The following is a 115343-nucleotide window of genomic DNA, read 5'->3' on the forward strand; positions in this document are numbered from 1 at the left end:
ATATATCATATCACATGTGAAAAAGTTGTCAAGATAAAAATTTGGCAAACCTAAGTAGATTATGATATATCCAAAATTAGATATTGACTAAAAAAGACATAGGGCGTATAATATGTCTGAAAATGAAAATCATTTTCATTTTTTGCAAAGGACTTTAAAGAGCAGTAAGGAAGGTGTGTTTTTAAAGATGGTTCGAATGACGAAGAACAAAGAAAAGGTTTTCAATGAGATAATGAATTCATCAGTTCCTTTGACGGCATATGAGGTAAGCAGGGCTCTTTCTGACATGAGTCTTACAACTGTTTACCGCGCTCTTGATTATTTATCGAAGAACGGATATATAAAGAGCTTCTCTCTTGGGGAGTTCACATACTATTATTCAGCTGCAACACATAGGCACTTTTTCAGATGTTCCAAATGTGGAAGGTTGTTTCCAATCGAGGATTGCTACATGGAGGATTACGAAAGAGAGATTTCAAAGCGCTACGGTTTTGAAATAGAAGAGCACTTCGTTCTCTTCTCTGGACTTTGTCAGGAGTGTCGAGAAAAATTAGAATAGACCGTCTCGGAGGTGTTTGTATGGAATTGAAGAAGTTCTTGAGATGTGCTGTGATGATACCTTTTCTTGTTAGTTCTGCGTTTGCATTGAACATAGTCGCTACTATAAATCCATATTATCTGATAGTTAAAGATATGGTTAAAAATGTTAGCGGGGTTAGTGTTAATATTTTAATAAAGCCTGGTTCAGATCCGCACACTTTCAGTCCGTCTGTTAGCGATGTGAAGGTACTGGCAAAGGCGGACATCATATTTGCAAACGGTTTAGGTTTGGATGATGCGTATCTAAAAAACTACAAAAATGTAGTGTACCTCGGAGATTACATACCAAAGGATAAGCTTTCAAAAGACGAAGTGCATGTTGAAGATGAACAAGGAGACGAACATGAAGAGGGGTACAACCCACATGTATGGCTGTCGCCCGAGTTTCTATCAAAGTACATCGTGCCGAAAATCAGAGACGAGCTTTCAAAGAAAGATGCAAGAAACGCCGAGAAATACAAAACTCGTGCGAAAGAGATTATCACTTCTCTTACGAATATTTCTTTCAAGTTTGATAAACTCTTATCAGGTAGAAAAAATGCCGTTGTTATTCTGGATCACCCTTCTTATTTCTATCTGTTTAAGAAATACAACATAAATATTTTGTCTGTTGAAGAAGGACATGGAAAGCAGCCATCAGCAAAGCATATAAAAGAAATCGTTGAAGAAGCAAAGAAGAACAAATTAATAGGTATTTTCGTTGGACCGCAGTTCAACAAATCTGGTATCGAAACAATTTCCAAGGAACTGAAGAGGAATTATAAGATCTTAGATCCAATCGGCACAAATGCTAAGAGTATTACTGAACTTTTCGAAAGTGCTTATGTATCAATCAAGGAGGCGTTCGATGGCAAATAATCAGATGGTGATAAGAGTCAAGAATCTTTCAGTGAAATTTGGGGAAGTGGATATTTTGAAAAATGTTTCGTTTGAATTGTACCGTGGCGAGTTCGCCGGTATAATCGGTCCAAACGGTGCTGGTAAGTCCACGCTTGTGAAGTCGATTCTCGGATTTACACCTTTTGAAGGAGAGGTAGTAGTTGAAGGAAAAGTTGGCTACGTGCCTCAGCTCTCCCAGTTCAACAGGGAACTTCCGATGAGTGTATACGATTTCGTAAGAGTCGCTATTCGAGGTGATAAGAAATGCGAGGGCATAGTGGAAGAAGTTCTTAAGAGGGTTGGACTTGAAGGGTATGGTAAGAAGCTTGTAGGTAAGCTTTCTGGTGGAGAATACCAGAGGGCGATGTTGGCTCGTGCGTTGTTGTCTGAGCCGGATATACTCATATTAGACGAGCCGGAATCTGGTGTTGATGAACTTGGTAAGGCAAGATTCTACGAGCTTTTGAACGAACTTAGGGAAGAAAAGGGAATCACTATACTGATGGTCAGCCACGATATTGGTATGGTATTCGAAAAGTGTTCAACCGTTATGTGCTTGAATAAAACGCTCCACTGCCATGGACCGACAAACAAGATCAGTCCTGAAGATGTGAAGAAAATATTCGGAGAATTCGACATTTGGCTTAGATCAGACAAGCATTATGAAGTTGAGCACATTCATCACGCCGAAGAAGATGGATCTTCTTCAAAAGGAAAGGGGCAGTGAATATGTCCTTTCTTACTGACTTAGCAAGTTTCGAATTCCTTAGGTATTCTCTGACAGCCTCTTTTCTTGTAGCTTTTCTCACAGGACTTGTCTCGCCTGTTATAGTCTACAAGCGCATGGAATTCATTGGCGATGGATTAGCCCACGCAATATTTGCTGGTGTTGCATTCGCTGTTTTGCTGCAATTCAACATATTCTTGGGTTCAGTACTCGCTACTTTAGTTTTTGCATACCTTGTTTATTTGATAAGCAAAAAAGAAATTATTGCAGAAAGTACGGCGATCGGTATGTTGCTTCCGGTCTTCATGGCGATTGGTGTCATAGTTTTCTCCAAGTCTCCGCGGTACACTACAGACGTTACTGCTTATTTGTTTGGCAATCTGTTGCTCATCTCAAAGAGCGACGTCTTGTTGATAGCATTAATTCTGGCAATTGTTACGCCAGTTATACTCCTTAATAAATATGAAATAGCATACTGGATCGCCGATGAGAAAATGGCGGAGTTTTATGGCATCAAGACTAAGATTCTCAAGTTAATAGTGCTTTTCTCAATTTCGATGGTTGTTATATCTTCGCTAAAGTTAGCGGGTGTTATAGTTATGGGAGCGTTCTTGGTTTTGCCGGGAGTATTTGCAAAACAGTTTGCTAACTCTTTTGGAGATGCTATAAGCAAATCTGTAATTTTTAGCATAGTGTTTTCGCTTGTTGGTTACATATCAGCATACTATTTTGACACCCCGCCTGGTCCAACGATTGTACTCTCGCTTTTTGTTGGCTTTCTTTTAAGCCTGCCTTTTAACAAATACAGGGTTTAATCTTTGGCGAAGTATTCTGTGGTATAATTGTTTAGCATGGAATTTTGGTTGAGACTGAACAAGGGGGAAGGTATATGGAATTCGGTTTTGTCGATACGAAAACTGTGAAAAAGTCGCTTCCAGTGTTTTTACCCGGAGGTGATAAGGGGGTACTTCTAATCCACGGCTTTACAGGTTCGCCACATGATTATGAATACATGGCATATGAAATCAATAACGCAGGTTTTACAGTATCTGTTCCAAGATTGCCAGGGCATGGCACGTGCGGTGCTGACTTCCTCACCACAACGAGCCATGATTGGTTGAGAAGAGCTTACGATGCGTATTATGACCTCAAAGCACTATGCAGCGAAGTGTACATCGTTGGCTTATCAATGGGTGGTGTAATAGCATTGATTTTGGCTTCTCATCTGAAACCGAAAAAGCTTGTAACGTTAGCGGCAGCTACACACACGATTGATAATCGAATAAAATTAACACCTTTACTGGCACTCTTTAAAGATAAGATGATAAGGGAGAACAACGATGTATACGATGACCCAGACCTTGAATATCTAAAAAGGGAATACTGGTCATTCAACTGGCCCAAACAAGCTGCTGAGTTGTACAAATTGATGAAACTTTCCAGAAAAGCTGTGAAGGATATTACGAGCGACACGTTGGTTGTAGCTGCAAGAAATGATAATACCGTTCCCCTATCAGCTGCTGAGTTCATTTACAACAACATTAGGTCAGAGAGAAGGAAATTGTTGATTTTCGAAAAATCTGGACACGTGCTGAGCAACGATGTGGAGAAGGAAGATGTAACAAGAGCTGTAATCGAATGGTTGAAGGGATAATATAAAGGATTGACAAAGATGCATTAATGGGGTAGAATAAAAATAGACAAAATTTGTCTATTTTTTACAATTAGTTAACTCTAAGTCTCTAAACATGGGGTATAATAAGAGTGTAAAACGAAAGTGGAGGTGTTTTTAGATGGGTTTATTAGCAGAAAAGGATAAGAAGTATTTGGCTGAACTGTTTGGAAAGGAATTGAAGAACAGCGTGAAGCTTATATTCTTCCACGAGGAGAATTGTGAGTACTGTGATCTTGAAAGCCAGTTGTTAGATGAAGTTGCAGAGCTTTCAGACAAGATAATAGTTGAGAAGTACCACAGAAACAGCGAAAAGGGTAAAGAATACAATGTTGAATACGCACCTGCATTGATTCTTACACTTGATGATGGAAAAGACAGAGGTGTTAGGTTCTACGGAATTCCTTCTGGTCACGAATTTGGCACTTTGATTCAGGACATAGTCACGTTCGGAAATGGTGCAAAACCACAGCTTTCTCCAGAGACGATTGCAAAGCTCCAATCACTTGACAAACCAGTGAAGATCAGTGTATTCGTGACACCGACATGTCCATACTGCCCAAGAGCAGCACTCACTGCTCACAACATGGCACTTGCAAGTGATATGGTAACAGCTGAAGTTGTTGAAGCGAACGAATTCTTCGACATGAGCGAGCAATTTGGAGTTTCGTCAGTTCCTCACATAGCTGTTAACAGGAATCCCGACAAATTCTTCATTGGTGCATATCCAGAGCCACAGTTCTTACAGCAAGTACTTGACCTTGCAGAGTAATCTGAAAAGTGATTTACTAATAGTAAAACACACTCAGGGCACATCACTGTGCCCTGAGCTTTTAGAAGAGAACAATGTGAAAAATTTGTCTTAAAGGAGGGGTAAACATGAGCGGATTTGAATTTGACTTGGGAAGCCTCGGAGGTTCTTTGAAAGAATACTATGATATCGTAATCATCGGTGGAGGACCAGCTGGCTTAACAGCGGCTATATATGCTCGTAGAGCTGGTTTAACGGCTCTTGTAATTGAAAAAGCTATTGAAGGTGGAGCAGTAACTCAGACACATGTCGTAGAAAACTGGCCCGGTGAGATAAGCATAGAAGGTCAAGCACTTGGGCAAAAATTTGCAGACCATGCAAAGCACTTCGGAGCAGAGATTCATTACGCATTTGCGCAAAAAGTGTATGTTGATGGGGAATACAAAGTTGTTGAATTAGATGATGGAAACAAGGTCAAGGCAAAGGTTGTAATAATCGCAACAGGTACGCAGCCAAGGAAGCTTGGCGTTCCTGGAGAAGCAGAATTCAGAGGCAGGGGAGTCACATACTGCGCAGCTTGTGACGGATATTTATTTAAAGACAAAGACGTTGTCGTTGTTGGCGGTGGAGATAGTGCATGTGATGAATCACACTTCCTTTCCAAGATTGTTAACAGTATAACGATGGTTCAGAATCTGCCAAAATTGACTGCTGCAAAGGTTCTGCAGGACAGAATTCTGAGCAATCCAAAGATTAAGGTAATAACAAACCACATCGTTAAAGAAATCAGAGGTTCGAACAAGGTTGAAGAAGTAGTCATCGTAAACAACGAGACAAAAGAGGAAAGCGTTATAAAAGCTGATGGTGTGTTCATCTACGTCGGTCTTGTCCCGCAAACAGAAGCGTTCAAAGGTTTGGTTGATATGAACGACTACGGATACATTATTACTGATGAAAATATGGAAACGAACGTTCCTGGAATATACGCAGTTGGAGATATAAAGATTAAAGGATTGAGACAGATAGTCACCGCAGCCGCTGATGGTGCTATCGCTGTTGAGCACGCAGCAAAGAAATACTTCTAATTCAACAGAATGAGGAATTAAGGAGGAGGTGTTGATATGCCAACATACAAGGTAAAGATTTACACAACCCCCACATGTCCATGGTGCAGAAGGGCGAAAGATTATTTCAAACAACTTGGAATCCCATACACTGAAGTAGATGTTTCCAAAGACAGAAAAGGCGCAGAGGAAATGGTTAGAAAATCCGGGCAGATGGGCGTTCCCGTAATCGAAATAGGAAACGAGATAATCGTCGGATTTGACAAGGCAAGAATCGACAGAATTCTTGGAATTAGCTAATCGAAATATGAATACGGAAGGCTTTTGCCTTCCGTGTTATTTTGCAAAGATGAGAACTTTGGCAAAGAGGGGTGAAAATATGAAATTCAGCTGTCCTATCTTGAGGTTTTTCTCTAAGCTTTTCATGAAAAGGTTCAAGTTAAAAATCTCAAAGCTGGAAGGGAATGATTTTATGCTAAAGAGTATCAAATTATTATTAATAGTTATAGCTATGTTTGCTACTCTTTCATTCGGCTACGAACACACATTCACAGATTTGGGCATAGCTCACAGGCTTTCAATGATAGAGAAGAAGCTTCTTTTAATTAACTTTTCCTCTCCATCGTGCTACTACTGCAAGCTTTTTGAGAAAGAAGTACTTCCAAACAAAGATGTTCAAGAGATTCTACGAGGGAACTACATATTCGTTAAGATTGAGCCGGGTTCTTACAAAACTACCTTTTTGGGAAAAACTTATACGAATGACCAGCTCTTCGGAGGGTTTGGTGTTAGGGGCACACCGACATTCGTATTCTTGAAAGACCAAGGACAAGTCACTCAAGTGCCTGGCTTCATGCCTGCGCCGGATTTCTTGAAAGCTTTGCGGTTCATCGTTAAGGTTGTTGATGAGAACTATAAAGGGACTTTTGAGGAATATTCAAAGAAGAATGAAGATTACAAAGGTAAACCTACTATAGTTAACGTCAAAAAAGAAGATGCTGATTACGTTTTGAAATACGACAAAAACGCACAAAGTGTTGACTCAGTACCAAGCAAAGTTGATATAAACACGCTGTACGTAACTACGAATTCGGATGTTGCGAAGAAACTTAACGGTATGGGCGTTATAAGGGTACTTCTTGTCTCTTCTAAATGATTAATACCTGAGGTGATTGTATGATTTCGCTTACACCGACAGATGTTAGTGTTTGGTTGGCTTTAGCACACGGGTTTCTTTCATTTTTCAGCCCATGCGTTTTGCCTCTTATTCCCGGATTCATTGGAATAGTTCTCGGTGGGCAAAAGAGGGCACTGAGATTGGTAGGATTTTTCCTTGGCTTTTCAGTGATATTCAGTCTTCTCGGCGGGTTGTCTTCGTTTATAGGTGGGTTTTTGGCTAAATATTCGAGTGTTTTGGAGAAAATAATAGGTATTGGTATAATAGTATTTGGAATACTGTACGTTGCCGAGATGCAGCTTTTCAAGGGTGCAAAAGCAAACCTCTGGAAATTTAAAAATGCTGGATTCGTAGGTGGGCTAATTCTTGGTGGGGCGATTGGGTTCGTCTGGATACCATGCAGCAGTCCAATACTTGCATCGATCTTGCTTATCGCATCGCAACAGAATATGGTAAAAGGTATATGGCTGTTGTTCATATACTCTCTTGGAATTTCTATTCCGTTCCTCACGATAGGTGCTGGAATTTCAAAGGCGCTAACGATGGGATTCGGCAAACCTGCATGGGAAAAGTGGATCAAGTACATCGGTGGAGCTTTTATGGTAATACTCGGTGTGTTGATAATACTTGGCAAAATGAAAGTCTGAATATTAGGTGTGGAGGTGTACACTAGTGGCAACAGCGAGAATGGATTATTATTCAGGGATGCTCTTTTATTCAAAGACCCTTTCCGGACACGACCTTGTAATCGATGCAGATCCTTCCGTTGGCGGTCATGATGCAGGTCCAAGACCGAAGGAACTCATGCTATATGCATTAATGGGTTGTACAGGAATGGATGTTGTGTCATTGCTCAGAAAAATGAGAGTTATAGACCAAATGGAAAGCTTCAGAATGGAAATTGACTACGAACAGACGCAAGATCATCCTAAAGTCTATACAAAAATCCACTTGAAATACATATTCAAATTCAACGGAGAACCACCAAGAGAACAAGTTGAAAAAGCTATCAACCTCTCTCAAGAGAAGTACTGCGGAGTATCAGCGATGATGAAGAAGGCAGTTCCCGAATTCACTTGGGAGATTGTTTACGAGTAATAGGGAAATATTAAATAGGTACTTGAAATAAAGAACTTTTATGGTATCATATACTTCGGCTGTGAAAATACGAGGTTGGTCTTTGAAAGGTCTGTGAAAATTTGTAACGTAGATAAACAGATTTGAAACGTTGACAAAATACCACGCATCGGTTATAATAACTATCGCATGAGCGAGCCAACGTAGCTCAACCGGCTAGAGCGGCTGACTTGTAATCAGCAGGTTGAGGGTTCAAGTCCCTCCGTTGGCTCCAGACCACGGATGTGTGGTGAGGTGCCCGAGTGGCCAAAGGGGGCGGACTGTAAATCCGCTGGCAGAATGCCTTCGAAGGTTCAAATCCTTCCCTCACCACCAGATATTTTTTTATAGGAGGCTGGATAAAGATGAGAGTTCAAATAGGTCTCAAGTGTGAAGAATGCGGGACAAGAAATTACTACACAACAAAAGAAAAGAGCAAGAAGGATAAACTCAGACTTAAGAAATACTGCCCGAAGTGCAACAAACACACATTCCATAACGAAACGAAGGTTTAATCAGTTTGGATAAATGAAAACTTTTTGCAGGGGCGTAGCTCAACTGGCAGAGCACCGGTCTCCAAAATCGGGTGTTGCGGGTTCAAGTCCTGCCGCCCCTGCCAAATTTTATTTATAGTTGTAAGAATAATAACTTTGAAACGCAAAACATTTCGGGGGAGATAAGGTATGGAAAAGTTGAAGAAGTTCTTTGGAGAAGTTAAAGCTGAAGCGAAGAAGACTACTTGGCCAAACAGAGAAGAACTCCTGACATCTACAGGAGTAGTTTTGTTTATTTTGGGAGTCTCCGCACTTTATCTGTTCTTAGTTGACCTTCTCTTCTCTGGTACGCTTGGTGCCCTGCTTCAAAGATTCTGAGGTGAATAATAATGAAAAAGGAATGGTACATAATTCATACCATTACGGGGTATGAAAATAGGGTTAAAGAAAACCTTGATGCCAAGATTAAGGCTCAAGGTTATGAATCTATTATCCCGAATGTAGTCGTGTTGGAAGAAACAGTTATCGACACGTCGAGCAAGTCTTTGGAGAGGCATATCGTTTCTCACGAAGCAAAACTTCACGTGAGCAATGGCAAGGACGTTGAAAAGGGAGCTATTCTTGCCGAAGAACCAGCGATAAAGGTTAGGAGAGATGGTACAATCTCCGAAGTGATAAATGCAAGAAGGATTGTTATTGAAACAACTGATAAGAAATTTTCAAAGACTTACGTTATTCCAGAATCTGCAAAGCCAGTATCGGGATTAAGAATAGGAGCCAACGTTTTTCAGGGAACGTTCTTAGCATCGAGCGATGAATATATCTGTGATATAGATGGTAAGGTTGTTATAAATGAAAAAGTTAAGAAGGTCGTTGTTAGGACGATACTTGGCGATGAAGATGCGTATGTAATACACGGCGATGTCTTTAATTCCTCAGCATGCAAAAAAGGTGTGCAGGTAAAAGCAGGACAAACCTTAGCAGAGGGTAGGAAGATATTCTCAAAAAGCACGGGAAGAGTTGCTATAGTTGATTACCCAACAAGAAGAGAAATCGTTGTTCAGAAGACAAAAAAGAGGAAACTCTATCCAGGATACTTGTTTGTAGAGATGATAATGAATGATCATACATGGGAATTCGTCAGAGGAACACCGTTTGTAATGGGATTTGTTTCAGCTGGTGGCAGGCCGCTACCGTTGAAACCACAGGAAGTTCATTACATAAAGAGATTGGCTGGACTTGAAGAAGTGCATCAAGTTGAGGCAAAGGTTACAAAGGTAGAGCTGGAAATCCAAGCTGGAGATTCCGTCAAGATCGTTACGGGACCATTCGAGGGCTTCGTCGGAGTTGTTAAGGAAGTTGACGAAGAAAAGCAAGAACTTAAGGTAATGATAACGATCTTCGGTAGGGAAACACCAGTATCGGTTCATGTAAGTGAAGTGGAGAAAATATAAAAGATAGAGTTTGTGCACTCTTGTGCACAGTGGGAGGGCGTAAGCCCGAAAATACCACAAAAGGGAGGTAAGTTGTATGGCAAAGAAGGTAGTAGCGCAAGTACGACTCGTACTTGAAGCCGGAAAAGCAACACCAGCTCCTCCAGTAGGTCCTGCATTGGGTCAAAGAGGAGTTAACTTGATGGAATTCTGTAAGAAATTCAACGCAGTTACAGCAGATAAGGCAGGTTTGCTTATCCCTGTAATTGTTACTGTCTACGATGACAGGTCATTCACATTTATAACAAAGACTCCTCCTGCCAGCTTCCTCTTGAAGAGAGCAGCGAAGATTAACTCCGGTTCTTCTGAACCAAAGAGGAAAGTAGCTGGAAAAGTGACAAGGCAACAGATTAAGGAAATAGCTGAACTCAAGATGGTAGACTTGAACGCCAACGACCTTGAAGCTGCGATGAAGATAATCGAAGGAACAGCTCGCAGCATGGGTCTGGAAGTCGTAGACTGAAGCGGAAAGGAGGAGGCGAAAAGATGCCTAAGCACTCCAAAAGATACAATGAATTGAGAAAGTTAATTGATCCAGAAAAGAGCTACACGCTCGAAGAAGCAGTCGAACTTTTAAAGAAAACAGGGACAGCGAAGTTCGACGAAACAGTTGAATTCCATCTCAAGACAAATATAGACTACAGAAAGAGCGAACAGAACATAAGAAGCACGATAACCCTTCCAAATGGTACGGGTAAAACGGTCAGAGTTCTTGTCTTTGCAAAAGGAGACAAGGCAGAAGAAGCAAAGAATGCCGGAGCAGACTACGTCGGCGCAGAAGAACTTGCAGACAAAATAGCTAACGAAGGTTTCTTCGATTTCGACGTTGCAATCGCAACACCAGATATGATGAAGGTAATCGGTAAGCTCGGTAAGGTATTGGGTCCAAGAGGATTAATGCCGAACCCAAAGAGCGGAACAGTTACAGACGACGTTGCAGCAGCGGTTTCCGAATTCAAGAAGGGTAAAGTCGAGGTCAGAACAGACAAGACAGGAAATCTCCACTTCCCAGTTGGAAAGGTTTCTTTCGATGTGGAAAAATTAAGAGAAAACATCAAATCAGCATACGAACAGGTACTCTCATTGAGACCAGCAGGTGTTAAGGGTCACTTCATCAAGAAAGCAGTTGTGGCAACAACGATGGGCCCTGGAATAAAACTCGATCTGAACACACTTGCAGAAGGCAAACGATAAGCTGATACATAAAAAAACAAAGCGGCTCGAAAGAGCCGCTTTTGTCTTATTTTCTTGAAAGATAAGCAACAACTATCTCATGCAGTCTTGGAAATCTTCCAGTCTCAAATTCAATTTCTCCGTTAAGTCTCACTAATACCTCGTCGCCGACTAAACCTATAACCTCCGCACCTGGTATGGAGTTTTCCGGTTTTATCACTCTGTGCTTTTCTTTTGCACTGTCGATAGAATCTGTGTATATAACCTTTCCTGAATTTATAATCGCAAATTCAGTTGCGTACTCTTCAAGCTCAAACATCTCGTGGGATGAAATTATACATGCCCTATCAGCCGTTATGTAGTCTCGTATCAGTCTCATCACTTCGTATCTCACTGTTGGGTCGAGGTGTTGAGTTGGTTCGTCTAATATTAGCAAATCGGCATTTGTTGAGAGACAGAGAATCACAAAGAAGAGTGTTTTCATACCTATCGAGTATGTTTCGACTTTTTGTGATAAATCGAATCCGTACTTTGACAAGAATCCTCTGAAAACTTGACTGTCCCACTTCGGATAAAGTGCAGAGTATAGCTTTTCGTAGTCGAGAGCCGTGAAATTTCTAAATACGGTCCTGTCTTCTGAGAGTGTGGCGATGTTTTGTTTTGCAAAAGAGTCTATTTTTTCTCCATAGAGTTCGATTGTTCCTCCGTCAGGCTCTATTGAATTTAGAATTGACCTTATCGTTGTCGTCTTTCCTGCTCCATTTGGACCAATTAAAGCGAAAATGCTTCCCTTATCTACACTGAAGTTTATATCGGCAAGAACTTGCTTGTTACCGAATCTTTTGCTCAGATTCTTCACTGAAAGCAAAGGTAAATTTTGAGAAATATCAGAAAAATTCAATCCTGCTCTTTCTTCCATATTAATCAGCTCCTTTCTTGCTGAAAGCAATATAACCGAGATAAATACAAATAACTGCGAACACAAACGAAAGCAACATGTTTTCCTGCCTTAGCGGACTTATTAATTTGTAAGGGTTGTAAAGATATTTTACTCCTTCTTTACCCAAGGAACTGAGGATTGCATCGGCTAAAAGTACTAAGAATATGCTTCCGTAAGGGTCTATTTTCAATCCGCATGTTAGGGCAATTGATAGTCCGTAATACGCTGAGTAGAAAATCATTGCAGTTGCGATATCTACTAAGAAACTTTGGAAACTTCTGTAAAACGGCAGACCAACGAAGAAGGATAACAATATCAGAAGCGTGGTGAGCACAAACTCAAACCAAAATATATTTTTTCTTGAGTAAGGTAAGAAAGTTAACAAATCTAAACGCTTGTTCTTTATATCAGATAGAATCGAAAATATGATAATGAAAAACGCACCGAAAGTTTTGTTACCACTTCCAGGATAGAGCATAAGTACGAAAAAGATTAGTAGAGTGCCGAATTTCTCTTTCAATTGCTTATGCAAATACTCGTCAAACTGCAAAAAATAGTAATTGCTTAAAATCTTAGACATTCTTCCACACCTCCTCAATTATCTTTAAAGCCGTGAGCAAATCGAGCCCTTTCTTTTTTATAGTTCTCACGAGTTCATAGACGTCGTTCAGCACGTCTACGCTAACATCTATGTTGCCTGATATGAAGTACCCGATGCCTTGTTCTGATTCGACAAGTCCTTCTATTTTCAGCCTCTCGAGAGCCTTCAAGACGGTGTTAATATTCACATCGAATATCTTCTCAAGTTCTCTTACTGTAGGTAATTGCATACCTACCTTTAGCTCTCCTAAAAGAATCTTTGCCTTAATTTGATTAACTATCTGCAAGTATGCAGGAATTCCGCTGTGCTTATCGACTTTTTGAAAATTCACGTATGGAGCGCTCATTCTCTCACGACCTTTACTCCTTCGGCTTGTATTGAGACTGAGTTGTCTGACTCGTTCTTAAATATTATCTTCCCACCGGTGCTATTGATGCTAAGTCTCAAGTTCTTTCCACCCGTGTAAGTTATCTTTCCGCTCGCACCTGTTGTAAAAGCTTCGAACAATGAACAATTAGATAGGACAATGTTCAAATTCAAGCCGACAGAATCTATATTGATTCTATCAGAGGATACATTTCCGTTGATATTAACTCCTACACTATTTATAACAAGTTCATTTGCTGAAATACTCCCATCGAAATCAAAGCCTGTTGAATTGAACTCTGCATAATCAGATTTGATAATTCCTGAAAGTTTTGTGTCAACTGAATCTATTGACAGATGCTCTAAGTTGTTTTCCAGTTCACTCTTGAGCTTTACACTGAGGGCTGAAATTTCCAAACTTCGTAGCACGTCTCCGCCGATAAGGATTTTATAAATTGAATTCTTCGTTCCACCTTTAATTTCCAGATTACCATCTTTCACCGATGTTTTTAGCTGACTGGGAAATTCGACAACATTTCCTTTGCCAACGACTATATCAACCCCGCCATCGACGTCTATAACTATATTCTCTCTCGATTCAACCTTCGTGTCAGGTTGATAAGATACCTTAGAACCTTCGCTACCTGTGAATGATTCGATGATGTTCTCAACGATGTTTACAAAGACATTGCTATCTTTAGTTTCCGCCATATAGCGAAACGCTTCTACATTCGCCATCGGAATAAGAAATAGTAAAACGGATAAAATCAAGAATCCTATCCATTTTCCCGTATACTCCTTTACTATGTATCCTGTGCTCGCTATTGCAAAAAAAACCAACACAATTTTCAAAGGGACGTAAGGAGTGAAGAAGCCAATTGTACCGAGTGTTAAGACAGTAAGTATTAATAACAGACGCCTTTTGAAATCATCCATAATACCACCTCCATCATTACATTTAAGATTCTTTGCAAATTCAGATTCATTTTTCAATGACCATTAGCGTGTTTTATAGTGTTATAGTTTTATATAACCCACTAATACTATAACACAAACCGGTACGGTTTAAAGTGTCTTTTGTGTAACTTTTGAGTTAATAAAAAGGCAAACTCCCCGGTTAGGGGAGTTTAGTCTATGGATAATGAGTTATGAGTTTGCTATTAGTTGTTTGAATTCTTAATGACTGTGTCGGATGCAAGCTTGCCTGTGATTATCGCGGTTGGCACGCCAGCAGGTGCGTACGCCCACTTTCCAGCTTTGTATATGTTTTCGATAGGCGTTTTAACTGAAGTTGTCATGCTGAATATTCCAGAAGGAACTGGCAGCTTACCTTCGAAAGACCACCCGACTATAGAGCCTTCGGATGTTCCGTACATTCGCTCTATCGTCAGAGGTGTCGATGTGAATTTGAAGATTGTCTTATCTTCTAAGAACGGATAAATGGTTCGAGTAAGACTATCGGTTATGAGCTCTTCTGCCTTCTGCTTGAATTCTTCGTACCAACCGTCGTCATTTATCTTTTTCACTATATCATAATCGATTAGCATGCTTACAATTAATCCAGTTTTTCCATCAGGTGCCATCGATTTGTCTCGCAGAGCCGGTATCGATATTTCATACGTGTTGAATTTGATGAATTCTTCCAACCATTGCAGAATTTCTTCTTTGGTCAGTTTTTCGTAATTTTCTACGAGGTACTTTACTTTCGAACGGTTAATTTCGCCAAGGCCTTGTCTTGAAGGTGTGTAGAAGAAGTGCCCAGTTGATATCTTGCTAAAAGTTTCAACCGGTTCATCGACACCAAAGTAAAAGGTTATAACCGATTCTGCACCGCGTGCTGAAAGAACTTTCTGTTTTTCGTCTTCTATTTTTTTGAGTGTATTTCCATTTACACCTTGCGTGTCGAGTGATTTGTAAAACGCTTTCAAATCAGTTGCCCAGATTAAGAAGTCATACTGGTGCTCGTTTCCTTTTTCGTCTACAACTGTATTCTTTCCGGGAGTTACTTTGACAATTTGGTTGTTAAGAAGTATCTCTCCGCCAAGCTCGGCAATCTTTTTAGCTAAGCTTTCCGGAAAATTACCAACACCGCCTTTTGGGTACAGATAGTCATTAAAGAGATAAAAATAACTCAGGGCAAAAAACGAAGGCGTGCCCCTGAAGAAGTGCTGAATTACTATATCCCTTAGAGATCTGTTTTTGATAATTCTCTCTGCATATTTTTCTACAGGTTCTTTTAGAGCGTTAATCTCTCTAACAGTTCTGAGAAATTTGAAAAACCACAAAAAGTACCTTCCCATCATCTGTATGAGTTTTCCTTCTTCTCGTATCTTATTGAACGAAAAAAGCGGATTATCAATACCGTACAATACCTTCATGTGTTCAAGAATTTTCCTTTCGGTTTCAATCAGCCTCTGTATGTCGTCCTGAGATTCAGGATACTTACTTTTGAGAAGCTCTGCATATTCTAGTAAACTCTTCTCTCCGTTGACTGTCATGATTCTGTCTTCGACACCTACTGAAACTGGATTTTTCAAAAGTTCAACGTCGAGCTGTAAATCTTCAACCATGGGGGTTATGACACCTGCATTGACAAGCGCACGTGCGCCACCTTCAAATCTAAAACCGTTATAATCAAACGTGTTAACGAGCCCACCACACTTTTCGTTCTTTTCAAAAAGCTTAACTTTAAAGCCTTTTCGTGCAAGGTATACAGCAGCCGTTAAACCAGCTATTCCTCCGCCCGCAATAATTACTTTTTTCATACTCTAACCCCCATATCTATTCCCAAGCTTCGAATTATCTGACCTGTCTTATTCCACAGAGCTTTTGCGAGTTCTAAGTCCTTTGCTGGTGGTGTCAGTTCTTCGATGGTCGTTAAGTGGAAGAATTTATCTGTTATACCATCTAAATCTTTAGATGCACCGAGATAGTAAAGCGCTTCGGCTGAAATTGTTGGTTCTTGGGATAGTTTGTCTAAGATGTTTTTCTTGAAGAATTTGTAGATAGGACCATTTTCGGAACCTGTATTTGTTTTGACAAATCCTGGATGCATTGCATTCACCGTTATTCCGTAATCTTTTACTATTTCCGAGAATATATGCATGCTCAAGATTTGTGCCAATTTTGCCGAACCGTATGCTTTTAACCCTGAATACTTGTGCTTTTCCCAGAGCAGATCGTCAAGACATATGCCCCAAGCAGCGAATCTGTAAGCCTCTGAGCTTACAAAAATTATTCGAGAGTTCTTATCTTTCTTGAGCTTTTCGAGTATCATTTGGTTAATCAAAAATGGTGCTAAGTAGTGAACTACGAAGTTCAATTCCAAACCATCGTCTGTTATTGTCCTCTTGTTTGTGTACAAACCTGCGTTGTGAATTAAGACATCTATTTTTTCATCCAATGTTGATAGCTCATACCCAACCTTTCTGATATCAGCTATTTTGCTCAGATCAGCTAATATATAATCACATTCGGTTTCGTATTTCTCTTTCAGTTCGTAGCACAACTTTTCTGATTTTTCTTTGTTCCTGTTTACTGATATTATTCTGGCACCCATAGAGGCGTATTTCTTGGCTGTTTCATATCCAATTCCAGATGTTGCGCCCGTTATCACAACGGTTTTCCTATCAAAAGGTTCATCACACATATTAGGTTTCTTGCTCATATTCTTTATCATTTCAAAAACTATTTTCCATTTATACTTGAACCAGTATTTCCTTACAGAACAGCTTTTGAACGCATTGTTCATCCGAACACCCTCTTCATGAATTTTCGGTACAGCTTTCCAAAGCCTGGTATGTTGTCGAATATATCACCCCAGAGGTCGTAATAATCCCTCTGGTCTACTATCTTTCCATTCTCGCCAATGACCAACCTACTCGCACCGTGGACTACCGATGTTTTTGTCTTTCTGAAGTTTATTATCATATCCCATTCAACGAAGATGATATTTCCCTCCATAACGGCATTGAGAATGTTCATGTGCAATTCTTGAGACCTCTTGGTAAGTCTCTCGACCATCTTTTTGAACTCTTCTATTCCGTGTATTTCTTGCACGGTGTCTCGGAAGTGTATGTTCTCGTCGTAATAAGGCAATAAATGAGACCAATCCGGCTTACCCTCGCTGTTGTACGTTTTAGTCCATAGTTGCAGAAGTTGTTCTAAGGAAGTTATGATATAACTCTGGTTTTCAGTTCTCTCAATTCTTTCCACGTTAAATCTTCCTCTCATGTTTTTATTTGTTATTAAGCATTTTGAATTCCTCTCTCTTTTTTCTGTACTCCAAAATCGGTGCGTCACCTTGAACCAAGTTTTCGCCCATTCTAAGTTCGCTCTTCTTAGGCAGTTGCGTTTCAACAACTGCCTTGTCTTGGTGAAGTACCTTTTTGTTGAAAGGCGTGCCTAATATTGCTATGAGTTTATCGATGAACTTGATACCGGTGAAACCAACGTAGAATCTTAGATATATTTTGGTATGCTCCTCGTCTATAGGTACAAATGCCGCGGTTACGCGTATTTTATCTGCTATATGGTTCTGCCAAATATTGGGAAACTTGAACTCTAAGTACACTTTACTTGCATCACTTAACTCAAGCTCTTCAGGCTTTTTAGCGGGGGTTCCATCATCTACCCGATTGAATACGTAAAAATAAAACATCGTGTCGTTAATCCATTTAACGATAGGTCCGTCGGAAACTGTTCGATTGCCACGCCCGATGGTGTTGTAATGGACAAAAGGCACGTGTATTGGGTCCAATTGGTTTTCAATTGCTCTGCTGTAGTGTACGTTCCACACTTCACTGAATTCGCTGTAAGATAGGCTATCATCAATGTCGTCGAAATACTTTGGTTCACTTGTCGGCTCTCCATCACCATACCATATCCAGATAAAGTCTGCAGTTTCGTATACCTTATAAGACTTAACTTTGAAGTTTTCAGGGACAGGTGTTTTTCTTCCGTTCGCAGGAATAGCGATTACTCTGCCCGTTGGGTCGTATTCGAAACCATGAAATGGACACATTGCAACATGTCCGTCGTGAAGTAGTTTTCCGTGGGATATGGATGCTCCTCTGTGGCAGCAAATGTCAGATATACAATGCACGGCACCATCGCTGTCTCTCCAGATAGCAAGCTTCTCTCCGAATCTTGTAACACCAACCAACTGCCCTTTTCTCACTTCACGTGATGCCAATATAACGTACCATTGATTCTTAATCACAGATACTCCACCTCACCATCAGATGAACATCCTTGTTCTCTTTTTGTATTCAATAAATTCATCGCCAAATTCATTGTGCAAACTTCTCTCTTCTACAATCGCTCTATACAAAAATGCCAAGAAAAGGAACACGGAGATGAAGATTGAAGACGGAATATGTTGAAAAACAAATCCAAGACCGATAAATGCTATTATTTCACCTGTGTAGCTTGGATGCCTAATTTTTTTGTACAATCCTCTTTGAACAAGCTTCTTCTCTGGTCCGATTACTATGTCACCAGAGAAATACTCGCCAAGGCTCAATATGGCTAAAAGTAGAACAATTACACCTGTAAGAACGGTGAACGTACCAAATATCTGAAACGCCCGAATTCTCTGGTTCGCCAAACGGCTCTGAAATTTTCTGGTGCGACAGCTAAGATAACACCGACTAAAATTAGTACTATAACCACAAGTTTGCTTCTTTTATCAAATACCTTCGAATATGAGCCTTTTCTCAGCACAAGTACGTAGAAATCCATTATCCACCAAGCAAATACCGTTAGCCAAAATAGATAGCGCATAAGAGTATCCTCCTTACTTTAAGTTTTGAAGCATTTGCTGAGCAACTTTGACGTTCGTTTCGTGCTGGACTAAAAAGTAAGGGTGAGGTTGTAGATTCAAAACTCTTCTTAGCGAGTTTTCAGCAGATTTTTTATCTCCAAGTTTTAGGTAAACTTCGGCAAGGTACAAGTGTACACCAGAGTAATCATTTATGTACTTCTCTGCTTCTTTAAAATTCTCTAAAGCCTTTTTAGTATCTCCAAAGGGCCAAGGGGCTGACATGTATCGCACTGCTTTTGTCATATATGATAGGCCCTTGTATAAATTATCGTTCGAATATCTAATTGCATTATCTATGTATGCGTCGAATTTATTCAAAAGGCTTAGCTTTCCAAATACATTAACAAAATCTATAAGCCTTGCAGAGCACATGCTTGCCACGTAGTACGCTCTGCCATTTTCTGGGTTGTTTTTCAGTATGCTTTCAGAGATCTCGAGAGATTTCTTCAAGATTTCCTCTCTCTTTTGTCTGTCCGATAACATTTCTGAATACTCGAAATACACTTCTGCTAATATAACTCTGACCTTCTCTAATTCTTTCTCACCGAGTTTTTCTTTGCTCGAATTTCTATTTTCGGAAAGTGTGTTTTCAAGGTCATTGATTAGTTTAAAGAGCTGCGCTTCGTTTTTCAAAGAACGCGCCTGTTGAAATGTTTTTTCGTAAAATTCAACGCTGTTTGCTGAAGATAGCACAGAGAAGGTTAACACAAGCAGTATGATTGCTAAAGCCCTTCTCATGCCTTGTACCTGCCTTTTATTAATTTTGTTATTTCTCTTCTATGTTTGTAAGCGACAATTAATAAATTACCTACGTACAGTAAAACCAGTTCTGAAGAACCGTTAAGTGATTTCCATAAGGTGTAAAGCAAAAGGAAAAAGAATCCTATAAAAGCCCGCAAAGCATCTGTTTCAGGTGTTGTTCCTTTCCTTTTCATTAATTTGTTCGCTATGGAGAACAATGTGAATGTAATGCCGAGCACTGCCGGACCTTCCCACTTTGTCAAAACTGACCAAGCGCCGAATGTCGTTGCTATCGCCTTTCCACCATTGAAACAGAGCATAGGTGAGAAAGCATGACCAGCAATACCAGCTAATGAGGCTAAGCTGACAATGTAAGGGTTAATTTTCAGTTCTGTATTCCAAGCAAAAATTGCGAGTGGGAACACGCCCTTGAAATAATCAAGCGCAAGGGCTAAGAACCCCCATTTCCATCCGGCGGCACGCCACAAGTTTGTCGAACCAGGATTTTCATCACGCACCTTGCGCAAGTCAATCCCGAGAATTTTGGCAAATATATGCGAATACATTATGGATCCGGATATAAATTGCAAAACTATTAGGGCGAACCAGTAGAAAGTCATACCTTTAATTTCCTCCCTCGCCAGTAGACCTGTTTCTTAAGCAACGTTAGATACAAAGAATAAAAGAAAACTATTAAGAAGAAAATATAATGGATTGGGTAGAGTAATGCATCGTAAATTTTGTACTGTCCGGTATCTTTGGATAGCAAGCGAATAAATAGCGCAACGATGAGATAGTTAGCTGTTTTAGTTAGCACCTCTGAAATGTTGTTCGTCTCAAAAAATATACTGGCGATATTTGGTATAGAAGTATAAATTCCAGCCATCCATATAAGTGCTAATAAGAATGCAAAAGTACCACCAGTTATTGCTCCTGAGGACATATTTTTTGAAAAACCTTCGAGTAGCTGTTTTATCCCGTTAGGATACATCCTAAATTGGACTACACCGTCTCCAATGAAATTCGTCACTTTTATGCCGTGTTTAGGTATAACTTGGCTAATTTTATATCTTCCAAAATCCCGTCTCTTATAGTACTGTGGCCTCCAGTCTTTTCGTAGTCTTCTCTTGAAGTAAAGACAACAGGACCAAAAGCGCCTCTTGCAATCTTCCCAGGAAAACCCAAAGTGTTACTCGCGTATATTACAAGCAAGTTGAATGGTAAAGTTAGGTGCTCATAAAATTTCTCGAGCCTTTGATAAGGCCATACGGATATTAGCCCCCCGTGGTAAGCATGTTGAACCGAAAGGTATTCAATTAACTTGTCTGAAGGCTCAACATCTGCATCCAAAAATAGAAGATAATCTCCAGAAGAATTTAGAAAACCATTCCACAGTGCCCAAGACTTTCCGACCCAGCCATCTGGTGGGTCTTCTTCTAGTTTTACCAACTTTACTTGCTCAAAAGATGTAGCGATTTCTGAAGTTTTGTCGGTAGAGTTATCATCAACGACTATGATTTCGTGTGCGGGAAACTGCTGAGAGCAAACCAGCGGAAGGAGCTTTTTGAGGTTCTCTTCTTCGTCCCTTGCTGGAATTATCACTGAAACTTTCTTTTCAGCGATTTCTTCTACGTCTTTAAGCCCGTTTGTTCTTCTCAGTATTCTTTTTCTACCAGAAATATAGTCCAGAATAGATATAACAACGAATGCTATGAATATCAGATATCTCATTACAACCTCCGTTTAAATTATACTTTGTAAAATATTATAACATATAAATTTAATAGATTGACACTAGGTTCTTTTTCCATTAGAATTATCTTGAACAATTATTCATAATTTCTTTGAAAAATGGAGGAGAGAGTATGTCTGAGAAAAGCGAAAAGATAATAATCATGCATGGATTTGAAAAGCCAGAAATTCTACAGCTGATGCGAGTTGTAAAGGAAAGCTTCCAAGGTGAAGAACTGATATTCGCAAGCACCACGCCAACGAGCCTGACTTGGAAAGTTCAAGACCTGATAGAAGAGCTAAAGAGTGAGCACGAAGAATTCAAGAAAATGAAAGATGCTAAACTGCAAAACAATCGTTCTAACAATCAAAATGAGTCTGAAAAATAAAAGGGGAGCAATTGCAAGTTGCTCCCCTTGTTTTATGTTTGAGTTAATTAATATGTGAGCGCTTTGTATGCATCGATTAATCCGTATCCAACGTATTTGTTCCAACCTTTTGAGTCGTAGGTGTAACCTGGTATTTTATACGCTGTTTGTTTTAACCTGTTTCTTATCGCCTCAGGTGTTGTGTATCCTTTTGCGTAAAGCATTGCTGCGAGAGCGGAAACGTGTGGTGTTGCCATGGATGTACCTTGCAAGAACATGTATATGTCTCCATTAGTAGGCGTCCATGTTGTACTCAAAACACCATCTGCGTAACCGTCGCCGTTTTGGTCAACACTCGTGTCTCCACCGGGTGCTACAACGTCGAGGTAGTGATATACGTAAGCTCCCTTGTATGGATCATAATACCTTGTGTAATTGTAATTTGAATATGGTGCTCTCTTGTTATCATATCTTGTCGCACCGACTGCTATTGTTTCAACGTACGCTGCTGGGTAGGACAAACTTGGTCTATTTTCATTACCTGCTGCACAAACAAGCGTAACGTTTTTGCTGTAAGCATACTTCACCGCATCCATAAGAACTTGTGCTCCGCCTCCACCAAGACTCATGCTAACGATTTTTGCCCCATTGTCGACTGCCCATCTAATGCCGGCTGCAACGTTGTCAAGTGTTCCGCTACCATCAGCACCAAGCACTCTTATTGGCATTATCTTTATTCCGTATCCACCCCAGTTAACACCAGCGACGCCCAAACTGTTGTTTGTAAGGGCTGCAACCGTGCCTACACAGTGTGTACCGTGGCTTACGTCCTGTGCAGGATCTGTTGGGTTACTGTCGCCATCAACAAAATCTTTTCCTGTCACAAATATTCCTTGGAGGTCTGGATGCGTGAAGCTAACGCCAGTGTCAATAACCGCTACAACGATATTTGCTGATTTCATTATATCCCATGCTTGCGGTAATTTGATATTGTTATAGTGCCACTGGTATCTGTAATATGTGTCGTTTGGTGTTGCAAGTGCTCTGTAGATGTAGTTCTTATCCACTGATTTAACTCCAGGAAGACTTGACAGGAGTTCTGGTTGTTCTGTTCTAACGGTAACGATTTGTACATCATCGAAACTGTAGGCTCTTACAACTTCTGCACCAACACTTGCCAAGCTCTTAATAGCGTCTTCTCTTGGTTCAAACTGAACAACATACTCGCCTGGTACGAAATCTTCTTCCGTTCCAGAAACTCCGAGCTTTTCAGAGACACCGAACTGTTCTTTTGGTTCGAACTTTGGTTCGAACGAGTTTGTACAGCTGAACAAAACAAGGACTGTTAGCAATGCAGCGACCAATAAATATAACCTCTTCATCCCTTTTCCCCTCCTTATATACTGTGGTAGGATGTCAATAATTATAGCAAAAATCAAATGAATATGTCAAGAAATGTCCAAGGAATAAGGATAAAAAGAGAGTAAAAATGTGTAATCATTATTTCAAGTTATTGCTCGCTATATTTTCTCAAATGATTCAGTACAAAAGAAAGCTTATTTATCCTTCCCCAGATTTTCTTGTATACTTTGCTGTAATAATTCATGTATATTTCATGCTCGTTCACATCTGGCAAAAATTCTTCGTTGATATGAACCATGCTTTGAACAGCTCTTTCAAAGTCTTTGTAAACCCCTATACCCACATACGCTGAAATTGCAGCACCAAGTGCAGAGGTTTCGTTTGTCTGAACTTTATACACCGGAACTCCCATCATGTTCGCTGTTATCTGGCATACTTCTTTACTTTTTGAACCACCACTAGAGAGTCCAATTCTCTCTATTTTAGTTCCGGTCTTCTTTTCAATAGCTTCTTTTCCTTCCAAGAGTGCGTAGTTTATTCCCTCTATTATCGCTCGATAAAGATGCATTCGAGTGTGCTTATCCGAAAAGCCTATAACTGCTCCGCGAGAGAATGGTTTCTCTGGTCCTGGCGTCCACGCAGGATAGATTATCAATCCATCGCTTCCAGCAGGGATTTTCTGAAGATACTTGTCAAGAATCTGTTCTGGAAATGTGTTAAGTTCTTCTGCTTCGCGAGCTTCGCTATGTGCAAATTCTTTCTTGAACCAAGAGACAAGCCAGTACCCTCTGAACACACCGATTTCAGGGTTGTAGCTTTCAGGAATTATTGAGGGGTATGGTGGGATAAACGGTATAACTTCGACGTATTTGGATGTTGTAGTCTGAATTGTTGCGGTTGTACCCAAGCTTATGCTACCTACATTTGGCGAGAAGCACCCAATTCCAAGTGTTTCGCACTGCTTGTCCGCACCAGATGCTATCACAGGCAATCCTTCTTTAAGCCCTGTGAACTCAGACGCTTGTTTCGTAACATAACCTAAGATTTGTGTTGGTTCCACAAGCCTCGGAAGTTTTTCTCTTTCTATACCGAAAAGTCGCCATTTGTAGTGATACAGGCTCTTTATCCATTCCTTACTTTTGTAATCGAAAGGAACATAACCGACTTGTGAGGCTGTAGAATCAACGAAATCTCCTGTCAGTTTGTAGTTTAAGTAACCTGACAAAAACAAGTATTTGTGCACTTTTTTCCAAATCTCCGATTCTTTCTGTTTCATATAGTTCGCTTTACTTCTTCTGTAGGCCATATGCGCCGTAGGGAGTTTTTTTATAAGCCAGAATGCAAATACTTCATGTGGATATAGCTTAGGTTTTCCCTCTGCCTCTCTCTCATCAAGCCAAACAAACGCATCTCTTAGAGGATTACCATTCTCATCAACAACCACAATTGTTGATCTTTGTGTTGTTAAACTCATGGCCTGAACATCTTTGAAAACACTTGGCGATTTATCTTTCAAATTTTTGACAGCCTTAGCAAGCGTTTCCCAGTACAACTCTGGCGATTGCTCAGCCCAACCAGTGTTCAACGAATAATAAGGTTCGAATTCAATCTTTTCTGCAGCAAGAATTTCGCCTCGTTCTGAAAACACGATAGCTCTGAGACTCTGGGTACCACAATCGATTGATAGGACACTCATAGAAAGCCTCCCCAAATGTTTTTCTCAAACATATTATATCATTTTCAAAATGAAAGAGTGCTTGCGTTAAATTTATACAAAATATAATGTTGTATTTTAACTAAGATATGATATAATGCGCTTAGCAGAAAAATTAGTAATGCTAAAAGTAGGATAGTGTATGCATAAAGAGAAAAATGTGTTAAGAACTTTATTTCTAATAATTCTGGCTGATATGCTTGGGTTTGGGCTGATCATACCACTCTTGCCATACTATGCGAAAGAATTCGGCGCTTCGGCTCTCATGATAGGATTCCTTGGTTCAATCTATCCTTTAGGTCAGGTATTTGCAGCACCGCTGATAGGGAGGTTATCAGATAAATACGGCAGAAAGAGGGCTCTACATCTAAGTGTCGGTGGAACTTTTGTTTCACTATTAATTTTAGGTTTCGCAAAATCATTGAGTTTGATATGTTTTTCAAGATTATTCGACGGACTGACGGGTGGAAACATTACAGTTGCACAAAGTTACATAGGTGATTTCACTGATGAGAAGTCAAGAACAAAAAGTCTTGGATTGATAGGTGCCGCTTTCGGTCTTGGATTTATCCTTGGACCGGCGTTTGGAGGTTTCTTAAGTCAGTGGGGAATGCATGTACCTGCGTTTTTTGCAGCCGGTTTGTCTTTTGTTAATATAATCAATATATTTTTGTTCTTGCCGGATTCGAAACCTGTCAAAAACTCGAAGTCAGTCCCATTTACGTTTCAAGAGCTGAAAAAGACCTTTTCACAACCAGCGGTGGCGAGTTTGCTTTTTACAAAATTCTTCTACTCGCTTGGATTCACAATGTTCGAGTCTACATTTGCACTCTTTGCTATCAGTCGCCTGAACCTGCCTGCATCAAAAACGAGTTTCATATTGGCGTATATCGGTGTAATAATAGTGTTCGTACAAGGTATCTTAATTGGAAAGTTAACTAAGAAATATTCTGAAACAGATTTAACAAGGTATGGTATATTCCTCTCGGTACCTTTTCTTGTATTGTATTCTTTCGTGAAGACCGTTCCTATGCTACTGGTACTTCTTGCTCCACTATCTGTATTTTCAGCCGTGATAGGTGTTTCAATTAGTTCATTGGCTACTAAATTGGTGAGCAAAGATAAGCTCGGCGGAACACTCGGAATTTTCAATTCTGTAGACAGTTTGATGAGGATAGTAGCACCCGTGTTTGGAGCTACTATTGTTCAATATATCGGAGCGAAGTATTTGGGAACGATTGAGGGAAGTTCCGTATTTGTGAGTGCTATACTCTTTGGAATGTTATTCTTGCCAAAGTGCAATGCTAAAACAAATACTGATAAGACTGAAGAACTTTCTGCGAACGTTTAATGTTTATATGGTGAAAAATAAAAGCGGGGAGTTCCCGCTTTTTGCCTTATAAGGATTAGGATATCTTTTTTTCCAAAATACCTTTTTCATTTCTCAACTCTTTTATGAGAGCCTTGACAACGCTTTTCCAATCCCCTACGATGCCAAGGTCTGCTATTTTCATTATAGGAGCATCAGGATCTTTGTTGATTGCGATTATGTATTCACTATCTTGCATTCCTGCAACATGCTGGATAGCACCACTTATCCCGACTGCTACGTAAAGCTTTGGCTTTACGACTTTTCCGGTCTGTCCAACTTGGAGTTCCTTCGGTAACCATCCGGCGTCTACAACAGCTCTTGAACCAGCAACCGCACCGCCGAGTAGTTCAGCAAGTTCTTCAAGTAATTCGAAATTTTCCTTGGAACCGATACCCCTTCCACCAGCGATGATAATTTTTTCTGCAGTTATATCTTTCACAGTCCTTACCTTCTTGACAATTCTTTCTATGCTAACTTTTAAATCTTCTCTCGTTATCTTTGGATTAAAGAGAATAGTTTCACCTTTTCTGTTAGCGTCCATAGATGGTAATGGAAATATGCCTGGTCTTATAGTTGCCATCTGAGGTCTTCTGTCAGGACAAATTATCGTTGCCATCAAGTTTCCGCCAAAAGCCGGTCTTGTCATCAGTAGAAGCTTTGTTTCTTGGTCAATCTCGAGTTGTGTACAATCGGCGGTAAGCCCTGTTTTCAATCTTGCTGCAAGTCTCGGACCGAGTTCTCTTCCGATGCTTGTTGCACCGAGCAGCAAAATGTCCGGTTTTTCGTTTGATATGAGTTGATAGAGTGATTCGGTATATAAATCAAGCGTATACTTTTCCAGCAACTCATGCTCGATTATGAAAACTTTGTCGGCTCCGCTTTGTATGAGTTGAGTGCTGAGGTTTCCAATCTTGTGACCACAGACTATCGCCGCTACTTCGCAGTTAAGAGATTCAGAAAGTTCTCTTGCCTTTCCGATAAGTTCAAGTCCAACATTTAGCAGCTCACCATTTCTTTGTTCACAGTAAACCATTATCATTTTTCTTCACCTCTTTTTCGCACCATCATATCACGTGAAGTCGTTTCAATGTTGAAACAAGCACTTCAGCTGATTCTTGCGCAGGTAAATTCACAACATTGCCCTGTTCTTTTGGTCCTTTTGTGAACGTTCTTCTTACCTTCGTGGGCGAACCCACTAACCCTACTTCCATCTTGTCGAACTTCAAAACAGAGTTGTTCATGACCGTTATTGGTTTATCAAAACAGCCGAATATGTTGTAAACCCTCATATATCTTGGAGTGTTTAGCTCTTTCGAACATGTTATGAGACATGGAAGAGTAACGGATATTATCTCATACACATTTTCAAGTTCTCTTGTTATTACAACCTTTCCATTTTCTGTTCGAATGTCAGTTGCGTAAGCGATGGCTGGTATGCCGAGGTGCTCTGCTATTTCGATTCCAACTTGTGCGGTATCACCGTCAATAGCCTGCCTTCCACACAGTATCAAATCGTAACCAATGATTTGAGCTGCTCTTGCCAAAATCATGCTCGTTACCCATGTATCGGCTCCTGCGAGAAGTGGGTCCGTTATCAAAACCGCTTCGTCTGCGCCCATCGCGTAGCTTTCTCGCAAAATAGCTTCTGCAGCTGGTGGTCCCATCGTGATTACCGTAACCTTCGCGCCAATAGAGTCCTTTATTCTCAAAGCTGCTTCAAGTGCATTTTTGTCTTCCGGATTCATTATTGATTTTACGCCGTCCCTAATCAGAGTTCCCTTTACAGGGTCAACCTTTACTTCTGTTGTATCAGGTACCTGCTTTGCGAATACAACTATTCTCATCCTAATCACCTCTTGGCTATTACTTTATGTACTGAGCAGCGATCACTAACTTTTGAATTTCGTTTGTGCCTTCGTAAATCTGAGTGATCTTTGCATCTCGCATCATTCTTTCGATAGGATAATCCCTTGTGTATCCATATCCGCCGAAGATTTGCACAGCTTGTGTTGTGACTTCCATAGCCACATCTGAGGCGTATTTCTTTGCCATAGCTGCATCAGCACTTGTCAATTGCCCTTTATCCTTCTTTATCGCTGCGTTGTACACAAGTAGCTTGGCAGCATCTGTCTTTGTTATCATATCTGCGATGTACCATTGCAATCCCTGGAACGTGCCAATCGGCTTTGAGAATTGTTTTCTATCTTTCACGTACTTTAGAACTTCCGATATCGCACCTTCTGCAATGCCGAGTGCTTGTGCGCCAACGCCTATCCTTCCACCGTCGAGCGTACTGAGTGCTATCTTAAACCCTTGACCTTCGCTTCCAAGTAAATTTTCTTTTGGTACTTTGCAATCTTCAAATATCAATTCTGTTGTTGAAGAGCCTCTGATTCCAAGTTTGTGCTCTTCTTTACCTATCTTGAACCCTTCAAATCCCTTCTCGACTATGAAAGCACTTATACCTTTCGTGCCTTTTGACTTATCCGTCATCGCAAAGACTATGAATACATCAGCCTTCCCGCCGTTGGTTATAAATATCTTAGAACCATTCAGAATATAATGGTCTCCGACTAATTTTGCTGTGGTTTGCTGATTTCCGGCATCGCTTCCTGCGTTGGGTTCAGTTAGAGCGAAAGCGCCAATTTTCTCGCCTTTCAAAAGTGGCTTTAGATACTTCTCTTTCTGAGCTGGTGTTCCGTAGGTGTAAATTGGGTAGCAACAAAGGGAAGTGTGAGCAGACAATATTATCGCCGTTGTTGCACAGTGTTTTGCAAGTTCTTCTACTGCGATTATATATGTTAAGTAATCTCCACCAGTACCACCAACTTCTTTCGGGAATGGAATACCCATCATGCCTATCTCAGCCATTTTCTTTACCGTCTCTATTGGAAAGTACTCTTCTTCGTCAACCTTCTGTGCGAGAGGTTTTACCTCTTTCTCTGCGAATTCCCTAAAGAGCTCCCTTGCAAGTAAGTGTTCCCTGCTTAATAAGTAATCCATCTATCATACCTCCGTTTCAGAGTGTATTTTGCTACACGTATCACAAACAAACGTGAAAATATTCACGTTACAATTACAGTATATCACAGAAAGATAAAATGTTAAGTTAAATTGTGAAGAATATCACGTAAAAAGAATTAGATTAAAAGCATTTTTCGAAATTATACTTGACTAACCGTGTTTTTCTGCAATTTGGAGCATACAAATCAAATTTAAGATAATTGCATTTTATAGATTGCATTTTATCCTTTATTCGACATAGGTTATAATTTAAAGCTAAACTGAATTTTCTTGTCCATTTGTACAGCAAAATGCACAGTGCTATAATTAGATGTTAAGAGGTTGTTTGGAAATTTAAGGCGCTTGGAGGGATGTATCTTGAAGGTGGGGACAAAACTTATCTTGATTTTTATTATTTCAGGTATAGTTATCACGTTTTTGCTTTCGTGGATTATTGAATTCTACAAGTATCAAAAGAGACTCGTTTTAAGGGACGATGTGGCGAAAGCATTCGAAGATGTTAATAGTTTGGTTAGGAAGGTATATCCACGGACTGATAGAGAAACTTTAGCAGATAATACGAAAAAGGTCTTCGAATCAGCTCTTTCTAAAATACCAAGAAAATGCCTTCCTATTGATGCGTTTAAGTATGTACAGCCGGTATTGAGTGCTCTAAATGATGAAAATCTAAGAATATATCCTCCTTTTGAGCCAGTATATAGTGTTTTGCCATTTTCCGTGATAATTGTTGACGGAAAAGCAGTAGTCAATTCAAGTGCTGTCGAAAACATAAAGGCAGGAGACGAAATCGTTGAAATAAACGGTAAAAGCGTAGATAAGGTAATTTCTGAGCTCCTTGTTTTCACAAGCGGAGAAAACTATCTTGTTAAGGAACAACAACTGCCAAGCCTTTTTCAGCTGATACCAGAACTGCTTGATAAGAAAAAAGATGCTGTTGGCATCTTTTACAAGCAGAAGGAGTATAATGTGAAGTTGAGGAGTGAAAATGGTGAGAAGGAAATTAATGTAAAAACATTGACTGCTTTCAGTTATCCACGAGAGAGTGCGCAGTATCCAGCTTTGCCTTCAAGGTCTCCTTTTGAATTCACTCGAAATGGCGATATTGGTATCTTGAAACTTGGAACGTTTCAGTTATCAGGCACTATGTTCAACAGGTATAGAGAATTTCTTGACAACACCTTTGTTCAAAATAGGGATTTGAAGGTTTTATTGTTAGATTTGCGAGGTGTATCAAGTAGGGATTTTACGATATTTAAAGAGCTGTACGAACATTTGGTGCCAAATAAAGTAAGTGTGAAAAGACGTATTTCAGTAGTCAACACGGCATACAATATGGACCTTCTTGAGAAATATGGCTTTGAATTTACACAAACAACTGGTGAGTTGCTAAGGCTTGAGTTTGAGCATACTTTCATCCCGAGAGATCCATTTGTAAACGCAGATGTATGGATTTTGTTTGATAGATACACTTCAAATGCTGCGTTGGATTTTATCTATACGTTTAGAAAATTACGGAAGTCAAGAACGATAGGTGAGCCAACTCTGATGAAAATAAACCACACAACAGATCTTAATTTTAGATACGATGACAAGCTCATGACGACTTTCTCGTTCCCAACAGCGATTCTCTCTGAAGATAACGGTGAAAGTGGTTTGATGCCAGATTTTACAGTAGATATGAATACAGAAAAAAGGATACAGTACATAAAGGGTGAAGGTGATTATATGCTAAACGAGGCACTAAAGATAATAAATAGTGACCAGTAGTTCCACACTATAACAAGGAGGGAGAAGGATGAGGAAGTTACTAACGGTTGTACTAAGTTTAGCTTTGTTGGTTCTGATTTTCGCAGAAACAAAGCAGATAGTCATACTACAGACAAGTGACTTGCACGGTTATATCTATCCTGTGGACTATGCGACGAACAAGCCTGCTAATTGGGGATTGGCGAAGGTAGCGTCGGTAATTAAAGAACAGCGTGAGAAGTACGGGGAGGAGAATATCATAGTAATCGACACAGGTGATTTAATTCAGGGCAGTCCTATGGCTTATTATCATGCACGCTTTGAGAATGAGCCAGTCAACCCAATGGTATTGTCTATGAACCACTTAAAGTTCAATGCGAGTGTGCTCGGAAATCACGAATTTAATTACGGATTAGATGTTCTTAACAAAGCTATCAGCGAAGCAGACTTCCCATTCCTCAGTGCAAATATTGTAGACGAGCAGGATACTCCATATTTCATGCCATATCACTTGGTTGAGATCGGAGACGTTAAGGTATTGATACTTGGGCTTACAACAAAGTACATTCCAAATTGGGAAGACCCGAGAAACATAAAGGGATTGAAATTCTTGGATCCAGTTCAGGTAGCTAAGGAATACGTAGAGGCTTTTAAAGATTTAGTTGATGTGGTTGTGATTGCATATCATGGTGGCTTAGAAAAAGACCCGGCTACAGGTAACCCAACTGAACCACTCGTTGGGGAAAATCAAGGGTACGCGTTAGCAACAGAGATTGAGGGAGTACACGTACTTCTGACCGGACACCAGCACAGAACTATTTCAACGAAGATTGGAAATGTTGCAGTTGTCCAGCCATCTAACTGGGGAAGGATGGTTGGTAAGGTTGCTTTGATACTTGAAAAGAACGAAGAAGGCAAGTGGGTAGTAAAGGATTCAAAACCAGAACTAATCGATGCTTCAAAATATCCTGCTGACCAAGAGATTCTTGAGCTCACTAAGGATTACGAAGAAAAGACTCAAAGGTGGCTCGATATACCTGTTGGAACTGCTAAGGGAGATTTCTACATCTTTGATCCATTTGTAGCAAGACTTTGGGATAATCCGTTGATGGAGTTCGTCAACAAAGTACAGATGTACTACACAGGGGCAAAGATTTCTTCGACTGCTCTTTTCACAAACGATGTAAAAGGTTGGAAAGCTGGTCCTGTAACGCTGAGGGATATAAACGATGTTTACATATATGCAAACACATTGAAAGTAATCAAGGTTAAAGGTGCAGACATTAAAGCAGCTCTCGAGAGAAGCGCTGATTATTTCGTTTTCGAAAACGGTTTAGCGAAAGAGAACAAAACGTGGGTGGAACCTAAGGTTCAGAGATATAACTATGACATTTGGGAAGGCATCTCTTACAAGATAGTGTTGAATAGACCTGTTGGTGATAGAATCGTTGACCTAATGTTTGAGGGTAAACCGGTCGATATGGATGCCGAATATGAAGTTGTGCTCAACAACTACCGTGCCGGTGGTGGCGGCGGATATTCGATGTTTACTAATAAACCTGTTGTTAAAGAAGTCTTGATAGAAATGGCCGAGCTCATGTCAAACTACCTGCTTGAAAAGAAGGAGATAGAATCAACGCTCGACAATAACTGGGGCGCCTATGTTGAAATGGAATACACAGTTAGTGCTGGCGATATGCTCGAAAGCATTGCTTCAAAACTTGGTGTCAGAGTTGAAGAACTTAAGAGGTGGAATAATATAAGTGGAGATGTAAAGGCAGGGGATGTTCTGAAGTACTACGTACCGTACTTCGAATACCTGAAATTGATGCAGAAAGCATCCTAATGCAGTAGTTTCAACAGCAGGGGCAGAAAAGCCCCTGTTTTTTGATTTCTTAAAGTAAAAGGGGGGATAGGTTATGGTTTTGATAATTATCTCGATAGTGTTTGGGGTTATAACAACTGCTTTGAAAAGCAATCGAAAAATTGATAAGAGGAGCTTGTCGATTTTAACAAAGGTACTCACAACTTTCTGTGTGTTCATAGCAGTTGTCAGTTGGTCTGTCAAAAACGGAAACTACAGTGGTTGGAGGTTACTGTTGAGTCTGGGTATTCTTTTTGGGGTTCTTGGAGACTTCTTCATGGAATTTGAGAAATTCTTTCTATATGGTATGCTCTCTTTTCTCGTTGGGCATGTGTTCTATATTTTTTCGTTTCGTTCGAACGGTGGTTTTCCAAATGCTTTGATATTAACTTTTGTCTTGTGTATAGGAATTGCGTATTACTTCTTCATACAAAACAAGCTCGGCAAAGATAAGATACCTGTGCTTGTCTATGTACTTGCTATCAGCACGATGCTGGCTTTTTCTTCGAACATGAGTCTGTTAACGTTCTTGGGTGCTTTGTTGTTTTTTGTTTCAGATGCAATTCTTGCATACGATAAATATGTTAAAAGTGTTCCTTTGAGAGACTTTCTCATTTTGTCAACATATTTTTCCGGACAGATTTTAATAGGGATAAGTGCGATGCTAAGATAAAATCTTTGGAGGTATGGACTCATGAATATAGATAGAATATTCTCGAATGTCAAAAACCAACCGGAGCTAACCGTAGATGAGAGGATAGAGTTTTTGAAGAAGCTGAAAGAGTGGATATTAGCAAACGAAAAGGACATATGCGATGCACTTTGGAACGATATTCACAAAAGTGCAGATGAGTCGTTCTTAACTGAAATATATATGGTTATTAACGAGATAAATTATTTCATTAAGAACTTAAAAAGACTCACCAAACCAAAGAGAAAGTTCAGTCTCTTGATGCAAGGTAGGTATTATGTATACTACGAACCATACGGAACTGTTTTGATAATTTCGCCGTGGAATTATCCTTTCCATCTCTCTATAATGCCACTTGTTGGTGCAATCGCTTCTGGCAACAAAACAATAATAAAACCTTCGGAATTCTCAGTGCATACATCTGCTCTGATAAAAAAGTTAACTCAAGAAGTTTTTGAAGAGAGGTATGCCACTACGGTTCTCGGGGAAGTCCAGGAAACGCAATACTTGTTATCTCTTCCGTTTGACTATATTTTCTTTACAGGAAGCCCTGCTGTTGGAAAGATAGTTATGGAACATGCTTCAAAACAACTAACGCCAGTAACACTTGAGCTTGGCGGAAAAAGTCCAACGGTTGTGTACAAGACAAAGGATATTTCGCTTGTAGCAAAGAGGATAGCGTACGGCAAATTTATAAACTGCGGGCAAACTTGCATTGCGCCTGATTATCTTATAATTGAAAGAGTGTATTTAGACGAATTTTTGTCCGAATTCAGAAGATGGGTAGCTAATTTTTTTGGTGAAAATCCGAAAGATTCAAGATTCTACGGAAGGATAATCAACGAAAAACACATTCAAAGGCTCTCGAAGTTGTTATCAGAATTTAAAGATGGAATTGTTCTCGGCGGAGAAGTGGATGAGAACAATAAGTACATATCACCAACGATAGTTTTGAACCCTCCATTTGACTCAGGCATTATGAACGAGGAAATATTCGGTCCTATCTTGCCAGTGATAACGGTAGATACACTTGATGAAGCGAAATATATTATATCCAAAAATCCGTATCCACTTGCGATGTATATTTTCACGGATGATGAGCAAGTAAAAAACGAGCTTTTAAAGATTAAAGCAGGGGGAGTAAGTATAAACGATACGATAAGCCATATTGTAATAGATGATTTGCCTTTTGGTGGAATAAAGACGAGCGGAATAGGGAAATATCACGGAAGGTATTCATTCGAGACTTTCTCTAACAAAAAAGCTGTTTTCGAAAAAAACAAGATAGAGGTGCCAATGAAGTATCCACCTTACAAGTTTTTGGACTCATTCAAGCGTTTTCTGGTGAAATAAGATCCATCAGTTTGATCAAAGTATCTAAAACAGCTGTCAAATCATTTATTAAATCTTCTATATTGCCGTATTTGTAAATTGTCCTTGTAAAGCTTCCAATTTCTGTATTTTCGATGATTTTGCCAAGCTGAAATTTCTCCTTCTTGAAAAATTCGTACATTATCTGTATCTTTACTGATAGGTTCTCGTTGATTTTCCTTAAGCGTTGCAATATTTCATATGCTTCTTCATATTTGGAACCGGCAAAGTTAATCAAGAAAATAAACGGGTGAGTGAACGTAGAGGAGATATTGTGTTTTGAAAGCAATTCTTTTATAAGAATACCGACTAATATTTGAAGAACGAATTCGAAATATTTGTCAGAAAATATTTCTATGTTTTTTATTAAGTATTCATTCGAAAGCGACACGACACACTCAAGATTGTTCAGCGAGTTTTCAACTTTTAAGAAAAATTTGGAAGATTCATTTGTATATTTCACATGCTCTATTGAAAGAGTGTTAGAGATCTTGAACTTATCAAAATTCTCAGCAGTAAATGGCAGAAGGTTCTCAATATCAAGATTGATATCTTCGTCATATTCATAAATGTTAAAGAACCAGTCTTTCAATGTGCCTTGATATATATTTCTTGGCTTTCGTCCCAAAAGATTCACTATGTTGAACGAATGTAAGTCGATATATAATCTTCCATTCAAATCAACTATCACTGGCGCGTAGTAATCAAGCAACTCCGTGAATATGAAGTTAGGATCAAAGTATATTTTCACTTCCTTCCCCCCCTTGAGGAAGCCTTGAACTTTAAGGTAACAAAAAAGCTAAGCAAAGTCAAAGATATTATATCATCAAAATAAAAAAATCAAAAATTATCCCAAGGTTTCTCTTTTTTCCCTCAAGGCGTATACATAAGCAAGAACTTCTGCAACGGCTTTGTATAGCCTTTCTGGTACCGATTCTCCCAATTCAGTGTTGTAGTATATTTCTCTTGCCAGCTTGGGATTTCTAACTATCGGAACATCGTTTTCTCTTGCGATTTGCATGATTCTCTGAGCGACTTTGTCCACGCCTTTTGCAACGAGCACCGGTGCGAAGTCCTTCTCTGGATCGTATCGCAGGGCGCAGGCGAAGTGCGTTGGGTTCGTTATCACTACACTTGCTTCTGGTACTTCCTGCATCATTCTGTGCATAGCATACTGCATCATGATTTGGCGTTGACGTCTTTTCACTTCTGGGTTACCTTCAATCTCTTTGAACTCTTCCTTTACTTCTTGCTTAGTCATTTTGATATTCTGTTCGTACTCGTATCTCGAAAAGAAGTAATCACCAAGTGATACTATTATCAATGCAATTGCGCATTTTATGATTAACTCAGTAAACGTACCCCATATTATTAGAACACCATCGTTGATGTCCGAATCTACGGTAAGCAGAATTTTATCGAAGTTTCCCTTTAGAACGCTGTATCCGACAAATCCAACGATGAGCAGTTTCGCTATAGCTTTTGCAAGTTCGAAAAGCGACCTTAAAGAAAACATTCTTTTTAAGCCACTTATAGGATTTAGTCTGTTGAAGTCGAATTTCATGGTTTTCAGTGTGAAGAGGAACCGCGTCTGTAAAAGCCCTATAACGACCGAAAAAATGGCAGCAGCAAAGATAAGCAGTGCGAGTGCAGTAAACGCTGGAGTAAATGATTTAACCGAGTACAGTAGAAAATCTTCGAAAGTCCTAAGGTCTGAATCCGATATTTCAAAAGTTGCAATTGTACCATCGATGAGTGAAGATAGCAGTGCTTTTCCAACGAAAAGGAAAATTATCGACACGAACAAGAAGCCAAGTCCAGATATGAACTCTCTGGAAATTGGGACTTGACCTTCTTCTCTCGCCTTTTGTCTTTTTCTGGGGGTTGCTTTTTCCGTTTTATCTGGGTCTGCAAAGAGTTGGAGATTTATCTTGAAAGAAGCTGAGCTATATATGGTTCCATTTTGTAAACCATCTTTGATATCAACTCTACCCATACGGGTATCATCACCACCATCAAAAGAAACATAATCATCGTGGAAGCTGGCATTGCAACCATGAAGACATTCATCTGTGGCACAAGCCTTGAAAGTATACCAAACAACACGTTGATAAGAAACATCAAGCCTATCAGCGGGAGGGCTATTTGTAGTGAAAATAGGAAAGTGTCGATAAATACTTTATAATATAGATTATTTATTTCTTTAAACGGTATGTCGGTAATGAGTATCGGAAACTTTTGAAATGAGTTGACGAGGGCTTCATAAAGCACAAGATGCCCCTTAAGCGAGACAAATATGTAGATGGAGATAAGATATATGAACTCACTTGTTATCGGTGATTCCTCAACGGTTGGGTCTAACGAACCGCTGACGTTGAAACCTGACTGTATACCGAATATTTCGCTTCCAACATATACGGAACTTACTATCGTGTAAGCTATCAGTCCTATTATGAAACCTATGAAAAAATTATAAGCCACTGATCCAACAATCGTTGGCAGTGGCAAGTTTATAGTTGTCAGAATTGGGATGTTCATAAGGGTTAGGTAACCGAGAGCAATTAGAAGTATGACCATTATTTCAAGAGGAAGAGAGAAACCAGCGAAAAATGGTGCAATGACCATCAGCCCTGTCAGTCTTGAGAGTATCAGAGCATAACTTAACGCATAGCGCTCTAATAAAACATACCAAGTGTTGACCACAAATTTCAACACCTTTCAACAAATGGGGTCTTAAGTGTCAAAAACCTTTTGTTCGAGATATTTTTCGCTGTGATAATTGTACAGAACCGAATTTCTTGGACTATCATTATAATATGGTCTGGTGCAGTGAGTACAGCCAGATGTCAAAAATGCTTTTGAAGTATCTTTACCATGGTAATTCAATGTTTTGATATATCCCTTTTCATCGAATTCAACATCTGGAATATCAGAATTTTCAAATATCAGATAACGCAGAAGTTGAATTTTTCTGTATCTTTCTATGGAAGGTGGATTTAGATTTTCAAGTGCGGTACCTCTAACTGGTGTAAATGCAAATAATGCCACTTCAACGCCAAGTTCTTTCATTCTGATGAACATTTCGTTCAGTTCCTTGTCATTTTCTCCAAGTCCAACAATGATGTGAGTTGTTATCCTGCCATTATATTTTCTTGCGCCGTATTCTATTAAAGAAAGAGTATACGAAAGAGGCCAAGAACGGTATTCTTTATGGTGTTCCTCAGAAACAACATCTATCGCAACACCCAATTGGTCAACACCGCTGTTTAGAATTTCGTCTATTTCGTTGAAATCCTTGACTCGTGTTGATACCGATACGAGTATACCGTTTCCGTTTTCCTGACTTCTTATGTGTTTAACCAAACTCAGAATATCTTCTTTATAGCCTTTGTAATTCACCGTTTGAACGCATATCCTTTTGAATTTCTTATTGATGTCACGTAGGTCTTCTAAGCTAATTACTTTCCACACGACCCTTGAGAGGTATGAGTTATCGCTCGATGATAGACTTGCATGGGTACAGTATAAACAATTGTACATGCACTTTCCATCGAGCATCAAATATGCAGTTGGCATTTCATCGGGAATCTTCTCACCACTTAACACTTTCCAAGTCCAATATGAGGCTCTCAAAATCATTCTGTATAGTCTCCTTACGCAATCTCTTCTTTAGAGAACTGGATTTCGTAAAGTTTGTAATATGCGCCTTTTCGTTTTAACAAATCAGAATGCCTTCCTTCTTCTGCTATCTTGCCATCCGCAACAACGACTATCCTGTCTGCTTCTACGACCGTTGATAACCTGTGCGCAATCATAATTACTGTGTTGTCCTTTGATAGTTCTCTTACCGCTTCTTGTATCTTATGTTCTGTCTCGACATCTATGTTACTTGTTGCCTCATCGAGTATGAAAATCTTCGCACCGAAGAGGACGGACCTTGCAAGTGCGATGAGTTGTCTTTCGCCTGCTGAGATACCTTTTCCCCTTTCAACGATTTCCGTGTATATCCCTTTTGGTAATCGCTTTATTATATCAAGCGCCCTAACCTTTTGCAAAGCTTCAAGTACCTCTTCTTCGCTTATCTCTTCATGGAAAAGCCTTATGTTATCAAGTAGTGTTCCGCTGAAAAGCACGACATCCTGAGGAACAGCTGAAACCTGCCTTCTCAGCGTGTGTATATTGTAATCTTCAAGTGGAAAACCGTCGATCAGTATCTTTCCTTGTTGTGGGCGGTACATCCCGTTTATCAGATTCATTATTGTCGTTTTCCCGGCTCCAGTCTCGCCGACGATAGCTACCAACTCGCCAGGTCTGAAAGATAAGTTCACATCCTGTAAAATCCATCTCTTATTATCATAACTGAACCAAACATTCTCAAAGTCTATGAAACCGTTCTCTACATTCTGCTTTCCAGAACCATTTCCTTGGTCTTCTTGAGGCTCATCCAAAAGTGCAAAAATCTTCTCACCACTTGCAAGCGTGTTCTGGATGATATCATACTTTTCAGAGAGGTCTTCTATAGGTCTCATGAATGTATCTATATAAGCAACGAATGCATACAAGTCGCCGAAATTAAGAATCTTTCCAAGTATGTATTTTGAACCGAACCAGATAATCAGCGACAACGTCAAATAGTACAGGAAGTTAATAAGCGGTCTGAAGATACCAAACACGTAAAGCTGGTTCATCCGCGCTTTGTAAAGTTCCTTGTTTATCTGGTCGAATTCTTTTCTTTTGAAGTCTTCTGCATTGAAGAGCTTAGTCACTGGCATACCTGCGAGATTTTCAGCTATGTAAGCGTTAATCTTCGCAATTCCCGTTCTCACAGCTCTATACGCACGTATGTCGAAATATCTAAAAACTATCATTGCAACAACAATGATAGGGAATATGTAAACTATATCCAAGAATAATCTCGAACTTATACGCCACATCATTATAATAACACCTGAAAGCAAGAACACATCGTTGACAATGCTTGTAATAACTGAAGTGAAGAACTCCTGAATATTCTGCGTATCGCTTGTTATTCTTGTTGTTATCTGACCACTTGGGTGCCTATCAAAGAAAGACATCGGAAGTTTCAGAACGTGATCATACAATTGACGTCTGACATCGTATATGACCCTACCACCGATGTAAGTTGTAACCAAAATACTTAGGTATTCGAACAAAAATATACCACCCGAGACTAACAAAAAGAGAAGTGATTGATGAGCTATACCGGAAAAGCGCTCACTTTGAGAGATACTTTCGGAAAGTATGTATGTGTTTATCGCTTTCCTGACAATCTGTGGTGGCATGAGTGTGAGATAAGTCAGGACCAATACAATAGCTATCGCGAGTATTAGTAAGTGAATATAGGGAAAGGAGTATTTTAACAATCTAAAGAAAACGCTCTTCTTACGGACCTTACTGGTTTCTTCTTTGCTCATCTTTTCCAATTTTAACACCTCTTTAACTAATTTTCGGTGCTGAGAATCTACTTTTGGCTTGGAAATTCTATTTTTCCAAAAAGCTTTGACCTGTAACAGCGCTCGTCAGCTAATCTAAGAACATGTTGGATATCTCCCTCACTTGGATAGAAACTAACTCCAGAAGAGAACGTAAGACTTGTAGAGTTCCTAAAACACTCTTCTATTCTGTGGACTACCTTTTCAATATCTGATTTTTCCAGCGTGTTTAAGATAAGTACCACTTCGTCGCCTCCATATCGGAAAGCAATATCATCTTTTCTAATACTATTGTTCACGCATTTACCCCAAACTCGCAAAATTTCATCGCCTTTTTCGTGTCCTTGGGTATCGTTTATGACTTTGAACTTATTGAGATCTAAGAAAACTATTGAGAAGCTTTGGTTCGGATGTATGTTGCTGATGAATTCCTCAAAAGCCCTTCTGCTTTTAAGTTCTGTCAGAGCATCGATTTCCGCTCGCTCTTTAAGGGTTTCTAAAAATCTCCTGTTTTCGATGACCAAAACCATCAAATTTCCGAGATTTTGCAAAACGCTCAATTGATAATCTGTTATACTCTTCTGGTCAAAGTTATTGTCAGCGAGCAAGAGGCCAACAATACTATCACCGCTTTTCAAAGCCATGATAGCAAACTCATTTGTGATGTCAAAATCGTCAGCAACTGTTGGCAATATGTTTCTGTTGACTATATGAGGTTCACCATCGAGGAACTCGTTCAAGATTTTTGCAGGAATGGCTTTTGCTTTGTAAAGCATTTCTATTTCAGATTTAAAATCCTTTGAAACTGTTTCGAGAAAGTCAGTCATATTTAATTCCACATCTTCAATTGCTTCCCACAATTCTTGAGCTTCTTCAAGTGTCCGAGGACCTATTGCTTTTTGAAAGACAAAATTTCCATTCCGATGATAGAAGAACATGGCCCTGTTAAACGAACCGGAGTAGCCCGCAGTGATACCTGTTAAGAATGCGTAGAACGTTTTATTGATGTCGCTCTCTGGTTTAAGGACATACTCTGTTATCAAACTGGTGTTCACAAAACTCTGCGCGAATCTTGTAGCATTTTGGTGTATTTCGAAGAGCGTTTTTGAAATGTAAGGTGTAGTTTCTCTAATCATTTTGTAAACTATGTCAGATGCTGAAAGATTCAGGGCTTCATACGTAAGTGTGTACTCGCCGTGAGTGGATGTGATTACAACTTTTTGATCTTCAACGCTGTCTACAACGACTACCTTACCTACATATGCGTTTGGAAGTTTACGAGCTATCCTCCAGAATTTGTACAGATTCTCTGGAACTTTTTCTGGTTCGTAATATATGAAAAGATCCACGGACATTGGAATTTCGTACTTTACGATTTCACTCAATAAATACGACACATAACTATCAAGATACGCTATTTTGATTCTTCTGTTGAACTCTTGAAAATGCACTACTTTAACCCTAAGCTGTTGTGCAATCCATTCTAAGAATTCTCTGTCTCTTTCATCAAATGGCGCTTTGTAGTGGCTATCTATGTCTATTTCTCCAAAGACTGAACCGTCGTTTCTGAATATTGGAACGACTATCTCGCTCTTAACATGTGGGCTACAAGAGAGGTAATTTGTCTCTTGTGTTACGTCCTGAACAACGAATGTGAGTTTTGTCTCAGCAGCTTGGCCACAGATACCTTTTCCGACAGCGATTCTAACGTGTTCTGTTGGTTCGCCTACGTATGGTCCAAGAACAAGCATCCCTTCCTCGTCCATAAGGTAAAAACCTGTCCAGTTGTAGTAAGGAACGTTCCTGTCAAGGAGTTCACAGACTTTCTGTAAAATATCTGTTCCATTTAAACGCGAAATTTCATCTTTCAAATAGCTGAAAATCTCGGACTTATCGTAATAATTCCCTTCATTTTCTCCGTGTCTGAAGTGCACAGCTGCTTGATAGACTGCATCCGGTAAATTGTCGAACTTACCCTTTCTCCACAGAGAAAACACGTCGAATACGATTACTTTTTCCTTCTTACCATCGACAACAATCCAGTCTTTCTCTCCAAGACCTGCGATTAAATACACGACAAAATCTTCTTTGGATAGTTCCAAATCTCGAGCGTGTTGCCTTATTCTAATTGATAGCTCTTCTTTCAAAGACTCTTTTTTCGTTTCGTAATCATGAGAAAACTCTGTTAGTTCGTTCCTTGAGATATTCAATAATCTTTCAAAAAAGTTCGAGAAGGAACTTGCATAGTTTTCCGTTATAGGCTTGAACGGCAGGTTCTCCCAAAAATCTTTCCAAAACCTTTTTTCATATGTCAAAATTTCTAAAAAATCATCCACATGATTTTCAATCAAGCTCCTCATCGTCTTCACCCCTGATAATTTCTTCTAATACTTCATATTTCAAATCATCTGTCACTTTTATCACAACAGTACGACGGCCATAACTAATCTCAAGTACGTCTCCAGGCTTAACTTCATATGCAGGTTTCAAAACCCTGCCATCCTTTCTTACCAGTCCTGCCTTTGCGACATCTTGCGCAACTGTTCGCCTTTTGATAATTCTGTTTACCTTTAAAAACTTATCGAGCCTCATCTAAACCACCTTCATCGATATTGTGATAGCTAAGAAAATTTTATCACAAAATCTAATAGTTCGCTATACGAATTTTTAGAAATTAGCTTTGCAAAATCATTCATACCACATGTTTTTGTAATTATTTGACGCATTCCAAAGCATATATTCGTTTATTCCCAAATCTTTTGCTGCCTTAATCTGCTTTCTTATGGCATTCTCGTCGTAAACTATGTGACCCCTCACCCAAGTTGCTGTGAATGATTGCAACCACGGTCTTATTCTTGCAGGTGTAGGTATATGATTGTTCCTTCTAATGCCATCTGAAAGTGCTCTGTAAATAGTTTCGTAAGGGTATGCATCTGGAACGCTTAAGCCAAACGAACCGTTTGCATAGTGACTTGGATAAACCATTGGACAGACATAATCAACGACATTTGTAACAGCTTCCCAATACTGCCCTATTCCTACATCGTCAACCGCTGTTGACACCAATCCAAATATATCGGCGGCCAACGGGATGTTGTATTCATCAAGTTCTTTCTTTGAATATATGAGGAACTTCTGAATCGCTTCGGCAAACGTTTCGTTTCCAGGTTTTCTCAAGTCTAACTTGTTGCGCTCTTCTTTTCGAATCTCTGGAAAGCGAACGTAATCATATTGAATTTCGTCAAAACCAACTTCCGCTGCTTCTTTTGCAACCTCGACATTATATTCCCACAATTGCCTGTCATATGCGGATGCCCAAGGTACTTTGTAAACACCCATGTAAGGAGCTCCTGTGTCCTTGTATACAATTGCTCTATCCATATGCGCTCTTGCATAAGATGGATCTTTAAAACAGACTATCCTTGCTATCAAGTAGAAGCCCTTTTCTTTTAATTCCTTAGCTATGGCTTTAAATTCATCTTTCGTGTAGTACGCCTTGTCGTTAGCACTCGGTACGAACTTTGCGGCGGCATTTGTTTTGAATAGCATAAAGCCCTCATCATCTTTTACATCTATCACGAAGGCGTTTAAATTTGTTGACTTTGCAAAAGAGACCCATTTAGCAATCTTTTCACGGTTACTGACAGATGACCTTGTTAAATATATACCTCTCACATTAGAAATTCGCCCACTGATTTTCTTGACAGGTTCAAAGGAAAGTTCTTTGTACTCTTCACCAGTAATAGGTTTCAGTGAATCGCTCAAGAATTGACTCCTGACCCAGCCCTCTACTGTGCCCTTACCTGTTTTGTAAGAAATCTTTGAATAACTGACGCTGTTTTCAACGGTCTCATCGATTTTTGTTACGTAAGTGGCGTATCTGAGCTGGTCGATAACGTTTAGTGATTTTGGATTATCGAAAACGCTCACTCCGAATGCTACAACAAAACTATATTTTTGACTACTTGATTTAGAATTGCTAATTGAATTCAATTTATCTATTTGTTGGTCGATTGAGTGTTCCTCGCTTTTTTGATTTTCTTCCAATTTTATTAGTTCTGGGTCAGCAATGGTCTCTTGTTTATTAGATTCGGCTATAGATTCCTTGGTTTTGTCGTTCTTAGAATCTTCCTCAGAATCTTTTGCGGCATCGCCCACCGTAACTTCGTCTCTTCTTTCTGTTTTTTCGCTATTATTTGAAGGCGGTATCAAGATAGTACTTTCTTCATTTGTTAACTGTCCGCCTTTTGTGCCGATTTCCAGAGCTGAGTTTGATGTTGGTGAAGATTCGATAGTCTCCTCAGATTCTAAATTTTCTGTATCGTGCACCGTTGAAGATACTGTTTCTGTCGACTCGTCAACAACCGATGTCATTCCAGAGTTCAATTTGTTGCTATTCTTGAGAGTCCAGTTTTCAGAAAACATCAACTGAAATACGCCGATCAATGCGATGAAGAAAACAATAACAGCGAGGATAGTAACTCTTAGCCTTGTCTTTCTAATTCTGTCAATCAAGAGTTTCCCGCTTTGGCTCAGTTTGTAGACCTTGTTTACCTTCTTATAGTCGTTTTTCTTTTGCTTCATATGCTACTTGCCCTACCTCCTCAGTGTATGTGTTTGATATACTGCACGTATAATTATATCATTAATAGCTAATAATAGAAGAAGTTCTGTTCAAAACACAGTGCCTTATTGATATTTGATGAGAGAATTTATTTATTTCATAAAAACTATTGACTTTTTAAATTTATAGGTGTATAATGAATCAACCGCTGAAAAATGGAACGGCGGTGAGTAAATCAGATTTTAGGAGGCGTTGTAACATGAAAGGAACAGTTAAGTGGTTTGATGCAAAGAAAGGCTACGGATTCATCACAAAAGAAGACGGAGAAGACATCTTCGTTCACTACAGTGCTATTCAGGTTGAAGGTTTCAAGACACTCAAGGAAGGCGACAAAGTCGAATTCGAAGTTCAGAATGGCGCCAAGGGTCCTCAGGCAGCTAACGTAAAACTCGTTAAGTAAGCTAAAGAGGATAAAAATCAGCCCCCGATTATGGGGGCTTTATTTTTTTCTTTCAAATTATCGATTATTCGCTCTTTGTCTCGGCTGTGCTTTTCTTATTGTCTGTTATGTAATAACCGCTTCCTTTGAATACTATACCTACACGCCCAATTGTACGATTCATCCGTGCACCACATTTCCCACATTCTATAACTGGTGAATCGTTTACACCATGCAGATGAACTTCTTCGCTTCCGCAATTCTCACAAACGTACCTGTACATTGGCATAGTTTCACCCCCGTTTCGATATCTTATAAGTATTTCTATTATTTATTATAATCAAACTGGCTGATAATTCAAGATTCAGAGTGTTAAATTCTTTAAATCTATCTTGACAAAATGAAGAAGTTAGGTTATGATTTTTAGCGCAAAGGAAAGGAAAACGAAGAAAAGCTTAAATAAAGAAATTTAAGAAAAGGTTCTTGACACTAAACGGAAATGTGATATAATAGATAACGATATGTGTGAGTTCCGGCGTAGCTCAACCGGTAGAGCGGGTGGCTGTTAACCACTAGGCTGGGGGTTCGAGTCCCTCCGCCGGAGCCAACAAAGAGAAAGCGGAGTCGAAAGGCTCCGCTTTTTTGTTTTAATGGTTGTATTCTAAAACTCAATGAACTGTTCTTGAAAAAGTGTGCTATAATAAAAAAAGAGAATTATTTCCCTTTTAAGTGGGTGAGTTGAATGAGAGAAAATAAGCAAAAAAGCCTGATGAGAATAATCAAGAGAAATAGATTTGTTTTTATTACATTTGTGGTCATTATAGCTATAATAGCTATAACTTCACTTATTCACGAATGGCTACATATGAATTCCTACATGAAAAACAGGGAAACGTTTCGAGTGATCAATGACGTCATTGCTGGCAGGCGAGAGTTTAACAGTATTCTCCCGTACATGAAAGAATATGGATTTGATTATCGTTCTTATGAAGAATTGCTTGATGTTTATAAGAACGATGAATCTATTAAGAATGAGATACTGACCGAAATTTGCAAATTTGCTGAATTCGTACGAAAATCAGAGGAGAATGATTTCAAGGAATCATACAAAATACTGACTTTTTCAATGATATTCATCGTATTTGGACTCTCAATTGGAATGCTTTTCTCTCATCGAAACTATAAATTAGTGAAATGCTATATAAAGGATTCTAAAGAAAGGTTCAACGAGCTTGCGGACAATATATACGTGGCAAAGCTCAATGAAGCGAATGTAGTGAGGTATTCGGAGGATGAGGATATCCAGAGAGCGGTGTATAAAATAAATCTGGTTCACGATATATTAGAAAGTCTGAAGCACGTGCCAATGACCGCGAGTATTGAAGATTTTATTAGCGAAACAGGTAGTGCGCTGTGCAGATATTTTGATTCCGAAAGATTCTCTGTAGCACTTATAGACCACGAAGAATCAAAGATAGTAGCTGAAACGGCGTATTTTACTGACAAGCGAATTCAGATAAAGCTCGGACCAGGTTTTTCTCAGAAGTTCTCAGAAACATCTCTTGGAAAAATGATAACCGAGAGAACTAATTGGAGAATCATAAATGATTTTGAGGAATTCTATAGTTATACCAAATCGAAGTCTATGAAATTGCTTCTGGAAGAAGGATTTAAATCTAACCTTACAGTCCTCGCAAGCATTAACACTGTACCTTTTGGATTCTTTTTCCTGACGTCCAGTAGACCTAATAATTTTACAGAAGATGATGCTAAGCTATTTTTCAGCGTTTCGGACATACTTTCACATAGGCTTTACTACACCCTCAACTTGCAGAAAGCATTATCGGAGTTTGCTCATAGTTTAACAGACTTAGTGGAATTCAAAGATAATGAAACTGGCAATCACATTAAGAGAGTGTCTCTATACACTAAATTGATAGCAAGCAACATGAATTTGCCACCTAAACTGATAAGAATCCTGTACGATTTTGCCCCTTTACATGATATAGGTAAGGTTGGAATTCCAGATAGTATCTTGTTGAAGCCAGGTAGACTTGATTCAGATGAATGGAAGATAATGCAGACACATGTGGGTATTGGAATGCATATAATAGACAGGTTGGCTGAGAACACAAATGGTATAATTGACGCGGAGACAATAAATAGTATGAGGAACATAGTTCAAGATCATCACGAACGTTGGGATGGCAAGGGCTATCCGAATGGGAAACGTGGTGAAGAGATAAGCATAGAAGGTCGAATACTTGCAATTGCCGATGTATTCGACGCACTCACAACAAGGCGACCTTATAAGGAATCTATTCCTTTCGATGTGGCGGTCGATATGATTGTGAAAGAAAAAGGTAGGCACTTCGACCCAGCGGTTGTAAATGCTTTTACGAATTGCCTGGAAGAAATTAGAAGCGTGTATGAAATGCTTAAAGATTAGTCTTCAGACATAAGATTCTTTTTCGAGACATCATAAAGTTTTTCCAAAGTTTGTGAATTGATAAATTTGTCCGGTTTTTTTATAAAATCGTTAACGGGAATTATTCTGAATAGAAGTTTCTCATTGTCGTAGTATTTCTGAACGAGCGTTAAGACGGGAGTCACTTGAGTGACTCCTTTTACTTTATGGTACGTTATGTTTAGAATAACACCCTCATCTGTACCTGGATCTGTCATGTTTGAAAGGAAATTTCCGAGTGAATAAGCAATTAGTTTTGTTTTTAGTCCGTCTTTAACTAGTTCTATTTCTTGCAATACATGCGGATGACTTGCTATGACCAAATCAGCACCGCTTTTCAAAGCTAAATGAGCTAATTCTCTTTGTTCTTTTGTTGGTGTTGTTTGATATTCATTCCCGTAGTGGAGATAAACTATCACTATGTCGGATTCTTTCCTCATACTTTGTACTATGTTCATTATTACATCCTTGGATATGTATGTAAACATATATGCACGTTCCTTGTCCAGTTGTATGCCGTTGGTTGAATATGTGAAGGATGCAAAAGAAACTTTGATGTCTTTGACGTCTACAATTGTATATTCCTTCTCAAGTGGATTTAACCGAGCTCCGACGCATGTTAATCCGCTCTCAGAAACTTTCTTTATCGTTCTAATAAGCCCGCTTGCACCTCTATCGAGCATGTGGTTGTTAGCGACATTAACGACATCAAAACCTGCATATTTTATAGCATCTAAAACTTCGTCCGGGGAGGAGAATCTTGGATATCCTGTGTATGGCTTTCCTCCTAATGTGGTTTCGAGGTTGCAAAATGCCAGGTCAGTCTTTTCTATGTACGTCTTCACATATTTAAAGATGTTTTTGAAGTCGTATTTCCCGTTGGAAAGGGCAGAATCTATTATCGGTTTATGGAACATGATGTCACCAACAAAAGATAACGTTATCTCCATCCCGAATAGAGAGATAGTGATAAAGAATATAAAAAAGACACAAGTTAAGAAACGTCTATCCATAGGTTCCTCTCAATAGAAAAATTCAAAACCCGGTGCAGAACCGGGTTTTGATTATTAGTGCTTAGCAACATTAAATCATGCTTCCCTCGCTGTAAGTTGATAAATCTTCACTCTGCAGTTTTTCGGATAATTTTCTGAGGTGTTCCTTTTCTTCTTTGATTATCTCTTCAACAGCTTTTGTGTCTGGAACGAGTAATTTGATCTCATTATAGTAAATTATTGAATCTTTTTCAACTTCTATAGCTTTTCTGAGTGCTCCAATAAGAGTCTCTGGCATTTTCTCCTCTTCAATTTCCGGGAAAATGAATGCTTTTGCGTATGTTTCAGCATAGCCGCCGACTTCTTCATTTTGCCACGTTGCCATCGTTGGTTCATCGGCGTATTTCTTCATGATTTCTTCAAAACGATGAGCATGTTCTCTTTCTTGATTAGCGAGTTCTTTGAAGAACTCTTTCAATTGACCTTGTGCCTTGTCAGCAAGCTTTGAATAGTATGAATATCCGGACCCTTCGATTTTAACCGCTATTTGTAATAGTTCCTTTCCTGTCATAAGCTCACCTCATTCTAAACTGCACGCAAACACCAAAATTAATAAAGTGCAGTTTAGGCTGGGGTATTTCTTATCCGCCTTATACGCTTCCCCATCCCCAGCAGGCGGTATTATGGGACAATTCACTTGAAATTATACCATATTGGAACTCTAATCCGAAATCAAGTGTAAATCAAAAAACTAAGTGCACACAAGAATTGGCAAGACAATTCTACTTTATTGGTAATAATTGACTGAAATAGTCAGAAAATGGGGGCCATAACATAAATGAACGATTTGATATAATAACAATGACCTTTACAAGTTTCCGTATTGAGAACACCAAAAAGGGAGGGGATGAGGATGGAGCATTATGGTTGGTTAAGTTTGTTACCACCTGTACTTACTGTTATTCTCGCACTCTTAACTAAGGAGGTTGTTTTTTCACTCTTTACAGGCGTTTTTGTGGGATACCTTATCGTCAACAACTGGAATCCTCTTGCAGCACTCATTGGAACAACGGACGGTATAGCAAACTCTTTGAACGATTCTTGGAACATCAGAATAGTGCTTTTCTGCGCTCTGCTCGGTGCTTTTGTTGGTTTGATGCAAGCTACTGGTGCTGCTCACGCTTTTGGAAAGTGGATGGCATCAAAGGTTAAGAGCAGGAAAGGGACACTCATAATAACCTGGCTCTTTGGTATCTTCATATTCATTGATGACTACTTTAACTCTTTAACAATCGGTACAGTGATGAGACCAGTCACGGACGAGCAAAAGATTTCTCGTGCAAAGTTGGCTTACATACTTGACTCAACGGCAGCTCCAGTTAGTGTTCTTGCTCCTATATCGAGCTGGGTTGTTACAATTATGAGCATAATCAAGGGTTCAGACGGATTTTCAAAATTGGGAGTCAGCGAGTTTACTTTCTTCATTATGCTTATTCCTATAAACTTATATGCGATTCTGGCAATCCTTACAGTTCTTCAAACTACATTAAGAAAAGACTTCGGACCAATGGCAAAGAGTGAGATGCGTGCGTTGAATGGTATTGGTTTGTACGATGAAAAATTTGGACAGCCGACAGGCGAGATAAAAGAAGGCGTTGTAGTAAAAGAAAGAGCAAAAGCCATCGACATGGTCCTCCCCATATTAGTTCTTGTTGGCTTAGCGGTTGTTTTCTTCCCGATAACAACTTACCTTGGAGCAATTGATGGCGAAACCGTCCACAATTTTTCAGAAGCTGTGAAATCGATGACTTTAAAGGATGCATTCAACAATACCGATGCTTCAAAGGCGCTCTTCTATGCATCAATTTTCACGTTGGTCTTCTCCTCAATATATTTCATTGTTAGAGGTCTTCTGACAATTCAAAAAGTTGGCGAAGCGATAATAAACGGTATAAAATCTATGGTTCCAGCACTTGTAATACTTACTTTGGCTTGGACAATAGGTACAGTCATTAAGAGTTCACCAGAGGATGGCGGACTTGGACTTTCTAAGTTCTTAGCCCATGTTGTGACAACGGGTGGTTTTCCACTCTGGGCTCTTCCAGTCGTAGTATTCTTGATTGCAGCGGCAATCTCTTTTGCAACGGGAACGAGCTGGGGCACGTTCTCGATAATGATACCGATCACATTCCCAATAGCGGTTGCTCTCGCTGAAAAAACTGGCGCTGATTTATTAAACAGTACGCTTGTAGCAGTTGGAGCAGCGATAGGAGGAGCTATATTTGGTGATCACTGTTCGCCTATTTCTGATACTACAATCCTTTCTTCAACAGGTGCTTCTTGTCCACACCTTGAACACGTAGCAACTCAAATTCCGTATGCTGTTTTCGCTATGATCGTTTCAGCAATTGGATACCTCGTAGCAGGTCTATTCGATAGTCCTATCGCGGGGCTCATTTCTGCACTTATTGTTTTCTTCGTTGGTTATGAGATTGTAGCCAGAGCTTTTAATCCGAAAGAAGCATAAAATCCAACAAAAAACAAAACCTGGGGATAGTGAACTGTCCCCAGGTTTTTTATTAGGCTTAAGTCTTTAAATATCTTCTTGTATATCAAGATTGTAGTTAATGATTTCATCTTCAGTGAAGAATATTGACATTTCTCTTTGAGCATTTTCTAAAGAATCGCTTGCATGAATGAGGTTTTTCGTCACTGTTAGAGCGAATTCGCCCCTGATCGTTCCAGCTTCAGCTTTTAGAGGGTCAGTCGCACCTACAATGTGGCGCACCATCTCTATAACCCTTGGAGCTTCGAGAACAATTGCTACAACTGGACCGCCCATCATAAATTCAACGAGTTCATTGTAAAACGGTTTTCCAAGGTGAGGTTCGTAAAGCTTTTCACATTGTTCCTTCGTCATCCATAAAAATTTCAGACCGACTATTTTTATTCCGCGCTGTTCAAATCTCTTCAATATCTCGCCTATTAATCCTCTTCTTACTGCGTTCGGTTTAAGTATCACAAAAGTTCTTTCCAAGAGATCACCTCCAAGTTCTTATAGTTCGTTGAAAGTGCACTCAGGATATGATCCATCTCGTTGTGTGGATATTTTACGAGGACAAAAGTGTGGTTTATGTGTGCTTCTATTTCTGGAATGTATCTAACATAGAATATATCGCCGTAGTATTCTGGATATAATAACTCTCCACAAATCTCATTTTTGGGAGATTGCAAACCACCGAGCATTTTCTCCATTTCGATTTTGTATTTTTTACTGAACAGCTCTAAAAACGCGGCCTGAATTGCAAAAGTAACCTTCGGGTGTTTAGGGAAGTGCTTTTCAAGTACTTTTGGTATGATGAAAACATCCTCGGCTTTTGACTTTTCAACAATTGTTCTATACTCTTCTATCACTCCCATAAAAATCTTGTAATTTTCTCCGTTTCGCCTCACTGGAAGTATGGCTCCGATACCCGAATGTTCACCTTCTTGAACTTTCACAACTACATATTCGTAATTTTCCACCTTTTCGAGGTTGTAGAAAAATTTCATTGATTTTCCTCCCCATTATCCAGTACGATTTTATTTCTATACTTTTAGAACTCTCCACCGCCCAATAATTTAGTATAAACTTGTGATGCTAAGTCCGGATCAATTTCGTTTATTCTTGACAGCACTTCTCTTTGCTTGTCTGAATCCATAGTCTTTAAAACGTTAAGTAATTCATCAGAAGTTATTGACTTTGATCTAACCCTGTTAAATATATCCTCTTCGGTATCTGCTTTTTCGGTAGTTTGGGATATAGACTCGTCGGGGATACTTATACTTTCTTCATCCACAGGACTTAAAGGTTGAAGCACTGTCTCCTCCTCAACTTGCTTCTTTTCTGTTGAAGGCATCTTTTTGCTAACTGGTAAAGATATCGGAATATAGCCAATTTCCGTGTTCTTTGCAATTTCGCGCCAAACAGGTGCGACATCTCGTCCACCAGTCAGGTCTTTTCCGTCTTTTACTAGCAAGAATAAATATTTTCCATCGCCACCAACGAACCAAGCATTCTTTTCAGCTGTTCCAGTCTTACCGTATATCTTTCTACCGGGTATGTTTGCAGACTTACCAGTTCCCATAGTAACGACCTTTTCCATAAGCTGCATCGTAAGAACAGAAGCTTCAACTGGAGTTCTTGCTTCAAAATCTTTTGGAGGCTTAACTACATTTAGAATTTCAGGCTTATAGGAATAATAAATTACTCCATTTCTATCTTTAACGTATTCAATGATCCTTGGCCTTATGACAATTCCACCGTTAAATATAGGCTCAAATCCCTTCGCAACATCAACAAGAGATGTTTCCAATGTTCCAAGTGCTAATGTTGCGTCGTTTGGATAATAGCCGTCAACCATCAACGTATTTTTTAGAAAGTTCTTTACTTTGCTTTGACCCAGCGCCATGAAAAGATTTACGGAAGGAACGTTACGCGAGTAGATAAGAGCATTTTCGAGCGTAACTTCCTGCCAGAATTCCTTATCGAAATTCTGAGGGGACCACGTTCCTATAGTAATTGGTTTATCTTCCAAAATGTCGTTCTTATTCCATCCGCCCATGAATGCCAAGTAATAGTACATCGGCTTAATTACGGAACCGACTTGTCTTCTGCCACTTGTGATCCCAAGTCCGTATGCTGCCCTAATTCTACCTGTTGTGTGTTCAATTATTAGTCCAGCCATTTTTGTCTTGTCTATGTTTTTGTTTAGCAACGTTTGCATGTTCTTATCTATCGTTGTTCTGACCCTGAAGCCATTTCTTAGATCCCCGAGCTCAAAACCAAGCTCTTTAAGTTCCACAACTACCATCCAGAAAAGGTCTTGGTCGAACATATTGCCGGCAATGTTGACATTTCTGGCATGTTCCGACGAAAGTGTCTCTAAAGCATTTTCATATTCAGCGTTTGTTATAACACCTTCATTCATCATTTTGCGAAGGACAGTTTTGGTGAAGTCAGCGTTTAATTCTTCAAGAGGATTCGCATGTTCCGGTGAGCGTAAAGTTGCAGTTAACATCGCTACTTCGACGGGTTTCAACTGTTCCAAAGTTTTATTGAAGTAATATTTTGCGGCTGCTGGGAAACCATATACACCATTTCCGAGATAAACAGAGTTTATATACAGTTCCAAAATCTCATTCTTTGAATAGTTCTGTTCTAACCATAGTGCTATTAATGCTTCCTTTATCTTTCGTTTCCACGTTCTTTCAGTTGTTAAATAGAGGGTTCTTGCAAGTTGTTGAGTGATTGTGCTACCGCCTTGAATGCTGTCCGTGGTCAGTATGACAAAAAATGATCTGGCGATTCCAATCAAGTCAACGCCACTGTGCTGATAAAACCTCTTATCTTCGGAGGCTACGATACTATCCTTAACAAGATTCGGTATGTCTTCAAAATCGATCCACACTGTCTTTGGAGTGTAAAGAGGGGTCCCATCGGAGTATTCAACAACAAGACTTGCTGGTACTTTATTTTGCGGTGGTTCAATCCTACTTGTGTACCATTTATAAAGCATCATCGGAAAGATAAATGAGAGTGTGAAGAACAACAAGAAAAGAATTAGAAGAAACTTTTTCAAATTGATCCCTCCAAACGAAGTAAATATTCTTTCCATTTCAGCCCATTCTTTCCATTAAATCCTCCTAAGGAGTTCTTACCTACAACCCTGTGGCATGGAATGTACAAGGGTAAACGATTCATGGCCATTGCATAGCCAACAACTCTTGGATTTGCGTTACAAATCTTTGCAAGTTCACCGTACGTGATTATTTTACCATACGGTACATTTTCTTTCAAACTCTCCCAAATCTTTTCAAAGACAGGACCGGAAGAATAACGAACAGGAAAATCAAACTCTCTTCTCTTACCAGAGAGATATTCTGAAATCTGGGCAGTGAATATATTCTCACCAGAAGGTGCGTATAAGTCGTTAGAAAGTTCGATTTTTTCACATATGCCATTCTTAGTAAATATTAAAACACTACCAATTTCACAGCTTACGATAGATAAATCAAACTTTTGCATAATTAAATCACTCCTTTTCATATAATTGATATTGCTATCTTTATTTTATTAGTTTAGAATATAATCAGAAATATCAATAGTGTGATGAAGCTCGGAAAATTAAGCAAGGGGTGAAGAAATGGACATAAATGAATACCTAAGAAATGTTACCATAAAAACGGCAAAAGGTGAAAGGGAAAGTTGGGATAGCTATTTCAAAAGGCTTTCTAAGATGATAGCTGAAAGGTCAACTTGCGTACACAGAAAAGTCGGTGCACTTATAGTAAAAGATAAGCGAATTCTGGCTACTGGATACAACCAACCTCCTTCTGGATTCCCGCACTGCGACGAGATTGGATGCATCAGAGATGACTTGAATATTCCGTCTGGGAAGAATCAAGAAATCTGCTACGGCTTACACGCTGAACAGAATGCGTTGATGCAGGCCGCGAAATTTGGTATATCGACGGATGGTGCAACTATTTATGTCACGCACAAGCCTTGCTCAGTTTGTGCAAGACTTATAGTTAATGCTGGAATAAAGCGAGTTGTATATATTGAAGGATATCCAGATCCACTTACCGATTTTTTCTTTCAAATGTGCAAAGTGGAGTTAATTGGAGGTGAGGATAGTGAAGAGAGATAAATTAACACAGTATTTAAGAGAGGACAGATGGCCCACTGTATGGTGTCCAGGCTGTGGCAATGGCATCATCTTGAAAAGCTTTATAGATGCTTATGATCAATCTGGTCTGAATCCTGATCAAACAGCTGTTGTTTCAGGAATAGGTTGTTCTTCGAGATCGACGGGGTACTTAGATTTCAATACAATGCACACACTCCACGGTCGTGCAATTGCATTTGCGACAGGAGTAGCTTTAACAAGACCTGATTTTAAGGTCGTCGTTATGGGTGGAGATGGAGACATAACGGCTATTGGCGGTAACCACTTTATACATGCTTGTAGAAGAAATATAAATTTGACTATAATAATATACAACAACATGATTTATGGTATGACAGGTGGGCAACACTCTCCAACAACACCTGGCGGTAAGGTAGCAGGTACAATGCCGTTTGGAAACGTTGAAGACCAATTCGATGTTGTTAATCTGGCGCTTTCGGCTGGTGCAACCTATGTTGCAAGGTCAACAGTTTACCATTACGCACTTACTGTTAAATACATCAAGGAAGCATTACTACACAAAGGCACTGCTGTTGTTGAAGTCATGTCGAACTGCCATACTTACTACGGAAGGTACAACGGTCTGAGAGAACCATGGCAGATGATGGATTTCTTCAAAGAGAATACGATTATGAAGGAAAAAGCTGAAAAAATGACTGAGGATGAATTAAAAGGAAAGATAGTTGTTGGTGTATTCCGAAAAGACGATTTGAAGCAAGATTTCTATACTCGATACAGACTTACTTACAGTAAGGGGGAATGAAAATGACAAGACCATTCTCTATTAGAATAGCTGGTATTGGTGGACAAGGCAATTTGCTGGCAGGATATATTTTATCAGAGGCATTTGTCATTGCTGAAAAATACGTTATTCAGACTCAGAATTACAGTGAACAGGTCCGAGGGGGTCCAAGCTACTGTGACGTTTTGGTCTCAAATGAACCGATACTTTATCCGAGAGCAGTAGTATTCGATTCTTTGATAATCATGCATCCTTCCATGGTAAGCCATGGAAAATATGTAGCCACTAATGGTATAATAGTGTACGACAGCACATATATACCAGATATTCCTAACGAGATCAAGCGAATAACTAAGAGAATCATAAGTGTACCTGCAAGCAAACTGGCAATTGAAAAGTTCGGTAATGTCATGGTCTCAAACATGATTCTCCTGGGCGCTCTTGTAAAGGCAACTGCACTTGTTGATTTTGATATTTTGTTTGAGGCTGTAAAGGAAGAAGTGAGTCCAAAGTATTACGAACTAAACGTGGAGGCGATAAAGTTTGGAACAACGCTCACAGATAAAGTTTTCAAACCAAGAATTGAACGGAAAAGAAAGAGAACAATTGGGTTCGAGTAATTTGAAGGAATCTTTCTCACACGCAATAGAAGGTATTGTCAATTCAATACTTTCTGAGAGGAATCTTAGAATACATTTTTTAGTTGGACTTGTAGTAATAACAGCAACATTTTTCCTCCCCATAAAAAGAGAGGATATCTTGTGGATAATATTCGCCGTCTTTTTTGTTATTTGGTCTGAGCTTGTGAACACTATAATTGAGCACTTAATGAATTTGTACAGCAAAGAATACCACCCGGTTATAAAGATAATAAAGGATGTTAGTGCAGGTGTTGTACTTTGGGCAGCACTGTTTTCAATTACAGTCGGTATACTCGTTTTCGGTAGTATGTTTTTTGATTGGAGTTTGGAAATAGCCAAAATTTTTGCTATAATATCAACAGTGGCGTTTCCTTTGCTGAGTATACGGGTGGTGAGAAAGTGGAAAAAGAAAAAATAAAAGTTATGATAGTCGACGATTCGCCTTTCATGCGTATGATATTAAAAGATGTTATAGACAGGGAGCAAGACATGGAACTTGTCGCTGCTGCCAAAGATGGAATGGAAGCTGTTGAACTTGCGCTAAAACATAGGCCGGACGTTATAACAATGGATGTTGAAATGCCAAAGCTGAATGGAATAGAGGCGCTTAAAGAAATAATAAAAAGAGCGCCATCAAGGATTATAATGGTCAGTAGCCTTACAGAAGAAGGCGCCGAGATTACATTACTTGCACTCGAGCTCGGAGCTGTTGATTTCGTTACAAAACCGTCCGGAAGTGTCTCAATGGACTTTCGCAAAATGGGACCAGAACTTGTTCAAAAGATACGAGATGCGATGAAGATAAGTCTCAATCAGGTGATGCTTAGAAGAAAACCTTTGGCAGGTCTAAAAGTTAAGACAATGGTCTCTGGAAAAATTGTTGTAATTGGGTCTTCAACAGGCGGTCCGAGATCGTTAGATCTTGTGATTCCTGCTTTGCCGAAGGAGTTCCCCGCGCCAATACTTTTAGTTCAACACATGCCGCCGGGTTTTACGAAATCCTTGGCGCAGAGGTTGGATAGAATTTCTCAGTTGACGGTGAAGGAAGCAGAGGACGGTGATATTTTAAAACCTGGATGGGTTTATGTTGCGCCTGGCGATATCCATATGGGGATAAAGTACCAAGATAGAAAGGCAATCATTTACTTAGATAAAAAGACTGAGAAAATCAATAACGTTAGGCCAGCCGTAGATTATACACTTGACAAAGTAGCCGAAATTTACAAAGAAAATACTGTTGCTGCCATCCTTACAGGAATGGGAAAAGACGGTACAAAAGGTGCGTTTAAAGTTAAGTTCTTTAAAGGTACCGTTATTGCAGAAAGCCAAGAGACATGTGTTGTTTATGGTATGCCGAAATCGGTCGTTGAAGAAGGATACGCAGATTTTGTGCTCCCTGCCGATAAGATACCCGAAAAATTAGTTGAAATTATCTAAAGAAGTACAATTATTATTAAGGAGTCAACTATGCAAAATTAAATTTTTGTTTTGAGTGTGAGATAGCATAATCAATATTGAACTTCTCTTTCTTTCTCAACATTGCGTACAACGTTCGCAATAACTTGTGTACTACTGACATTATCGCTTTTTTGTACGGTATACCTTGCTGCCTTTTTCGTTCATAGTATGTTCGGAAATATTCGTTGTGAATCACTACACTCACTGCCATTAGCCATAGTATTCGTCTTAGGTGGGCATTGCCCCTTTTCGATATGTGTCCTTCTACTTTGCTTTTGCCTGATTGGGCAATGCTTGGATCGAGTCCACAATACGCAATGAGTTTTTTGTATGTACTAAATCTTGAGATATCTCCAACTTCTGCCAAGAAATGCATCGCGCTGTTTTCACCAATACCTGGTATTGACGTGAGTATCTCGATATCAAGGTTTATCGCACTACATTCGCAATATTCTTTCATCATCTTGTCGTGTTCTTCAAGCTGTTGCTGTAAAAATTGTAGTTCTTTGATATTTTGCACAAGAATCTTTTCTTTCATCGGCCAATATTGAGCAATCGAGTTATTAGCGAGTTCTTTAAGTTTTTGAGCATTAAGTTTTGTACTTCTGCCACGGTCTTTGGAAAAGAACACATCCAGATTACGAGCCTTTTGAATAGCCTTGGCAGAAGGGAAATGAGAAAGAAGATTGAGGATAGTGTCACTGTAGATATTGGTAACTCTTTCGAGTTCAGGGAAAAGAACGTTGAGCAGTTTTTCGATATTGCCTTTAACTTTTGCGATGCGGTGGATAATGTTTTCGCGTGCTCTGACAATATCACGAAGCTCAGAGTTGACAAAAGCAGAAGAAGGAATTTGATGTTGTAGGTAAAACAAAGCAGTAGCGATAATGCGAGCATCGATTTTGTCGGTTTTGGTCTTTCGAAGAGAAGCAAAGTTTTTAACAGTTAGAGGATTAAAAACAGCGCAAGCAAAGTCGTTGGAAGAAAGGAAAGCCAGAAGGTTGAGATGATAACAGCCAGTAGATTCCATAGCGATGATGATGGATTGTTTTGGGAAGGCAGAGAGTTTGTTTGCGAAGGAGGAAAAGCCTTGCTGGGACATATCGAAAGAAGATTCGAAGATGATGGAACTGGGATTAGAGATAGCGCAGACGTTGAACTTATCCTTGGAAACATCGATGCCGACGAAAACAGGGAAGTTATCCATGAAAAATCCTCCTTTCGAATGATGAGGGCAGGGAGCCTGCTGAACCAATCCTCCATGCTGACGAGGGCTGAAAGCCCAACCAACTAATCATGGTTAAAGGCAGGCAACAGACTCCTTAAATGGCTTAAAAGCCAAGGTGACATAAGTTGTCCTGCCCTCAATTTTTTTAAGCTAAATTATTTATACCATATTTTTATGTAGGAGGGGTATTAAGATGAAGAAGATGTTATTTCTGCTAATCGCTTTGGTTTTGACTATTTCCACTTCTTTTGCGGCAACGTACAAAGACGTACCAGCCAACCACTGGGCTTATGAGGCTGTCGAACAGCTTTCAAAACTTGGAGTTCTAAGCGGTATGCCAGATGGTACGTTTCAAGGAAATCAATCTTTGACAAGATATCAACTCGCTGTTGCTCTTTATAGGCTTATGAATATTTTAAATGACAGAATATCCGCGGTTGAAAAGAAAATACCAACAGGAACACAGACAACAACTCAACAAACAACACTTCCCGCTAACATTACTGCTCAGTTAAACGAGATGTCAAATAGCATTCTTACACTTGGAAATGCTGACAAAACGATAAACACGAGGATCGACGCACTTTCATCAAAAGTTGACACTATCTCTGGAAATGTTGACATTTTGAGCAAAGACCTATCAGGCGTAAAGACAGATGTGTCAGACATTAAAGCACTTTACGATGCACTTGTTAGTAAAGTTACGGAATTGAGGTCTCTGATCTCCGTTACTCCAACTGGTCAGAGCTTGAACACACTTGCACAAGATATAAACGCGCTGAAAAACGATGTTGCAACGCTGAAGAACAATGTTAAGTCACTTACAGACAATAACAACAGTATTGCTCAGAAAGTTGCGGATTTAGAAAAGAGTATAAATGCGCTGAACGATAGCTTTAAATCAACGAATGCACAAATTTCAAATACATCTGTTAGCGTGTCTACACTCTCTGGAAAAGTTTCAAGCTTAGAAAAGAATGTTGCCGATATCCAGAGCAAAATTCAATCGCTCTCTACGGAAATCAAGAATATATCTGGTGCTTCGGACTCTGATATAGCTCAGCTCAAGGCAAATATCTCCTCGCTGCAAACTCAGATAAACACGCTTCAGAGCAAAATCACTGCTTTGGAAAAAGCAGACAGTGACTTCAAAGTACAGGTTGCCGATATTAACAAGAAAATAACAGAACTTACTAACGTTACTGGTGAACTCGAAGAGGTAAAGGCAGTTGTAAGTGTTGTGTCCGGCGATGTTGCTGTTTTGAAGGACAGGGTTGATGGTTTAGAACAGGATGTTAAAGCAAACGCTAAGAACATAGAATCAGTTAATAAGAATGTCGAAGAAGTCAAATCGCAAATACTCACATTGAATACTAAGATTAATTCAAATACTCAGGAATTGGGAGTAGTTAGGAATGAAATCGATAGTTTCAAACTGAATGTAGCCAATCAACAGCAAACACTTGAGAATAAGGTCTCACAACTCGAGAAGGAAAACGAGCAACTCAAAGAACAGCTCAGAGTTGCTCAGTCAAATCAAACTGGCACATTTGCACTAGTCCTTGCCATTATCGGAGTTGCTCTCGGCGGGTATGCACTTTTCTTAGCGATGCAACAATAATAAAATTACAGTTCGAGTTTGACTAAAAGCTGGTCCTTCACGGACCAGCTTTTTAAATCGCAATTGAACGAGGAGGTAGAGAAAATGGGATTTTATATGCCCACGAAAGTCTTGTACGGAAGAGATATCGTTTCTAAGAATAGAGAACTAATTCAGTCCTTAGGAGATACATATCTTATCGTCAGCGGGAAAAGCTCAAAGAAAAATGGTAGTTTGGACGACACATTAGATGTTCTTGACGGCAAGCATTATTACATATTTGATGAGACACCTGAGAACCCGCCATTAGAAATTGTCGAATTTATCGCTCGGAAGTATAGCGATGCAGATGTTGTAATTGGGCTTGGCGGCGGGAGCCCTATGGATACAGCGAAAGCGGTTGCAGTCTTACTTGAAAATCCTTCCTTAAAACCTGAAGAACTTTACGAAAAGGACAAATATGGTAGTGCCAAACCAATCATATGCATCCCAACGACCGCAGGAACTGGGAGTGAAGTTACTCAGTATTCAGTCCTAACGGTGAACGGAAGGAAAAAAGGATTCTCTCACGAATGCATTTTCCCAAAGATTGCACTTATTGACTACAAGTATACAGTCACACTCAATAAGGAACTAACTATCTCAACAGCCTTGGATGCTCTGTCACACGCAGTTGAAGGATATATCTCAAGGAAAGCAACGCCTTTCAGCGACGCACTTGCGTTGGAAAGTATAAGGACAATAAACAGTTACTTACCAAAACTGCTCGATGATCCTGACAATGAATACTACAGGGAACGTATAATGTTCTCGTCAACGCTCGCAGGAATGGTTATTGCGCAGACTGGCACAACGATCGCACACGCACTTGGATATTCTTTAACAACCGAAAAAGGTGTGAAGCATGGACTTGCAACTGCTGTGTTTTTACCATATGAATTGAAAATGGCATTGACTGAATCAAAAGATAAGGTGGAAGAAATCCTGAGGATATTCAATGGCTCTCTTGAAGAGTTCTACGAATTATTGGGTGTATCACTAAGTGTGGAAATCAGCGACGAAGATATAGAAAATTGGTCGAAAATAGTTTCAAATGCTTCTCATATAGCCGTGACACCGGGTAAGTACGACTTGGAGGAAATCAAACATGCGTATATAGAGATTAAAGAAAAGTATTTGATATAAGACTGCAAAATTAAACAATATCAGCCACAATAGCATGCTTTCCGCTTTTTTTTGCCTTGTAGAGCAATTCATCGGCACGTTTTAAAACGCTTATACCTTCAGTATCATCTTCCGGTAAGATTTTAGTTATACCAGCACTCATGGAAACCTTGAATTCCTTTATGTCTAAGTTATCAAGATAATTCATCAATCTCTGAATCGTCAGCTGCGCGTTTTGGATGGTTGTGTTCGGAAGTAAAATTGCGAACTCGTCGCCTCCAAAACGCGCACATATATCGCTATTACGAGTATTTTCAAGCATTGCTCGAGCCAGTGTCTTGATAGCTAAATCACCCATATCATGTCCAAGCGTATCGTTAATCTGCTTCAATCCATCTAAATCTATCATGACAATACTTGCATTTCCACCGTACCTCTTTATCCTTCGTATCTCAGACTGGAGCATCATTATGAAGTAACGGCGGTTGAATAAATTTGTCAGTGGGTCTCTGAAAGACGCTTCCTCAAGTTTCTGAATGTAATATATCCTGTCTAAGAAGTTAATTAGGACGTTTGCAACATTTTGGAGGCAGTTATAAGTGGCGTAACTTGGCAAAGTTCCGCAATGCATCTCTAAAGTAATTGTCTTTTCATCTGTCGACTTTTCAAATTTATAGTACTCAGTTCTATCTGTGTTATCCATATTAAGCAATTCAATATTCTTTGCTTCCTCGGGAGTCCTTATCGTTCCTATAACTTTTCGAGCGTTGCAAGTTTTTGAGAGGATCCTTGATATTTTGCTTATAGAAGCGTGATAATTTGCATCTGATGACGCATCAAGTATTTCTAACAGCACTTGTTCCTCGAAGTCTTTCACCTTCTTGTCAGTGACATCCACACCAACGCTTATCGTACCGTACGGCTTTCCACCTTTTGTTAAGAGCTTGTTTTCCCAAAGTACCGTGATTGTACTACCGTCCTTTGCTAAGATTTCATTCTCGTATGTTTGACGAAGCTCAACTTTTCCGTCCATTATATCCGCGAAAACTTCTAATAGTGTCTTTCTAATGTCTGCAGGAATGAATATTTCAAACCAATTTTTCCCAATTACCTCGGCAAATTTGTAACCAGTTTTTTCCAGAGTCCAATTGTTAATGTAACTTATGATACCATTTTCGTCTAAAACAACGAAAAAGACAGGCGCAAACTCGAGATACGTTGATAAAGTTTCAAGACGTTCAGATATAATCTCATCGACCAACAGCTTTTCGGTTATTACTTCGCCAATCATCCACAAATACGCTTGGCCTTTAAAAACAATAGCTCTTATTTTTTCTTTAGTTCTTTTACATTCTAAGATTTCTTCACAAAAGCCTTTTTCTATCGTTTTTTTTATTATTTCACCGAAATTTTCAAAAGCATCGAGAAGAATCTCTTTACCCTTCAGTTTAACAGGAGTATTATCGGTACATCTAACGATACGACCGAATTCATCAAAAACAATCACAAATATCTTTGATCTTGAAAGAGCTTTCGCAACAACCTCAAAATCAAACGTGAAAGGTAACGTATTAACAGAACTATTTTTCAAAACAATCCCTCCTTGACTATTTTCTATTATATCACATATATCACATGCTTTGCTATAAACAAAATGAATTTGATTTTATTGTATGATATAATATTTCTTAGATAACATTGACCATTGGAGGTGTAGTATTTGTGGAAGATCCACTGAGTTATTTATGGAACGTTTTCGCTATAGCTATTTTGATCTTTCTTTCTGGATTCTTCTCGGCGTCAGAGACTGCAATGACGTCCGTGAGCAGACATCGTTTAAGGATACTTGCAAAGAGCAAACAGGAAGCTGAAGAAGAAACTGAGGTCCATTTTTTCAACAAGTTGCTTACCACGTTACTCATATCGAATAACCTTGTTAACATCCTTGCATCAACCTTAGCGGCCATAATGTTTTCGAAACTTATTACTTCGGGAAGTGTTTCAGCACTTGTTTCAACGGTAGTTATGACATTTTTGCTCTTAGTGTTTGGTGAGATAACACCCAAGATAATAGCAAGGCAAAACAGCGAAAGATTGTTCGATTTCAGCATAAAAATAATAATATTTCTCTCCAAGATATTTGCTCCGGTAATAACGCTGTTCATAAGGATTTCAAATACGTTTGTAAAAGTCCTGGGTGGGCAAAGTGTTCAAGAAGCCCCATTCATAACAATGGACGACATTGCTTCTTATCTGGAAATGGGAAGGGAAGAGGGAACGATTACTCACGAAGAAGGTCTCATGATAGAACGCACAATAGAGATGGATGAGACGTTAGTTAAAGAAATCATGATACCTCGAATCGATGTTGTAGCTGTTGAGGAGTCGCAGAGCCTCAAAGAATTCATTGAGTTAATCGTTGATGAAGAATACTCGAGGTTCCCTGTATATAGAGATACTATTGATAATATCGTTGGAGTATGCTATGCGAAGGATGTTCTGAGTTTTATAGCACAAAGGGGTATGGATATAATCGACAAAGTTTCTGTAAAAGAGTTAATGCGTCCTCCCTTATTTGTCCCTGAGTTGATGCCGGTCTCTGAATTACTGAAAGAATTTAAAACCAAGAAAGTGCACATGGCTATCGTTGTTGATGAATACGGCGGAACTTCCGGAATTGTTACGATGGAAGATATACTCGAGGAGATATTCGGCGAGATTATGGATGAATACGACGACCATGAAAGTTCTGGAATTAAGAAGATAGATGATAATTCATACCTCGTGGATGCAACTATCTCGTTGAACGATATAGAAAGGGAACTCAGGATCGAATTCCCGGAGGGAGAATTTGAAACTTTAGCGGGATACCTGCTTGATAAATTCAGGCACATACCAAAGGTTGGAGAAATGTACGAGTACGATGGTATCATATTCAAAATAGTAGCATCTTCAAGGAATAAGATTGAAAAAGTATTGCTTACAATAAAGAAAGAACAAGCGCAGGAGGAAGAAAAAGATGAAAACTGAAGAACTTATCCAGAGGGCAAAAGAAGTTATGAAAAACGCGTATGCTCCGTATTCACATTTCCACGTTGGCGCAGCTTTGCTCACAAAATCAGGGAACGTGTACGTTGGGGTAAACGTAGAAAACGCATCGTATGGTTTGACAAATTGTGCTGAAAGAACCGCAATCTTCAGTGCAGTAGCCAACGGAGAAAGCGAATTTGACATGTTGGTCGTTGTCGCTGACACCGATAAACCCGTATCGCCGTGTGGTGCATGCAGACAAGTTATGTCGGAATTTGGAAATTTCAAAGTCATTCTGACAAACCTCAAAGGCGATGTCTTAGAGACGACGGTTAGTGAGCTCCTTCCGTACTCTTTTGATAAAGAAGATCTTAAATAATCTACTGAAAATCAAGGGGTGAAGGATCCTGATAGAACTCCTCCATATAAACGAATATGTGTATCTAAAAAATGTTGACATATACTTTTCTGAAGGCTTAAACGTGATCACTGGCGAAACAGGAACTGGAAAGAGTTTGTTGCTCGATGTTATAGGGTCATTCTTAGACTACCAGAGCTTGCGGAGCGACACTTTTTCAGCAGACATGGTTTTGTACATTCCTGAAGATATAGAAGAATATGGGATTTCTAAGGGCCAGCATATTTTTACTGTCGAAAGAAAGAATAAGAGAATATTCTACAAAATCGATGGAAAACTTGTTGGAAAAGACGCTGTTCAGAGCATTGTTTCAAATGTTGTGACTATCCACAAGCAGAATTCTCATATGAAACTCTTGGACAAAGATTTCATATTGAGTATCCTCGACAATGTCGCGGAAAATTCTGAACTTCTCGACGAATACACCAATCTTTACAGAGAGTACCAGCAGTTAATAAGAATACTTTCGAAGTCCGATATCGACGTGGAATCTAAAAAGGCAGAAGAACTTAGAGAAAGAATCGAGGAAATAGAGAGAGCGAATCTAAGTGTTGAAGAAGAAAGTAGACTGGAAAGCGATTATAAAAGGGCGCTGAACATACAGCACCTGCTTCAAAATTACAACATCGCTTTCCAGCAACTCGAAGAAATAGAGTATTCCCTTAGAAAGATATATTCGCTGATAGAAGATGAACACCAAAGTTTGCTCGACAGCGCCGTAGAATCAATAGCGGAGCTAACCAATAAGATATCAAAAGAGTTGTCAAACCTCGAAGAAGTAAATCTTGATGATATTGAGACGAGGCTGTCTGTCTATAGAAAGTTGAGAAGAAAATATGGTCCAACGGTAGAAGATGTGCTGAGTAATCTCTCAAAGTGGAAAGCAGAACTTAAAGAAATTGAACGTACTATAGAGATTTTAAATAATGCGTCAGTCGAAAAATTGAGGATAGAAAAGAACCTCGAAGAGTTGGCTAATAAGATTAGTGAAAGAAGGAAGCAAGCCGCGAAACAGATTCTGAGTAAGACAGAGAAACATCTGAGAGAACTCAACATGAACGCGCGGATAGATTTCAGTTTCGAAAGTAAGGCACTTTCGAATGATGGCATAGACGATGTTGAACTCGTTGGGAGCACACTATCTACCGGGCAGTTATATCCTTTAAGAAAAATAGCTTCGGGCGGGGAACTTTCCAGGTTGATGCTTGCGATAGAACTTAGCCTTGTGAGTACTTATGTTTTGGTTTACGATGAGATAGATGCCGGGATTGGCGGACTTACGGCGGTTAAACTTGCCGATAAACTGAGTGAGCTCTCTAAGAATCACCAAGTGATAGTTGTTACTCATCTGCCTCAGATAGCACTGAAAGCTGATAAACATTTTGTACTCCAAAGAACTGGAGATATCGGTGCAGTTGTGGAACTGTCTGATTCCGAACGAGCGGAAGAGATAAGGCGCATGTTTGGAGGTAGTGAAATAATCGAAGCGATAGATGATCTTAGACGTGAATAAATAATAACCCCTGAGCTATTAAATCACTCAGGGGTTCTTTCTAACATGTCCTACTGTTGAGATTCTATCTCCTTCATTTTACTAATAACTACTGGGTACAGCTCCCCTATCAATTTTTCTATCTGTTCCGAGCTTTTCGTTCTCGGATCTCTCTCAAGTATATCGGCTATGAGTTTAACATCTTGGGTTTTAAATGCCTCAAGCGCCTGTTTAGCGAGCAGAATTCTTGGTTTCAGATACCAATTTACTACCCTTTCGGAAAGCTTTGTCTCTTCAAATTCCATGTTTTCACCGCACACGCTGGCGCAGATTTCAACGGCTATATCGTCATCTAAATCCTTGATCTTTCCTTTGTTCAAAACGTTAACAACAAACCTATCCTTTTTCTTATTTACAACGCTGTTAATGAACGGCACATGTTGCTCACCACTTAGCTTTTCTCCATCAAGAACTTGTTCTAAGTATTCATCTAATGGTGTTCCTGTTTTTAGGAATGATAACTTTTGACCGCTGAGGACCAATTTTACGAAAGTGTCTATCATATGGACAGCTCCGTTAAGCTGTTCAACATACCATTTCCAACCGATTTCCGAATCTGCGCCTCCCCATGGAGCACCATACCATTTAATTTTTGTTTGGAGGTCTCTGTGATATTTCCAAGTGGAGTTTCTAACAGTATCGCCTATTGGAAATAGACCGTAGAATCTATACATTTCCCATGCTACCGGTGAAAGTTGATCGTCAAAAGGATTAGAAGGCTTGAATTCTTCGTATCGAACTTTTTTCATATGTTCATCGATTTTTTGGTAAAGGTCCTTGCCTTTCTTGTCGACAAATTTAGTAAGCCAGATACCGTGGTTAACCCCACCAACCTGCCATTCGTACTCTTTTTCACCTATAGCGTTTGCAATCGTCTCTACTGCATGATGTCCATGACAAAAACCGACCATCTTGATACCAACCTCGTTGGAAACAAGTGTCGTACCTTCGAAAACAGGGTTAGCCGCTTGCAGATACCAAGCGTTTGGAGACAGCTTCTCAATAGTTCTTGCGATCTTTAGAAAGAGTGCAAACTGATTCCAATTTGTCAGATTCAAGTAATCGGAAACGAAGTTGAAGTTCTGGGCATCGATGCCTCGGTAATAGCCGTATTTTTCCCCTATAGAACGGACAAGTTCAAGATAGTTGTGACCTCCAGCCATTGCCGTGTTAATCACAAAGTCAGAACCTTCAACTGCTTCGCGAATAGTTTCGACAGTGCTAAAAGTTATACTCGCGCCGAAGAAATCTGTAAGTTCCTTAGCTAAGATCAAGACATTCTCTAATCTCTTCTTGTCTATGTCCATTAATACAACATGTGTGCCTGACAGCTCTCGGATTTTGCACAAATCAGAGATAATCCTTATTGAAAAAACAGCACTTCCTGCACCTATAATACCTATTTTCAAGTTCTTCATCCCTATCCCTCCTCGTATAATAAGTTCGGTAAAAATTAAAATTGGTCTTTGAAAATTGAATGCATATTTTTTAACACCTCTGGTAAAATAGTTTCAGGTTGCCCCTCCTTGAGACTTTGTTCTCTTAAATAAGATTGCCTAACTAGAGTACAGCTTTTTACTTGCCGGAAAATGTTTTGCCTCGTTTTCTTATGTACCGCGAGGTTGTAAGGCTGTACTCAATCCGGAGGTGATTCCTTTGGCTATTTTAGCTATTGATGTCTCAAAGAACTATCTTTCTTTCTTTTCTGATTTCATCGGTAGTGGGACTGTTGAGAACTCTCCTCAAGGCATTGTTGAACTTTTTAACAAAGCTTTTGCTTCTTCTTCCGATTTTTCTCTTGTCCTTGAATCAACTGGTGTTTTTTCTTTTAATGTCGCTAACTTCTTCTTTCAAAACAACGTACCTGTCTTTTGGGTTAAAACTGATAACATTAAGCTCTATCGCAAAATTCTCAATCGTCCTAAAACTGACAAAATCGATGCTGAACTTATTTTCTCTATCGCTTCTAAATTTCCTGAGTCTTTAGTCCCTTTTGTCAATAACTCATATATCATCTCTGAGCTTCGTAATCTCACCAGACTTTATTTAAAGTTCAACGAAGATATCGCTCGATTGAAACTTAGGCTCTATTCGTATGTTTCTCTTTATTTCCCTAAACTTGACTTTAAACTAAATAAGACTTTCGAATGCCTGCTTAAAGATTATACAATCGAAGAAATCGCAAACATGCCAATTGAAGAGTTATTTGAATATATTGCGAAAATTTCCAGACACAATGTCTCTTCACAAGTCTTAGCAGAAAAACTCCAAACTCTTGCTAAAGATGCCTTGAGGTTGTCTGTTAATCCTTCAAACACTCTGAGAATATCTATTGTTTCCACTATCGATTTGATACAGCACTATGAAAAACAAATCGAACTAGTAAAGAAAGAAATAAGTAAATTACTTAAAGTAATTCCGAACACACTAACAACAGTCAAAGGGATAGGAGAAATAACTGCAGCTGGAATTATAGCCGAAATAGGAGACATCAATCGTTTCGAAAAAGCCTCAGCGTTAGCATCATACGCAGGGCTTGTATGGACAATCAATCAAAGTGGAAATTACAAATCAGAAAACAACCAACTAACGAAAAAAGGGAACAAGTATCTAAGAACATACCTAGTAATGGCAGCGAACGGAGTAAAGACATACGATCCTGTATACAAAGAATATTATCGCAAAAAGTACGCAGAAGCAACAACACACAAACACATGAGAGCGCTAATATTAACTGCAAGGAAATTAGTAAATTTAGTGTATTATTTACTAAAGAACAACGTACCGTATGTACCGATGAAATAGGTAAAAAGAACGAAATCAAGTATGTGAAGAATGAAAGTGAAATATTAAGTTATTGAAAGTCAAAGTGTTGACTAGGTTTTTTATTTTTCTATTTTTTCTCCTCTTGACTTATTACCGGAAATCTTTTGTTGTGGTGATATTCAATTATGTTGAAATTTTTGACTAACTATATTGTATAATAAAAAAGGAAAAATGGAAAAAAAGAGGTGTCTATTTTTATGAACGGAGACAAGATAGTTATAATAACAGATGATGAGAGTAATGTAGAAGAACTCTTTCAAATACTGGAATTTGTCGGGTATAATGTCACACTTATCAATTCTATATCGGACTTTTCGGAACAAAACAATGTTCAAGCTGTTCTTATATTCAACAAGTTCTCCAAGATTACACAAGAATACGTGCGCTGGTTTAAAACACGCAGCGAGTACAAAGATATACCTATAATAGTTATTCTTAATCAGAAAGACTATGTGACGCTTCTTGAGTTGTACCAAGTAGGTATTTCAGATTACATTGAATTGCCAATAATAGATGTTGAGGCTATTTCAAAGATCGCACTGCACACTGAACTAAAAAAGAATAGGGAACGGATTGAAAATTTGTACAAAGAACTCAAAGAAAGCCTGGAACTGTCTACGCAGCTCCAAAGATTAATGTTACCCAACACATTTGGCTTAAAAAATAATGTTTGGTTCACATCGCGTTATATCCCCTCTCAAATTGTAGGAGGAGATATGTTCGATTATTTTGAAGTTGGAGAAGCTGTTTATGCATATGTAGCGGACATATCGGGCCACGGAATTCAATCTGCGCTTCTGTGCTCAGCAGTCAAATCGCTTTTTAGGGCAGCTGCTCAAAAGAACGGAAGAATACATGAAATAGTCAATGAGATGGCGGAGAATCTTAAGAATGTTTTGGGACGTAATTATTTGACAGGTCTTTTTATGAAGATTGAGCAAGATAAAGTCGAATATTTGAATTGTGGCCACCCATCCTTGATAGCATATGACGGAAGCCACTTTTCATTTCTTGATATGAAATCGATATTTCCCATAGGTTTATTTGATTATGCTTATTCTCAGGAAGATTGTGGTACATTTGTGATTGATGAGAATATAACATACATGGAATATTCCGACGGATTGTATTCTATATTTGAACGTTATTACCCGAATTCTTCCGCTATGGAGTTACTGGCAAAATTCCTCAACCAAGAAATTTCTGGAATTTCTCCGGAAGCGCTGCCTTATTATGTAGCATCGGTGATGTTGAGAAAGTATCGCGATTTTCCGGACGATTATTCTGTCCTATGCTTTGGAAGAAGTAAAAGCTCGTGTTATGCGGACAACACTTTTAGGAAGCTAGAATGTGTTTTTCAGAGCGGTGCAATATATACGCTTTTAGAAGAACTAATAAAAAATGCGCGCTCTGACGAGTACGCACTTATGGTTAATGAACACGAAAAATACTATTCTATAATTTCGAGAAATATCGAAACAGGCTGGATACTTAGAAAGATACCGATGAGCATTACTCTAACTTTCAACGATGTGGACGTTATAAAATTGTTCAAATAAACTTTTCTATGTTTTCTATAATCCGTTTTATAGCTTTCCTTCCCAAGCGAAGGTCCATCGATGCAACAGGTTTTGTTTCCTTTTCGCTAACCTGCTCAGGTAGAAATGGTATATGAATGAAAAGGACGTGTTTCGGGTTTTGGTTAACTCTTGAACTATGCAAGGAATAGTAATAAACCTCATTGCAGATATACTGACCAGCTGTATACGACAGCTGTGTAGGGATTTTATTTTTCTTAAGCAAAGAGACAATCTCTTTAACTTTTAAATCGGTCATATAAGCATCCGCACCGTTCTCAATTATTCGGCAGTCAGATTTTATGACATTCTCGTTGTCTGGATGGTTCGAATCCAATATATTTACCGCTAATCTTTCAATTGTAATAGCAGTGTTTCCACCAGCTTGGCCTACGTGCAGAGCAATGTCAAATTCCTCTCTTGAGTAGTAATCTTGTAACACGGCAATGCTTTTTTCATAGCTTACCGGAAGAATTGCGCAGGTTAAAATAATTCCTTCGAATTTAGTTCTTGATAGTTCCTTTACAATTTTTCCACTCGGGTTTATTTTCTCTCCTCCAAATGGCTCAAAACCCGTGAGCAAAATCCTGAGCATGAAAAAACCTCCCCATTAAAAATCTTTGAAACATTATAAATTTTGAGTCTTTAGTTGTCAAGCAAAGCATTAGGCTTATGGTGACTATCTGTAGACTGAAAAGACGCTGTGTGTTAAAATAACATTGTAGTGAATAAATTAACAATCTTATTGTACACTTTTTTGAGGCCTGAAGGGGTGATCACATGTTAAGAGTCATTAACATCAGCAAATCTTTTAAAACGAAAAGAAGGGGGATAATCGAGGCAGTCAAAAACGTCTCTTTCGAATGCCACGAAGGCGAGATATTTGGATTGCTTGGACCTAATGGGGCTGGTAAGACGACCACCTTGCGTATAATATCAACGTTGATGAAACAGGATAGCGGGGAAGTCTTCGTGAAAGGCATTAATACTTTGAAAGAACCAGAAAGAGTACGAGGAATTGTGGGCTTCTTAACGAGTGAAATGAAAGTTGCCGGTAATCTCACAGGCAGAGAGCTTTTAACGTTTTTTGGACAGTTGAACAAGATGCCTGAGGAGGAAATAAAGTATAGAATTAATATACTCTCAGAGATGTTGGCTTTAGAAGATTTCATAGATAGACCTCCCAACAAGCTTTCGAGTGGAATGAAGCAAAAACTTTCAATTGCTATTAGTCTAATACACGACCCGCAAGTAATAATATTTGATGAGCCTACCAATGGTTTAGACGTATTTGCCGCAAAGGTGGTCACAGACTTTTTGAAAGAAATGAAAAACAAGGGAAAAACCATAATCATATCAACACACATTATGTCCGTTGCGGAGAAGCTGTGCGATAAAGTGGGACTAATTTTTAACGGGCAACTCGTGGAAAATGGAAGCACAGATGAGATTCTGAAGAAAAATGAGAGTGAAGATTTGGAGGAAGTCTTTTTCAAATACGCTAACTCATTAGGGGTGACGAGAAATGTTTAAAGACTCGCTTATCATAATGAAAAAAGAATTGAAGAACTTCTTTAAGGACAGGAGAAGTGCTCTCACGCAGTTTTTACTGCCATTTGTATTTTACGCGTTAATATTTGGCATCATTGGATACGTTTCAAAAATTGAACGAGAACGTACAGAAAAAGCCTCATATGTTGTTATTGTTGAAACTTCGACAAGGGAAGAAATTAAAGATGCGCTAAGTGCGGTAGAGAGCATAGGTAATGTCGAATTCAGATTTGGAAAAATCAATGAAAAATATATATTCGAAAATGACGAAGCTATAGGGTTAATAGCTAATTATGATCAAGGTATTTACAAGTTCACAGTGCTTTACAATCCAAAGAGGCAAAAGAGCTCCTACATCGCCAGTCAAGTTAGAAACGCACTATATAGTTTTAATCAGAAATTAGTAAATGAAGAGCTTTTGAATAAAGGGATCGATATTACAAAATTGAATTTTGTCAATTTAGAAGAAAAGCACGTCGGACTGAGCGCCGAAGATAAGGCTGAAGAAGGGAAAGAGAAAGCCGAAATTATCATGATGATGTCAGGATTAATACCGTACTTTCTTGTTATTTTCCTGTTTTCAGGTGCTATGGGACTTGGATTTGATATAACAGCTGGCGAAAAAGAGAGAGGGTCTCTTTCGATATTGTTAGTGAATCAAGTTTCTCGCACATCGATAGCCTTGGGAAAAGTGATGTACCTGATGATCGTTTCCGGTTTGTCGGCTATATTCAATTTGATAGGTCTGATCATTGGAATCAACGTGCAGGTAGCGTTTTTAAGTAGCGAAGGAGTTAACACATTCACATCTGCGCTTGCTGAAATTGGTCTGAGTGGTTACCTATACATGCTGTTTGCTATATTATCTTTGGCGCTGCTATCTTCTGCGATAATTGTCTTAATTGGAAGCTTTGCGAGAAGTCAGAAAGAAGCAGGCACTTTTGTTTCGCCTATTTACATAATTGTCCTCTTGGTTGGAATATCGACGATGAACTCTGAAGGTAGCAAGGGAGTGATAAACTACCTTTATCCCATACTTAACGTTATATATACTATAAAAGATATATTCTTGGAAACATTTAAAATACAGAACTTTGTAGTTATGATAATAACAAATACAGTCTTGTTATTCGTTTTGATATACGCTATAACGAAGATATTTAATTCCGAGAAAGTGTTGGAAGTTTCGGTGGAGTAACGAAACACAGGGAGGGTGTATTTATGAAAGTAAAAGTATGGAAACCGACGGAGGAAGAGGTATTGAAGGTCAAAAAGTGGCCCACATGGGAAAAAGAAGAAAGCGTTTTTGATTGGTACTACGATGAACCGGAGCAATTTTACGTGATTGAAGGCGAAGTTGAAGTCACATTGGATGACGGTACAAGAGTATCTTTCGGAGCGGGGGACATGGTGCGATTTGATTCGGGCGTATCTTGTACTTGGAACGTGAAAAAGTATATACGCAAACACTACAACTTTGGATGAATCAATGGTGATATTATGGAGAAGAAGTACGCCAAAGCTGTTGCATACATATATTTAACAATAACCCTATTAGCCTTTTCAAGCATAGAAGTCATCTCAAAACCGCTTATGGGTAAAGTTGATCCATTTTTTATGACATCTTTTAGATTTCTGATAGGCGGACTCTTCATGATGTTATTTGTGAAGAAAGATATAGAGTACAAAGATTTGTTTCCTCTGACGATGATTGGTGCTCTAAACAGTATCATTTCAATGACTTCACTACAACTTGCTGTAAAATATTCAAATGCCTCAACTGCCGCAACGCTTGTGGCAAGCAATCCGATCTTTGTTTCATTTTTCGCAGTCATCTTGCTCAACGAGAAATACAATTGGAAGAAATACTTAGGAATAGTTTTGGGATTCGTTGGAATTGTGATATTCAGCGCAGGAAAGATAAGTGGCGATTCCTGGATTGGCATATTTTATGGAATCTTAGCTGCATTAACTTTCGGACTCTACACTGTTCTAATGAGACGATACACAAAAAAGTACGGACCTTTGACAGTGACGGCGTACTCGTCACTATGCTCGAGCCTGATTTATATATTAATCCTCGTAGTGCTTAGAAAATTCACAATCCCGACAGCAATAAATTTTAGCGGATGGAGTATAATAGTTTATCTTGGATTGATAGTCACTGGTGTGGCTTATGTGACATACTTTAAAGCCATGGAAGTTGTTGGGGCTACACAGGCAAGTAGAATATTTTTCCTAAAACCTGTTGTTGCAACGCTATTTGCTGTTCTTTCACTTGGGGAGACTATAAGCATTGTAAAGATAATAGGAATTGCAACTGTTTTATTCTCATTAACTTTGTGAAAAATATCTTGAATTATGAAAAAAGAAGGTAAAGGCAAAAAAATAGCATAAATCACCTAAAAGCAATTATTTACTTCAGATTTGAGCATGTGAAATTTCTTTTTTGTATGTTATAATAATCACGAAGTGTGAAGGAGGGATGTGTGTGGCCGTATGTGAACACCACAAGGAACTTTACGAGGAGCTTGATGCTTATATTGAAGAGGTGAAGGACAGACCTGGTATACTTATAGGAGTCTTACATAAGGCTCAAGAACTCTTTGGTTGGTTACCGCAAGAGGTTCAGGAACATATCGCTGAAAAGCTCAACCTCCCAGTTTCAGAAGTTTATGGAGTAGTTACGTTCTACAACTTCTTTGCGACTAAGCCAAAGGGAAAGAATCAAATTAAAGTGTGTCTCGGTACCGCTTGTTATGTCAAAGGCGGAGACAGGGTTATGGAAAGATTTTTGGAAGAACTCGGTGTAAAAGCTGAGGAAGTAACCGAGGATGGGCTTTTCTCTGTACATGCAGTAAGATGCCTTGGAGCATGCAGTATGGCTCCTGTTGTTCTTGTTGGCGAAAAGGATTTCTATGGTAAAGTAACGCCAGATATGGTTAGCAAAATCATAGCTGCTTACAGGAGGGGTGGGTCGCAATGAGTAAAGTAAAAAGCTTAGAGGAATTAATGAAGATTAAAGAGCAGGCTCTGCAAAACATAAAGATGAGAGAAGCAGGAAAAAGAGGAAAAATAGTCGTCGCAATGGGTACATGTGGAATCGCAGCTGGTGCAAAGGATACTCTCAAAGCGATCGTTGAATACATGAACGAGCTTAAGATTGATGACATAGCAGTTGTTCAGTCTGGCTGTATGGGACTTTGTGAAGTTGAACCAACGATAGAAGTCTCTCTCGAAGGTCAAGAACCAATAGTTTATGGTAACGTAACACCAGAGAATGCAAGAAGAATCGTTCAGTCGCATATTCTTGAAGGAAAAGTTGTCTCAGATTTGGTTGTAAAAAGAGGAGAAGTTTAATAAGATGAGCAAGTTTACTGTGCATGTCTGTACTGTAGGATGCTGTAGGGATAATGGGGGACTTGAAATATTCAGAGCGTTTTCTGAAGAAATTGAAAGACTAAATTTGCAAGAGCAATTTACCGTCAAAGAAGCTGAATGTAATGGAATCTGCAAATACAAACCTACAGTTGTGATTGAAACAGAAACAGGTGAGAAATTCTTTTATGGAAATATGGATCCGGAAGTTGCGAAAGATTTAGTGAAGTATCACATTCAAAACGATATCGATAGCGAGAAAGTAATTGCCTCACACTTAGTTAAAAAAGAGTGATTCTCGAATCTTTTCATTGACGCGATGAGTTTATTAATTCAAGGAGGCGAATAGCGTGGCATTGAAGACTAATACAATCCTTATCTGCGCTGGTGGTGGCTGTATATCAGCAGGTGAAGAGAGTGTAAAACAAGCGCTTGAAAGGAAATTAAAGGAATACGGACTCGATACAGTTGTTTCCGTTGTTGAGACCGGTTGTATGGGTGCGTGTAGCCTTGGACCGCTCGCAATAGTTTACCCAGATGGCGTTTACTATCAGAAGTTAACCCCAAAGGCAGCCGAGAAGATAGTTGAAGAACATATACTAAAGGGTCGTATCGTTCCAGAGTTCTTGTTTGAAGGACAGAAAGAAAAGCTCACAATTAAAGAGAAGGAAAAAGAAGAAGAAATACCATTCTTTGCAAAACAAGTCAAGATAGCTCTTAGAAACGTCGGTGTCGTTGATCCATTGAGCATCGAAGAATACATCGCAAGAGATGGTTACTTTGCGCTTCACAAAGCTCTTACAAAAATGACGCCCGAAGAAGTAATCAAAGAAATAAAGGATAGTGGTTTGAGAGGTAGAGGCGGTGCTGGATTCCCAACTGGCTTGAAATGGGAACTTGCAAGACAACAAAAATCAGACATCAAATACATGATCTGTAACGCTGACGAAGGTGACCCAGGAGCGTTCATGGACAGGTCCATTCTCGAGGGTGACCCACACTCGATAGTTGAAGCGATGACGATTGCAGGTTATGCTATCGGTTCACAACGCGGATTCGTATATGTTCGTGCTGAGTATCCTCTCGCGATCGAAAGGTTGCAAAAGGCAATTGAAACAGCTCACGAATACGGTTTCTTAGGTGAGAACATACTTGGTACTGATTTCTCGTTTGACATTGAAATCAGAATCGGTGCTGGTGCGTTTGTTTGTGGTGAGGAAACAGCATTGATGCACTCTATCGAAGGTAAGAGAGGACAGCCAAGAGTTAAACCACCATTCCCAGTCCAAAAGGGTCTCTGGGCTAAGCCAAGTGTGATAAACAATGTTGAAACGTTAGCCCTTGTTGCACCAATCGTTCTAAGAGGCGCATTATGGTTCAAGCAGTACGGTACGGAGAAATCGCCAGGAACGAAAGTTTTCGCTCTCGCAGGAAAGATAAAGAATACAGGTCTTGTTGAAGTCCCGATGGGTATTACTTTACGCGAACTTCTGTACGATATCGGCGGAGGACATCCACAGGGTAAGCAAATTAAAGCCGTCCAGACAGGAGGTCCGAGTGGAGGAGTTATTCCTGCCGAATACTTCGATACACCAGTTGATTACGAATCGCTCGGTAAACTCGGAGCGATTATGGGTTCTGGTGGTATGATAGTTCTCGATGAAGATGACTGTATGGTTGATGTTGCAAAGTTCTTCCTTGAATTCACGGTAGATGAATCTTGTGGTAAGTGTACACCTTGCCGTGAAGGTACAAAAGTAATGTACGACTTACTCGATAAGATAACCAAAGGCGAAGGAACGATGAAGGATATCGAAAAACTCGAAAACTTGGCACAAGTCATCAAAGATTCTTCGCTCTGTGGACTTGGTCAGACAGCTCCGAACCCTGTTCTCTCGACACTAAAATATTATAGGCACGAATACGAAGCACACGTGAAAGATGGAACTTGTCCAGCAAAGAAATGTAAGGCACTGATCAGCTATGTAATATCTGCAGATAAATGTGTAGGCTGTACAGCGTGTGCGAGAGTATGTCCGACGAATGCAATACACGGAGAAGTAAGAAAAGTGCACGAGATTGACCAAGAAGCATGTGTAAGATGCGGAAGCTGTATAGAAGTATGTAGATTTGGAGCGATTAGCAAGGTAACACCAGCTTTAGTCGGAAGTGTAAAGTAATTTGAATAGAGGTGAGCCCCCTTAATAAGGGTAGCTCACCTTTGTTTTTATCATTTTATCAAGCTTAATGTTTTGATAATCTTTTTTCGGGGAGGGAAGGTGTGTGGATCGCTCAACGTTGAAGGCATTATTAGAGGAATTAAAGCATGAGCAGCTTGAAGAGCAAGATGTCCTGATTTACTTACTTCACAAAGTTCAAGACCATTATCAAAGTCATTACATACCACCTGAAGTAGGAGATATGATAGCCGAAGAGCTTAACATTCCGCCATCAAAAGTGTACGAAGTTCTCACTTTTTACACGATGTTCTCTACTAAGCCCAGAGGAAAGTACATCATAAGGGTTTGCACAAGTTTGCCCTGTCATGTTCCGGGCGGGAGAGAGATTGTTGAATTTTTGAAAAACAAACTCGGTGTTGAATTTGGTGAGACGACAAAAGATGGGTTGTTCACACTTGAAGAAACCGGATGCCTTGGTCTTTGCGGTGTCTCACCGGTCATCATGATAAACGACGAATATTATGGGGATTTGACTGTAGAAAAAGTCGAAGAGATATTGAACAACCTAAAAGGTGGTGAGGCAAGATGACACCAATCACCGTTCTTGTCTCTGTGGACAGCAATAGCATACTCTTAGGTGCGAAGGAATTTTCGAATTATCTCAGGACACTTATCGGGGAATTCGGTTTAGATTCAATTGTCACCGTACTTGAAAGTGTTGCCGTAGGTTCTTACAATGGTGTTGTTTTCCACGTACTTCCAGATAATGTATACTACGTTGTTAAGACCAAGGAAGATGTGAAGAAGATAGTTGAAGAACACTTGCTCAAAGGAAGGCAAGTTTGGGATTTGACAGTTAGCAAATCAGAATTAAAAGAGGCAGAAAAGTTCAGCATAAAAGAAGTTAGAATAGTCACCAGAAACATCGGACTCATAGATCCGAGGAACATAGATGAGTATATAGCACGTGATGGTTATTTCGCACTCAGCAAAGCGCTCCAGATGAAGCCAGAAGAAGTTATAAATGAAGTGAAGAAGAGCGGGTTGCGAGGAAGAGGTGGTGCTGGTTTCCCAACAGGTTTGAAATGGGAATTCACAGCCAAAGCGAATGCTGAACAAAAGTATATAGTCTGTAATGCAGACGAGGGAGAACCAGGAACGTTCAAAGATAGATTGATAATGGAGGGAGACCCGCACACCGTTATAGAGGCAATGATCATCGCGGGCTATGCAGTCGGAGCTACGAAGGGATACATATACATCCGAGGCGAATATTACAACTCTGTGGAGAATTTAAAGAAGGCAATAAAAGATGCGTATGAATACGGATTCCTCGGTGAAAATATCCTCGGCAGTGGTTTCGACTTCGACTTAACAGTAAGACTTGGAGCAGGTGCTTATGTATGTGGTGAGGAAACAGCGCTCCTTGAATCGATAGAGGGCAAGTCTGGAAGACCCAGGTTAAAACCGCCTTATCCACCTCAAAGCGGTCTATTCGGAAAACCAACAGTAATTAATAACGTTGAAACTCTGGCAAACGTTCCGCAGATTATCTTGAATGGCGCAGAGTGGTTTAAGAATATTGGCACACCAAATTCGCCTGGTACAAAGGTCTTCTGCCTTGCAGGAGATATAAATAAGCGGGGTATGGTTGAATTACCCATGGGTGTTACTGTAAGACAGGTGCTCTACGGATTTGGTGGAGGTATAAAGGGCGACAAAGGGCTCAAGATGATCCAAACAGGTGGTTTAGCCGGAACGTTTATCGGTCCTGATAAACTTGACGCACCACTCGATTACGATTCAATGAAAAACTACGGTGTTAGCCTTGGTTCTGGTGTTATCTTAGCGATAGACGATACTCACTGTGCTGTTGACATTGCGCTCAACGTTATGGAATTCTTCAGGCACGAATCATGCGGTAAGTGTACGCCATGTAGAGAAGGTACAAGAATCGCATGTGACATACTTGAAAAAATGACGAAATTCCAAGCTACGGAAGAGGATTTAAAATATCTCGAACAGATAGCGTATGTAACAGCAGATGCATCGTTCTGCGGCTTAGGTCAGAGCATTAACGTCCCACTACTATCTCTTATAAACAATTTCAAAAATGAATTCGAAGCCCACGTGAAAGACAAAACGTGTTCCGCTGGTTTGTGCAAAGAAGTAAAACCAAAGAAGGCTACTGTTAAATAGTCTTCTTTATGAAATAGGAAAATGCCCCCTATAAATAATGAAGGGGGCATTTTTTAACAGCATAACTCAACTGCGGAACGATTTTAGCTTGATCAGAAGACTGTAAAGCTTCTTAAAAGATTCATCAGCTTCTTTATCTAATATCTCCTTCAAATACAAAGGCTCTTGTTTCAGTGCAAGTATCCTTTCCTCAATACCTATCAAGTCTTTAGCAAACGGCTTTCTACTTTTCGTATACTTTCTGAAAAACCTTTCTGCTTTTGAATTCTCGAGCGAGATAAAAGGTATTCCAAAATACGCTCCTACAAGTGCAGGATGGAAGCGTTCAGTGATTATGAATTTAGAAGCGAGTATATTGCGGAGCACGCCTTCTGTGTCGTTTGGTTGGTCAAATAAGTGTGCGCCGAGATCTTTGCTTACAAGTAAAGATGTTCTTAGATCGCCTTCTTGTGTGGGACACACAATTATGTTTTGAAAGTATTCTTTCAAGATAATGTATTTTTCAATATTTTCAGCCTTTCTTGGAATGAGAATCAGGTCAAATTTCTTCTCTGGAAATTCTGTTACTGTCTTTAAAAACCTAACAGCAGGATCGCATGAAAGAACAGTATTTGAGTTCAACCGTTTCGCATAGTTAAACGAAACGATATCCCTTGTGAAAAGGTAAACTCTTTTGTTCCTAAGTATGCTTCTCAATATATGTCTGTTGTATGATTTTCTTACAGGTCCAAGGCTGTTACCAAATAGGATAACAGGCTTCTTAAAGATTAAAGCTATATTGATTGTTGCAGCATAATACAGAAAACTCTTCGAACTCGTAATGTCCTGAAGCAATCCCCCGCCACCGTAAACGAGTGCATCAGAATCGAAAATAGAACCTATGAGCTCGAATATATTAAATCTTGAAATTGTATCTTTACTAACGCTTTTTGAAAGTGCGATGGTATAGTCAATCTTATACTTTTTGAAAAAATCCTCCATTGAAAGCCTCATCAATTCATCACCGAAGTTTCCATAACCGTAGTAGCCAGATAGCAGAACTTTCAAGGAAAAATCAACTCCTTTAAAGAATATTGATTTGAGAGACGAAAAAATAAATAGTATAGACCCATATGGGGGGTGACGATTTAATCTATGGTTAAGAAAGTTACCGAGAACGTTTATGTCATTGAGCACGAAGAAGCTGCCAATAACGTTATAATCATAGGTAAAAAAGGTGTTGTGTTAGTTGACACTTCGCTTTTCCCTGAGAAAGCCAAGAGCATTGCGAAATTTGTCAGGGAATTTACAATGAAAAATATATCTCTTGTGTTTAACACCCATTACCATCCAGACCACACCTTTGGAAACGTTGTTTTTGACGTTCCTATAGTAGCACACTCACTTACAAGAGAAAAAATGGAGATGTTTGATCACTCTTACTTCGAAACTCTTGGAATAGAGTATTTTGAACCAAAACTTCCGGATGTGCTATTTGATGATGTTTTTGAGCACGAGGACGGGCTAAAAATACTCTTCATTCACGGACCAGGGCATACTCCTGATTCTTCATACGTGTACATTCCAAGCGAGTCAGTGCTGATAACTGGCGACACCGTTATCAACAAGATACATCCGGAAATAGTTTCAGACAGCAACTTAGTAACTTGGCTTAAAACGTTAGAGAAACTACCAAAAGCTAAATATGTTATCCCTGGTCATGGTGACATTGGAGATGCTGATTCTATTAAAAGCATGTCCGATTACATTGTGAAAGTTAGAAAACTTATTACCGGTGAGCTTAATCCCCACGATATAGAAAACGATCCGAACTTTGCTAATCGGGAGCATACAGAAATGCTCGAGTGGAGTATAAAAAATCTAATTAGTTGACATAATCTCAGCTAAAACGTAAAGAAGCAAAAAGATTATTAATTCAGAATTTTCTGGAATTCTTTTAAGTATTCTTCCTGTTTTCTGAACATTTCCTCAGCATTTGTTGAATCGTATTCATGATCATATCCTGCCATGTGAAGTATTGAATGGACGAATACTGTAATTAATTCTTTTTCAAAAGTATTGCCAAATTCTTCGGCGTTCCTTTTCACAACGTCGATGCATATGTATCCTTCTGCATATGGTCCTTCTACACTTTCTATCTCCGCTTCGTCAATGCTTTCAAATTCGTCTTCAGATTCTGATGCTGCATAAACGAAAGTCAAAACATCAGTTGGTCCTTTTTTATGTCTGTACTCCTCGTTCATTGTTGTCATGATTTCTGAGTCTATGAAGACAAAATTGATTCTAACTTCCCCGATTTCTGCTTCTATAATTGAACACAGCTTGGATTTTATCAAATTCAAGAAAGGCTCCAAATCCTTAGGATAATCAAAAAAATCAAGTACTGCACCCATAATAGCACCGCCTTCTGGTATAATTAATAATCAACTTATCGTTTCTATATCCTCATTAATCACGGGGTATTCGATTCTATGTTTAAGCATGTTTTCGTAGATCTGCACGAAAGTATCAGTTATGATTTTTAAATCGCTTGTAGTTAGCTCAGTATCTGTCAATTCACCTTCTTGTATTAATTCCACTATTGTCTTTTCAACTATCTGTCTAAATGCATCCACACTCGATTCTTTCAGGCTTTTCGAAGTAGCTTCCACTACGTCAGCTATCATCAGTATCCCCATTTCCTTGCTTTTTGGTTTCGGACCAGCGTACGTGTATTGCGCTGGGTCGACTGAAGCGCTTTCATTAACAGCCTTTGCGTAAAAGTATTTCATTACACGTGTTCCGTGGTGCTGTGGTATAGCCAATTCGATCTGAATAGGTAGACGATGTTTACGAGCAATTTCTATCCCATCTGTAATGTGTTTCATTATTATACTTTTACTTACTTCCGGCTTCAATGTGTTGTGTGGATTGTTCTCTAGTGATTTCAAGTTCTCCACAAAGTATTCAGGATTCCGTATCTTCCCGATATCGTGATACATAGCGCATGTTCTAACAAGAATTGCGTTGGCGCCGATATTTTCAGCTGCGTGCTCTGCGAATTCCGCAACTCTCATGCTGTGCTGGTAAGTTCCAGGCGCGTGTAAAGAAAGTGATTTTAATAGTGGATGATTAAGTGTGGCGATTTCCAGAAGACCTATGTTCGAATAAACGCGTGTTGCAACTTCGATATAGGGTAACAAACCAAGCACTGCAAAAGCTGAGAATAGTGGGTTGAGAAACAAGATTAAATAGTCTTGCAGAGAGAAATAGAAATGCCTTACAGGTTCTTGGAAGAGAATCATGATTAAGCTAACTATACCTGCTACAAACCCCGCTTTCACTACCTGAATTCTATTTTTAATATTCTTAAGCATGAAATTCGCTATGAAGACTTGCGGGAAAAAGTGAAGGAACATGAAGAAATCGTGATGATGAAACGCTGTAGAAAGGGATAGTATAAGACCAGCACTTGCACCAAATTCGTAATCGATTAACAGCGTAATCAACATTGGTGCGATCAATACAGGGATATAACTTATCCCGTACGACTTATAGACGAAAGTATTGAGTGTTGCACCACCCAATAGCGTCATGTAGAAGAGGAGCCTGTAACGCACGTCGAGGTTTATAACGTTTGAATTGCGTATGAAATGCTCGATAATCCCGTACCAAATGATGAGAATAAGTATGAACTCATTAGCAAGATCAAGCAAGCTGAGATCGTATATGTTATTTGCAACGCTAATAAGCAGCGCAATTACCACGCCATCGTACATGAAAGATTCACTTAATAGGACTTCTGTTTTGTGTAATTTTTGCTCCTTCATGTCCTTGGCTCTCTCGGAGACACGCGACTTTAGTCGTGTGAGGAGAGAGCCGCTTTCCTCCTTCCAAACATCACCGTTTTTGATTTCTCCAAAAGTTTTAGTTTGTTGTATCTCCCACTATCGTGTATTCTTTCCCCTGAAAGACTTCTTATTACAAAATATCCACTACTTCTTGTTCCAGCTATGATTCCTATCTTCCCTTCGTATTCTATTTTGTCAAACCTTCTGAAACCGTATGATTGTTTGATTGTATTAACCGGTCTTATACCACCTTTGATTGGATTGACTTTATGCAATGACCTATTTTGTCTTCTGAAAAACTTACCAAAATACCATTCTTTCGCTCTCTTCTGAACTGTCCCTCCCGCTATGACATATGCATCATTTCGGTGCGTCTTTTCCAATCCAAACTCACTTCTCTTTGCTTTGGTGATACTACCGTATGTAACTCTGACATCCTCGTACAGGTTCTTTAGCTCATTAACTATATGCCTGCCTATCGTCGATACGTGACTCGCATCTTTGAGAATCCTTACCTTCTCTATCTTGCTCTTTGGTATCTTTAACCTGCCCTCATGTATTGCTTTGTGCTCTTGTGCTGTTAAGACTATTAGGTTTGACGGATTGTCTGTTCCTCCTTTACTTCTTGGAATTATGTGATGTACTTCCAATATACCTTTCTTTCCTGATAGCTCTGATTTATATCCAGCCCGCCATAGACAATATTCTCTCACATCCCAATAACCTTTCTGGACACCATTTTGGTATTCTTCACCTTGGATATCTGGATTTAATATCTTTTGGGTATCAAATGGTGCAACTTCTACAACAACTTTTGCTATCGGCAGTATTTTGCTGAGCATGTTGACTATCCTAATATGTGCATTTACCTTCCACCTTAGACTTGGTGCAAGCCATCCTTCTGGTTTGCGCCTGTTTAGAAATCTGGACTTTCTGTACCTCGTCTTGCGATACCTTCTTAACTGTCTGTATTCTCTTCTTTCGCACAATAAGTCTTTGATGTCAGTTCTGAGTTCTATCTCCGATGAAAATACTTCTTTCTTATCTGTTATGGCTGAGACACCGACTGTTTTTGAACCAATGTCGATGCCAACTGTTACTGGCTGTACATATGTGGTTGTATCATACAAAAGCTGAATTGTAAAAGGCTCTCTTTTGACAACTTTCGCAAGTCCTTGTTTTAGAAGTCTTCTTACTTTTCCATGCCTTTCAGTTGGCACGAGAGGTTTCCCCTGTTTAGAAATAACATACACCATATGGTGTAAGCCTCCTTGCGGAGTTAGGAGCTCATCGCCAATGTTAGATGGGCTTGTCATGTCTGCCACACTGTCCCGACCACTCAGAACTGTTTAACGATAGGCGACAGAGCATGGAACTTGAGCAGCATTCCATGGTGTCATGACCCATCTAACGTAGCCAAGAAGCCTATTGGCTTTGGTTGAGGCTAGTCAACGAAGGCTTCAAGCCCGCCACTTCAGTGGTGGGGCGTTGACCGATTTCTCCCACCTAAAATGCGCAACTTTATCTTCTTGCTCTATCTGATCTTTCAGACTTTTCTTCTCTTTCAAATTCGTCATACGCCCGAATAATTTTCTTTACCAGCGGATGTCTTACTACGTCTGCGTCAGTAAGGTACACGAATTCAATACCATCTATTCCCTTGAGAATCTCTTGTGCTACAACGAGTCCGGATCTCTCTTCAATATCTATCTGAGTGATATCACCTGTGACAATTACCTTGGAACCGAATCCCATACGTGTTAAAAACATCTTCATCTGTTCGTACGTTGTGTTCTGCGCTTCGTCGAGTATTATAAATGCGTTGTTCAATGTTCTTCCACGCATGTAGGCTAACGGAGCAATTTCGATTATGTTCTTCTCCCGCAAAGATATGAATTTCTCAATACCGAGCATATCGATAAGAGCATCGTAAAGCGGTCTAAGGTAAGGATCTACCTTTTCAGTCAAGTCACCTGGCAGAAAGCCTAACCTCTCGCCAGCTTCCACTGCTGGTCTGGTAAGAACTATCCGCTGTACTTTGCCCGATTTGAGATAATCGACAGCAACAGCCGAAGCCAAATAAGTCTTTCCAGTCCCAGCAGGTCCTATTGCAAATACGACGTCGTTCTTTTCTATAGCGTCGAGGTACTTCTTTTGTCCTTCCGTCTTAGCCTTGACCTTGCCAACTGACTTTTTGTAAACTTCTCTTGGGTTCTCTATCTTCTCGTTCTCTTCAACGATATATTCGAACTCTGTCCAATCCAAAAGATGCCCATCTCTTGTTATATTTATCACTTCTTTTAGTATCTTTTCAACTATATCAAGTGACTTCTCATCCTCGCCCTTCACTCTGATTTCGTTGTCGACTACTGATATTTCCACATTGTACCTTCTTCTCAGATAACGCGCCTTGTTGTCGTATTGTCCAAGTACTTCGATCATCGCAACATCCTGAGGTACCACAATTCTCCTAATGTTCACAACTTCACCTCTCTGAATGTTTACGTTTAGAATTTGTAATTTACTCCCTTAACGAGTATAATTATATCAGAAAAGAGCGAATTTCGTTTAAAATCCATATTAACAATTTTTCCTTACTGTATCATAATAGTTCAGAATAGATTTAAACAGATAATAATCAAAGGAGGAGGTTTAGAAATGGCGATCATAAGTGCATCGATTTTAGCCGCAGATTTGGCACACTTGAAGGACGAAGTTGAAAGAGTTAAGGACCACATCGACGAAATACATCTCGATGTTATGGACGGTCACTTTGTTCCGAATTTGACGTTTGGTTACCCAATGATTGAGGGACTAAGGAAATTCACAAACATGCCAATTGATGCTCATCTTATGGTCACTAACCCAGATTTTCACATAAAGCTTTTTATAGAGAAAGGCGCGACGAGAGTCACTATTCACCAAGAGACTTGCTATCATTTGCACCGAAGTGTCGAGTTCATAAAGTCGCTCGGTGCTGAGGCTTTTGTTGCAATCAATCCTGCAACACCACTAAGCACGCTTGAAGAAATTCTTCCGTACGTCGACGGTATACTCATCATGACTGTAAACCCAGGCTTTTCTGGTCAAAAATTCATACCGAGTATGTGGAGAAAAATAAAAAAGCTTTCGGAAATTAGGAAAGACAATGATTACAAATTAAAGATAGCGGTTGATGGCGGTGTTGGAAACGAAAACGCCCTTGAGTTAGTCAAAAGTGGTGTAGACATCTTAGTGATGGGGTATGGTGTTTTCAGAAACCCGAATCTTCCAGAATTAAGAAAACTTTTGTCTAAAAACGAATAGTTTGGGAGTGATACCTGTATAGTCTGCGTAGCATCTGTCTATTCATTTGAAGGTTCAGTTATAAAGTTTGACGAGTTGTTTAAATGGTGCACTGATAATAATATTGATACAGTGGTGCTCTCGGATACGACACTGTGTGGTGTTGTAAAATTTCTTCACGGAGCAAAGAAACACAACTTAAACGGAATCGTTGGACTTCGAATTGGGGAAAAGACGTATATTGCAAAGAATACAGATGAACTGTACAGATTATTCAGGCTATACAGTAATGGCCAACTAGGCTCTATCGGAACTGAGTTTGATTATATAGAATCGTCACCTGCTTATTTTTTGCCAGGTCAACGTGATTATTTCTTGGCTCTTACAGATTACCTTGGAAAAACACCAAATTTTGTAGAAGAGCTCAAGGATATAAATTACACAAAGCTTGGTTTTGTCCGGTATGAGCTCGTGAGCAATCAAAGACTTTACAGGAGCAAAAATGATTTGCTCTTGGAAATTTTAGCCGAAGAAAAAGAACATCCAGAACGTCTCAAGAAAGAAATAGAAGTTATTAAAAAATTCAGTTTTGAAAATTACTTTCATACTGTGAAGAAAATTGTCGATGTTGCGAGTAAAAATGACATAGAGATTGGTCCGGGAAGGGGAAGCGTTGTAGGAAGCTTGTTGGCATACAGATTGGGAATCACGAAGATCAATCCCGTTGAATTTGGATTGCTCTTTGAGAGATTTCTCAATGAAGGCAGAAGAGATTATCCGGATATCGACATAGACGTTGAAGATCAACAAAGAGGAAGACTTTTAGAGCTTCTTAGAAAAGAATTCGGATATGTGTACAACATAAGCGCTTTTTCAAATATACCAGAAAAACATCTCAAAGAGTTTGGAAAGCTGAGCCAATATCTATCTGATATCCCAGTGCAAAGAACAACACACGCAGCCGGAGTTATAATATCTACTCAAGAAATAAACGCACCTCGCGTTCCAAAAACTAACACATTAGAATGGGATATGAAAGATTTAGAAAGCCTTGGGTATATTAAGTTCGATATCTTAGGTCTCAAGACGCTAAGTGTATTGAAAGAACTCATGAAAGAAGTATTTCCGCAATACTCATCTAATGAGATGTATAAGAGTGTTAAGAACCTGGAAATGACGGACGAAGGAAAAAAGGTCTTCAAGTACATATTTACAGGGTTCAGCGACAATGTCTTTCAACTCGATAGCTATATAGGCAAAGGTGTCCTGCGCGACATCAAACCGAGTACACTGAACGAGCTTGCACTTACTATATCGCTGAACAGGCCAGGACCGCTCAAAGCCGGCATAGTACGAGAAATAAAGCAGATGAAAAGCAAGAACAAATCGAAATACGATATCGACATATTATCTGAGACGTTTGGAATACCAATATACCAAGAGCAGGTTATGAAAATCGCTATGGACTTGGTTGGGCTAACGAGTAGCCAGGCGGACGAGCTGAGAAAGGCTATAGCGAAGAAGGATATATCTGGCATAAAAGAAACGTACAAGCTCTTAGAAAAGCGTTTAGGTGAAGAGTACGGAAACGACGGTACAGAAATCGCACGAACGATACTTGCACTTGGCGAATATGCATTCAATAAATCGCACGCTGTTGCGTATGCCCATATTACTTTCTTAATGGCTTATTTCAAAACCAACTTTCCGAAACTTTTCTACGATGTGTATTTAAAATACGATACCTCTGTTCTTCAAACTGCTGTTTACAATTTACAATCGTTAGGTTACACCGTTTTACCACCATCTGTACCTATTGTTCCTGATAGTAAAGCAAACAGCGAGAAGAAAGAAAATATTTATACTCTGCCACTTTATATTGTTCCTGGAATATCTTATGAAAAATCACTCCAAATATTAAACTATCAATTTAAGAATTTCGAAGATTTTGTCGAAAGCTCCGGACTATCGCTCTCAACCATTGAAGCTCTCTTAAAGATAGGAAGTTTTGATAATATCTTTGATAGCAGAAGGAAGGCTATTCAAAAGCTCAGAACTTTGAGAGATGGAATAAACCCAGAAGTAAAGAAGATTGGTAGTAAGTTATTTGGAAAAGTCATCCCAAAAGATGAGACAAAAACAGAGGCGGAATGGGAAAGAACGCAGATGGAGTATGAAGTAATTGGAGTCAGCCTAACACCACCGACAACAGTTAAGAACCTACTCGCGCCGTATTCTTTGGCGTATTCTCTTGACCTCAACTTTGGTATACACATAGGCGTGAAAGCGGGATTTGGGACTGACGGGAAAAGTGTCTTCAAATCCAATATGCCAGATGGCGAGTATACATTAATCTATCCATATACATATGAGATTGGCAAGAAAAAAGTTGACTACATATTGGAAGAAGAACCGCTGAAAAGCGAGGTTTCAAAATCGCAGAACAAAGAGAACTATGAGAGAATACTCTTCAGTGGAAAATCTATACCGAACGCAAGACCGATAAAAAATTACTTTACTACAAAGTTCAGGGAAGAATAGCATTGCTAAACATATGCACGGTTGAGGAAGCACAGTTTTTAAAGATTGAAAGAAGGTTGATAGTATGAAACGTGAAGCCATGTTTTACGAGCAAATCGGTGATGGGAAGGTAAGATGCTTGTTATGCCCGCACAACTGTGTCATCGATAATGGGCGCACTGGTGTTTGCAAAGCGAGGAGAAACGAAAACGGTAAACTTTTTTCGCTTAATTATAGAGAAGTCACATCTATAGCGCTGGATCCCATCGAAAAAAAGCCACTTTTTCACTTCTACCCCGGGAGCACGATAATCTCCGTCGGCACTTGGGGTTGCAATTTTAAGTGCGAATTTTGCCAGAATTGGGAAATTTCACAACAAAGGCCCTACTATGTGAAAGAATTATTACCTGAAGAACTTCTCGATATAGCCCTTGAATATAAACACGAAGGAAACATAGGAATAGCTTATACTTACAGTGAACCAATTGTCTGGTACGAGTTCGTATATGAAACGTCTAAACTTGCAAAAGAGAAGGACCTTAAGAACGTGCTGGTGACTAATGGATATATCAACGAAGAGCCGTTGAAAACACTCTTACCTTTTATCGACGCCATGAATATTGATTTAAAAGCGTTCAACAACAATTTCTACCGCAAAGTCTGCGGTGGCAATTACGAACAAGTCTTGAAAACTATCGAAACGGGGGTATTTAACAATGTCCATGTGGAAGTAACAACCCTCGTCATACCTGATGGTAACGACAGTCTTAATGAACTCGAAGAAGAGTTCAAGGCTCTTGCGAAAATTTCACCTGACATACCTCTTCATCTTTCCAGATATCATCCTGCTTACAAATACACAAAACCACCGACTAATGTGGAAACACTTAGAGAAATATATCTACTTGCGAAGAGGTATCTCAACTATGTTTATCTTGGGAACGTATGGAACGAAGAATATGAGAGTACGTACTGTCCAAAATGCGGAAGTCTTGTTATAATTAGAAGAGGATACGATGTAAGAATATTGAACCTTAATAAGGAAGGACGGTGCAAAGCGTGCAACAACCAGATCCTAAGGAGATTATGATTTTGAACCGTATCGTAGTTTACTCAGTCATTGTGATATTCCTCGTTGTAATGGCAATATACCTTCTTTTTTTCTCAGGCAAAACGGGGCAATACAACGACTACGAGGACTACATATTTGGAACTTATATCAAGATAAAAATTGCGTCGAAAGTTAACACAAATACTGTCGCAAAGGCGATTTTCAACGAGATGAAAAGGCTTGAGCAGAAATATGACCCGTATAATGAGTCAAGTGTGCTTTATAAGTTAAACAACTCGGAAGACTGGGTCGAAGTTGACGACGAGACATTATCAATTATAGATACCTCTCTCAAACTTGCGCGGTACACAGAAGGTGCTTTTGATCCTTCAATCGGAAGGCTCATAAAACTCTGGGGATTTGATAAATTCACGCAGAATCAGTCAACAAATCAGTTCAAGGTACCAACGGCAACCGAGATAGCCGAAGCTGCCTCGCAGTCCGGTTACCAGAAAATTGCGATTGATTACTTAAATAAAAAGATAAAGACGAACGGAGTATGGATAGACCTCGGTGGTTTATTGAAAGGATACGCATTGAAAAGAGCGTACCAGATAGCGAAAGAATTCGATAAAAATTGCCACGGGTTTATCGAAGCTGGCGGACAGATTATGATACTCGGACCGAAATACAACAAAGCCAACTGGGTGATAGGAATAAGAGACCCAAGAGGTCAACCGGGAGAAAACATTGCTATCGTTTACATGAAAGAAGGTTCGATTGCGACAAGTGGTGATTATGAAAGATTTTTCATAATCGACAACGTTAGGTACCACCACATAATTGACCCGAAGACTGGATACCCGGCAAATAAAGCAGTAAGCGCAACAATAATAAGTGAAGATCCAGTCATTGCGGATGCGTTCTCAACAGCTGCTTTTGTACTTGGGAAGGACAATTGGCTTTTCACAAGGACGGTCTTTACAAAGTATGGTGCGGAAGTTATGATCGTAACGCCTAAGAAAGAACAACTGAGGTCCGACAGATTTTACATATACGAGGTCGCCGATAGATAAATCATTGATATTATTGGTAAATGTAAAACTTATAATCTCAAATAAAACTTAAAAGGGAGGACACTAAGATGAAAAAGCTTAAAAGTTTTGGTGGAAGAAACCTTGGTGGCGGAGGTTCATCACAGGGTATACCAAAGAATTTTGCCGAACTCCAGAGACTGCAAATGAAGATGGAAGAAGAACTCAAAGCGCTTGAAGAATCATTCCAGCAAGAAGAGGTACAAGTTGAAGTTGGTGGAGCTTTGAAGATAATCGCAACCTGTGACAGGAAGATTAAAGAGTTAGTGTACGAAAAAGATCTGCTTGAGGATCTTGATATGTTCAACGACATGCTGAAAACTGCGATGAACGAAATATGGGAAAAGGTGGAAGCTGTTAGGGAAGAAAAGACGAATGCGGTCATTGCAAAGTATAATCCACTTGGTTAATTAGGTAACTTAATTTCTCACAATTGGAGGTTTGAGATGCGTTTTTTGGATAATTTGCATTTTAAAAGACAAGCGTATCTTTACTTGATATTGATAGATTCGCTAATTCTTCTTGCATTTTATGTCTTTAGGACTTTTGTTAACGGTAGCGATATAGCATATCTGTTGTTCGGTGCCCAATACGGTCCGCTTATAAGCCAGGGGCAGTGGTACAGAATAGTAACCGCCATGTTCATGCATGGTGGTTTTTTACATTTAGCATTCAACATGTACGCTCTGTACATCCTCGGAAACTACGCAGAGGGTATATATGGAACTTACAGGTTCTTGGCGTATTTTTTTATCACGGGAATTGTAGGAAACGTAGCAACTCAATTTTTCTACTACGATTCGTTGTCCGTTGGAGCGAGCGGAGGTATCTTTGGTTTAGTTGGGGCGCTCTTCGGTGCTGGTTTCAGAAAAGACACACCGTTCTTCTTGAAATCCATAACGGGCAGTGCCCTGCTTCCGATGATTGTACTTAACGTTGTCCTTGGCTTTATACCCGGTTCCGGCATAAACAACGCGGCACACATAGGCGGACTGCTGAGCGGTATGCTACTTGGTTATACTATTCCTGTTTATTATTCGTACAGAGCAGAGAAAGTGTGGAGAGCGATAGCTATCGGGTTGATTCTCGTCATAGTTCTGAGCTATTTCTGGCTTTTCAAAGATTTAATGTTTTGAGGGTCGTACTTTGAGAACTCTCGCATCCGTGCCATGAGACAGGTTTTGCGAAACTTACGAATCAAAGGGGCTTTCAGCCTATGGCGAAAAAGTCTAAGGATACCTCATCTGCTGTCCGGGTATTATTTGCTTCAAGAGGTTTGTTGTACATGAGTGTAGATGACGGTTTTGCTTTGCCTGAAGATTGGAACGTAATGCTTACAACAGCGCGTAAATGGTACATCGAGACACGCAAAAGCCAGGCGAAATATCAGATTCCAGTCGAGTTGCCGCCTGGGATCTATCAAATTTTTAAAGAAAAACTGACAACCGAAGACGGACAAAAATACGTTAATACAGACTTCGGGCTTGCAAAGGTTGTAGAAGATTGGAAAACTGAGAGGATACTCAGAATGAGTTCTAAATCCGAAGTGTTATTCCGTGTACCGGGCGGCTACAGAGTGTACTACACCTTGAAAGGTAACATGCTCGACCAGTTCTTCGAAATAAACTCTCCTGTCGATAAGGCATACGTAATACTGTCAACAGCATCCGAAGAGCAATACGAAACAAGAGTATTTTACGATAAATCAATGGAAAGAGAAGCTCCTGAAGATGAATGGTACAGGGAATACGATACAAATGGAAGAAAGTTATCTGTACTTGGCAATTTAGAAGGTTTAAAGAATGGAATACATATAAGAAACAAGTCTTTACAAGTTACTCGGCGGGATATCAACTTCATAAGTTTGCGGTACTCCTATTCCTATGACTGGGAACCAGCAGATTACGTTATTGAAGTTAAGACAGACGAAGGAGAGGAATTACCCGCCGGTAAAGTTTACGTATTTTCTGATACAGATGGAAAAAATATTCCAATAGGGTTCGCAAATATGTGGGATATAAGAGAAGAAGGAACAATAAGCCTTTCAAAGAGCTGGCAAATATACCACAGCTGGACCCTCACAAAGTCAACAAAAGCCGGAGAAAGAATGTACATCAATGGCGTGCTAAATCTCAGAGGCAATGGGCTCACCAAGGTTGAAATTTATGCAAAAGGATTGGAAAATCTAACCGTGTCAGATGGTACGATAGTAAAATTGGGAGCAGATTACTCTGAGATTGAATTGTCAGTCTCAAAAACTACAAAAGTTCATATTTCTTTTGATTATCTGATTTAGTAAAACTCTTAGAACAACACGTTCTGAATTAATTACTTAATAAATCCAACAACCTAAAGAGGCGATGCTTATGGTGAAGAAGTTCAACAGTTCATTGTCAGTCATATTTATATTATCACTCTGCTTGTTGCCGAGCGCTTTGAAAGCGGATATCTTGGTACTCTTCAATTCCAACGGCCTATTGTACAAAACCGTAGATGATGGGTTTGTCTTGCCCGAGAATTGGGAAGTGGTCTTGACGACAGCTCAGAAATGGTACGTTGAAACTCGAGAAGTCCAACCAAAGTACCAGATACCAGCTGAATTACCGCTTGGAACTTACCATATGATTGGAGAAAAGCTCGTCGCTGAAGATGGTCAAATTTATGTAAACACACCGTTCGGACTTGCAAAAGTTATTGAATCTGGAAAGAGTGAGAGAATACTTCGAGTCAGTTCGAAATCGGACGTGCTTTTCAGTGTTCCAGGTGGGTACAAGATTTATTACACTCTGAAAAATAACGTGCTCGAGCAATTCTTTGCAATTGACTCTCCAGTAGACAAAGCGTACGTAATTCTTTCAACTGCTCCGGGCGAACAGCAGGTCATGTACAATAAAGTTGCCATGGTTGCTGAAAGCGCTATGGCTGAAGAATACGGAGCTGCGGGAAGAAAAATATTCGTGCTCGGCAATTTAGAAGGTTTGAAAAGAGGAATACACCTCAAGAACAAATCATTACAAATTACCAGACGTGATGTTAATCTGATAAGACTTAGCTACTCTTATTCTTACGACTGGCGACCTGCGGATTACGTTGTTGAAATCAAAACTGGCGAAGAGCTACCAGCAGGAGAAGTCTATGTCTTTTCCGAAATCCTCGGCAACAGTATACCAGTTGGACTTGCGAGGATGCCGGATATAAACAAAGAAGGGAGTCTAACTGTCTCAAAAAGCTGGCAGATATACCATAGCTGGAATCTGATCAAGACAACAAAAGCAGGTGGAAGAGTCTATATTACCGGTGAATTGAATCTTAAGGGTAATGGGCTGACAAAGGTTCAGATATATGCAAAAGGGTTGAGTAACCTCACCGTATCCGGCGGCACAGTGACGAAGTCGACAGCTGACTTGGCAGAAATTGAACTGCCAGTTTCCGGAGTTGCAAAAGTTCAGATTTCTTTCAATTATCTGATTGAGTAAAATAGACTTAAGAAATGGAGGTATCCCGTGAAGCAATCTATAATCAAATTCTTATCAGAAAACTTAATTAGCGTCTCAAAGCCTGCGAGATACATAGGAGGCGAGTACAATAGTGTCGTTAAGGAAGCCAACGAAAAGATACTAAGGGTTGCTCTTGCTTTCCCAGATGTTTACGAGGTTGGAATGTCGCATTACGGACTTGAGATTCTGTATTGGCTCGCTAATGAACTGGATTTTGCCTATGCAGAACGCGTCTTTCTTCCTTGGCCCGATATGATTCAAAAAATGGAAGAAAAGGGAATACCTTTATTTACCCTTGAAACGAAAACTCCAATATATGAAATGGACGTGCTCGGCATATCTCTCGAATACGAACTCTCTTACACGAATGTTCTCAAGTTATTGGAATTGTCGAAAATACCAATAAGATGTTACGACAGGAGAGAAGAGGATCCCATCGTACTTGGAGGAGGTCCCGTTGCTTACAACTGTGAGCCTATTGCAGAGGCTTTTGATGCCATTTACCTTGGCGATGGAGAGGTTAACTTTCAAAATGTTCTGAGAGTGATTAAAGAAACAAAAAGAATAAAACGAGAAGATAGATTAAAAGAACTTGTCAAAATCGATGGCATCTACATACCTATGTTCTATCGTCAGGAGGGCAGTAGAATACTACCGAAGTACGATTTCGCCCCTTCGAAAGTTCGAAGGAATATTCTCAAAGATCTCGATAGTGCTAAATTACCGGAAAGAAAAATCGTTCCACATTTGGAAAGCGTGCACGACAGAGTAGTTGTTGAGATAAGTCGCGGATGCACAAGAGGCTGTAGATTCTGCCATGCTGGTTACGTCTACAGACCTGTTCGTGAGAGAAGTGCGGAAAATATAGAAAAAGGCATTAAGAAGCTCATTGAGAACACTGGTTACGACGAAGTCTCACTCCTCTCGCTCTCCGCATTGGATCACTCACAGATAAATGAAATAGTAGACAGATTGATGCCCTATGTCAAAGAACGTACACTCTCGATCTCTATTCCATCAACCCGAGTAGACGCATTCAATATAAAGCTTGCTGAAAAGATATCGACAGTTCGAAAAACTGGCTTGACCTTCGCGCCTGAGGCCGGTAGCCAGAAGATGCGCGATGCTATAAACAAACAAATAAACTTAGAAGACATACTTGCAACTGCTCAGGAGGCTAAGAGAGCTGGTTGGAGGAGGATAAAACTTTACTTTATGGTTGGTTTTCCCAACGAAACCGAAGAAGACATACAGGAAATAGGAGAGATAGTCAAAAAGATTAAAAACTTAGGCTTTTCAGATATCACCGCATCAATCAATTTGCTGATACCAAAACCGCACACAGCTTTCCAATTCGCAAGACTTCAAAGTCCTGAGTACATGGATATGGTGAAAAAAATCTTATCACCATACAGAAAATTTGGAAAATTAGACATAAACGACGGAAAAAAGAGTTTTATCGAAGGAATTCTCTCAAGAGGTGATAGAAAACTCTTCCCTGTCATTGAAAAAGTCTACAAAGAGGGTTATTATGATGAATGGGGGGAGTATTTCTCATTCGAAAAGTGGACTAAATATTTCCAAGAGATAAATATAGAAAGCTACCGTGGTCCATATGAACTCGTGGACTTTCCATGGGATCACCTTGATACAGGCGTAAGCAAAGAGTTTTTGTGGGATGAGTACAAGAATTATTTCGGTGCAACAACGACGAAAGATTGCAGAAACGGTTGTACACTTTGCAGGGTTTGTTTCGACTACAAAGTTTCAAATGCAATTAAAGGGAGGAAGTAAATATGAGCAGGTTGCACCCAAAAGTTTTTAAAGTGCCTATTGATCGCATAAGGATGGGGTATTATTCAGATAAATACTTCACGCGCTACGTTGAGGTTTTGAAAAAAGACGACAGACATCCGAGGGTATACTATCAGTTCTTCCCGAGGGATAACGCCGTTGTCTGTGGCGTTGATGAGGCATTGGCAATTTTAAGGTACTGCACAGGGTATTACGAAAACGAACAAGAAGCGAAAAGGCTTTACAACGAAATCTTGAATTTGGACAGAGCGATGCAGAGTCTATCTGTCGAGGGTGATGTAGAGAAAATTGTTGAACTCACAAGAAAAAAATGGGACCTAAGGCTTAAGTTGAACGAACTGTGGGTAGATAAATGGGATGAGATTGAAGTTAGAGCAGTCTACGATGGCGAATACGTTCCTGATGGTGAGCCTTTGATGACTATCGAAGGCGACCCAATCTATTTTGGGTATCTTGAGACAGTGTTGCTCGGTGTCATAGCAAGGGCAACGAGTACGGCAACTGCCGTAAAGAGAGTAGTCGAAGCAGCTAACGGTAAACCAATCCTGTTCTTCAGTGCAAGATTTGACCATTACTGGGTGCAAGCAACCGACGGATATGCAGCACTTAAAGCCGGAGCGTTTGGAGTATCGACAGATGCAAATGCGGACTATTGGGGTGTTGAGTCTATGGGTACAATTCCTCATGCACTAATTGCAGCGTATGATGGCAGTACGGAAGACGCTGCGATCGCATTTGATAAATACATGCCAGAAAACGTCAACAGGATAGTCTTGGTAGATTGGGATAACGATGTAATAGGTACGACATTTAGAGTTGTGAAGAAACAGTACGAATATGTAATGGGAAAACCGTTCATCCTTGGTGAAACGGATCCATCTCCGATTATAGGACCCGGAAAGAATAAAATATGGGGTGTCAGATTCGACACGTCTGGAAGTTTGAGAGATAAGTCGGTTACACCAATAGGACCACAGTCATTTGGAGTGTGCCCCGAGTTGGTCTGGAAAGCAAGGCAAGAATTCGATAAGGTAGGGCTCAAAGCTTTGAAGATAGTTGTCTCTGGAGGCTTTGATGAGGAAAAGATTAAACTTTTCGAAAATCTTGGCGTGCCTGCCGATGTCTATGGTGTGGGTTCAAAACTCCTTAAGAAAAAGATAGATATCACCGCAGATATCGTGGAAGTGAATGGAAAACCGTGCGCAAAAGTGGGAAGATACAAAAAAGATGCTTCGCATCTGAAAATTGTTACTAAACGCTACTGGGAAGAATAAACAAGCATTGCGATATTTTTCGAACGATAGTAGACTGAAATTAAGCATATGGAAAAATAGTGAATATTCCGATTAATTTGCATTGGAGTGAAACAAAAGGTGTGGAAAATCGTTAGGAGCACGATAGGTGAGGTCGAAGCGAGGTTGATTGAAAAATTCCTTACTGCGTACAATATACCGGTCATAGTTCAAAAGACCGACGTTTTTGTGCATCCTATTTTTGGTAGTAGTGCTCAATGCGAGGTTCTTGTCCCAGAAGAGTTTTATGAAGAAGCGAACAATTTGATTAATGAGGAGGGAGTTTCCGTGAAATACACACCACTTTACGACGAACACGTCAAACTCGGTGCTAAGATGGTCGAATTTGCCGGTTACTACATGCCACTGCAGTACGAAGGCATAGTAAATGAAGTAAATCTTGTAAGAAAAGAAGTTGGGATGTTCGATGTATCCCACATGGGAGAATTCATGTGCGAAGGTCCTGATGCTGTAAAATTTGCAAATTACGTTGTGACAAATGATTTTGGCTCTATCAATTTTGGTGATATTATTTACACCGCTATGTGTAACGAAAACGGCGGTTTTGTAGATGATTTATTGGTTTACAAAATAGCAGCTGAGAAGGTGATGTTCGTTGTTAACGCCGCCAATATATCAAAAGACTTCAATCATCTCTCAAAGCTTGCTGAAAAGTTCAACGTCAAACTGACCGACATTTCGGACGAAACTGGTCTGATAGCTGTCCAAGGACCGTTGACACAAGAGAAACTTCAGCCATATACCAATCTAAATCTTGAGGAAATCGGATACTATTCGCTCAAAGAAGGAGAAATTTTCGGAGTTAAAGGCATCATTTCAAGAACTGGGTACACCGGTGAAGATGGGTTTGAATTGTACATTCCTGCAAATCAGACAGCTTTTGTCTGGAGAAAACTGCTCGAAATAGGAATCAAACCTGCAGGGTTGGGTGCAAGAGATGTGCTCCGTTTAGAAGCTGGGTTACTCCTGTACGGGAACGACATGGACGATACAATCACACCTCTTGAGGCATCGATACCGTGGGCTGTGAAATTTGAAAAAGGAGAATTCCATGGTAAAGAGGCGCTCTTAAAACAAAAAGAAGAAGGACTGAAAAGAAGGCTCAGGGGACTTACTCTCGATACAAAACTCGTCCCAAGACACAATATGGAAGTTTACAAGCACGGCAACAAAATTGGGTACGTAACAAGTGGCACGTTCTCTCCAACTCTAAACAAACCAATTGCCTTTGCTCTGATTGATGCGGGTATAAAACTTGGTGACACCGTTCAGGTATTGATAAGGGACAAGTACGTTGACGCAACTGTTGTAAAAACACCGTTCTACCGTGGTAGCGTGAAATCAAAAAAATAAACTCAACATAAAACATGTCATTGAATTTTGAAAAGGGGTGAAAAGCGTGCACAGATACATACCTCATACGGAAGAAGAAATTAAGCAGATGTTGGAAGAAATAGGTGTGAAGAGCATCGATGACTTGTTTGTTGATGTGCCAAAGACGATAGATGGTTACAACATACCAGAAGGCAAAGATGAATTCACAGTCAGAAAATTGGTAGGAGCTCTCGCTAAAGAAAACATCAGTTTTGAGCCCGAGAATGTTTTCATGGGCGCAGGTATATACTACCACTATATCCCAACGGTTGTAAAACACCTCGCATCAAATCCGAATTTTGTGACAGCTTATACGCCATACCAAGCTGAGGTATCACAAGGAACATTGCAGATGCTTTTTGAATACCAAACGATGATGTGTGAACTCACCGGAATGGAAGTTGCCAACTCTTCCATGTACGACGGGGCGAGCGCATTCGCAGAGAGCCTCTTGATGGCAACGAGAATAACGGGCAAAACGAAAATGTTAGTTGCAAAAACCATTAATCCTGAATACAGAACGGTCGCGAAAACTTACACGAAGCCACTTGATATTGCTATCGAAGAAATCGGATACGATGATACTGGAAAGATAGATATTAATGCGTTAAAAGAAAAATTGTCCGACGAAGTTGCGGCAGTTGCGGTGGCATATCCTAACTTCTTCGGAATTGTTGAAGACTTAAAATCTATAAGGGAAACAATTCCTCAGAACGTTGTATTCATAGTCGTTGCCGAACCTGTATCACTGGCGTTGCTTGAAGCACCTGGTAAATTTGGTGCGGACATAGTTGTGGGTGAAGGTCAATCGCTCGGTGTCACTCCAAATCTTGGCGGACCTGGCATAGGTTTCTTCACAACGCTTGAAAAACATGTCAGAAAGATGCCGGGAAGATTAATCGGTGAAACAAAGGATATAGAAGGAAAAAAGGGTTACGTCATGATTCTCCAAACAAGAGAACAGCACATAAGAAGGGAAAAAGCAACATCAAACATCTGCTCTAACCAAGCCTACATTGCACTGATCAACGCAATTTACCTTTCGACAATGGGACCACAAGGATTAAAAGAAGTTGCCTATCGTTCTTACAACAACGCGCATGTTTTGGCAAAGAAACTTGAAGAGAAAGGCATTAAGAGAATATTCACAGGTGAATTCTTTAACGAATTCGTTGTGAGAGTACCTGAGAGCTACAGGGCAAGATGGCATGAGATGGTAAAGGATGGAATATTGGGACCAATACCAATAGACAGAGTATACAAAGAACTTGGACCGAGCGCACTCGTCTGCTCAACAGAAGTCAACACAAAAGAATCGATTGAAAGACTTGTTGAGGTGATGTCAAAATGACGATCTTTGAAAAATCCACACGCGGAAGAAAAGGTTACGAGCTTCCTGAATACGATGTCGACAAGCTTGAAATTAAATTGCCAGAACATCTTGTGAGAAAGTCTGAACCCATGCTTCCAGAAGTCTCAGAAGTTGATGTTGTGAGGCACTACACCGATTTAGCTTCCAAGAACTATTCCGTTGATAGGGGATTTTACCCGCTCGGTTCATGTACGATGAAGTACAATCCTAAAATTAATGAAGACATGGCTTCTCTATTTGCAAATTTACACCCAATGCAACCAAGAGAAACGATAACTGGTGCGGTAAAACTGATGGGGCATTTGAAAGAATTACTGTGTGAAATCACCGGTACAGACGATATGACGCTGCAACCGGCAGCCGGTGCACACGGTGAGCTGACAGGGTTACTTATTGCAAGAGCGTACTTCGAAGACAAAGGAGAGCTTGAAAAGAGAAAGAAAGTCTTAGTGCCAGATAGCGCACACGGAACGAATCCAGCGTCTGCTGCGATGGCGGGTTTCGAAGTTGTTGAACTGAAATCTGGTGAAGACGGTTGCGTGAATTTGGAAGAATTGAAGACTCATTTGGACGAATCTGTTGCAGTAATAATGCTCACAAATCCAAATACACTTGGGCTTTTCGAAAAAGACATCTTGACGATTGCCAAGATGGCGCATGAAGTTGGCGCGTTGTTGTACTACGACGGTGCAAATCTCAATGCTATTATGGGAAGAACGAGGCCCGGAGATATGGGTTTTGATATAGTCCACCTCAACCTGCACAAGACATTCAGCACGCCACATGGCATGGGCGGTCCAGGCAGTGGTCCGATAGGTGTAAAAGCACGCCTTGCACCTTACTTGCCGATACCAGTTATGAAAAAGACAGAAAGAGGATACGACCTCGACTATAACTTGCCGAAATCGATAGGAATGGTTAGGTCATTCTATGGCAACTTCTTAGTCATGGTCAAAGCTTACACGTATATACTAACAATGGGTAACAAAGGCTTGAAACATGTCAGCGACATGGCTGTCTTGAACGCAAATTACCTCAGGGCAAAATTGTCCAAACTATACAACGCTTCCCATGACAGAATGTGCATGCACGAGTTTGTGATTGATAACGAAGAATTTGTAAAGAAAACCGGAGTAAAAACGCTGGATATAGCAAAGAGATTGTTGGATTATGGTTTGCACGCTCCAACTGTTTACTTCCCACTTATTGTGCACGAAGCTATCATGATTGAGCCGACTGAAACGGAAAGCAAGATGACACTCGATACATTTGTAGATGCTATGGAAAAGATATACGAAGAAGCCACCACAAAGCCAGAATTAGTCAAAGGTGCTCCATACTCAACGCCAGTCAGAAGGTTGGACGATGTTAACGCAACGAAGTACCCAATTTTCAGATACAAAAAATAGGCGGTGAGATTTCATGCATCCAACAGAGCAGATACTACCTTCTAAGACACTCGAAATAGATGCACTTGCCAAAAAACTCATTTCTGAGGGGAAAGATGTAATAAACTTCACTGTGGGCGAGCCGGATTTCGAAACGCCAAAGAATATAGTTGAAAAAGCCATTGAAGCTCTTCAAAAAGGTCTTACAAAATATACAGACAGCAATGGAATTCCACAATTACGAGAAGCCATATCGAATTATCTTAGAGAAAAGAAGAATGTCCACTACACCCCAGACGAAATAGTCGTTAGCAACGGCGGGAAACAAGCGCTTTTCAACGCATTCTCCGCCATACTCAACGAAGGCGACGAAGTGCTCATGTTCGCACCACTCTGGGTAAGCTACGTTCCACAAGTTCTGCTTTCAAGAGGCAAACCAGTGGTGGTACGCACCAAATTCGAAAACGAATTTGTGCCGACAAAAGATGAAATATTGTCTCACCTGACGGAGAAAACGAAGATTATTCTTGTCAATTCGCCAAATAATCCGACAGGCGGAGTCTATGACAAAGAAATACTTATGACAATTGCAGAAATAGCAAACGAAAGAAAAATATTCGTGATAAGCGACGAAGTTTACGACGATTTAGTCTACGACGGTAACCACATTTCTCTGTATGGGCTTGTGAACGATGACTTACTCATATATGTCAACGCGTTCAGCAAATCACATGCCATGACAGGCTGGCGAGTTGGGTACACAGCCACTAAGAACAAAGAAATAAAGAAAAGAATATCAAAAATACAGAGCCACGTTAGCTCAAACATAAATACACCAGCTCAGTATGCGGCTATTGAGGCTTGCAGGACAAATAACACATACATGATTGATGAATTCAAAAAGCGCAGAGCGTTTATTCTTAGCAAGGCAAGAGAATACGGCCTTGAATACGTAGAACCGAAAGGTGCGTTTTATTTGTTCTTCAAAGTATCTGGAGACGATGAGCAATTTTGCAAGAAACTCTTAGAAGAAAAACTTGTTGCGACAGTTCCAGGAAGCGCTTTCGAAATGCCAGGCTTTGTAAGGATAAGTTTTGCCACTTCAATAGATAAAATCGAGGAAGGAATGAAGCGAATAAAGGAATTTTTGGAAAATATCTGAAGTTTATGGAGCTATAAGTTGACAACAATGGGGATGCGATTGAGCATCCCCATTTTTTTGGCCTTGCAATGTAGTATTCTCTTAACTTAAGTCCATCAAAGTTAAAATACGATACAAGATGTCTTAACTAAATGATGGTATAATATTATCGAAAATTAAAATAGAAAAATAAAAGAAGGAGATGAATAGATGGAGAAAGTCATAAAGCTTAAAAAGGAGAAGATCCTTTCGCAATATGAACTAATACGTTTGACTAACCAAGGTGACGAAAAAGCAAAAAGTGAGCTTGAGGAACGCCTGAAGGATACGGTGAAAAAGGATGAGAAAAAAGAACGTTCAGCTCACGATAAGTAAGGTACTATGTGAGAATTTCACAGCTACAGTCGAAGAGAGTATCCTCTTTGAGAATATAAACTTGGAACTTGACGTTGGAAAGTTTGTAATCCTCTACGGTCCCAGAGGCTCTGGGAAATCTGCGTTTTTGAGAAGTTTTTCAAGACTCAACAGAGAAACGTATCCAAATATAAGATATTCAGGCAAGATGTACTTTGATACTACCAACGTTGAAGATTTTTCCGAAAAGGAAATCAGACAGATCGTTACTTACTTGGATACGAACTTTTTGGAATCGCTCGACTATTTAAACTTAAAAGAGTTGATTGAAATAGTCTTTGGACACGGGTACAAGTTCAGTGTGGAAGAACATGCTACGGAATTGGATAATTTTGGTGTACTAAAAGCACTGGATAAGTTTGAAAAAACACCGCTTTCGTCTCTATATGTTCTCGAAAAGATCGGACTTTTGCTTTTCATTTCCTCAATAAGGCAGTCCTCTGTGCTTGTTCTTGACTGTCTTTTAGACCACCTTGACGATGAACATATAGAATTTGTGACTAAGATGCTCAAAGAACTTTCTGAAACTAAGATCATAATTCTTGCAACACGCACTTTAAAAAGATTCTTGGGGCTTGGAGATTTGCTAATAGTCATGAGAGGTGGTAAAATAGTATACAGTGGTGAACCAGAAAAATATATTTTGGGGGCATGATGATGGAGGTTTTGTCGGTTTGCCTTAATCCCGCGCTTGACAGGGAATTCATAATAGATGGATTTACGTTAGACAAGTTAAATATTGTATCCAAAGAAAAGAACCGAATGACTCCAGGTGGTAAGGGAGTGAATGTTTCTGTTGTCTTGTCCCACTACAGCATACCATCGATTGTCACTGGTTTCATAGGAGGTTATGTGGGACAGATTCTACTTTCCGAATTGCGAAAGTACGGTTCGTTAATATCTACAAGTTTTGTTAGAATTTCCGATGAGACGCGTGAAAATATCGCTATTGCAGATACACTTTCGCATACGCTCACGGAGATTAATTCAGAAGGTCCTACCGTTAACGAATTGGATTTAAATAACTTTTTGAAAAGGTATGAAGTCCTTGTTCAAAAAGTAAGAGCAGTTGTAATTTCTGGAAGTGTACCGAAAGGAGTACCACTTTCATTTTATGGTGAACTGACAAAAATAGCAAAGAAGTATAGAAAAGTCGTATTTTGGGAAGCGCGAGATGAGATAATAACTGAGTCGATAAAAGTAGCATTTCCTGATGTGTTGAAATACGACATGAGAAGGAGCGAAAAGATCTTAGGACGTATATTGAACACGGAGCAAGAGTACATACAGGCAGCCAAAGATTTCGTTAAACAAGGGGCGAGATTGGTTATTCTATCTTACAAGACAGTATACGACTTTGTAGCTACAGAAGATGGTGTCTGGAAATTTTCTCCGAAGGTTGAAATTGATCACTCTTATCTTTTGGGTAGCGGAGATAACTTTGTAGCTGGTATGATCTTTGCTAATTCGAAAGGGATGTGTTGCTTAGATATGGCGAGATACGGCTATGCTGCCGCAGTAGCTAAAACGTCTTATATTGGAAAAGAACCACCTTCACTTTCACTGATTGAGGAGTACCTTGGTAAAATCTCTACCGAGAGGGTGGAATAGATGGAAAGCTTAAAAGTCAAAGACTTCATGACACACGATATTACCTTTGTTTTTGAAAATGACACAGTTGAAGTTGTAATAGACATATTGAACAAAACTGGATTGCCAGGGATAAGCGTGGTTGATAACGAATTGAGAGTAATAGGTTTTGTTGGGGAAGACGACATCATCAGGGCGTGTTTGCCAAGTTATTTCAATCTATTGCAAACAGCTGCGTTTTTGCCGGACACCAATCTTTTCATTCGAAGGCTGAAAGAAATAGCCCGCGAACCTATTGGAAAATTTGCAACAAAGCCAGCACAGACTGTCAAACCAAGCGACACCCTTCTGTATGTTGCTGACTTGATAATGAGGAAAGGGTACAAGATAATACCTGTTGTTGACGATAATAACGTGTTGCTGGGCTTTGTCACAAGAATATCAGTTCTTGAAAGTGCAGTACACAAGGAAGCGGTGGTGAATAACGGCAGATGAATCGTATAGATAAAGCACTCAGAATTTCCGTTATAACTCAAGGTTGCAAACTGAATCAGTACGAAAGTGAAATGATCATCGAAATGCTTGAAAACGCTGGACACATCGTTTATTCAGGCGAGGATCAAGGCGCAGACGTTTACATACTAAATAGCTGTGCTGTAACAGCAGAAGCGGAAAGAAAGGTCAGACAGACTGTTAGGCATTTGAGAAAAATGAATCCGGATTCGAAGATAATACTCAGCGGTTGCTACGTGCAAATCCCGAGAGTTGAGGAAGAGTACAAAATTTTAGGCGTTGACCTCGTACTTGGAAATTCTGAGAAGAAGCAGATACTCAAGTATTTGAGCGATACAGGTACGTATTTCAACATCGGTTACTGGGAAGAAGACGACATTTCATTCGAAATTGTCGAAAACTCAGTGACAGAGAGATCAAGAGCGTTTATAAAGGTCGAAGATGGTTGTGATAACAGTTGTACATACTGTGTGATTAGAAGTTTGCGAGGTACAAAAACAAGGAGCAAACCGATAGAGGTTGTTGTAAAAGAAGTTCAGAAGTTAGTTAATAAAAAACACAGGGAAATCGTCATAACCGGTCTGAACCTTGGAAAGTACGGAAAAGACTTGGGAACAAACCTTGCAGAGCTCCTAAGAAATCTTTCGAAAATAGACGGAGAGTTCAGAATAAGATTGAGCTCGATAAATCCCGAAGATATAACAGATGAGCTGATAGATGTTATTAAATCAGAAGAGCGAATTTGCAATCACCTCCATATTCCAATTCAGAGCGGTAGCTCAACTGTTTTGAGAAGAATGGGCAGAGGTTACACTGCCGAGCAATTTGTGGAAAAAGTCAATAAGCTTAGAGCTTTTGATCCGCTCTTTTCTATAACGACAGATATAATGGTTGGATTTCCTGGCGAAACGGAAAAAGAGTTTGCTGAAACACTCGAAGTTGTTGAAAAAGTCAAGTTCAGTAAAGTTCACACGTTCAGGTATTCGCAGAGACCCAATACCCCAGCCTCAAGATTAGAAAACCAAATTCCCGGAAACATAAAGAAAGAAAGAGCAGAAATCTTGATTAAACATTCTGAAAATGTTGCAAATGAATATAAGAAGAAATTGGTAGGAAAGAATGCCGTTATTCTTGTTGAAGGTATTCAAAACGGAATCTATTACGGTTACGACGAATATTACATACCGCATGAAAGCAACGGCGGGAGTATAGGTGAATTTTCAAAGGTCGTAATTTGCTCCGTGACGCAGGAAGGTGTGGTGTCGAAGGTTGTTCAAAAGCAAGTATCAAACGACTGACATTGTTGAAGCCCTTACAAAAGGGATAGCAGTTTACGAGACCATTCGAACGTACAATAACAAACCATTTGCTTTGAAGGAACATTATAACAGATTGTGTAAATCACTTTCTTACCTTAAAATAGAACCTCCTAAACTGACTGAATTTGAAGAACTTATTTATGGGAACTTGTCTGAGAGAATTAGAATAGTCTACGTATACGATGGTAATCTGCTCAGCTATGTCTTCCGTGAGTCTACGGAAAATTATTTTATTTCGCATGTGAAAATTGATTTCACAATCGTTAGACGAGCAGATCCAATGAGTATGCCACCGGACTTGAAATCGCTCGGCAGGCCTGACATATACCTTGCAAGATTGACAAAAGGTGACAACTACGACGTCATAATGCTCGGAACCAAAGGACAAGTTTGCGAAGGGACTTTCAGCAACATCTTTCTCGTTTTCAACGATAAAATCGTGACACCATCGCTCGATTCAGGTATATTAGATGGCATTACAAGAATGCATGTATTGAACTTCTTGAAAGAAAATGGATTTAAAGTTGAGGAAAGAATCGTAGAGCCTTACGAGCTATTTTACGCCGATGAATTATTCTTAACGCATACAAGTAGAGGAATTGTCCCAGTGGACGAGATAGGTAAAAGAAAACTTGAAACAGAATTAGGTAAAGAACTTTCGACCGGGTTCGAGGAGTATATCAAATGCTTACTCTGAGGAAAATTTTCTCCGAATTAGCACTTAAAGATGCCTTTTTCAAAAAGATATACATCTTATCACAATTGGAAGAGATGAGTGAAAAGATACTTGGCGCAAATATATCTAAACACTGCAGATTCTCATCTTTTGAAGATGGAACGATAACAATAGAATGTGATGACAATATATGGACCAATGAACTGAAGAAGATGAAGAGGCAGATAAAGAAAAGATTAGAAGAGCATATAAAATTTCCAATCAGTGACGTAAAAATTCAGACAGAGAGAAAAAAATAAGCAAACCGTGTGCGGAGGTGTAAGTAATGGACAATTTTGAAAGTCGTGAACAGAGTATGGTTACCACCAATCAATACAATGCACAAAACATAAAAGTGCTCAAAGGGCTTGAACCGGTTCGCGAAAGACCAGGAATGTACATAGGTTCAACCGGTAAAAACGGGTTACATCACTTGGTGTATGAAATAGTTGATAACAGTATAGACGAAGCGATACAAGGATTTTGTGACAAAATAAGGGTTGTAATAAAGAGCAATGGTTCTGTTGAAGTTGAGGACAACGGAAGAGGTATCCCTGTTGATGTTCACCCAGAAACAGGTACAAGCGCGCTCGAAGTAGTTATGACAACACTCCATGCTGGAGGTAAATTTTCTAAAGACAGCTACAAAGTCAGCGGTGGATTGCACGGTGTTGGCGCATCGGTTGTTAACGCGCTCTCTGAATGGATGGAAGTAGAAGTGCACAGAGACGGTAAAATATATAGGCAACGCTACGCGCGAGGAAACAAAACAACAGAGGTAGAACTTGTAGGCACGACCGACAAGCGAGGAACGATAGTTAGATTCAAACCAGACAAGATGATATTCACAACGGTAGAATTCGATTCAGACACAATACTCACAAGGCTTAGAGACTTGGCATTTTTGAATCCTAACATAACGATAGAATTTGTGGACGAACGTGAAAACATACAAAGAACGCTCCACTATGCCGGTGGTTTAAAAGAATTTGTGGCGTACTTAAACAAGGGTGAAAAGACACTTCACGAAACAGTCTTAATTGAAGGCACTTCTCAAGATGTGCAAGTTCAGATTGCGTTTCAGTACACTGACAACGATGCTGAAGAGATAATCTCGTTTGTAAACAACATAAAAACGGTTGATGGCGGTACGCACGTTACGGGCTTTAAGACTGCTTTCACAAGAGTTGTGAACGACCTTGGCAAGAAGAAAAACATGATAAAAGGCGAGCCGTTCAGAGGCGAAGACCTCAGGGAAGGCATGACCGCTGTTGTCAACGTACTGATGATGGGAACACCTCAATTCGAAGGACAAACAAAATCAAAGCTCGGAAACGAAGAAGTGCAAGAAGCGGTTGCCAAAGTTGTACGCGACAGACTTACAGACTATTTTGAAGTTAACGAATCCGTTTTGAAGATAATAATCCAAAAAGCGCAGCAGACAAGAGAGGCAAGGGAAGCTGCCAAAAGAGCAAGGGAAGCGGTAAAAAGAAAGAGCAGTCTTGGGAACTCGACATTACCAGGAAAACTGGCAGACTGCATCACGAAGAACTTTGAAGAATCAGAACTCTTCATCGTCGAAGGTGACTCAGCAGGTGGAAGCGCCAAACAGGCAAGGGACAGGAATTTCCAAGCAATATTGCCATTGAGAGGAAAGATACTGAACGTTGAAAAGAGCAATGAATTGAAGCTTCTCAAAAATGAACAAATAAGAGATATAATCACCGCAATTGGTTCAGGAACGGGAGACAATTTTGACCCATCGAAGCTCAGGTACGGAAAGATAGTCATCATGACCGATGCTGACGTCGACGGTGCGCACATCAGAACGTTGTTATTAGCGCTCTTTTACAGGTACATGAGGCCACTTCTTGAAGATGGCAGAATATACGTTGCCATGCCACCACTTTACAAATTCACAGTCAGTGGTGAAAAGCCCGTATACCTCTACTCTGATGAGGAACTCAAGGAAAAATTGGCTAATGTCAATGGTAGAAAATACGAAATACAGCGTTATAAAGGTCTTGGTGAGATGAACCCAGAACAGCTCTGGGAGACAACGATGAACCCGCAGACGAGAAAGATAATAAAGATAAGCATAGAGGATGCGGAAGAGGCGGACAACCTGTTTGAAATTCTCATGGGAAAAGACACGGAAGAACGCAAAGGATACATAATGAGACATGCGAAACAGCTGAGCTTAGTGGATTTGGATGTTTGACATTTTTAGTAATTCATTAAATCCATTATTCGAAACAAGAACCCCCTTTATGGGGGTTTTGATTTTCTAAATTCTTACGAGACTAACATCTTCTTGATTTCAATTCTTTTATTGCTTGCAAATTCAGTGCCCTTGGACCTAATTCGTACAGTACTTTATAAGATTCACCCAGAATAGTTAGCGTAACTCCTGGATGGCAACTTTCTCTTATAACTATGCGAGGACTCTTGCTTAAAGCTTCTTGATTAGCTACAAACTTTAATTTTGAGATTTCGCCTCTTACCGTGTTAAGTTTTGCAATCAGCTCTTTTCTTTGGAGTTCAGCTCTAATTATTGCACTTTTCACCTTTTCTTGCTCTTTTGCTGGAACGCTTTTATAAATCTCACGAAGCTTGTGGCACAATATGCCTAACTCATTAATTTCGTCAATAAGAATCCTTATCCTATGCGTCAATTCAGTTTTATTTTTCTCGTAGTCAAAGTCTATACCAACCTCAAGAACAGTGGATACCTCGGATACATTACCCGCTTCTCTAACCTCTATCAATTCAACCGCTTTTACCTTTCCACCTATTATTGTTCCCTTTCCGCGAACAACCACAGCTTTTCCGGCAATTACTTCAGAATTCATTATGTAATCATTTAAATAGACGCTTCTTCTTGAAATAACAACGCATTCTGAGAAGAATTGAGCAGAAACATCTCCTGCAGCCAGTATCTTACCTTTCGAACGCCCGAAAAATCCACCGTTGATATAAACATTCCCCGAAGCATTAATCTCTACGTGTCCTGAAACAATGCCTTTTATAAAGACGTCCTTGCCAGAATTTATTCTGTAGTTCCCATCCAACCCACAATTAACCATTATACTTCCTGGAAAGTCGAATGATTTTTGGGATGATATTTCTTTTTCACTTAATACCAAAACTTCTTTAACGCATACTCTACCTTGCTCATCTATATAAGGCTGACCACTTACCGTTGCGACAATCTTATCACCCTCAATTTTTGTGTTCTGCCCTGAAAACGCTCGTAAATCAAAATCTTTTCCTTGCCTTGCTGGCAGCTCTTTTCCTGTCACGGTATGACCAGGTGTACCAGGTATTGCAGGAATCTTTTCTGCAAGAATTTGACCTGAAAGGCAGTAAGGTATTTCCTCGCCGGGCTCTATCAGATCTCCAGTTAAGAACTTAAATTTATAATCAATCTTTGCATCTTCCGGCGGTTGAGGTTCTTTACCTTCCGCAACCAATATGGGTTGGTATGTCATCTTTTCGTTTACTATCCTCTCCAAAACGTCCTGCTTTATGCCAAAAACAACCCCTGCGTTAAATAATGCTTCAGCCAATTCATCTTTTGTTGGCATTTCGTTGATTATCCCAGGGATGATTGTGACAAACGCCTTCATTTCATCATCAGATATAGTCACATTTACTTTGAAATTCTCGTACTCTTTTACTTTATCCTCAAGTGCTGAAAGGGTTTCAACATTCAGTAAATCCTGAACAGTCTCCTTGACTTTCACACGTTCAACATCTCTATGCGCAGTTTGAGGGTGGAATTTTCCATGCAGAGGTTTAACAACAGCTTTAATTTCGCCATGTTCGTCTGTCTGTATCTCCACAGCGACAATTTCGTACCAAGTTTGCCCGTATCTTTTCTCTATTTCATCAAAGACCTCGGTTATTTCTTTAGCCTTAATGATGTCCATATGGCTCACCTCTTCAGAGGAGGAATGCGCTGCTACAGTTTGCTAAGTTTTTGAATTTCAAGTATCTGTGCTGTCATGCGAGATTTGGCAAGTGCTGTGAAGAGCTTATCGTGCTGGAGGAATATTTTAAAAATTTCAGGATCAAAATGCCCATCTTCCTCATTAATCATTATTTCCAGAGCCTGTTCTGGAGAATATTCATTTCTGTAAATCCTCCTGGTCGTGAGTGCATCGAAAACATCTGCTATCGCTACTATTCTTGCGGATATTGGGATTTCTTTGCCCTTCAAACCGTCAGGATAACCTTTTCCGTCCCATCGCTCGTGGTGCCACCTGACAATTTCGTAGCAGGTCTTGATAATGGTGCTCGTTGGATACCGATTTATTAAATTCGTCATAGCTAATGCACCTTTGGTAGTGTGTGTTTCCATTATCTTTCGCTCTTCTGGGCTGTACCTTCCTGGTTTCATCCATATCAGATCGGGAATTGCGATTTTGCCAGTATCGTGCAGTAATGCACCAACTTCTATTTCATAAGTGAAGTCATAAAGTGAATTTCGATAAGCTTCATCTATATCTACATAATCTGTTTCTTGTAGCAATAGCTTTGAAAACACAGAACTGTATAACCTGACGTTCTCACTGTGCAGTACCGTGTAGAGATCCTTCGACTCCATCAATTTTGTTGGGATTTCTAAAAGCAGGTTAGGGTCTATCATCGAGATAGTCTTAAAAGCCTTCCTTACGTAAGTAACAAGCAGTTTCGGAGTTATGGGCTTAGTTAAGAAATCGTTAGCGCCCAAATCAAGGCACTCAGCAACGATATCCTCTTCACCTTTTGAAGTTAGAACAATTATATATGGATACGGTGGCATGTAGTTCTTTCTGACTTTTTCTATGAATTCGAGCCCGCCCATGACTGACATCATTAGGTCAACTATTACAATTTTGTGGCTTTCTGGCGAGGCTTTAAATATGTTGTATCCTTCCTCACCATTCTCAGCGGTTTCAACCGCGATGTGAAATTTTTTAAGAACCGATGAAATATAATTTCTCACGAGCGCATCGTCATCAATTACCAACACTGTTGATTTCTTTTCATCATCCATCCAATCTCACCTCGCAAAAAAGCATCCCAAGTTTTATAGGGCAACAATCTATATTCAAGCAAAAATTCATGCCTGACAGTTCTCTGCTTTTACAGTACCGACCGTCTTAATTATTTCCTCAGGCATTGCGTAAGATGGTAGCACCTTGTCCACGACCCCTGCCTTTACAGCTTCCTTTGGCATTCCGAATACGATCGCTGTTTCTTCCGACTCGGCGAAACACAATCCTCCCGCCTTTTTTATTTCTGCCAGTCCTTCCACTCCATCATTTCCCATTCCAGTCATTATTATTCCTATAGATTTCTCTCGAAATGCCTTTGCGATGCTTGATAAAGTGACATCTGCTGACGGCATGAAAGTATGTTTTGGCTCACTCGCTAATCTGATCACTAATTTTTCTTCATTTCTTTCAAGTGTGAGGTGAAAGCCACCTTGTGCAACGTAAACATTCCCTGGGGCCACAACCATACCATCTTCTGCGTGCAACACTTTCATCTGGCAATAGTTGTCCAAATGCTCAGCGTACTGCTTGGTGAAGAACGGAGGCATATGCTGAACCACGAATATCGCTGCATTCAAATTTGAAGGAAGTGGTGGGAGCACGTCGTATATGTTCTTAGGACCGCCGGTCGATATGCCTATTCCCACACCATAAAAATCAACAACCCGGCTTTCCATTACTTGGTAGATGTCCTTCTTTTCAGATGGCTTTTTTCGGCCCTCTTTTTTCATGAGTGTAAACCTTTCTTCTGCAAGTTTGTGCAAGATTGCACTTTTCTTCGCTTGCACGTAAGCAAGTATAATTTTCTCTCTCAGCTCTCTTCCAAACTCAAGTGCGTTCCAACTTTCGTCAATAGGTTTGGGCACATAATCAAATGCCCCATATTCGAGTGCTTCATACGTTACAGGTGCTTCCTTTTGCGTTATTATAGAGACTACTATTATGGGTGCAATCTCTTCTTGAATGAGCACCTTCAAGACTGACAAGCCGTCCAGCTCAGGCATATTTATATCTAAGGT

116 protein-coding genes and 4 tRNA genes (1 of these 120 cut by a window edge) are annotated in these 115343 nt (G+C 39.7%); 74 read left to right on the forward strand and 46 right to left on the reverse strand.

What is annotated here, in order from left to right; genetic code table 11:
* Positions 1 to 112 precede the first annotated feature (112 nt).
* From IB67_RS08450 to rplA, 19 genes are all read left to right on the forward strand, one after another.
* The gene (locus IB67_RS08450; RefSeq protein ID WP_498875261.1) at positions 113 to 559 is read left to right on the forward strand and encodes a Fur family transcriptional regulator; all 447 of its coding nucleotides are present in this window, start codon (positions 113 to 115) and stop codon (positions 557 to 559) included.
* Between the two features lie 20 nt (positions 560 to 579).
* Entirely contained in the window at positions 580 to 1458 is an 879-nt protein-coding gene (locus tag IB67_RS08455) for a metal ABC transporter substrate-binding protein (RefSeq protein WP_498875262.1), read from the forward strand.
* Entirely contained in the window at positions 1448 to 2206 is a 759-nt protein-coding gene (locus IB67_RS08460) for a metal ABC transporter ATP-binding protein (protein WP_498875263.1), read from the forward strand. Before IB67_RS08455 ends, IB67_RS08460 begins: the two co-directional genes overlap by 11 nt.
* Before the next feature lie 2 nt (positions 2207 to 2208).
* Complete coding sequence (locus IB67_RS08465; protein ID WP_498875264.1) at positions 2209 to 3021, forward strand: metal ABC transporter permease; 813 nt, start codon at positions 2209 to 2211, stop codon at positions 3019 to 3021.
* Between the two features lie 74 nt (positions 3022 to 3095).
* The gene (locus tag IB67_RS08470; protein WP_498875265.1) at positions 3096 to 3860 is read left to right on the forward strand and encodes an alpha/beta hydrolase; all 765 of its coding nucleotides are present in this window, start codon (positions 3096 to 3098) and stop codon (positions 3858 to 3860) included.
* 139 nt (positions 3861 to 3999) lie between these two features.
* Positions 4000 to 4650, forward strand: coding sequence for a protein disulfide oxidoreductase (pdo, locus tag IB67_RS08475; protein WP_498875266.1), 651 nt, complete (start codon positions 4000 to 4002; stop codon positions 4648 to 4650).
* A gap of 107 nt (positions 4651 to 4757) precedes the next feature.
* A complete protein-coding gene (gene trxB, locus IB67_RS08480) occupies positions 4758 to 5714 on the forward strand; it encodes a thioredoxin-disulfide reductase (RefSeq protein ID WP_498875267.1) in 957 nt (318 codons plus the stop codon).
* A 36-nt stretch (positions 5715 to 5750) separates the two neighbouring features.
* Positions 5751 to 5993 (forward strand): glutaredoxin family protein, encoded by a 243-nt coding sequence (locus IB67_RS08485; RefSeq protein ID WP_498875268.1) that lies wholly within the window; start codon positions 5751 to 5753, stop codon positions 5991 to 5993.
* A gap of 79 nt (positions 5994 to 6072) precedes the next feature.
* Positions 6073 to 6849 (forward strand): thioredoxin family protein, encoded by a 777-nt coding sequence (locus tag IB67_RS08490; protein ID WP_498875269.1) that lies wholly within the window; start codon positions 6073 to 6075, stop codon positions 6847 to 6849.
* 20 nt (positions 6850 to 6869) lie between these two features.
* Complete coding sequence (locus IB67_RS08495) at positions 6870 to 7517, forward strand: cytochrome c biogenesis CcdA family protein (RefSeq protein ID WP_498875270.1); 648 nt, start codon at positions 6870 to 6872, stop codon at positions 7515 to 7517.
* Positions 7518 to 7557: 40 nt separating this feature from the next.
* Positions 7558 to 7968, forward strand: a complete 411-nt coding sequence (locus IB67_RS08500; RefSeq protein WP_424695510.1) for an OsmC family protein — start codon at positions 7558 to 7560, stop codon at positions 7966 to 7968.
* Between the two features lie 176 nt (positions 7969 to 8144).
* Positions 8145 to 8221, forward strand: a tRNA-Thr gene (locus IB67_RS08505).
* 14 nt (positions 8222 to 8235) lie between these two features.
* Positions 8236 to 8322, forward strand: a tRNA-Tyr gene (locus tag IB67_RS08510).
* 29 nt (positions 8323 to 8351) lie between these two features.
* The gene (gene rpmG / locus IB67_RS08515; RefSeq protein WP_072758971.1) at positions 8352 to 8501 is read left to right on the forward strand and encodes a 50S ribosomal protein L33; all 150 of its coding nucleotides are present in this window, start codon (positions 8352 to 8354) and stop codon (positions 8499 to 8501) included.
* Between the two features lie 28 nt (positions 8502 to 8529).
* Positions 8530 to 8605: transfer RNA gene (locus IB67_RS08520), tRNA-Trp, on the forward strand.
* Between the two features lie 64 nt (positions 8606 to 8669).
* The gene (gene secE / locus IB67_RS08525; protein ID WP_072758969.1) at positions 8670 to 8858 is read left to right on the forward strand and encodes a preprotein translocase subunit SecE; all 189 of its coding nucleotides are present in this window, start codon (positions 8670 to 8672) and stop codon (positions 8856 to 8858) included.
* 11 nt (positions 8859 to 8869) lie between these two features.
* Entirely contained in the window at positions 8870 to 9934 is a 1065-nt protein-coding gene (gene nusG, locus IB67_RS08530; RefSeq protein ID WP_424695505.1) for a transcription termination/antitermination protein NusG, read from the forward strand.
* Between the two features lie 76 nt (positions 9935 to 10010).
* The gene (gene rplK / locus IB67_RS08535; protein ID WP_339746627.1) at positions 10011 to 10436 is read left to right on the forward strand and encodes a 50S ribosomal protein L11; all 426 of its coding nucleotides are present in this window, start codon (positions 10011 to 10013) and stop codon (positions 10434 to 10436) included.
* 23 nt (positions 10437 to 10459) lie between these two features.
* Positions 10460 to 11167 (forward strand): 50S ribosomal protein L1, encoded by a 708-nt coding sequence (gene rplA, locus IB67_RS08540; RefSeq protein WP_339746630.1) that lies wholly within the window; start codon positions 10460 to 10462, stop codon positions 11165 to 11167.
* A gap of 46 nt (positions 11168 to 11213) precedes the next feature.
* On the opposite strand, the gene IB67_RS08545 is transcribed toward rplA, so the two are convergent.
* The 14 genes from IB67_RS08545 to IB67_RS08610 all read right to left on the reverse strand — a co-directional run bounded on the left by IB67_RS08545 (position 11214) and on the right by IB67_RS08610 (position 21349).
* Positions 11214 to 12065, reverse strand: a complete 852-nt coding sequence (locus IB67_RS08545) for an ABC transporter ATP-binding protein (protein WP_339746633.1) — start codon at positions 12063 to 12065, stop codon at positions 11214 to 11216.
* A gap of 1 nt (position 12066) precedes the next feature.
* Positions 12067 to 12666, reverse strand: a complete 600-nt coding sequence (locus tag IB67_RS08550; protein WP_339746636.1) for a hypothetical protein — start codon at positions 12664 to 12666, stop codon at positions 12067 to 12069.
* Positions 12659 to 13033: a GntR family transcriptional regulator gene (locus IB67_RS08555; protein WP_339746639.1), complete on the reverse strand. Its 375-nt coding sequence runs from the start codon at positions 13031 to 13033 to the stop codon at positions 12659 to 12661. The genes IB67_RS08550 and IB67_RS08555 overlap by 8 nt, the downstream gene beginning before the upstream one ends.
* Positions 13030 to 13989: a hypothetical protein gene (locus IB67_RS08560; protein ID WP_424695504.1), complete on the reverse strand. Its 960-nt coding sequence runs from the start codon at positions 13987 to 13989 to the stop codon at positions 13030 to 13032. The genes IB67_RS08555 and IB67_RS08560 overlap by 4 nt, the downstream gene beginning before the upstream one ends.
* A gap of 224 nt (positions 13990 to 14213) precedes the next feature.
* Positions 14214 to 15818 (reverse strand): phytoene desaturase family protein, encoded by a 1605-nt coding sequence (locus tag IB67_RS08565; RefSeq protein WP_498875271.1) that lies wholly within the window; start codon positions 15816 to 15818, stop codon positions 14214 to 14216.
* The gene (locus IB67_RS08570; protein ID WP_339746648.1) at positions 15815 to 16804 is read right to left on the reverse strand and encodes an SDR family NAD(P)-dependent oxidoreductase; all 990 of its coding nucleotides are present in this window, start codon (positions 16802 to 16804) and stop codon (positions 15815 to 15817) included. Before IB67_RS08570 ends, IB67_RS08565 begins: the two co-directional genes overlap by 4 nt.
* Positions 16801 to 17268 (reverse strand): nuclear transport factor 2 family protein, encoded by a 468-nt coding sequence (locus IB67_RS08575; RefSeq protein WP_339746651.1) that lies wholly within the window; start codon positions 17266 to 17268, stop codon positions 16801 to 16803. Before IB67_RS08575 ends, IB67_RS08570 begins: the two co-directional genes overlap by 4 nt.
* A gap of 22 nt (positions 17269 to 17290) precedes the next feature.
* Positions 17291 to 18274 carry a Rieske 2Fe-2S domain-containing protein gene (locus tag IB67_RS08580; RefSeq protein WP_339746654.1) on the reverse strand — a complete coding sequence of 328 codons (984 nt, stop codon included), beginning with the start codon at positions 18272 to 18274 and terminating at the stop codon, positions 17291 to 17293.
* Between the two features lie 18 nt (positions 18275 to 18292).
* Positions 18293 to 18661, reverse strand: a complete 369-nt coding sequence (locus IB67_RS08585; protein ID WP_339746657.1) for a methyltransferase family protein — start codon at positions 18659 to 18661, stop codon at positions 18293 to 18295.
* A complete protein-coding gene (locus IB67_RS08590; RefSeq protein ID WP_339746660.1) occupies positions 18598 to 18837 on the reverse strand; it encodes a hypothetical protein in 240 nt (79 codons plus the stop codon). Before IB67_RS08590 ends, IB67_RS08585 begins: the two co-directional genes overlap by 64 nt.
* 13 nt (positions 18838 to 18850) lie before the next feature.
* Positions 18851 to 19615, reverse strand: a complete 765-nt coding sequence (locus tag IB67_RS08595; RefSeq protein WP_339746663.1) for a tetratricopeptide repeat protein — start codon at positions 19613 to 19615, stop codon at positions 18851 to 18853.
* Positions 19612 to 20238, reverse strand: coding sequence for a glycerol-3-phosphate acyltransferase (locus IB67_RS08600; protein ID WP_339746666.1), 627 nt, complete (start codon positions 20236 to 20238; stop codon positions 19612 to 19614). The genes IB67_RS08595 and IB67_RS08600 overlap by 4 nt, the downstream gene beginning before the upstream one ends.
* Positions 20235 to 20561, reverse strand: coding sequence for a hypothetical protein (locus IB67_RS08605; RefSeq protein ID WP_339746669.1), 327 nt, complete (start codon positions 20559 to 20561; stop codon positions 20235 to 20237). Before IB67_RS08605 ends, IB67_RS08600 begins: the two co-directional genes overlap by 4 nt.
* Before the next feature lie 89 nt (positions 20562 to 20650).
* On the reverse strand, positions 20651 to 21349 hold the full coding sequence (locus IB67_RS08610) for a glycosyltransferase family 2 protein (RefSeq protein WP_339746672.1): 699 nt from the start codon (positions 21347 to 21349) through the stop codon (positions 20651 to 20653).
* Between the two features lie 134 nt (positions 21350 to 21483).
* On the opposite strand from IB67_RS08610, the gene IB67_RS08615 reads away from it, so the two are divergent.
* The gene (locus IB67_RS08615) at positions 21484 to 21738 is read left to right on the forward strand and encodes a DUF3783 domain-containing protein (RefSeq protein ID WP_339746675.1); all 255 of its coding nucleotides are present in this window, start codon (positions 21484 to 21486) and stop codon (positions 21736 to 21738) included.
* A gap of 47 nt (positions 21739 to 21785) precedes the next feature.
* Here IB67_RS08615 and IB67_RS08620 read toward each other — a convergent pair whose 3' ends face one another.
* Positions 21786 to 23099: a S8 family peptidase gene (locus IB67_RS08620; protein ID WP_339746677.1), complete on the reverse strand. Its 1314-nt coding sequence runs from the start codon at positions 23097 to 23099 to the stop codon at positions 21786 to 21788.
* Positions 23100 to 23227: 128 nt separating this feature from the next.
* Complete coding sequence (locus IB67_RS08625; protein WP_464309254.1) at positions 23228 to 24775, reverse strand: FGGY-family carbohydrate kinase; 1548 nt, start codon at positions 24773 to 24775, stop codon at positions 23228 to 23230.
* A gap of 160 nt (positions 24776 to 24935) precedes the next feature.
* Between IB67_RS08625 and IB67_RS08630 the strand changes: the two genes are divergently transcribed.
* Positions 24936 to 26144, forward strand: coding sequence for an MFS transporter (locus IB67_RS08630; protein ID WP_339746683.1), 1209 nt, complete (start codon positions 24936 to 24938; stop codon positions 26142 to 26144).
* 55 nt (positions 26145 to 26199) lie between these two features.
* On the opposite strand, the gene IB67_RS08635 is transcribed toward IB67_RS08630, so the two are convergent.
* The 3 genes from IB67_RS08635 to IB67_RS08645 are packed head-to-tail and all read right to left on the reverse strand — an operon-like array spanning position 26200 to position 29168.
* Complete coding sequence (locus IB67_RS08635; protein ID WP_339746686.1) at positions 26200 to 27204, reverse strand: electron transfer flavoprotein subunit alpha/FixB family protein; 1005 nt, start codon at positions 27202 to 27204, stop codon at positions 26200 to 26202.
* A 25-nt stretch (positions 27205 to 27229) separates the two neighbouring features.
* Positions 27230 to 28009 (reverse strand): electron transfer flavoprotein subunit beta/FixA family protein, encoded by a 780-nt coding sequence (locus IB67_RS08640; protein WP_339746689.1) that lies wholly within the window; start codon positions 28007 to 28009, stop codon positions 27230 to 27232.
* Positions 28010 to 28028: 19 nt separating this feature from the next.
* A complete protein-coding gene (locus IB67_RS08645) occupies positions 28029 to 29168 on the reverse strand; it encodes an acyl-CoA dehydrogenase (RefSeq protein WP_339746692.1) in 1140 nt (379 codons plus the stop codon).
* 384 nt (positions 29169 to 29552) lie between these two features.
* Between IB67_RS08645 and IB67_RS08650 the strand changes: the two genes are divergently transcribed.
* From IB67_RS08650 to IB67_RS08665, 4 genes are all read left to right on the forward strand, one after another.
* Positions 29553 to 30956 carry a PDZ domain-containing protein gene (locus IB67_RS08650; protein WP_491745826.1) on the forward strand — a complete coding sequence of 468 codons (1404 nt, stop codon included), beginning with the start codon at positions 29553 to 29555 and terminating at the stop codon, positions 30954 to 30956.
* Between the two features lie 28 nt (positions 30957 to 30984).
* Positions 30985 to 32781: a 5'-nucleotidase C-terminal domain-containing protein gene (locus tag IB67_RS08655; protein ID WP_498875272.1), complete on the forward strand. Its 1797-nt coding sequence runs from the start codon at positions 30985 to 30987 to the stop codon at positions 32779 to 32781.
* 73 nt (positions 32782 to 32854) lie between these two features.
* Positions 32855 to 33472, forward strand: coding sequence for a lysoplasmalogenase (locus tag IB67_RS08660; protein ID WP_072758918.1), 618 nt, complete (start codon positions 32855 to 32857; stop codon positions 33470 to 33472).
* A 21-nt stretch (positions 33473 to 33493) separates the two neighbouring features.
* Positions 33494 to 34843, forward strand: coding sequence for an aldehyde dehydrogenase family protein (locus IB67_RS08665; RefSeq protein WP_072758915.1), 1350 nt, complete (start codon positions 33494 to 33496; stop codon positions 34841 to 34843).
* Here IB67_RS08665 and IB67_RS08670 read toward each other — a convergent pair.
* The 8 genes from IB67_RS08670 to IB67_RS08705 form a co-directional block, all read right to left on the reverse strand.
* On the reverse strand, positions 34821 to 35612 hold the full coding sequence (locus IB67_RS08670; RefSeq protein WP_072758913.1) for a hypothetical protein: 792 nt from the start codon (positions 35610 to 35612) through the stop codon (positions 34821 to 34823). The two genes, IB67_RS08665 and IB67_RS08670, sit on opposite strands and share 23 nt — an antisense overlap.
* Before the next feature lie 96 nt (positions 35613 to 35708).
* A complete protein-coding gene (flhB, locus tag IB67_RS08675) occupies positions 35709 to 36857 on the reverse strand; it encodes a flagellar biosynthesis protein FlhB (RefSeq protein ID WP_072758911.1) in 1149 nt (382 codons plus the stop codon).
* The gene (locus tag IB67_RS08680; protein WP_072758910.1) at positions 36788 to 37564 is read right to left on the reverse strand and encodes a flagellar biosynthetic protein FliR; all 777 of its coding nucleotides are present in this window, start codon (positions 37562 to 37564) and stop codon (positions 36788 to 36790) included. The genes flhB and IB67_RS08680 overlap by 70 nt, the downstream gene beginning before the upstream one ends.
* A gap of 30 nt (positions 37565 to 37594) precedes the next feature.
* A complete protein-coding gene (gene lipS2, locus IB67_RS08685) occupies positions 37595 to 38500 on the reverse strand; it encodes a LipS2 family lipoyl synthase (RefSeq protein ID WP_072758908.1) in 906 nt (301 codons plus the stop codon).
* A 14-nt stretch (positions 38501 to 38514) separates the two neighbouring features.
* On the reverse strand, positions 38515 to 40296 hold the full coding sequence (locus IB67_RS08690; protein WP_072759179.1) for an ABC transporter ATP-binding protein: 1782 nt from the start codon (positions 40294 to 40296) through the stop codon (positions 38515 to 38517).
* A gap of 47 nt (positions 40297 to 40343) precedes the next feature.
* A complete protein-coding gene (locus IB67_RS08695) occupies positions 40344 to 42674 on the reverse strand; it encodes a diguanylate cyclase domain-containing protein (protein ID WP_072758906.1) in 2331 nt (776 codons plus the stop codon).
* On the reverse strand, positions 42658 to 42906 hold the full coding sequence (locus IB67_RS08700) for a S4 domain-containing protein (RefSeq protein WP_072758904.1): 249 nt from the start codon (positions 42904 to 42906) through the stop codon (positions 42658 to 42660). The genes IB67_RS08695 and IB67_RS08700 overlap by 17 nt, the downstream gene beginning before the upstream one ends.
* Positions 42907 to 43002: 96 nt before the next feature.
* The gene (locus IB67_RS08705) at positions 43003 to 44898 is read right to left on the reverse strand and encodes a putative glycoside hydrolase (RefSeq protein ID WP_084634361.1); all 1896 of its coding nucleotides are present in this window, start codon (positions 44896 to 44898) and stop codon (positions 43003 to 43005) included.
* Between the two features lie 239 nt (positions 44899 to 45137).
* Between IB67_RS08705 and IB67_RS08710 the strand changes: the two genes are divergently transcribed.
* The gene (locus tag IB67_RS08710) at positions 45138 to 45338 is read left to right on the forward strand and encodes a cold shock domain-containing protein (RefSeq protein WP_072758902.1); all 201 of its coding nucleotides are present in this window, start codon (positions 45138 to 45140) and stop codon (positions 45336 to 45338) included.
* A gap of 64 nt (positions 45339 to 45402) precedes the next feature.
* On the opposite strand, the gene IB67_RS08715 is transcribed toward IB67_RS08710, so the two are convergent.
* The gene (locus tag IB67_RS08715) at positions 45403 to 45606 is read right to left on the reverse strand and encodes an FmdB family zinc ribbon protein (protein ID WP_072758900.1); all 204 of its coding nucleotides are present in this window, start codon (positions 45604 to 45606) and stop codon (positions 45403 to 45405) included.
* 242 nt (positions 45607 to 45848) lie between these two features.
* On the opposite strand from IB67_RS08715, the gene IB67_RS08720 reads away from it, so the two are divergent.
* Positions 45849 to 45924, forward strand: a tRNA-Asn gene (locus IB67_RS08720).
* A 135-nt stretch (positions 45925 to 46059) separates the two neighbouring features.
* The gene (locus tag IB67_RS08725) at positions 46060 to 47766 is read left to right on the forward strand and encodes an HD domain-containing phosphohydrolase (RefSeq protein ID WP_339746711.1); all 1707 of its coding nucleotides are present in this window, start codon (positions 46060 to 46062) and stop codon (positions 47764 to 47766) included.
* Here IB67_RS08725 and IB67_RS08730 read toward each other — a convergent pair.
* Positions 47763 to 48797 carry a CapA family protein gene (locus tag IB67_RS08730; RefSeq protein WP_072758896.1) on the reverse strand — a complete coding sequence of 345 codons (1035 nt, stop codon included), beginning with the start codon at positions 48795 to 48797 and terminating at the stop codon, positions 47763 to 47765. The two genes, IB67_RS08725 and IB67_RS08730, sit on opposite strands and share 4 nt — an antisense overlap.
* Before the next feature lie 70 nt (positions 48798 to 48867).
* Positions 48868 to 49347, reverse strand: a complete 480-nt coding sequence (locus IB67_RS08735) for a ferritin-like domain-containing protein (protein ID WP_064011468.1) — start codon at positions 49345 to 49347, stop codon at positions 48868 to 48870.
* Positions 49348 to 49689: 342 nt separating this feature from the next.
* On the opposite strand from IB67_RS08735, the gene IB67_RS08740 reads away from it, so the two are divergent.
* Positions 49690 to 51303: a Na+/H+ antiporter NhaC family protein gene (locus IB67_RS08740; RefSeq protein WP_072758884.1), complete on the forward strand. Its 1614-nt coding sequence runs from the start codon at positions 49690 to 49692 to the stop codon at positions 51301 to 51303.
* A 66-nt stretch (positions 51304 to 51369) separates the two neighbouring features.
* Here IB67_RS08740 and ndk read toward each other — a convergent pair whose 3' ends face one another.
* Genes ndk through IB67_RS08760 form a run of 4 tightly spaced genes read right to left on the reverse strand, consistent with a single transcriptional unit; the run spans position 51370 to position 54843 of the window.
* The gene (gene ndk, locus IB67_RS08745; protein ID WP_072758882.1) at positions 51370 to 51813 is read right to left on the reverse strand and encodes a nucleoside-diphosphate kinase; all 444 of its coding nucleotides are present in this window, start codon (positions 51811 to 51813) and stop codon (positions 51370 to 51372) included.
* Positions 51795 to 52328, reverse strand: coding sequence for a hypothetical protein (locus IB67_RS08750; RefSeq protein WP_072758880.1), 534 nt, complete (start codon positions 52326 to 52328; stop codon positions 51795 to 51797). The genes ndk and IB67_RS08750 overlap by 19 nt, the downstream gene beginning before the upstream one ends.
* 44 nt (positions 52329 to 52372) lie before the next feature.
* Positions 52373 to 54397, reverse strand: coding sequence for a transglycosylase domain-containing protein (locus IB67_RS08755; protein WP_434223415.1), 2025 nt, complete (start codon positions 54395 to 54397; stop codon positions 52373 to 52375).
* A complete protein-coding gene (locus IB67_RS08760; protein WP_072758876.1) occupies positions 54394 to 54843 on the reverse strand; it encodes a methylated-DNA--[protein]-cysteine S-methyltransferase in 450 nt (149 codons plus the stop codon). Before IB67_RS08760 ends, IB67_RS08755 begins: the two co-directional genes overlap by 4 nt.
* A 118-nt stretch (positions 54844 to 54961) precedes the next feature.
* Between IB67_RS08760 and IB67_RS08765 the strand changes: the two genes are divergently transcribed.
* From IB67_RS08765 to IB67_RS08785, 5 genes are read left to right on the forward strand one after another with little or no spacing between them, the layout of a single operon-like run.
* Positions 54962 to 55468: a deoxycytidylate deaminase gene (locus IB67_RS08765; protein ID WP_072758874.1), complete on the forward strand. Its 507-nt coding sequence runs from the start codon at positions 54962 to 54964 to the stop codon at positions 55466 to 55468.
* Positions 55455 to 56270, forward strand: coding sequence for a 2-oxoacid:ferredoxin oxidoreductase subunit beta (locus IB67_RS08770; protein WP_498875273.1), 816 nt, complete (start codon positions 55455 to 55457; stop codon positions 56268 to 56270). The genes IB67_RS08765 and IB67_RS08770 overlap by 14 nt, the downstream gene beginning before the upstream one ends.
* 2 nt (positions 56271 to 56272) lie before the next feature.
* On the forward strand, positions 56273 to 56869 hold the full coding sequence (locus IB67_RS08775) for a 2-oxoacid:ferredoxin oxidoreductase subunit gamma family protein (RefSeq protein ID WP_178137745.1): 597 nt from the start codon (positions 56273 to 56275) through the stop codon (positions 56867 to 56869).
* Position 56870: 1 nt separating this feature from the next.
* Positions 56871 to 57308, forward strand: coding sequence for a diacylglycerol kinase family protein (locus IB67_RS08780; RefSeq protein WP_339746742.1), 438 nt, complete (start codon positions 56871 to 56873; stop codon positions 57306 to 57308).
* A complete protein-coding gene (locus IB67_RS08785) occupies positions 57290 to 58327 on the forward strand; it encodes a protein-glutamate methylesterase/protein-glutamine glutaminase (protein WP_143145277.1) in 1038 nt (345 codons plus the stop codon). Before IB67_RS08780 ends, IB67_RS08785 begins: the two co-directional genes overlap by 19 nt.
* Before the next feature lie 28 nt (positions 58328 to 58355).
* Here the strand turns inward: IB67_RS08785 and IB67_RS08790 are convergent, their stop codons facing one another.
* On the reverse strand, positions 58356 to 59555 hold the full coding sequence (locus tag IB67_RS08790) for an IS110 family RNA-guided transposase (protein ID WP_498875160.1): 1200 nt from the start codon (positions 59553 to 59555) through the stop codon (positions 58356 to 58358).
* A gap of 214 nt (positions 59556 to 59769) precedes the next feature.
* Here IB67_RS08790 and IB67_RS08795 point away from each other — a divergent pair, with 214 nt between their 5' ends.
* Both IB67_RS08795 and IB67_RS08800 read left to right on the forward strand, forming a co-directional pair.
* Entirely contained in the window at positions 59770 to 61197 is a 1428-nt protein-coding gene (locus IB67_RS08795) for an S-layer homology domain-containing protein (RefSeq protein ID WP_072758867.1), read from the forward strand.
* An 84-nt stretch (positions 61198 to 61281) separates the two neighbouring features.
* Positions 61282 to 62361, forward strand: coding sequence for an iron-containing alcohol dehydrogenase family protein (locus IB67_RS08800; RefSeq protein ID WP_072758865.1), 1080 nt, complete (start codon positions 61282 to 61284; stop codon positions 62359 to 62361).
* A 10-nt stretch (positions 62362 to 62371) separates the two neighbouring features.
* Here the strand turns inward: IB67_RS08800 and IB67_RS08805 are convergent, their stop codons facing one another.
* Entirely contained in the window at positions 62372 to 63931 is a 1560-nt protein-coding gene (locus tag IB67_RS08805) for a sensor domain-containing diguanylate cyclase (protein ID WP_498875274.1), read from the reverse strand.
* 131 nt (positions 63932 to 64062) lie between these two features.
* On the opposite strand from IB67_RS08805, the gene IB67_RS08810 reads away from it, so the two are divergent.
* Genes IB67_RS08810 through IB67_RS08820 form a run of 3 tightly spaced genes read left to right on the forward strand, consistent with a single transcriptional unit; the run spans position 64063 to position 67301 of the window.
* Positions 64063 to 65370: a hemolysin family protein gene (locus IB67_RS08810; protein ID WP_072758859.1), complete on the forward strand. Its 1308-nt coding sequence runs from the start codon at positions 64063 to 64065 to the stop codon at positions 65368 to 65370.
* Positions 65360 to 65749 carry a cytidine deaminase gene (locus tag IB67_RS08815; RefSeq protein ID WP_072758857.1) on the forward strand — a complete coding sequence of 130 codons (390 nt, stop codon included), beginning with the start codon at positions 65360 to 65362 and terminating at the stop codon, positions 65747 to 65749. Before IB67_RS08810 ends, IB67_RS08815 begins: the two co-directional genes overlap by 11 nt.
* A 46-nt stretch (positions 65750 to 65795) precedes the next feature.
* Positions 65796 to 67301, forward strand: a complete 1506-nt coding sequence (locus IB67_RS08820; RefSeq protein WP_498875513.1) for an AAA family ATPase — start codon at positions 65796 to 65798, stop codon at positions 67299 to 67301.
* Positions 67302 to 67351: 50 nt separating this feature from the next.
* Here the strand turns inward: IB67_RS08820 and aglA are convergent, their stop codons facing one another.
* On the reverse strand, positions 67352 to 68758 hold the full coding sequence (aglA, locus tag IB67_RS08825) for an alpha-glucosidase AglA (RefSeq protein ID WP_434223413.1): 1407 nt from the start codon (positions 68756 to 68758) through the stop codon (positions 67352 to 67354).
* A 238-nt stretch (positions 68759 to 68996) separates the two neighbouring features.
* Here aglA and IB67_RS08830 point away from each other — a divergent pair, with 238 nt between their 5' ends.
* Together IB67_RS08830 and IB67_RS08835 are read left to right on the forward strand one after the other, a co-directional pair.
* Positions 68997 to 70145, forward strand: a complete 1149-nt coding sequence (locus IB67_RS08830) for an IS110 family RNA-guided transposase (RefSeq protein WP_164542215.1) — start codon at positions 68997 to 68999, stop codon at positions 70143 to 70145.
* 218 nt (positions 70146 to 70363) lie between these two features.
* On the forward strand, positions 70364 to 71725 hold the full coding sequence (locus IB67_RS08835; RefSeq protein WP_434223412.1) for a SpoIIE family protein phosphatase: 1362 nt from the start codon (positions 70364 to 70366) through the stop codon (positions 71723 to 71725).
* Here the strand turns inward: IB67_RS08835 and IB67_RS08840 are convergent.
* Positions 71718 to 72338, reverse strand: coding sequence for a pyroglutamyl-peptidase I (locus IB67_RS08840; RefSeq protein WP_434223411.1), 621 nt, complete (start codon positions 72336 to 72338; stop codon positions 71718 to 71720). The two genes, IB67_RS08835 and IB67_RS08840, sit on opposite strands and share 8 nt — an antisense overlap.
* A 185-nt stretch (positions 72339 to 72523) precedes the next feature.
* Here IB67_RS08840 and IB67_RS08845 point away from each other — a divergent pair, with 185 nt between their 5' ends.
* From IB67_RS08845 to nuoF (IB67_RS08890), 10 genes are all read left to right on the forward strand, one after another.
* Positions 72524 to 73276: an ABC transporter ATP-binding protein gene (locus IB67_RS08845; RefSeq protein WP_434223410.1), complete on the forward strand. Its 753-nt coding sequence runs from the start codon at positions 72524 to 72526 to the stop codon at positions 73274 to 73276.
* Entirely contained in the window at positions 73269 to 74492 is a 1224-nt protein-coding gene (locus IB67_RS08850) for an ABC transporter permease (protein ID WP_072758846.1), read from the forward strand. The genes IB67_RS08845 and IB67_RS08850 overlap by 8 nt, the downstream gene beginning before the upstream one ends.
* A gap of 23 nt (positions 74493 to 74515) precedes the next feature.
* Positions 74516 to 74779: a cupin domain-containing protein gene (locus IB67_RS08855; RefSeq protein WP_339746774.1), complete on the forward strand. Its 264-nt coding sequence runs from the start codon at positions 74516 to 74518 to the stop codon at positions 74777 to 74779.
* Positions 74780 to 74794: 15 nt separating this feature from the next.
* Positions 74795 to 75640, forward strand: a complete 846-nt coding sequence (locus IB67_RS08860) for a DMT family transporter (RefSeq protein ID WP_072758831.1) — start codon at positions 74795 to 74797, stop codon at positions 75638 to 75640.
* A 139-nt stretch (positions 75641 to 75779) separates the two neighbouring features.
* Positions 75780 to 76280 carry an NADH-quinone oxidoreductase subunit NuoE family protein gene (locus tag IB67_RS08865; RefSeq protein WP_072758829.1) on the forward strand — a complete coding sequence of 167 codons (501 nt, stop codon included), beginning with the start codon at positions 75780 to 75782 and terminating at the stop codon, positions 76278 to 76280.
* Positions 76277 to 76654, forward strand: coding sequence for a (2Fe-2S) ferredoxin domain-containing protein (locus IB67_RS08870; RefSeq protein WP_072758827.1), 378 nt, complete (start codon positions 76277 to 76279; stop codon positions 76652 to 76654). The genes IB67_RS08865 and IB67_RS08870 overlap by 4 nt, the downstream gene beginning before the upstream one ends.
* A 4-nt stretch (positions 76655 to 76658) precedes the next feature.
* Positions 76659 to 76967, forward strand: coding sequence for a (2Fe-2S) ferredoxin domain-containing protein (locus IB67_RS08875; protein WP_072758825.1), 309 nt, complete (start codon positions 76659 to 76661; stop codon positions 76965 to 76967).
* 55 nt (positions 76968 to 77022) lie between these two features.
* Entirely contained in the window at positions 77023 to 78852 is a 1830-nt protein-coding gene (gene nuoF / locus IB67_RS08880) for an NADH-quinone oxidoreductase subunit NuoF (RefSeq protein ID WP_072758823.1), read from the forward strand.
* A gap of 103 nt (positions 78853 to 78955) precedes the next feature.
* Positions 78956 to 79441: an NADH-quinone oxidoreductase subunit NuoE gene (gene nuoE, locus IB67_RS08885; RefSeq protein ID WP_072758821.1), complete on the forward strand. Its 486-nt coding sequence runs from the start codon at positions 78956 to 78958 to the stop codon at positions 79439 to 79441.
* Positions 79438 to 81051, forward strand: coding sequence for an NADH-quinone oxidoreductase subunit NuoF (gene nuoF, locus IB67_RS08890; protein WP_072758819.1), 1614 nt, complete (start codon positions 79438 to 79440; stop codon positions 81049 to 81051). The genes nuoE and nuoF (IB67_RS08890) overlap by 4 nt, the downstream gene beginning before the upstream one ends.
* A 66-nt stretch (positions 81052 to 81117) precedes the next feature.
* On the opposite strand, the gene IB67_RS08895 is transcribed toward nuoF (IB67_RS08890), so the two are convergent.
* Positions 81118 to 82098, reverse strand: coding sequence for a polysaccharide pyruvyl transferase family protein (locus IB67_RS08895; RefSeq protein WP_072758817.1), 981 nt, complete (start codon positions 82096 to 82098; stop codon positions 81118 to 81120).
* A gap of 87 nt (positions 82099 to 82185) precedes the next feature.
* Here IB67_RS08895 and IB67_RS08900 point away from each other — a divergent pair, with 87 nt between their 5' ends.
* Positions 82186 to 82923, forward strand: coding sequence for an MBL fold metallo-hydrolase (locus IB67_RS08900; RefSeq protein WP_498875275.1), 738 nt, complete (start codon positions 82186 to 82188; stop codon positions 82921 to 82923).
* Between the two features lie 38 nt (positions 82924 to 82961).
* Here the strand turns inward: IB67_RS08900 and ybeY are convergent, their stop codons facing one another.
* The 4 genes from ybeY to IB67_RS08920 all read right to left on the reverse strand — a co-directional run bounded on the left by ybeY (position 82962) and on the right by IB67_RS08920 (position 87323).
* On the reverse strand, positions 82962 to 83444 hold the full coding sequence (ybeY, locus tag IB67_RS08905; RefSeq protein WP_498875276.1) for an rRNA maturation RNase YbeY: 483 nt from the start codon (positions 83442 to 83444) through the stop codon (positions 82962 to 82964).
* A gap of 30 nt (positions 83445 to 83474) precedes the next feature.
* Entirely contained in the window at positions 83475 to 84860 is a 1386-nt protein-coding gene (locus IB67_RS08910) for an HDIG domain-containing metalloprotein (protein WP_339746787.1), read from the reverse strand.
* A gap of 29 nt (positions 84861 to 84889) precedes the next feature.
* The gene (gene iscB / locus IB67_RS08915; protein ID WP_498875514.1) at positions 84890 to 86197 is read right to left on the reverse strand and encodes an RNA-guided endonuclease IscB; all 1308 of its coding nucleotides are present in this window, start codon (positions 86195 to 86197) and stop codon (positions 84890 to 84892) included.
* A gap of 205 nt (positions 86198 to 86402) precedes the next feature.
* Positions 86403 to 87323, reverse strand: coding sequence for a PhoH family protein (locus IB67_RS08920; protein ID WP_072759169.1), 921 nt, complete (start codon positions 87321 to 87323; stop codon positions 86403 to 86405).
* Between the two features lie 216 nt (positions 87324 to 87539).
* Between IB67_RS08920 and rpe the strand changes: the two genes are divergently transcribed.
* The 22 genes from rpe to gyrB all read left to right on the forward strand — a co-directional run bounded on the left by rpe (position 87540) and on the right by gyrB (position 111503).
* Positions 87540 to 88187 carry a ribulose-phosphate 3-epimerase gene (rpe, locus tag IB67_RS08925; protein WP_072758810.1) on the forward strand — a complete coding sequence of 216 codons (648 nt, stop codon included), beginning with the start codon at positions 87540 to 87542 and terminating at the stop codon, positions 88185 to 88187.
* Positions 88188 to 88262: 75 nt separating this feature from the next.
* A complete protein-coding gene (locus tag IB67_RS08930; protein ID WP_245789521.1) occupies positions 88263 to 90707 on the forward strand; it encodes a DNA polymerase III subunit alpha in 2445 nt (814 codons plus the stop codon).
* Between the two features lie 64 nt (positions 90708 to 90771).
* Positions 90772 to 91776: an AmmeMemoRadiSam system radical SAM enzyme gene (amrS, locus tag IB67_RS08935; RefSeq protein WP_072758806.1), complete on the forward strand. Its 1005-nt coding sequence runs from the start codon at positions 90772 to 90774 to the stop codon at positions 91774 to 91776.
* On the forward strand, positions 91773 to 92813 hold the full coding sequence (locus IB67_RS08940) for an FAD:protein FMN transferase (protein ID WP_143145275.1): 1041 nt from the start codon (positions 91773 to 91775) through the stop codon (positions 92811 to 92813). The genes amrS and IB67_RS08940 overlap by 4 nt, the downstream gene beginning before the upstream one ends.
* A gap of 68 nt (positions 92814 to 92881) precedes the next feature.
* Positions 92882 to 93241 carry a YbaB/EbfC family nucleoid-associated protein gene (locus IB67_RS08945; RefSeq protein ID WP_072758802.1) on the forward strand — a complete coding sequence of 120 codons (360 nt, stop codon included), beginning with the start codon at positions 92882 to 92884 and terminating at the stop codon, positions 93239 to 93241.
* 36 nt (positions 93242 to 93277) lie between these two features.
* Complete coding sequence (locus IB67_RS08950; RefSeq protein WP_072758801.1) at positions 93278 to 93967, forward strand: rhomboid family intramembrane serine protease; 690 nt, start codon at positions 93278 to 93280, stop codon at positions 93965 to 93967.
* An 80-nt stretch (positions 93968 to 94047) separates the two neighbouring features.
* Positions 94048 to 95127 carry a hypothetical protein gene (locus IB67_RS08955; protein WP_143145274.1) on the forward strand — a complete coding sequence of 360 codons (1080 nt, stop codon included), beginning with the start codon at positions 94048 to 94050 and terminating at the stop codon, positions 95125 to 95127.
* Between the two features lie 70 nt (positions 95128 to 95197).
* Positions 95198 to 96307, forward strand: a complete 1110-nt coding sequence (locus IB67_RS08960) for a hypothetical protein (protein ID WP_072758797.1) — start codon at positions 95198 to 95200, stop codon at positions 96305 to 96307.
* A 27-nt stretch (positions 96308 to 96334) separates the two neighbouring features.
* Positions 96335 to 98122, forward strand: a complete 1788-nt coding sequence (locus tag IB67_RS08965) for a TIGR03960 family B12-binding radical SAM protein (RefSeq protein ID WP_143145273.1) — start codon at positions 96335 to 96337, stop codon at positions 98120 to 98122.
* A 2-nt stretch (positions 98123 to 98124) separates the two neighbouring features.
* Positions 98125 to 99417, forward strand: a complete 1293-nt coding sequence (locus IB67_RS08970) for a nicotinate phosphoribosyltransferase (protein ID WP_072758795.1) — start codon at positions 98125 to 98127, stop codon at positions 99415 to 99417.
* Positions 99418 to 99516: 99 nt separating this feature from the next.
* Positions 99517 to 100809, forward strand: a complete 1293-nt coding sequence (gene gcvT, locus IB67_RS08975; protein WP_498875277.1) for a glycine cleavage system aminomethyltransferase GcvT — start codon at positions 99517 to 99519, stop codon at positions 100807 to 100809.
* A 46-nt stretch (positions 100810 to 100855) separates the two neighbouring features.
* Complete coding sequence (gene gcvPA / locus IB67_RS08980; protein WP_072758793.1) at positions 100856 to 102181, forward strand: aminomethyl-transferring glycine dehydrogenase subunit GcvPA; 1326 nt, start codon at positions 100856 to 100858, stop codon at positions 102179 to 102181.
* Positions 102178 to 103611 carry an aminomethyl-transferring glycine dehydrogenase subunit GcvPB gene (gcvPB, locus tag IB67_RS08985; RefSeq protein WP_072758791.1) on the forward strand — a complete coding sequence of 478 codons (1434 nt, stop codon included), beginning with the start codon at positions 102178 to 102180 and terminating at the stop codon, positions 103609 to 103611. The genes gcvPA and gcvPB overlap by 4 nt, the downstream gene beginning before the upstream one ends.
* Before the next feature lie 13 nt (positions 103612 to 103624).
* A complete protein-coding gene (gene aspC, locus IB67_RS08990) occupies positions 103625 to 104752 on the forward strand; it encodes an aspartate aminotransferase (protein WP_072758789.1) in 1128 nt (375 codons plus the stop codon).
* A 189-nt stretch (positions 104753 to 104941) separates the two neighbouring features.
* On the forward strand, positions 104942 to 105106 hold the full coding sequence (locus tag IB67_RS08995; RefSeq protein WP_178137744.1) for a hypothetical protein: 165 nt from the start codon (positions 104942 to 104944) through the stop codon (positions 105104 to 105106).
* Positions 105072 to 105800 (forward strand): ATP-binding cassette domain-containing protein, encoded by a 729-nt coding sequence (locus IB67_RS09000; RefSeq protein WP_072758787.1) that lies wholly within the window; start codon positions 105072 to 105074, stop codon positions 105798 to 105800. The genes IB67_RS08995 and IB67_RS09000 overlap by 35 nt, the downstream gene beginning before the upstream one ends.
* Positions 105801 to 105802: 2 nt before the next feature.
* Positions 105803 to 106756, forward strand: a complete 954-nt coding sequence (locus IB67_RS09005; RefSeq protein WP_339748028.1) for a 1-phosphofructokinase family hexose kinase — start codon at positions 105803 to 105805, stop codon at positions 106754 to 106756.
* On the forward strand, positions 106757 to 107230 hold the full coding sequence (locus IB67_RS09010; protein WP_072758771.1) for a CBS domain-containing protein: 474 nt from the start codon (positions 106757 to 106759) through the stop codon (positions 107228 to 107230). It abuts the gene before it with no gap.
* Positions 107227 to 108546: a tRNA (N(6)-L-threonylcarbamoyladenosine(37)-C(2))-methylthiotransferase MtaB gene (gene mtaB, locus IB67_RS09015; RefSeq protein ID WP_072758769.1), complete on the forward strand. Its 1320-nt coding sequence runs from the start codon at positions 107227 to 107229 to the stop codon at positions 108544 to 108546. Before IB67_RS09010 ends, mtaB begins: the two co-directional genes overlap by 4 nt.
* Entirely contained in the window at positions 108518 to 109264 is a 747-nt protein-coding gene (locus tag IB67_RS09020; protein WP_498875278.1) for an aminotransferase class IV, read from the forward strand. Before mtaB ends, IB67_RS09020 begins: the two co-directional genes overlap by 29 nt.
* The gene (locus IB67_RS09025) at positions 109252 to 109542 is read left to right on the forward strand and encodes a DciA family protein (RefSeq protein ID WP_072758765.1); all 291 of its coding nucleotides are present in this window, start codon (positions 109252 to 109254) and stop codon (positions 109540 to 109542) included. Before IB67_RS09020 ends, IB67_RS09025 begins: the two co-directional genes overlap by 13 nt.
* Before the next feature lie 26 nt (positions 109543 to 109568).
* Complete coding sequence (gene gyrB / locus IB67_RS09030) at positions 109569 to 111503, forward strand: DNA topoisomerase (ATP-hydrolyzing) subunit B (RefSeq protein WP_143145271.1); 1935 nt, start codon at positions 109569 to 109571, stop codon at positions 111501 to 111503.
* An 82-nt stretch (positions 111504 to 111585) separates the two neighbouring features.
* Here gyrB and IB67_RS09035 read toward each other — a convergent pair whose 3' ends face one another.
* From IB67_RS09035 to IB67_RS09045, 3 genes are all read right to left on the reverse strand, one after another.
* Positions 111586 to 113214, reverse strand: a complete 1629-nt coding sequence (locus IB67_RS09035; RefSeq protein ID WP_498875279.1) for a flagellar assembly protein A — start codon at positions 113212 to 113214, stop codon at positions 111586 to 111588.
* A gap of 32 nt (positions 113215 to 113246) precedes the next feature.
* Positions 113247 to 114323: an HD-GYP domain-containing protein gene (locus IB67_RS09040; protein WP_498875280.1), complete on the reverse strand. Its 1077-nt coding sequence runs from the start codon at positions 114321 to 114323 to the stop codon at positions 113247 to 113249.
* A gap of 66 nt (positions 114324 to 114389) precedes the next feature.
* Positions 114390 to 115343, reverse strand: the 3' portion of a protein-coding gene (locus IB67_RS09045) for a protein-glutamate methylesterase/protein-glutamine glutaminase (RefSeq protein ID WP_072758759.1). It continues 186 nt past the right edge of the window; the window shows 954 of its 1140 coding nt (coding positions 187-1140); the start codon falls outside the window, past its right edge; the stop codon is at positions 114390 to 114392.

This window comes from Fervidobacterium riparium (assembly GCF_025370035.1).
Classification (GTDB): Bacteria; Thermotogota; Thermotogae; order Thermotogales; family Fervidobacteriaceae; genus Fervidobacterium; species Fervidobacterium gondwanense.

Coding starts and splice junctions, on each gene's coding strand:
- IB67_RS08450 (WP_498875261.1), top strand. CDS start 113: ATGTCTGAAAATGAAAATCATTTTCATTTTTTGCAAAGGACTTTAAAG.
- IB67_RS08455 (WP_498875262.1), top strand. CDS start 580: ATGGAATTGAAGAAGTTCTTGAGATGTGCTGTGATGATACCTTTTCTT.
- IB67_RS08460 (WP_498875263.1), top strand. CDS start 1,448: ATGGCAAATAATCAGATGGTGATAAGAGTCAAGAATCTTTCAGTGAAA.
- IB67_RS08465 (WP_498875264.1), top strand. CDS start 2,209: ATGTCCTTTCTTACTGACTTAGCAAGTTTCGAATTCCTTAGGTATTCT.
- IB67_RS08470 (WP_498875265.1), top strand. CDS start 3,096: ATGGAATTCGGTTTTGTCGATACGAAAACTGTGAAAAAGTCGCTTCCA.
- pdo (WP_498875266.1), top strand. CDS start 4,000: ATGGGTTTATTAGCAGAAAAGGATAAGAAGTATTTGGCTGAACTGTTT.
- trxB (WP_498875267.1), top strand. CDS start 4,758: ATGAGCGGATTTGAATTTGACTTGGGAAGCCTCGGAGGTTCTTTGAAA.
- IB67_RS08485 (WP_498875268.1), top strand. CDS start 5,751: ATGCCAACATACAAGGTAAAGATTTACACAACCCCCACATGTCCATGG.
- IB67_RS08490 (WP_498875269.1), top strand. CDS start 6,073: ATGAAATTCAGCTGTCCTATCTTGAGGTTTTTCTCTAAGCTTTTCATG.
- IB67_RS08495 (WP_498875270.1), top strand. CDS start 6,870: ATGATTTCGCTTACACCGACAGATGTTAGTGTTTGGTTGGCTTTAGCA.
- IB67_RS08500 (WP_424695510.1), top strand. CDS start 7,558: ATGGATTATTATTCAGGGATGCTCTTTTATTCAAAGACCCTTTCCGGA.
- rpmG (WP_072758971.1), top strand. CDS start 8,352: ATGAGAGTTCAAATAGGTCTCAAGTGTGAAGAATGCGGGACAAGAAAT.
- secE (WP_072758969.1), top strand. CDS start 8,670: ATGGAAAAGTTGAAGAAGTTCTTTGGAGAAGTTAAAGCTGAAGCGAAG.
- nusG (WP_424695505.1), top strand. CDS start 8,870: ATGAAAAAGGAATGGTACATAATTCATACCATTACGGGGTATGAAAAT.
- rplK (WP_339746627.1), top strand. CDS start 10,011: ATGGCAAAGAAGGTAGTAGCGCAAGTACGACTCGTACTTGAAGCCGGA.
- rplA (WP_339746630.1), top strand. CDS start 10,460: ATGCCTAAGCACTCCAAAAGATACAATGAATTGAGAAAGTTAATTGAT.
- IB67_RS08545 (WP_339746633.1), bottom strand. CDS start 12,065: ATGGAAGAAAGAGCAGGATTGAATTTTTCTGATATTTCTCAAAATTTA.
- IB67_RS08550 (WP_339746636.1), bottom strand. CDS start 12,666: ATGTCTAAGATTTTAAGCAATTACTATTTTTTGCAGTTTGACGAGTAT.
- IB67_RS08555 (WP_339746639.1), bottom strand. CDS start 13,033: ATGAGCGCTCCATACGTGAATTTTCAAAAAGTCGATAAGCACAGCGGA.
- IB67_RS08560 (WP_424695504.1), bottom strand. CDS start 13,989: ATGGATGATTTCAAAAGGCGTCTGTTATTAATACTTACTGTCTTAACA.
- IB67_RS08565 (WP_498875271.1), bottom strand. CDS start 15,818: ATGAAAAAAGTAATTATTGCGGGCGGAGGAATAGCTGGTTTAACGGCT.
- IB67_RS08570 (WP_339746648.1), bottom strand. CDS start 16,804: ATGAACAATGCGTTCAAAAGCTGTTCTGTAAGGAAATACTGGTTCAAG.
- IB67_RS08590 (WP_339746660.1), bottom strand. CDS start 18,837: ATGCGCTATCTATTTTGGCTAACGGTATTTGCTTGGTGGATAATGGAT.
- IB67_RS08595 (WP_339746663.1), bottom strand. CDS start 19,615: ATGAGAAGGGCTTTAGCAATCATACTGCTTGTGTTAACCTTCTCTGTG.
- IB67_RS08600 (WP_339746666.1), bottom strand. CDS start 20,238: ATGACTTTCTACTGGTTCGCCCTAATAGTTTTGCAATTTATATCCGGA.
- IB67_RS08605 (WP_339746669.1), bottom strand. CDS start 20,561: ATGTCCTCAGGAGCAATAACTGGTGGTACTTTTGCATTCTTATTAGCA.
- IB67_RS08610 (WP_339746672.1), bottom strand. CDS start 21,349: ATGAGATATCTGATATTCATAGCATTCGTTGTTATATCTATTCTGGAC.
- IB67_RS08615 (WP_339746675.1), top strand. CDS start 21,484: ATGTCTGAGAAAAGCGAAAAGATAATAATCATGCATGGATTTGAAAAG.
- IB67_RS08620 (WP_339746677.1), bottom strand. CDS start 23,099: ATGAAGAGGTTATATTTATTGGTCGCTGCATTGCTAACAGTCCTTGTT.
- IB67_RS08625 (WP_464309254.1), bottom strand. CDS start 24,775: ATGAGTGTCCTATCAATCGATTGTGGTACCCAGAGTCTCAGAGCTATC.
- IB67_RS08630 (WP_339746683.1), top strand. CDS start 24,936: ATGCATAAAGAGAAAAATGTGTTAAGAACTTTATTTCTAATAATTCTG.
- IB67_RS08635 (WP_339746686.1), bottom strand. CDS start 27,204: ATGATAATGGTTTACTGTGAACAAAGAAATGGTGAGCTGCTAAATGTT.
- IB67_RS08640 (WP_339746689.1), bottom strand. CDS start 28,009: ATGAGAATAGTTGTATTCGCAAAGCAGGTACCTGATACAACAGAAGTA.
- IB67_RS08645 (WP_339746692.1), bottom strand. CDS start 29,168: ATGGATTACTTATTAAGCAGGGAACACTTACTTGCAAGGGAGCTCTTT.
- IB67_RS08655 (WP_498875272.1), top strand. CDS start 30,985: ATGAGGAAGTTACTAACGGTTGTACTAAGTTTAGCTTTGTTGGTTCTG.
- IB67_RS08660 (WP_072758918.1), top strand. CDS start 32,855: ATGGTTTTGATAATTATCTCGATAGTGTTTGGGGTTATAACAACTGCT.
- IB67_RS08665 (WP_072758915.1), top strand. CDS start 33,494: ATGAATATAGATAGAATATTCTCGAATGTCAAAAACCAACCGGAGCTA.
- flhB (WP_072758911.1), bottom strand. CDS start 36,857: ATGGGTAGAGTTGATATCAAAGATGGTTTACAAAATGGAACCATATAT.
- lipS2 (WP_072758908.1), bottom strand. CDS start 38,500: ATGATTTTGAGAGCCTCATATTGGACTTGGAAAGTGTTAAGTGGTGAG.
- IB67_RS08690 (WP_072759179.1), bottom strand. CDS start 40,296: ATGAGCAAAGAAGAAACCAGTAAGGTCCGTAAGAAGAGCGTTTTCTTT.
- IB67_RS08695 (WP_072758906.1), bottom strand. CDS start 42,674: ATGAGGAGCTTGATTGAAAATCATGTGGATGATTTTTTAGAAATTTTG.
- IB67_RS08700 (WP_072758904.1), bottom strand. CDS start 42,906: ATGAGGCTCGATAAGTTTTTAAAGGTAAACAGAATTATCAAAAGGCGA.
- IB67_RS08705 (WP_084634361.1), bottom strand. CDS start 44,898: ATGAAGCAAAAGAAAAACGACTATAAGAAGGTAAACAAGGTCTACAAA.
- IB67_RS08710 (WP_072758902.1), top strand. CDS start 45,138: ATGAAAGGAACAGTTAAGTGGTTTGATGCAAAGAAAGGCTACGGATTC.
- IB67_RS08715 (WP_072758900.1), bottom strand. CDS start 45,606: ATGCCAATGTACAGGTACGTTTGTGAGAATTGCGGAAGCGAAGAAGTT.
- IB67_RS08725 (WP_339746711.1), top strand. CDS start 46,060: ATGAGAGAAAATAAGCAAAAAAGCCTGATGAGAATAATCAAGAGAAAT.
- IB67_RS08730 (WP_072758896.1), bottom strand. CDS start 48,797: ATGGATAGACGTTTCTTAACTTGTGTCTTTTTTATATTCTTTATCACT.
- IB67_RS08735 (WP_064011468.1), bottom strand. CDS start 49,347: ATGACAGGAAAGGAACTATTACAAATAGCGGTTAAAATCGAAGGGTCC.
- IB67_RS08740 (WP_072758884.1), top strand. CDS start 49,690: ATGGAGCATTATGGTTGGTTAAGTTTGTTACCACCTGTACTTACTGTT.
- IB67_RS08750 (WP_072758880.1), bottom strand. CDS start 52,328: ATGAAATTTTTCTACAACCTCGAAAAGGTGGAAAATTACGAATATGTA.
- IB67_RS08760 (WP_072758876.1), bottom strand. CDS start 54,843: ATGCAAAAGTTTGATTTATCTATCGTAAGCTGTGAAATTGGTAGTGTT.
- IB67_RS08765 (WP_072758874.1), top strand. CDS start 54,962: ATGGACATAAATGAATACCTAAGAAATGTTACCATAAAAACGGCAAAA.
- IB67_RS08775 (WP_178137745.1), top strand. CDS start 56,273: ATGACAAGACCATTCTCTATTAGAATAGCTGGTATTGGTGGACAAGGC.
- IB67_RS08790 (WP_498875160.1), bottom strand. CDS start 59,555: ATGGATAACTTCCCTGTTTTCGTCGGCATCGATGTTTCCAAGGATAAG.
- IB67_RS08795 (WP_072758867.1), top strand. CDS start 59,770: ATGAAGAAGATGTTATTTCTGCTAATCGCTTTGGTTTTGACTATTTCC.
- IB67_RS08800 (WP_072758865.1), top strand. CDS start 61,282: ATGGGATTTTATATGCCCACGAAAGTCTTGTACGGAAGAGATATCGTT.
- IB67_RS08815 (WP_072758857.1), top strand. CDS start 65,360: ATGAAAACTGAAGAACTTATCCAGAGGGCAAAAGAAGTTATGAAAAAC.
- aglA (WP_434223413.1), bottom strand. CDS start 68,758: ATGAAGAACTTGAAAATAGGTATTATAGGTGCAGGAAGTGCTGTTTTT.
- IB67_RS08835 (WP_434223412.1), top strand. CDS start 70,364: ATGAACGGAGACAAGATAGTTATAATAACAGATGATGAGAGTAATGTA.
- IB67_RS08840 (WP_434223411.1), bottom strand. CDS start 72,338: ATGCTCAGGATTTTGCTCACGGGTTTTGAGCCATTTGGAGGAGAGAAA.
- IB67_RS08845 (WP_434223410.1), top strand. CDS start 72,524: ATGTTAAGAGTCATTAACATCAGCAAATCTTTTAAAACGAAAAGAAGG.
- IB67_RS08850 (WP_072758846.1), top strand. CDS start 73,269: ATGTTTAAAGACTCGCTTATCATAATGAAAAAAGAATTGAAGAACTTC.
- IB67_RS08855 (WP_339746774.1), top strand. CDS start 74,516: ATGAAAGTAAAAGTATGGAAACCGACGGAGGAAGAGGTATTGAAGGTC.
- IB67_RS08860 (WP_072758831.1), top strand. CDS start 74,795: ATGGAGAAGAAGTACGCCAAAGCTGTTGCATACATATATTTAACAATA.
- IB67_RS08865 (WP_072758829.1), top strand. CDS start 75,780: ATGTGTGTGGCCGTATGTGAACACCACAAGGAACTTTACGAGGAGCTT.
- IB67_RS08870 (WP_072758827.1), top strand. CDS start 76,277: ATGAGTAAAGTAAAAAGCTTAGAGGAATTAATGAAGATTAAAGAGCAG.
- IB67_RS08875 (WP_072758825.1), top strand. CDS start 76,659: ATGAGCAAGTTTACTGTGCATGTCTGTACTGTAGGATGCTGTAGGGAT.
- nuoF (WP_072758819.1), top strand. CDS start 79,438: ATGACACCAATCACCGTTCTTGTCTCTGTGGACAGCAATAGCATACTC.
- IB67_RS08900 (WP_498875275.1), top strand. CDS start 82,186: ATGGTTAAGAAAGTTACCGAGAACGTTTATGTCATTGAGCACGAAGAA.
- ybeY (WP_498875276.1), bottom strand. CDS start 83,444: ATGGGTGCAGTACTTGATTTTTTTGATTATCCTAAGGATTTGGAGCCT.
- IB67_RS08910 (WP_339746787.1), bottom strand. CDS start 84,860: ATGAAGGAGCAAAAATTACACAAAACAGAAGTCCTATTAAGTGAATCT.
- iscB (WP_498875514.1), bottom strand. CDS start 86,197: ATGACAAGCCCATCTAACATTGGCGATGAGCTCCTAACTCCGCAAGGA.
- IB67_RS08920 (WP_072759169.1), bottom strand. CDS start 87,323: ATGATCGAAGTACTTGGACAATACGACAACAAGGCGCGTTATCTGAGA.
- rpe (WP_072758810.1), top strand. CDS start 87,540: ATGGCGATCATAAGTGCATCGATTTTAGCCGCAGATTTGGCACACTTG.
- amrS (WP_072758806.1), top strand. CDS start 90,772: ATGAAACGTGAAGCCATGTTTTACGAGCAAATCGGTGATGGGAAGGTA.
- IB67_RS08940 (WP_143145275.1), top strand. CDS start 91,773: ATGATTTTGAACCGTATCGTAGTTTACTCAGTCATTGTGATATTCCTC.
- IB67_RS08945 (WP_072758802.1), top strand. CDS start 92,882: ATGAAAAAGCTTAAAAGTTTTGGTGGAAGAAACCTTGGTGGCGGAGGT.
- IB67_RS08950 (WP_072758801.1), top strand. CDS start 93,278: ATGCGTTTTTTGGATAATTTGCATTTTAAAAGACAAGCGTATCTTTAC.
- IB67_RS08955 (WP_143145274.1), top strand. CDS start 94,048: ATGGCGAAAAAGTCTAAGGATACCTCATCTGCTGTCCGGGTATTATTT.
- IB67_RS08960 (WP_072758797.1), top strand. CDS start 95,198: ATGGTGAAGAAGTTCAACAGTTCATTGTCAGTCATATTTATATTATCA.
- IB67_RS08970 (WP_072758795.1), top strand. CDS start 98,125: ATGAGCAGGTTGCACCCAAAAGTTTTTAAAGTGCCTATTGATCGCATA.
- gcvPB (WP_072758791.1), top strand. CDS start 102,178: ATGACGATCTTTGAAAAATCCACACGCGGAAGAAAAGGTTACGAGCTT.
- aspC (WP_072758789.1), top strand. CDS start 103,625: ATGCATCCAACAGAGCAGATACTACCTTCTAAGACACTCGAAATAGAT.
- IB67_RS08995 (WP_178137744.1), top strand. CDS start 104,942: ATGGAGAAAGTCATAAAGCTTAAAAAGGAGAAGATCCTTTCGCAATAT.
- IB67_RS09000 (WP_072758787.1), top strand. CDS start 105,072: ATGAGAAAAAAGAACGTTCAGCTCACGATAAGTAAGGTACTATGTGAG.
- IB67_RS09005 (WP_339748028.1), top strand. CDS start 105,803: ATGGAGGTTTTGTCGGTTTGCCTTAATCCCGCGCTTGACAGGGAATTC.
- IB67_RS09010 (WP_072758771.1), top strand. CDS start 106,757: ATGGAAAGCTTAAAAGTCAAAGACTTCATGACACACGATATTACCTTT.
- mtaB (WP_072758769.1), top strand. CDS start 107,227: ATGAATCGTATAGATAAAGCACTCAGAATTTCCGTTATAACTCAAGGT.
- IB67_RS09025 (WP_072758765.1), top strand. CDS start 109,252: ATGCTTACTCTGAGGAAAATTTTCTCCGAATTAGCACTTAAAGATGCC.
- gyrB (WP_143145271.1), top strand. CDS start 109,569: ATGGACAATTTTGAAAGTCGTGAACAGAGTATGGTTACCACCAATCAA.
- IB67_RS09035 (WP_498875279.1), bottom strand. CDS start 113,214: ATGGACATCATTAAGGCTAAAGAAATAACCGAGGTCTTTGATGAAATA.
- IB67_RS09040 (WP_498875280.1), bottom strand. CDS start 114,323: ATGGATGATGAAAAGAAATCAACAGTGTTGGTAATTGATGACGATGCG.